Source organism: Okeania hirsuta (assembly GCF_003838195.1).
Classification (GTDB): Bacteria; Cyanobacteriota; Cyanobacteriia; order Cyanobacteriales; family Microcoleaceae; genus Okeania; species Okeania hirsuta.
In genome coordinates this window covers 1-114,658 of record NZ_RCBY01000716.1, presented here as the reverse complement: position 1 = coordinate 114,658, position 114,658 = coordinate 1, and the positions used below count along the sequence as shown (strand labels likewise).

General features: G+C 38.3%; 57 protein-coding genes and 2 pseudogenes. 18 read left to right on the top strand and 41 right to left on the bottom strand.

Going from position 1 to position 114,658, the window contains the following annotated elements; translation table 11 throughout:
- Positions 1-333: 333 nt before the first annotated feature.
- The 5 genes from D5R40_RS34105 to D5R40_RS34085 all read right to left on the bottom strand — a co-directional run bounded on the left by D5R40_RS34105 (position 334) and on the right by D5R40_RS34085 (position 6,945).
- Entirely contained in the window at positions 334-1,581 is a 1,248-nt protein-coding gene (locus D5R40_RS34105; RefSeq protein ID WP_124144775.1) for an FtsX-like permease family protein, read from the bottom strand.
- Positions 1,582-1,885: 304 nt separating this feature from the next.
- Positions 1,886-2,920, bottom strand: a complete 1,035-nt coding sequence (locus D5R40_RS34100) for a polysaccharide deacetylase family protein (protein WP_124144776.1) — start codon at positions 2,918-2,920, stop codon at positions 1,886-1,888.
- Between the two features lie 226 nt (positions 2,921-3,146).
- Positions 3,147-4,712 (bottom strand): bifunctional pantoate--beta-alanine ligase/(d)CMP kinase, encoded by a 1,566-nt coding sequence (locus tag D5R40_RS34095; RefSeq protein WP_124155969.1) that lies wholly within the window; start codon positions 4,710-4,712, stop codon positions 3,147-3,149.
- A gap of 703 nt (positions 4,713-5,415) precedes the next feature.
- A complete protein-coding gene (locus D5R40_RS41775) occupies positions 5,416-6,450 on the bottom strand; it encodes a septal ring lytic transglycosylase RlpA family protein (RefSeq protein WP_124155968.1) in 1,035 nt (344 codons plus the stop codon).
- A gap of 114 nt (positions 6,451-6,564) precedes the next feature.
- Entirely contained in the window at positions 6,565-6,945 is a 381-nt protein-coding gene (locus D5R40_RS34085) for a hypothetical protein (protein ID WP_124155967.1), read from the bottom strand.
- A 588-nt stretch (positions 6,946-7,533) separates the two neighbouring features.
- Here D5R40_RS34085 and purM point away from each other — a divergent pair.
- The 3 genes from purM to D5R40_RS34070 all read left to right on the top strand — a co-directional run bounded on the left by purM (position 7,534) and on the right by D5R40_RS34070 (position 12,715).
- Positions 7,534-8,529, top strand: a complete 996-nt coding sequence (gene purM / locus D5R40_RS34080) for a phosphoribosylformylglycinamidine cyclo-ligase (protein WP_124155971.1) — start codon at positions 7,534-7,536, stop codon at positions 8,527-8,529.
- A gap of 973 nt (positions 8,530-9,502) precedes the next feature.
- On the top strand, positions 9,503-11,290 hold the full coding sequence (locus tag D5R40_RS34075) for an ABC1 kinase family protein (RefSeq protein WP_124155966.1): 1,788 nt from the start codon (positions 9,503-9,505) through the stop codon (positions 11,288-11,290).
- Positions 11,291-11,431: 141 nt separating this feature from the next.
- Positions 11,432-12,715 (top strand): linear amide C-N hydrolase, encoded by a 1,284-nt coding sequence (locus D5R40_RS34070; RefSeq protein WP_161565211.1) that lies wholly within the window; start codon positions 11,432-11,434, stop codon positions 12,713-12,715.
- A 604-nt stretch (positions 12,716-13,319) separates the two neighbouring features.
- Here D5R40_RS34070 and D5R40_RS40570 read toward each other — a convergent pair.
- Positions 13,320-13,694 (bottom strand): transposase, encoded by a 375-nt coding sequence (locus tag D5R40_RS40570; protein ID WP_240041720.1) that lies wholly within the window; start codon positions 13,692-13,694, stop codon positions 13,320-13,322.
- Positions 13,695-13,728: 34 nt separating this feature from the next.
- Positions 13,729-14,142: a hypothetical protein gene (locus D5R40_RS40565; RefSeq protein ID WP_205127573.1), complete on the bottom strand. Its 414-nt coding sequence runs from the start codon at positions 14,140-14,142 to the stop codon at positions 13,729-13,731.
- A 380-nt stretch (positions 14,143-14,522) separates the two neighbouring features.
- Here D5R40_RS40565 and D5R40_RS34060 point away from each other — a divergent pair, with 380 nt between their 5' ends.
- On the top strand, positions 14,523-15,437 hold the full coding sequence (locus D5R40_RS34060; protein ID WP_205127897.1) for an SGNH/GDSL hydrolase family protein: 915 nt from the start codon (positions 14,523-14,525) through the stop codon (positions 15,435-15,437).
- A gap of 143 nt (positions 15,438-15,580) precedes the next feature.
- Here the strand turns inward: D5R40_RS34060 and D5R40_RS34055 are convergent, their stop codons facing one another.
- From D5R40_RS34055 to D5R40_RS33970, 18 genes are all read right to left on the bottom strand, one after another.
- Positions 15,581-16,894 carry a phthiocerol/phthiodiolone dimycocerosyl transferase family protein gene (locus D5R40_RS34055; RefSeq protein ID WP_205127896.1) on the bottom strand — a complete coding sequence of 438 codons (1,314 nt, stop codon included), beginning with the start codon at positions 16,892-16,894 and terminating at the stop codon, positions 15,581-15,583.
- Positions 16,895-17,331: 437 nt separating this feature from the next.
- Positions 17,332-18,732 carry a cytochrome P450 gene (locus D5R40_RS34050; RefSeq protein WP_124155963.1) on the bottom strand — a complete coding sequence of 467 codons (1,401 nt, stop codon included), beginning with the start codon at positions 18,730-18,732 and terminating at the stop codon, positions 17,332-17,334.
- A gap of 191 nt (positions 18,733-18,923) precedes the next feature.
- Positions 18,924-20,279, bottom strand: a complete 1,356-nt coding sequence (locus tag D5R40_RS34045) for a cytochrome P450 (RefSeq protein ID WP_124155962.1) — start codon at positions 20,277-20,279, stop codon at positions 18,924-18,926.
- Positions 20,280-20,384: 105 nt separating this feature from the next.
- Positions 20,385-20,894 (bottom strand): lipocalin-like domain-containing protein, encoded by a 510-nt coding sequence (locus D5R40_RS34040; RefSeq protein ID WP_124155961.1) that lies wholly within the window; start codon positions 20,892-20,894, stop codon positions 20,385-20,387.
- A gap of 160 nt (positions 20,895-21,054) precedes the next feature.
- Entirely contained in the window at positions 21,055-28,788 is a 7,734-nt protein-coding gene (locus D5R40_RS34035; protein ID WP_161565209.1) for a type I polyketide synthase, read from the bottom strand.
- A 47-nt stretch (positions 28,789-28,835) separates the two neighbouring features.
- On the bottom strand, positions 28,836-37,208 hold the full coding sequence (locus tag D5R40_RS34030; protein ID WP_124155960.1) for a type I polyketide synthase: 8,373 nt from the start codon (positions 37,206-37,208) through the stop codon (positions 28,836-28,838).
- Positions 37,196-37,963 carry an enoyl-CoA hydratase/isomerase gene (locus tag D5R40_RS34025; RefSeq protein WP_124155959.1) on the bottom strand — a complete coding sequence of 256 codons (768 nt, stop codon included), beginning with the start codon at positions 37,961-37,963 and terminating at the stop codon, positions 37,196-37,198. The genes D5R40_RS34030 and D5R40_RS34025 overlap by 13 nt, the downstream gene beginning before the upstream one ends.
- Positions 37,964-38,023: 60 nt before the next feature.
- The gene (locus D5R40_RS34020) at positions 38,024-39,466 is read right to left on the bottom strand and encodes a phosphopantetheine-binding protein (protein WP_124155958.1); all 1,443 of its coding nucleotides are present in this window, start codon (positions 39,464-39,466) and stop codon (positions 38,024-38,026) included.
- Positions 39,467-39,630: 164 nt separating this feature from the next.
- Positions 39,631-40,890: a hydroxymethylglutaryl-CoA synthase family protein gene (locus D5R40_RS34015; protein ID WP_124155957.1), complete on the bottom strand. Its 1,260-nt coding sequence runs from the start codon at positions 40,888-40,890 to the stop codon at positions 39,631-39,633.
- Positions 40,891-40,894: 4 nt separating this feature from the next.
- Complete coding sequence (locus tag D5R40_RS34010; RefSeq protein WP_124155956.1) at positions 40,895-42,118, bottom strand: beta-ketoacyl synthase N-terminal-like domain-containing protein; 1,224 nt, start codon at positions 42,116-42,118, stop codon at positions 40,895-40,897.
- Positions 42,119-42,159: 41 nt separating this feature from the next.
- Positions 42,160-42,399 carry an acyl carrier protein gene (locus tag D5R40_RS34005; protein WP_124155955.1) on the bottom strand — a complete coding sequence of 80 codons (240 nt, stop codon included), beginning with the start codon at positions 42,397-42,399 and terminating at the stop codon, positions 42,160-42,162.
- Between the two features lie 110 nt (positions 42,400-42,509).
- A complete protein-coding gene (locus tag D5R40_RS34000; RefSeq protein ID WP_124155954.1) occupies positions 42,510-46,235 on the bottom strand; it encodes a type I polyketide synthase in 3,726 nt (1,241 codons plus the stop codon).
- An 84-nt stretch (positions 46,236-46,319) separates the two neighbouring features.
- Positions 46,320-51,065 carry a non-ribosomal peptide synthetase gene (locus D5R40_RS33995; protein WP_124155953.1) on the bottom strand — a complete coding sequence of 1,582 codons (4,746 nt, stop codon included), beginning with the start codon at positions 51,063-51,065 and terminating at the stop codon, positions 46,320-46,322.
- On the bottom strand, positions 51,062-57,616 hold the full coding sequence (locus tag D5R40_RS33990) for a type I polyketide synthase (protein ID WP_124155952.1): 6,555 nt from the start codon (positions 57,614-57,616) through the stop codon (positions 51,062-51,064). The genes D5R40_RS33995 and D5R40_RS33990 overlap by 4 nt, the downstream gene beginning before the upstream one ends.
- A 71-nt stretch (positions 57,617-57,687) precedes the next feature.
- On the bottom strand, positions 57,688-62,733 hold the full coding sequence (locus tag D5R40_RS33985; RefSeq protein WP_124155951.1) for a type I polyketide synthase: 5,046 nt from the start codon (positions 62,731-62,733) through the stop codon (positions 57,688-57,690).
- Positions 62,734-62,983: 250 nt separating this feature from the next.
- Complete coding sequence (locus tag D5R40_RS33980) at positions 62,984-68,695, bottom strand: type I polyketide synthase (protein WP_124155950.1); 5,712 nt, start codon at positions 68,693-68,695, stop codon at positions 62,984-62,986.
- 1,212 nt (positions 68,696-69,907) lie between these two features.
- On the bottom strand, positions 69,908-70,171 hold the full coding sequence (locus D5R40_RS34130) for a transposase (protein WP_134239692.1): 264 nt from the start codon (positions 70,169-70,171) through the stop codon (positions 69,908-69,910).
- Positions 70,172-70,624: 453 nt separating this feature from the next.
- Complete coding sequence (locus tag D5R40_RS33970; RefSeq protein WP_124144789.1) at positions 70,625-71,362, bottom strand: 4'-phosphopantetheinyl transferase family protein; 738 nt, start codon at positions 71,360-71,362, stop codon at positions 70,625-70,627.
- A gap of 192 nt (positions 71,363-71,554) precedes the next feature.
- Here D5R40_RS33970 and D5R40_RS33965 point away from each other — a divergent pair, with 192 nt between their 5' ends.
- From D5R40_RS33965 to D5R40_RS33955, 3 genes are all read left to right on the top strand, one after another.
- Complete coding sequence (locus tag D5R40_RS33965) at positions 71,555-72,076, top strand: hypothetical protein (protein ID WP_124155949.1); 522 nt, start codon at positions 71,555-71,557, stop codon at positions 72,074-72,076.
- Positions 72,077-72,970, top strand: a complete 894-nt coding sequence (locus tag D5R40_RS33960) for a transposase (protein ID WP_124155948.1) — start codon at positions 72,077-72,079, stop codon at positions 72,968-72,970.
- Positions 72,971-73,378: 408 nt separating this feature from the next.
- Entirely contained in the window at positions 73,379-74,125 is a 747-nt protein-coding gene (locus tag D5R40_RS33955) for a lipoate--protein ligase family protein (RefSeq protein ID WP_124144813.1), read from the top strand.
- A 278-nt stretch (positions 74,126-74,403) separates the two neighbouring features.
- Here the strand turns inward: D5R40_RS33955 and D5R40_RS33950 are convergent, their stop codons facing one another.
- Entirely contained in the window at positions 74,404-75,321 is a 918-nt protein-coding gene (locus D5R40_RS33950; RefSeq protein WP_124144792.1) for a tetratricopeptide repeat protein, read from the bottom strand.
- A gap of 289 nt (positions 75,322-75,610) precedes the next feature.
- A complete protein-coding gene (locus D5R40_RS33945) occupies positions 75,611-77,983 on the bottom strand; it encodes a CHAT domain-containing protein (protein ID WP_124155947.1) in 2,373 nt (790 codons plus the stop codon).
- 60 nt (positions 77,984-78,043) lie between these two features.
- Here D5R40_RS33945 and D5R40_RS36895 point away from each other — a divergent pair, with 60 nt between their 5' ends.
- A complete protein-coding gene (locus D5R40_RS36895; protein WP_161564502.1) occupies positions 78,044-78,214 on the top strand; it encodes a hypothetical protein in 171 nt (56 codons plus the stop codon).
- Positions 78,215-79,639: 1,425 nt separating this feature from the next.
- Positions 79,640-88,771: a hypothetical protein gene (locus tag D5R40_RS33940; RefSeq protein WP_124155946.1), complete on the top strand. Its 9,132-nt coding sequence runs from the start codon at positions 79,640-79,642 to the stop codon at positions 88,769-88,771.
- A gap of 42 nt (positions 88,772-88,813) precedes the next feature.
- On the opposite strand, the gene D5R40_RS36890 is transcribed toward D5R40_RS33940, so the two are convergent.
- Together D5R40_RS36890 and D5R40_RS33935 are read right to left on the bottom strand one after the other, a co-directional pair.
- Positions 88,814-88,966: a hypothetical protein gene (locus D5R40_RS36890; RefSeq protein WP_161564503.1), complete on the bottom strand. Its 153-nt coding sequence runs from the start codon at positions 88,964-88,966 to the stop codon at positions 88,814-88,816.
- A gap of 228 nt (positions 88,967-89,194) precedes the next feature.
- A complete protein-coding gene (locus D5R40_RS33935; protein ID WP_124144794.1) occupies positions 89,195-89,584 on the bottom strand; it encodes a winged helix-turn-helix transcriptional regulator in 390 nt (129 codons plus the stop codon).
- Positions 89,585-89,942: 358 nt separating this feature from the next.
- Here D5R40_RS33935 and D5R40_RS43635 point away from each other — a divergent pair, with 358 nt between their 5' ends.
- Positions 89,943-90,482, top strand: a complete 540-nt coding sequence (locus D5R40_RS43635) for a PEP/pyruvate-binding domain-containing protein (protein ID WP_445974466.1) — start codon at positions 89,943-89,945, stop codon at positions 90,480-90,482.
- A pseudogene (gene ppsA / locus D5R40_RS33930) lies at positions 90,467-92,554 on the top strand (phosphoenolpyruvate synthase); the annotation flags it as partial. The gene D5R40_RS43635 and the pseudogene ppsA, both read left to right, overlap by 16 nt.
- 147 nt (positions 92,555-92,701) lie before the next feature.
- Here the strand turns inward: ppsA and D5R40_RS33925 are convergent.
- Positions 92,702-93,268, bottom strand: coding sequence for a Uma2 family endonuclease (locus D5R40_RS33925; RefSeq protein ID WP_124144796.1), 567 nt, complete (start codon positions 93,266-93,268; stop codon positions 92,702-92,704).
- A 360-nt stretch (positions 93,269-93,628) separates the two neighbouring features.
- Positions 93,629-93,820: pseudogene (locus D5R40_RS42285) on the bottom strand (hypothetical protein); the annotation flags it as partial.
- A 510-nt stretch (positions 93,821-94,330) separates the two neighbouring features.
- Here D5R40_RS42285 and D5R40_RS33920 point away from each other — a divergent pair.
- Both D5R40_RS33920 and D5R40_RS33915 read left to right on the top strand, forming a co-directional pair.
- Positions 94,331-96,235, top strand: a complete 1,905-nt coding sequence (locus tag D5R40_RS33920) for a 3'-5' exonuclease (protein WP_124144797.1) — start codon at positions 94,331-94,333, stop codon at positions 96,233-96,235.
- A gap of 5 nt (positions 96,236-96,240) precedes the next feature.
- On the top strand, positions 96,241-97,503 hold the full coding sequence (locus tag D5R40_RS33915; RefSeq protein WP_124144798.1) for a DUF7017 domain-containing protein: 1,263 nt from the start codon (positions 96,241-96,243) through the stop codon (positions 97,501-97,503).
- Positions 97,504-97,632: 129 nt separating this feature from the next.
- On the opposite strand, the gene D5R40_RS33910 is transcribed toward D5R40_RS33915, so the two are convergent.
- Entirely contained in the window at positions 97,633-99,105 is a 1,473-nt protein-coding gene (locus D5R40_RS33910) for an aldehyde dehydrogenase family protein (RefSeq protein WP_124144799.1), read from the bottom strand.
- A 658-nt stretch (positions 99,106-99,763) separates the two neighbouring features.
- Here D5R40_RS33910 and D5R40_RS33905 point away from each other — a divergent pair.
- Together D5R40_RS33905 and D5R40_RS33900 are read left to right on the top strand one after the other, a co-directional pair.
- The gene (locus D5R40_RS33905) at positions 99,764-100,123 is read left to right on the top strand and encodes a VOC family protein (RefSeq protein WP_124144800.1); all 360 of its coding nucleotides are present in this window, start codon (positions 99,764-99,766) and stop codon (positions 100,121-100,123) included.
- Between the two features lie 8 nt (positions 100,124-100,131).
- Positions 100,132-101,442, top strand: a complete 1,311-nt coding sequence (locus tag D5R40_RS33900; RefSeq protein ID WP_124144801.1) for a recombinase family protein — start codon at positions 100,132-100,134, stop codon at positions 101,440-101,442.
- Positions 101,443-101,605: 163 nt separating this feature from the next.
- On the opposite strand, the gene D5R40_RS36885 is transcribed toward D5R40_RS33900, so the two are convergent.
- Together D5R40_RS36885 and D5R40_RS33895 are read right to left on the bottom strand one after the other, a co-directional pair.
- Positions 101,606-101,764 carry a hypothetical protein gene (locus tag D5R40_RS36885; RefSeq protein ID WP_161565208.1) on the bottom strand — a complete coding sequence of 53 codons (159 nt, stop codon included), beginning with the start codon at positions 101,762-101,764 and terminating at the stop codon, positions 101,606-101,608.
- Positions 101,765-101,952: 188 nt separating this feature from the next.
- A complete protein-coding gene (locus D5R40_RS33895) occupies positions 101,953-103,416 on the bottom strand; it encodes a hypothetical protein (RefSeq protein ID WP_124155945.1) in 1,464 nt (487 codons plus the stop codon).
- An 861-nt stretch (positions 103,417-104,277) separates the two neighbouring features.
- On the opposite strand from D5R40_RS33895, the gene D5R40_RS33890 reads away from it, so the two are divergent.
- Positions 104,278-105,966 carry an ArnT family glycosyltransferase gene (locus D5R40_RS33890; RefSeq protein ID WP_124155944.1) on the top strand — a complete coding sequence of 563 codons (1,689 nt, stop codon included), beginning with the start codon at positions 104,278-104,280 and terminating at the stop codon, positions 105,964-105,966.
- A 406-nt stretch (positions 105,967-106,372) separates the two neighbouring features.
- Here the strand turns inward: D5R40_RS33890 and D5R40_RS33885 are convergent, their stop codons facing one another.
- From D5R40_RS33885 to surE, 4 genes are all read right to left on the bottom strand, one after another.
- Positions 106,373-106,696, bottom strand: a complete 324-nt coding sequence (locus tag D5R40_RS33885) for a GNAT family N-acetyltransferase (RefSeq protein WP_124144804.1) — start codon at positions 106,694-106,696, stop codon at positions 106,373-106,375.
- Positions 106,697-107,035, bottom strand: coding sequence for a hypothetical protein (locus tag D5R40_RS33880; RefSeq protein ID WP_124144805.1), 339 nt, complete (start codon positions 107,033-107,035; stop codon positions 106,697-106,699).
- 261 nt (positions 107,036-107,296) lie between these two features.
- Positions 107,297-107,695: a hypothetical protein gene (locus D5R40_RS33875; RefSeq protein WP_124144806.1), complete on the bottom strand. Its 399-nt coding sequence runs from the start codon at positions 107,693-107,695 to the stop codon at positions 107,297-107,299.
- Positions 107,696-107,821: 126 nt separating this feature from the next.
- Positions 107,822-108,625, bottom strand: coding sequence for a 5'/3'-nucleotidase SurE (gene surE / locus D5R40_RS33870; RefSeq protein WP_124144807.1), 804 nt, complete (start codon positions 108,623-108,625; stop codon positions 107,822-107,824).
- 696 nt (positions 108,626-109,321) lie between these two features.
- Here surE and pheS point away from each other — a divergent pair.
- Positions 109,322-110,323 carry a phenylalanine--tRNA ligase subunit alpha gene (gene pheS / locus D5R40_RS33865; protein ID WP_124144808.1) on the top strand — a complete coding sequence of 334 codons (1,002 nt, stop codon included), beginning with the start codon at positions 109,322-109,324 and terminating at the stop codon, positions 110,321-110,323.
- Positions 110,324-110,957: 634 nt separating this feature from the next.
- Positions 110,958-111,638, top strand: coding sequence for an SH3 domain-containing protein (locus D5R40_RS33860; protein WP_124144809.1), 681 nt, complete (start codon positions 110,958-110,960; stop codon positions 111,636-111,638).
- 580 nt (positions 111,639-112,218) lie between these two features.
- On the opposite strand, the gene D5R40_RS40560 is transcribed toward D5R40_RS33860, so the two are convergent.
- The 3 genes from D5R40_RS40560 to D5R40_RS33845 all read right to left on the bottom strand — a co-directional run.
- Positions 112,219-112,875 carry a XisI protein gene (locus D5R40_RS40560; protein WP_124144810.1) on the bottom strand — a complete coding sequence of 219 codons (657 nt, stop codon included), beginning with the start codon at positions 112,873-112,875 and terminating at the stop codon, positions 112,219-112,221.
- A 5-nt stretch (positions 112,876-112,880) separates the two neighbouring features.
- A complete protein-coding gene (locus D5R40_RS33850; protein ID WP_240038938.1) occupies positions 112,881-114,227 on the bottom strand; it encodes an AAA family ATPase in 1,347 nt (448 codons plus the stop codon).
- Between the two features lie 101 nt (positions 114,228-114,328).
- Positions 114,329-114,658: MFS transporter (locus tag D5R40_RS33845; RefSeq protein WP_192901347.1), on the bottom strand; the 330-nt coding region annotated here is incomplete at its 5' end.

The window sequence follows — 114,658 nt, the reverse complement described above, 5'->3', positions numbered from 1 at the left end:
CGTATTTATGATCCAGATAGTGACAACAAAACTAAAATAGATCATGTTGAAGAAAGGTACCGTAGGGCATAGTTCAACCTATATTGGTAATAGGGAACGCTTTGGGAGATAACGGCCTCTGCTAATGATGGGCAACTTGCCGATCGTAAGTTGTGTCGATGAGCAAAGAATCACTTGTTTGTGAGAATCCCCGCACCTTTAGGTCGGGGAGTATGTCAATAGGCGTTGTTCACTCCCATATACCATTACGCGACCAGGACTACTAAACCTAAACCCTAACACCTATAACCTTCTTCAAACCAACTTGCGATCAACAACTGAAATTGTTTATTTCTAAGCTTTAAATACAATTGCAGGATCGATACGAGTTACTTTTTGAATGGCAAAGAAAGCTGACCCGACACACATAAAAACAGTTATACCTAGCACTCCAAGTGCAGACAAAGGTGTAATCAAAATAATAATTCCTTTGCTTGCCACCCAAGTACTCAATCCTAAACATACCAACATTCCAGGGAGATAACCTAAAACTGCCATCCAAATTGCCTGCTCCACAATTACTGCATACAATTCTTGATCAGATGCACCCATGGCCTTGAGAGTACCAAATTCCTTCAGGTGGTCAGACACAGATGAATACAAAATTTGGGCGACCACTACTATGCCCACAATTACACCTACTACTGCACCCATTCCCAAAACTAAACCAATATTTGTTCGTGCCAACCAAAAAAATCTGGTTTTCTCAGATAGTTCATTTTTAGTGTAAGCATTGGTAGCTGGCATCGCCTCTTCTATTTTTTGTTTTAATACTTGTAAATCTTCACCTGGTTTAGCTTTGACTAATATATAAGCGATCGGATCTGCTACTTCTAAATTTTTTGGTGCTGGTGTTTCTTCCAACTTTTGAGTGGGGTCTTTTTTTTCTACTACTTTTGTACATTGAAGATTTCCTGCTCCTACAACTTTGCAGTTAACTTCGGCGTTAATACCTGCACTAATATATGTGTTAGCGTTTTCTAGGGATGTAAATAATAAGGTACTTGATACAATTGACTGAGTACCTTTGGTAACTGCGACTAATTTTGCTGGTAGGGAACCTGCGATCGCCATTGTTCCTACTCCTTCTGCAAGCATGCTAGATAGCCTACTTTGGTCGGCCATCACAGAGAATGGCTGTTTCAGGTCCCTGACGTTACCCTCAATGACTTTTCCTGGGTTAAACAGTTGTCCATCTGGGTTAAATCCCACCACCATTAATGGACTCATTTCTCCATTCTGAGGCCGCCATCTGACTGATCCTAAAATCAAAGCTTCTGCTCGTTGGACACCTTCTATAGTTTTGGCTTGATTCAATTGACCGTAAAGTAAGGGGTCTGTCAGCTCGAAGTTGACCATTTCATTAGAGGCGATCCAAATATCTGCGTTGGATTTATCTATTAGTAGGGTTGTGGAACGAGCAAACCCATTTAATATGCCTGTTTGAATTGTCACTAAGCTGACTGCAAATAATATCCCTGCTTGGGCTACTATAAACCGAGGAATATCTTCTAATAAATTTTTGCGAGCTATAGAAGCCATCTTGTTTTAGTCAAAAGTACTAATAGATAGGTTTACCAACAATATATAGCAGGCAACAGGCAACAGGCAACAGGCAACAGTGAGAAAAGTATTTCTCTGTCTTACAGTTCATCATCAATCTATGTCCTAACTAACTCGTCCTTTGCTATAACAATATCAATCTGCTCTGCTCTGAAGTTTTATACAAAACTCACAACTAAATACGGTAAAAGTATTTCGATCCACCTTCGGTTGAGAGAAGTAGTAAGTAGAAAATCAAAGATCAAATCTTTCTCTTTGGTCGTTGGATTTAATATCTCATTGTTTATTCCTTGTTTCCTTCTGCCTTTGTTTCTTGCTTTTTAATTTCTCTTTGTTTTGCTAATTCTTCTTGATGTAGCTCTCTATCTTTAATGGTTAGTAATTCTGGTATGGTCACAAATTCATAACCTTGTTTTTTCAAGCCAGCAATAATATTGGGTAGAGCTTCAACAACGTGACCTCTTGGGCCACCACCATCATGTAGTAAGACAATTCCACCATTGCTAGCTTTATTCAAAACTTTTTTAGTAATTTCTTTAGCTGACCTGTAATACCAGTCTACGGAATCAGCAGACCATAAGACTACGGTGTGTTTCCGTTCTTTGGCGTAGTCGGCTAAACCATTCACTAGGACACCACCAGGTGGACGAAATAGATTGGTTGTCCTGCCTGTGATTTTGTATATCAGGTCTGCTGTACGTCCAATTTCACTTTTGATCAGGTCTGGACTCATTTTACTCTTTTTAGAAGGGTGGTTCCATGTGTGGTTAGCAATAACGTGACCTTCTTCTACAATTTTTTTGCCTATTTCTTGACGTACGTTTAAATGTTGGCCGACTACGAAAAAAGTTGCCCGAATATTATGCTTTTTGAGAATATCTAATATTTGTTCTGTAGTTTTGTTCCACGGACCGTCGTCAAAGGTTAAGGAAATAACTTTCTGTTTGCTATTGAGAGTAATATTTTTAACTGTTTGACTTTGGAATCTTTTAGGGACACTAAAGTTAAAGGTTTTTAATTCTAATTCCCTCAGTTTTTGTTTAGTATTATTAATTTTTTTGGCAACAACAGAACTAATTTTAATTATTTCTAATGGAGTTTCTTTGCTATTTACCGATTGATTGATTGTCTTTGTACTTGTTGCTGTTTTTACTGTATTTGTATTTGTTGCTGTTTTTACTGTAGTTGCTTTTGTATTTGTTTGTTGATTTGTCCATATTTCCATGGGCAATAACATTCCGATTAAGAAACTTCCACTAGCAGCTATCACTGTTGCTAAAGATTTCCCTTGTCTGGATAGTGAACCTAAGTTTGTCATATTTCTCCTACACACCTTTGTGATTTTCTGAAATTATTCAGTAATTTTGTCAAGAATTTTGTCAAGTTAAAAAACATGAATTTTTAGGCGGTTTAACTATTATTGTTATTCTGGAATAATAGCTATTATTAAAAATACTTTTATTGAGAAAATAAAATACTTGATTCTCCTCCTAAGTTTCATCTAAATAATCTTAATCTACTAAGTATTTTCCGGATTAAATGAACTATAGTTGTGGATTTTTTTGTCTGTAAATATCTACAATTTTTTGAGTAACTTCCGCTATGCTTAAACCATCGGTGCTAATTTCTATAGCATCTGGAGCTTTTCGTAAGGGAGAAATTTTCCGGTTAGCATCTTTTTGGTCTCGTTGAATAATATCTTTTTTTACCTGTTCTAAACTGATATTAGTTTGACCTTTTTGTTGTAACTCTAGCAGTCGTCGTCGCGATCGCTCTTCCACAGAAGCTGTTAAAAAAATCTTTAGTTCAGCATTGGGAAATACATGAGTACCAATATCTCGTCCTTCTGCTACTATTCCTCCTTTTGTTCCAAATTTTTGTTGTTGTTCTACCATAAAATACCTGACAGTTGCCTGAGCTGCAATAGCTGAAACATGATTTGTAACTTCTCTGCTCCGAATTGCTTCTGTAACATCCTGGCCATTAATAATGACATGGTTGTTTTCAGGGCCATTAAAACTAATCTGACATTGACTGACTAACTCTGCTATTTGGGGTTCATCTTCTACTGGGATGCCAGCTTGTAATACCATCCATGTTACGGCTCGATACATTGCCCCTGTGTCCAAGTACAAAAGTCCTAATTTTTGTGCGACTAATTTGGTTACTGTTGATTTGCCAGCTCCAGCAGGACCGTCAATGGCAATTATTGGTTTGCGGTTTCTCAAGAGAATATTATCTATTAAACGGCAAGAACCAATATGAGCAGCGATCGCTAATAAACCTATATCCTGAATATTTTCTAAAGGTTGTAAACTTTCTGGATTGACTATTTCTACATACTCTAGTTTTATAAATGGTAAAGTTGCCAATTGTTCCTGCACAGCATTTTTAATTTTTTCTACAATATTTGCTGCATTTAGATTTTCTAAAAATACTTTTCTACCATGACAAAGAGAACTATATAATATGGAAGCTTGCTGTTTTTGTTCGATAGTTAAATATTGATTGCGAGAGCTAATAGCTAATCCTGAAGATTCACGAACTATTGGACAAGAAATAATATTAACGGACAAACTGAGGTCTTTTACCAACCTTTGAATAATTGCTAATTGTTGAGCATCTTTTTGCCCAAAATAAGCATTATTGGGCTGAACTAAACTCAATAATTTAGTTACAATAGTCGCAATTCCTTGAAAAAAAGCAGGTCTAGAAAGACTACACATAATTGATGTCATGCTAGATGGAGGAACAACTGTAGTTGTAGAATTTTGAGCATTAGTAGACAGCTCATTTTCCATACCCATCGTTTTAGGAGTGGGAGCAAAAATAATATCTACTCCTTCTTCTTCACATATTTTTTTATCTGCTTCTAACTGCCGAGGATATTTTTGGAAATCTTCAGTAGGAGAAAACTGTAAAGGATTAATAAAAATACTTACAACAGTAATTTGATTCTCTTCTTTAGCACGTTTAATTAAGCTTAAATGTCCTTTGTGTAAAGCTCCCATTGTTGGTACTAAACCAACAGTATATGGAGATTTGTTTAGATCGTTTTTCAATAAATTCAAGTAACATTGCAAAGCAGCAATAGTAGTAAATAGACGCATTTTTTATAAAATAGATGATAATTGGTAATGGGAACAGAAAGATTATTGTTTAGAAGATAACAGAAGAAGACTATTATGATTTAGCAGTAAAAACATTACAGCACTTTTGCCGATCTCTGAACCACATCGTCACAACAAAAATTGTGTGGGAATGAATGGCAATTTCCCCCTAAAGTAGTCTATAGAAATTAAAATCGCTGTAAAATCATATCTAATATTGATGAAGCTGAATATAACTAGAGGTTCTAAAAGCATTGCCCTACTTAAGTTTATTTTGTACAAATTCACATGAACTTGCCTCCCATTATCTATTACTAATTACCCAAGTAGTCAAGGAAAATTAATTGTATATTTGATTGTCACCTTAGAGGCTGTCTGTCAACAAATGTTCAAACACATAAGTGTATTTTATTCCCTGTTCGCTATTCCCTATTCCCTACTGACAAATGTTATAGCAGTTGAAGCAAAAGGCACGGACAATTCAAAAGTTTAAAACTCAGACAATGTAAGATTCTTCCTTTTTCCTTCTTCCTTCTTCCTTCTGCTATAAATTAATTTTGTACAAATACTTACAGTAATATAAAAAAAGGAGGAAAAGTCTATCTTTTCCCCCAAACTATTTATATAGACACTCTCACGAAACTATTAGAGTAACCACTCCTGTAATGAAAAATTCGTTAATCAGACTAAATAAATGCCAAAATTAAGACCCACGAGAATCAATAACTTCAACTTTTACAGGAGCAACTCCACTCTGAATCATACCTAAAATACGAGCAGCCGCAGCAGATAAATCAATAACTCTGCCTCGAATAAATGGGCCACGATCGTTAATCCTGACAACGACTGAACTACCATTATTGAGATTAGTCACTCGTACCTTTGTTCCAAAAGGCAGAGTTTTATGGGCTGCTGTCATAGCATATTGATTGTAACGCTCGCCACTGGCACTTAAGTTACCATGAAATCCAGGGCCGTACCAAGAAGCCCAACCTTGATCTTGGAAAGTAATAGGCCTAACAGCTATTTTTTGTGGTTCTGGCTGTGGTTTTGGTTTTGGTTGACCCGCTATTTCTTTTAAAGGAGGGGCATTATTAACTTGTCGTCTGAGACGGTTAGTTGCTTGTAGGGTATCTGTGGCTAAATCGTTAGTAGTATCTGGCAGAATAGTTTGCTTATCTATTTCTACTAATTTTTGGTCATTAACCAGAATCATGTAGCTTTCAGTATCTGTGTCCCACTTAGCTGTAATATCCAGATTAGGGTTTTCCTGCATAAGCTGATTTAGTTGGGAGGCAACTATTGATGCTCGCCACACAGGATCTTTTTGTTGGTTTGAATTAGAAGATTGAATAGTAGCTACTTTCACCGAAGAGTCTGAGTTAGACTCTGGACTATTATTTGCCTTCTTATCCTGAGAGTCAAGAAAAGTAAGAACTGGAATATTACGAACATAGAGAGTTGCAGCTTGACGACCAGTTAATTCATGGGCCATAATTTCAGTGACAGTCTCCTTCCCTTGTCTTGTGTTTAACTGGTATTCTCCAACTTTGAACACATTTGCCTGTCTATTGGCAACAGTTTTCTGTAAGTTATCATTTATTTCTAAGCTTCTATCTGTTGGTTCGTTCTTTTGATAAATTTTGTCTTCTTGAAGAGTATCAGCATAAGAGTAATCTACACCTACACTAGAAAATATCAAGAAAGTAGTCAGAAAAGTCCAAATTTTGTACTTCATAAACCTATTTTTTTTAAGCTATTTTTTTTAAGAAGCACCCATTGAGTTGAACTTATCTGGGCATAGTCCAGCTAAGACTATTCCGGATAACCCAAACTCTTAGAAAAAATCTACTCAAAACGAGTAATTGTATCCATCTCGTCTGTGAATGGGTTGGATATGATTTCGAGATACAGACAAGATTTTATCCCCATGTCGGATGTCAAAATTACCTTTACTTCTGACAGTTTTAATCCTGACTCCCTTTAATCCAATGTTTTTGCCTTTGACGACATTGATCATATCTCCAGTTTTCCAACCTGGTACAGGTTTTTTAGCCTGATAACCCTTGCGGGGAAAACCATATTTGTCCATCTGTACCATCTGCCTGCAACCATGTCCCATTGCTGTTACCATTAGGGGTTGATTCGTCAGCATTGCCATGCCAGGTTTGCATGGTGTTAATGGTTTTTTACTCGCGTCAAGCACGAATACATAATTAGTTGAGTTGGACATTTTTGCGTCCCTCCTACAAAAAGTGTAAAGTTGGCCTCGCCTGGTTATTTTGGCTTGTTAAGTTCGACACACTGGTTTTTCAAATCTCTTTACCTGTTTAATGCCAAACAATAGAGGTCAGAACTGGCCACGCATTCTGACGTATTGTGACCAAAATAACGTTTACTTATTGCTAAGTAGGCTGGACTAACCATTTAAGCGATTTGAGCGCTTTGATTAGATTTGTGGTTAGTCTTCGATGTTTAAGTATTATTAAGAGACTGCAATAGAGTATCACAAACTTTTAAGATTGGGAATCAAATTAGAAAAAAAATTTGGTTAATTTTATAGATACAAGACTGATGGTAAACTTCTAAAGGCTAGACATCCTGACAAAGCTAGTGTCGCTACGCGGAAGTTAAAAATCAAAATTCAAAATTCAAAAGCATTGATTGGTAAGGCTTTTAAGATTTTGTAACTGGTCAGTTATTTCCGCCGTCCTGCACTAGGGATTGATGAAATTGCCTTTGCAAGATTGAGAATCTGCAAAAATGGGTTTCTTAATTTCTTGTTGTCTAGCGCACAATCAAAGTTTTGGCCTAAGACATGATGGATTATAAACAAGCTGGTGTTGATGTTGAAGCGGGTCGTGAATTTGTAGATAATATCCGCAATATGGTTATTAGTACCCACCGACCAGAAGTTTTAGGAGCATTAGGTGGGTTTAGTGGATTATTTGCTTTGCCAAGTGGTTACAAAGAACCTGTTTTGGTTTCTGGTACTGATGGTGTGGGCACAAAATTAAAACTGGCAAATACTCTTAATTGTCATCATACTGTTGGTATTGATTTGGTTGCTATGTGTGTTAATGATGTGTTGACATCGGGGGCGGAACCTCTATTTTTTTTGGATTATTTAGCAACAGGAAAATTGAATCATCAACAGTTAACTGAAGTGGTTTCTGGTATTGCTGAAGGATGTCGTTTAGCAGGGTGTGCTTTAATTGGAGGAGAGACTGCTGAAATGCCTGGTTTTTATCCACCTGGTGAGTATGACTTAGCTGGTTTTTGTGTGGGAATTGTGGAAAAAAGTTTAATTTTGGACGGGTCTCAGGTAAAAGTAGGGGATGTGGCGATCGGGTTGGAAAGTAGTGGTGTTCATAGTAATGGTTTTAGTTTAGTTAGAAAGATTATTGACGAGTACAATATTTCTCTACAAGATTGTCCAGATTTTTTGAATCAGAAAAGTTTAGGAGAGGCGCTATTAACCCCAACAAAAATTTATGTTAAGCCAATTTTAGCAGGGCAAAAAGCGGGTTTAGATATTCATGGTATGGCTCATATTACTGGTGGTGGTTTACCAGAAAATTTACCTCGTTGTTTGCCAGAAGGAATGTCTATTGATGTTGATAGAAATAGTTGGCAAATTCCTCCTATCTTTAGGTGGATTTCTGAAGTTGGAAATGTTGAAGAGGAGGCGATGTTTAATACTTTTAATATGGGGATTGGTTTTGTGGTTTTGGTGTCACAAAATCAGGTAGAAATAACGATTAATTGGTTTGCTTCTCAGGGGATAAAGGCTTATTATTTGGGTGAAGTTAATTAGTTTTTGATAATGGATTGAGCAAAAATTAGGGATAATTTTTTTGATGAGGGAGTAGGCTATCGCTAAAGTAATTTATTCAATTATCAATCTTTGTTATTGTCGTCACATTTATAATTTTAAATCACCTAAATCAACGAAAGATATCTAAGTTGTTTATGCAAAAAAGATAAAATTAAGTAAGGAATTACAATTATGTTGACATAATATAAATTGACACAAAGAGTTGATTTTGTGATTGAATGATGAAGATAAGCATAATTAAAATCAGACTTGAATATTGCGACCGCAATATTTAATCTTAGTAGGCTAAAATTACGATGGTTTATGATGATTTATTTGAATAAAACACACATTCCGCACGTCAACTTGTAACATTAACAGTAGTATATCAATCTGTAGCTTGGTTAAGTATTTATACTATGCAAATCATCTCAATTACTTTTTTAGTCGATCAAATTCCGAGTAAATAATTAAGTATAAATACTTGCTTGATCGTGTACTTGATCGTGACACCTATGATTTTCTTCAGAATTGCTGTCTCCTACCTCCTGACTCCTTCTTCAGTTGCTACATTTTGTGGTGCGGAATGTGGGATAAAAATTTCCTTGATTTAATATCTAAGTAAATAAGTATGAAATGGCAAATTGGTGAGCGATCGCTGTTGCATACAATATCTGATATCTAGCAACTTTTCCAAAATTATTAAATAGTTTTCACGATCTAGTTAATTAAATGAATATTAATCATTCTAATAGTAATTATTAAAAATCTTATTTTAAAGGTGTAATTTTTCTATAGTCCTATCGCTGGAAAAATGTGTGTTCAATGATTTTTATAGATTTAAAACTATGAGTATTTTAAATATAAATTCTGAGTAATTTTCTAGACTTAAATCAAAAGTAAACAAAAAAAAATTAACAGTGAAATAGTAAAGTACACAATTAATAAATAATTTATTGGTCTAGTTGAAAATATGATAAAGAAGAAGTATATTCCTACCCCTATAGTTGAGAAAAAAAAGCGTAAAAAAGTAAAGGTGGTAGAGAATCTGGAGACCCGTCGCTTATCAACTCTCTATGTTATTTGGAGATTCCTAGTTTATTTTGCAAGAATACAATATCGCAAGTTTACTGGTAAGGCAGATGTGCAAAAAACAGCCACTCAATTACGAGAAATTTTTGAAGAGTTTGGTGGTTTTTGGGTAAAAGCAGGTCAGATACTCGCGCTACGAACAGACCTTTTTCCCCAGGAAGTATGTGACGAATTACGAAGTCTACAATATGAAGCTCTTGGGTTTCCTTTTGAAATAGCACGCTCAACTATTGAATCAGAATTAGGTGCTCCTATAGAAAAAATATTTGAGAGTTTTGATGAAGAACCTTTCGCAGCAGCCTCTATTGCTCAAATTCATAGAGCAGTTTTGCTGAAAAAGAAAAACAAAAAGAAAATTTCTGTAGTTGTTAAAGTTCAACGTCCTGGTTTAGCAGATGCTTTCAAGCGAGATTTAGATGTAATTAAGATTTTTGTTAATTTGTTGGTATCTTTAAATTTTGCTACTTATTTCCGTTGGAATGATTTTGTAGCAGAACTCGACAAGACTTTTAAGGAAGAGTTGGATTTTCGCTATGAAGCTGCTAACGGTCGTCGCATGAAAAAGAACCTCAAATTCCATAAAATATATGTCCCAACAGTATATCAGAAATATTGTAAACGCAGAGTTTTGGTGATGGAATTTATAGACGGTGTTTTGATGTCCGACTATATTAAGACATTACTGAGCGATCGCGCCAGAGTGAAGCAGTGGGATGACGAAAACGATGTAGACTCCAAAGAAGTTGGTGAAAAGCTGTTCCTATCTTTATTACGACAAATCTTTGAAGATAATCTTTATCATGGAGACTTACACCCAGGTAATATAATTTTATTACGCAAAAGCAAGTTTGTATTAATTGATATGGGAAGTACGGGAACTCTGGACGCAGAATTCAGAAGAATTTATTTTAATTATATAAATGCTCTCTCAGAGGGAGATTTTCCTAAAGCTTCTGATTATTATATCCAGTTGGGTGTAGATGTTCCAAAAGCTAACATTCCTAGAGTCAGGGTGGATATGGCTCGTGGATTTGATTCTTGGTCAGCTAAATCTGAACTCAAGGGGTTATCATATCGGGAAAAGTCCTTGGGGGGAGCTACTCAAGAAGTTAATCAAGTAATCTTTGAAAACGAAATACCAACTAATTGGACACTTCTAAAAATTAGTAGGTCTTTCTTCGCATTAGATGGCTCACTGCAATATCTCTTGCCAGAATTAAATACTTTTAAGATTATCAAAAAGTACAATAAGGAAGCCGATCGCCGTGCTTTGATTAATAGTCTGCGTCCTGAGAATATTAGGGCATCGTTGAAGCAGTTATCGGATACTGTTAGTCAGTATAACGATCTGATTCTGCCTCAACTCCGACAGCAAACTATACCTTTTGAGTTAACAGTTAACAGGTCTGCTACGACGTTGGCAGTGATTTTGCGTAGTTTGTCATCTGTACTGCTAATAGGTGGGTTTGGCACATTGTATGTCTTCCTCTATCAGCAATATTTTGAGATCATTCAACCTATTAATGTTGAAGTTGTTGATGAAGTTGTGAGACAGTTGCCATACATACCATATTTGGAGTGGGTAGGGATATTGATTGTTGGGGGATTAACTTTCAGGGTTTTATTAGCTTGTGTAAATATCCTGGAGCGTAAGGAGTTTGGTAATTAGAAAAGTTTATTAATTTTATTAATTAGATAACAATAAAATATTGATTTAAGTGGGAATGAGTATGTTATGGTTTTACTGTCATGGGTAAATAATCCAAGACATTAAGCAGCATTTAACTTAATGACGAAGAAGTATAATTTTATGAAGAAGCTAGCAACTGTATTTGTTGTGCTCATTACAATCCTGTCGATGGTAGTGATGCCAGCGGCTCAGGCTTGTAGTCGTTTAGTCTACCAAGGTAGTTCAGGACCAATTACTGCCCGCAGTATGGACTGGTTTCATGACCCCGAGGCTGAGCTCTGGTTCTTTCCGGCGGGCGAGTCGCGTACTGGTGGGGCTGGTCCAAACTCAATTACATGGACTTCACAATATGGCAGTATTATTACCTCGAGCTATGACATCGCCACTGTTGACGGCATAAATGATCAGGGTCTCGTTGCCAATCTCCTCTTTTTGGCGGAGACGGACTACGGTGATATTGGACCATGCGATCCAACCTTGTCCGTTGGAGGCTGGGGTCAATATGTCCTTGATAATTATGCAAACGTTGCAGAGGCAGTCGAAGGACTGGAACAAAAATCCTTCAAAATCGTCACAACCACCCTTAATGAGCTCGCCTCAAGCTCCTCAACCCTAAGACCTGGCTCCATACCGGGGTGGGTTCTATCATTCTCGGATGGACACGGCGGGACGATGGGAGACGCGAACTTTGCACTTCACATGGCGCTCTCGGATAGAACTGGGGATTCAGCGATCATTGAATACCTTGGTGGTGAGATGATTGTCCATCATAAAAAAACAGATGATGAGAATACTTCTGCAAAATACAATGTGCTGACCAATGACCCAACCTTCGAGGAACAGCTTGCCATCAATAGCTATTGGAATAGCCTCTACGCAAATTTGGAAGGTACAATTGGGTTATTTCTGCCAGGTACCAGCAGTCCATCAGACCGGTTTATCCGGGCTAGTTATTACTTGGATAAAATGGGTCCTCGGTTGGCAGCAGAGAAAAAGTTGGAATTGAAAGCATCGGGCATCATCCTCAATAAAGATCAGGAGCGGCGGAGTGAATTAGCAGCAGCGCTTGGCATCATCCGCAACGTCTCTGACCCTATTGGTCTAGATGGTTTCGGCATAGGTACCACGCAATGGCGGACTCTTGCAAACCAAAGTCTTCCGACGGATGAAAAAGTAAGTGATGATCCAAGTGCCACCTACTTTTTTGAATTCACCGAGAATCCGAGTGTTGTCTGGGCTGATATCAACAAGCTGGCTGAACAAGGAGTTGTGAGTAATTTTGACTCTATTAATAATCCTTTCTTGTCAGGTAATGTGTCAGAATTGTTCGTCGAGCAAGAAGATCCCTTCTCCTGGGATATCTCTTGCACTCTTAATAACTCCTGCTTGATAAGTCCTAAATAACTAAACAAGGGAACCAATAGTTTATTGGTATTCTCAATCTTTTGACTACTCCCCGGACTTAAGTCACGGGGATTCTAAGCAGATACTACGCAACAGGATAAATCCGTGTTGCTCCGTTTCTTCTTAGCTGACCAAAGATATATTCTTTGGGGACAAGTCAAAATGCCCCTACACAGTCGGCTTAAGTTTAACCCTAGCTTTCTGCTTACTTTTGTGATTATATTTGCAGCCCCATTACAGTCTGCATTAATACACCAATTATTGCCTGTTCTATACCAAACCACGCTGTCTTGATGCAGTCGCTCATGGGGGAAACCCCCAAGACCGCGCTGCATCGCTTTATTCTCTTTCCTGACGGTTTCCAATTATTGGGTTTCTCACCATAATTAGGTAGATTGTCACCATCTAAAAATGAAGCAATACTTGTATAACTTTCCTCAGTTTCTATAAATCTAATCCCATACTCTTCACATAATTGAGCTATTCTTTCCTTGAGTCTAGCTGTCGGAATTGGTACAAATTCTGAATTACTTTTCTTTCCTAATTCTATTTGATTTTTCTGACCTTTATTCCAGCCAAATACAATTGTACCAATATGATTTTTTCAACAATGATTAATCACTATCCTGGCTGCTTTATTAATTCCATCACGGATTTGGCGGTTACGCTTTTCTGTAATGGCAGCTAGTTTATTTGACCAAAATCCAGTCGGTTGATTTTCTTTAATAGTTGATACTTGTTTGTTGTACCAACGATTCATTGATTTAATCTGTTTCCCATCTACAATTAAGCTAGTATTTACATTGGATACACAGGTCAACCAATTATTTAAACCATGGTCAATTCCTAATACATTTTCTTGATTTAATTGAGGTTTAACTATTACTTCTCTTTCATAAACAAATTCCCAATAAAAACATCTGTTTCTCGGTAATATTCTCAGTTCTTTGAGAGTAGAGAATGCTAGATTACTAGGCATTGGAATTAAAAAGCTATCTACTCCAAACCAGCGTTTACAGGTATTCTAAGCGTGGTATTCTAATTTGATTATCTTTAAGTTTTAATGCTTGCTTAGGGTAACTTACTGTAGCCATTCCCCCTTTTTTTCTATAGTTAGGAATCCTTGGTCTGTGTTCGATTTTACCTTCATTATAGGCAATAATAAGACCATAATAAGACCTAAATGATTCAGCTACAGTTCTCAATGTTTGTTGTGCTGCTTGAGAATATAAAACTTTGTAATGATAGTTGTTTTTATAGACCTTTTCCAAGTCAAACTTGCCAATACCAATCCTGGCTTTAAAATATAATTGCCGACCATAGTATATGCCCATGTTAGTTAGTTTGTGAGACTGTTCGCACAAGAATGTTAAAATGGGAATTAATTCAGGATTTTTACCTACTAAAACTTGCTGACAACAGTACATTTGAAACGGGCAGACCGAACAGTTATTGTAGGTAATAATAACACAGGACAACTAAAGTTGTCTAGTCTAAGCGACTCGCTTGTTTTCATCCCCCGGTTAAAACACGGGGGCCTTCAACGTCGCTTTTCGGTAATTTGGCTGAGGGTGCGATTTTAGCACCCTCGCTTTTAGCTAACTTGTCACCACTTGAGCCAATGAACATTCTCTGGAAAAATCCTAGGAAACACGTTGCCAAGTAATGCAAAAGGTATTCCCTACAGATGATACAGTTAGTACAAGTATATCTTCTGAAATGTCAAAAGTTTGTAGAGGACAAAAAAATTCTTATGTTTAAACGACTTAGCTTCAATGTACTGACAATCACGATTGTTAGTATGATTATGTTAATGGGCATTGTAGTCAAAACTCCTGATGCTTATGCTGCTAAATTTGGCTCAGTTTCCCACATTTACGCCTTCGGAGATAGCTATTCAGATAACGGGGCATCATTTGAAATTTCGACTCAGGCTGTTGATGCAGGTGTGCCTGGTTCATTTATCTTGCCAGCTGACCCAGCTTTAGGAATTTATGATTCTGAAGGACGCGCGACCAATGGTCTCACAACTGTCGAAGTGTTGTCTCAGAATCTCCAAGTTGGTTTAACCGATTACGCAGTTGTGGGTGCCAAGAGCGGCAATGGAAACTACAATGCTTGGTTAGATGATTTCCAAGATACGGGAGCCTTTGGCCAAATTGAGCAATTCACCGCAGAGCTATCGGGTCAAGTTGCTGATAGAAATGCTTTGTACTTTATCTTTATCTCCGCCAATGATCTTTTGGAATATGTTGACTTTGACTTGCCTGGAACTGTTGAAGAACTATCAGTCCAAACTGTGAATAATATTGGACAGAGCCTATCCAATTTAGCAGCATTGGGTGCCAATAAGTTTATGGTTGTTAATTCTTCTGATATTGGTATTGTACCTCATATCATAGAATTTGATAATACTGATGAAGCAGTTCTATTTACAAAGTTGGTTAACGAGCTTCTGCCCCAGAAACTAGAGATGCTTACTGAAGAATTAGGTGCTGAAATTGTACTGTACGATCATATTGCAATTAGCGATCAAATCCGTTCCAAGCCAGACCAATATACTTTGACTAACTTAAACTATCCTTGTCAACCTACATCTCCAATTGAGCCTGCCTGTTCATTACCTGATGAGTACTATTTTTGGGATGAAATTCATCCTACTGCTCGTGTGCATCAAATTATTGGGGAAGATATGGCAATCTTCGTTAAGAACCAGCAATGAGTACCCGAGCCATCCACTGTTATTGGTTCATGAAATATCCATTTTTGTACCGTTTCGGCAAGTCCTAAGTATTTATAATCAGGATTGTGATTTAATTAATAAATTAGAGGCATATGTATAAGTCAATTTTAACTTCTCTAGCGTTATATTTTTCCCTTGCTAGCATCATCTAGATAGGACAGAGCGTTATCTACAAGAGCCTCCATTGTTTCCTGGCTAAGTAAAGGCACAGAAAAGGGGAAATGCAAAAACATTTTCCCCTCAAAGGTTGCAACAGAAGCAAAAAAACACCCCCTAAGTGTAGGCTGTGAGGCAACGACACTTATTTCTGAGAGTTCAAATTGACCGTAAGCTTTGGGAATGTTTACTCTACCAATATTAGAGACTGCCACTGTTAGATTGGGTTGACTAGGGCTAGACAGAAGAACCTCAGTAAACTTCCTCATAAGCAACATCTCAATGAATATACCATTGTCCTTTAAACCAACTTTTAGCTGCTGGATCACATCCCGAGCTAATTCCCAAAAGGATGTACTTGTGCTTAAAGTGTGAAATGAATCTACACCACAAGCCAATATCCCCATGTGTTCATTGCCGATTACTGGTTTCAAGTATTTGCGTATATTAACAATACTCCGACAAGACATTGGCGTTTTCTGGTCTGGCCTGATTTTTCTCGCTGCGGCAAACATCATTGCTGCGCATAAAGCACCTTGTACTGTTGTCTTTTCTTGGCGACAACGATTAACCAACTTTTGAGTAAAGTTGGCATCTAAGTTTCTATAAACATTACCAGAACGTAGTGAATCAAGAGGTACAGACTTTTTAATCCCCAATTTTTTGGGTCGGTGCCAAAGCAGTTTGAACTGAAGTCGCAGCAAATACAAAAGGATATTGATATTACGCCTAAACCCTTTGGTTGATGGGGGAAGTAATTCATTTATAGATGGAAGCGCTGGTAAGCTAGACACTGGAACGAGTCGCTCGCCAGAGGCAATTTTCGAGCAGTAGCTCAAGATATCTGAATATAACTGAATGCTTGATAAACCATCCGAGATGGCGTGATCTATTGTGATAATCAGATGGCTAGTACTGTTTTCACTAAAATCCTGTTCTTGAATAAGTACACCTCGCAACAACACTTCACTACTCTCAATTTTGGTGTTTGATTCTTCTAGAACTATTTCTTGCCATTGTTCCTCATGGTATTTATCCACAACTCGCAAAGGAATTTTTTTTGCACCAGTTTCAAAACGAAGGTTATCCAAATCACCAACGATCCGAGAATTAAGCCGAGGGTGACGCTCTTGAATAATATCCAGCGCCTGTCTGACAATTTCTTCACTCAGGGTTCCCAATATGCACCCGCTCACCACCACATTATTTGATGCATTAGTAATGCGATTGAGCATTTCCAAGGCTTGCTCTGGTTCACAGAGTTTTCTATTATCAATCATCAATAAACACCTACACAAAATTAATTACATATTCTGTTTGGGATGATTTGGAGTGTGCCAAAAGTTATTTGTAGCATTAATCAATGATGCCGACTAATATACAATTAATATGATCTCCGTTAGTATGGTTTGTGTAAAAGTTTAGGGAAATATCTGCGGTCATATAAGGTTTTTCCTTATCTTAAAGCTTCTTTCTTCTTCCTTGCATTCTCTATATAATACCAATGCTAACAGATATGATATAATTGATTAACTTTGTCTCACTATCCCAAAACTCACGAGATAGAAAATTTCAAGCTGTTATGACTTCTATATAATCCATTTGGCACCTTTACTCAGGATTAGATTTTTTGAGTCATTGAGTTCTAGTGGGAAGAAAAAATTAAAAATACTCCCCACCCTTACAATGTATAAAAAAATAAATACGCTTAGGGGTTCTATAAAGTAGCAGCCAGAGGTTTTGCTTGACACGATCGCTGACCTTTCATGATCATTTTCACACCTCCAGTCGGCAAGAGAGTGATACCTCGAACCTTAGGTTTAACAGGTCTGCGATCGGCCAGTTCTAGTTTATATTTTGATAGAATAGTTGCCAAGACCAACTTCATTTCATATATGGCAAAGGCGTCGCCAATACACATACGAGTCCCACCGCCAAAAGGCAGAAACTCATAGCTAGAGTATTTACGTTCTAAAAAGCGCTCTGGCTTAAACTGTTTCGGTTCGGGATATAAATCCTCCCGCTGGTGAGTGATATAAACACAGGGAATCAAGACTTTTCCAGGGGGCAAACAATAGCCCAATAGTTCTACTGGCTCTTGCACAACCCGTGCAAACAAAGTTATTAGTGAGGGACACATGCGCAGGGTTTCATTACAGACCGCAGTCAAATAAGGTAATTTAACAATGCTCGTCGGTTCGGGGTTTTCCTCTAAAGTCTCCAGTTCTGCCAATAGCTTTTCGGTAACTTCCGGCATATGATGAATCCAGTACAGCGCCCAAGTCATTGCTGTTGCGGTAGTGTCTAGACCTGCGCTCATTAAAGTTCTTAACTGATCCCTTAATTCGACATCAGTCAGGGGTTGACCTTCTTCATCCCGAGCTTCTATCAATAGGGAGAGGATATCTGTGCGATTAGGATCTGGTGAGGAGCGTCGTTCTCTGATTTCCGAGTAGATAATTTCATCAACTTGCTGCATTTGGCGACAAAAGTATCCCCAGGGACTCAGCGGACCAAGATCCTTTTGCATTATGGGTAAAATTATTGAGAGGGCATTTAAAGGAGAATTAAACATCTCCGATATGTTCTTCAAAGCTTGCTTGAGGGTTTCTAATCGTTCTTCTTGCTTAATGCCAAAGACCGCCTCTAAAATTACTTCTCGGGATATATCTTGCATAGTGCTACCAGCAGTAAATCCTTGACCAACTGTTAATTCATCCATCGCCAAAGATGCATGGTTGCAGATTAGTTTACCGTAGAAGCGCATGCGAGCACCATGAAAGGGAGGCATTACCATCTGCCGCATACGCTGGTGGCGACGTCCTGACACAGTTGTCAGTCCAGTGTCTCCAAAAAAAGGACGTGTAATCGTGTTCAGGTCTCCGGGAGCTGTAAATCGCTTACGATCCGTAAAAATCTTCTGCAATGCTTGGGGGTTACTGACGAACAGGGGAGACTCCTCCAAACCATGAGCAAGAGTTAAACCAACACAATCTGCTGGAAAAATATCCCGATATGGCTGTCGGGCAGCTGTTTCCATATAACCTATGGGATCGGCTAATGAATGGAGTTGCTGCAAAAACTTGGGACTTTTAGGACCCTGTGGCAGTTTTGTCATAGTTTTACTTCCTTTATTAAGAAATATATTATTAATTGTTACTACTGAAACACAATTTTGGCAATGTCTTGCTTTGAGCCTATCGCTTATCACATCTTATTTTAGGGTATTTAGGATACTATAGTAAGTATGGCAGGATCGATCTATCGTTTTGTGGGAGTCTCTATACTAGAGACAGACTGAAGTGTTCCTTAGGCCAATCGCTCACCTTTCATTATCATTTTCACTCCCCCAGCAGGGGTGATATTAGTACCTCGGCGCTCGGGTTTAACGGGTTTCTGTTCGGCCAGTTCTAGTTTATATTTTGATAGAATAGTTGCCAAAACCAACTTCATTTCATACATGCCAAAGGCATCGCCAATACAGCGACGGCTTCCACCACCAAAAGGCAGAAACTCATAGCTAGAGTATTTACGTTCTAAAAAGCGCTCGGGCTTAAACTGCTTCGGTTCGGGATATAAATCCTCACGGTGGTGAGTGAGATAAACACAGACAATCAACACTTTTCCAGGGGGTAAAGAATAGCCCAATAGTTCAACTGGCTCTTGCACTTGCCGTGGTAACAAAGTCATTGCTATGGGATAAATGCGCAGTGCTTCATTGCAAACAGCAGTCAAATAAGGCAATTTAACAATGCTCATTGGATCGGAGTTTTCCTCCAAAGTATCCATTTCCGCCAATAGCTTTTCCCTAACTTCCGGCAGATGATGAATCCAGTACAGTCCCCAAGTCATTGCCGTTGTTACAGTTTCAGTCCCGGCAGTTAGTAGATGCATTAATTGATCCCTTAACTCGACATCACTCATGGGCTGACCTGTTTCATCTCGGGCTGATATCAATAGGGAGAGGATATCTTTGCGACTGGGGTCTGGTGAAGAGCGTCGTTCTCTAATTTCAGCATAGATAATTTCGTCAACTTGCTGCCTTTGGCGACAAAAGTATCCCCAGGAACTCAAAGGACCAATATCCTTTCGCAGTATCGGGAAAAACATCCAGGTGTAATTTAAGGGAGAATCAAAAATCTCCGATAGATTCTTCACACCTTGCCTGAGAAGTTCAGCTCGTTCTCCTCGATCAAGGCCAAATATAGCATCTAAGATTACTCGTCGGGAAATCTCTCGCATGGAGGTATAAGCCGAAAACCTTTGACCAATTTTCAATTGGCCGAGTGCCAAAGATGCATGGTTACAGATTAGTTGACTGTAGAAGAGCATGCGATCGTTATGAAAGGAAGGCATCACCATCTGACGCCGACGCCGATGCCTACTTCCTGATAGAGTTATCATTGAGTAATCCCCTAGAAAAGGAGTCAAAATCTTGTTGAGTTCTCCAGGAGCTGTAAAACTCTTCGGATCTGTAAAAATCTGCTGCAATGCTTGGGGGTGACTAACGAACAAGGGAGACTCGCCCAAACCAACTGGCTCTGCCTGGAAAATATCCCGATACGGCTGTCGAGCAGCTGCTTCCATATAACCTATGGGATCGCCTAACCAATGAAGTTGCTGCAAAAGTTTGGGAGTTTTGGGACCGTCTGGCAGTTTTTTCATCGTTTTGCTTCCTTTACAAGAAATATGTTAATTGTTACTATCTAATATTTATTAGAGTCTTTCTCCTAAGAAGAAAGACTCAATTTCCTTGTCACCCAGTTCTTCTTAGGAAACACGTTGCCAACTAGCGATAACGCTATTATCCTTATTATCCCCATATAGTCTAGTTATTACAAGTGTATCTTCTGAAATCTCAAAAGCCATTTCTAGGTCTGTACCAATAAAATCTGGAACTAGACTAACTTCAATATGGTAAATAAGTTTATTATCTCTAATTTCATATTTACAAATATAACTAGCATACTTGTTCCCTGCCTGAATATATCTAACAGTTGCTCTGAGATATTTAAATAAATTTGTTATTTTTGCTTTTCCACCATACGCCATATTAAATATTTCTTGTATAGGTAATCCCAAACCCAGGCGATTCCTCATTATAATTGAGGATGACATATATCCTTCCTGAGTATATATGGTGTAGCCTACAGGATTTTCCCCATAGGGATAACTGATTTTTTGTTGGTTATCTACAGATTTCACTTCAACAAGCTTCCATGTTCCAACAAGAGCATCTTTTGAAACTATACTATCTGTCATTTCTGTTCCTTGTGTCATTTTTATTCCCTAATTAAATTATTTGTTTTTTTGAGATAAAGAATGCCTATAATGCATTAAATACTTACTCATAATTATATCATAAAGCAATCCTAAATGGGTTGTCAAAATTCAAGAAAAAGCTACTTTTCTCCAAAGTAGCTTTTTTTCTAAATTAGCTCTAAGAAGGTAAATTTAGAAAGCCACTTTTGTTCAAATATGAAAGCATTTTTTCTAGGTATTGCTTGTCTATAGAGCTAAAGGCAATTTCACTGCCGAGCAACCCATTTTTAGTATTGCGATCGTCAATAGTAACGCCTGAAAGTACGTTGGACTCTTCTTCTGTCAATTTGCCTGTTCCAGCCTGCACCCCAAAAAAGTAAGGATAAACCGAGTTTTCGGGATGATTCGATAAAGCTATCTGCCAATCATTTGATGAAACTTTTTTCACAGAGGGAACTAAAGAGCAAATAAAATCAAATACATTGTTCCAAGATGTGGATTTAGGATTGACTAAATTAAATGTTTTGCCCAAAGATGCCTCTTGCTGAGACAAGTGAACAACCGCTTTAGTTGTTTCATTTATAGGAACCCAGTTCTCTAATTTACCTTCTAAAGTTGGTACCATTCCTAATTCAATACAACCCATAACATAGCGACAAACTATATCATCAATCCTACTAGCACCAGTATTAGCATCTGCTGTTATCGTCGTTAAGCGATATATACAGGTAGGAATTCCTAGTTCCCTCCCCGCCGCTACTAACTTTTCCGCTACCCATTTACTTTGGAAGTAACCATTTGTCAAATTATTAGCTTCATCACTCAAAGGTTCAGATTCAAGAATGGCTGTACCTTGCTCGTTAGTGGATGATAGTAAAACTATATAAGTAGACATAAAATGCACAGGTTTGACATAAGTTTGACCAGCCAATCTTAAAACTTCTTGAGTTCCTATAACATTAGTAGGCTTGAGTATACTGTAGGGGTAAAGATGATTAGTCCAAGCTCCACTATGATAAATAACATCAATCTGGTTGGCAAGTAAGTTAAACTCTTCTGTTGGTAGTCCGAACAATTTACTAGATAAATCTCCCACTACAGGGATAACTCTAGAGCCAAATTTCTCCTCATCCCAGAGCCAATAAGATTCTAGTTTATCTTTGAGTTTCTGTTTAGCTGAATCAATATCATTAGCCCGAATTAGACAGTATATATTTGCTGAAGTTGTTTGCAATAACTCATCAAGCAAATAAGTTCCAATAAAACCTGTCGCTCCTGTTAAGAAAATATTCTGAGGTTCCACAATATTCTGCTTAACTGTAGTACTAATAACAATTGTCGGGTCTACAATTACTTCAGCTTTAAAATCAATTTCCTCACCAGACAAGTTATTATCTTCTTTATCTGAGCTATCTGTTACAGAAAATTCCAGAGGAATTACATCAGGTAAATACTCTACCAACGCCTTCAGAGTAGGATAGTCAAATAATAATGTAGAAATCAAATTTGTCTCTAAACTTGACTCCAACCTATTTTTCAATTCTACTGTCATCAAAGAATCTAATCCTAAGTCAATAAAAGGTTCGTGCATTGCTATCTTTTGTGGATCTGACCAACCTAAGGTTTTAGCTATCAAAGAGCGAACGTGATTGGTTAATAACTCCTGACGTTCTGCAATTGCTGCTGATTCTAATTGTTCTCTAAATGCCGATTTTTTACTTGATGATGACTCAGTGGAAATCAAATTCTCAATAAATATTGTCTTTTGATCCCGTGGTAGTGCCTTAAGGAATTTTGACCAATTAACGGGCAATACTGCTACTTGACTCTCTGAGTCAGATAACAATGACTCCAATGCCTGCATTCCCCTGTCTGTTTCTATGAGAGTCACCCCACTACTCTCCAGTCGTTTTTGATTCACAGTATCTAAACGAGCTGTCATCCCTACAGATCCCCAACCTCCCCAGTTGATACTCAATCCTGGTAATCCCAGACCTCGACGATAGTGAACTAAGGCATCCATGAAAGAATTAGCTGCAGAATAATTGGCTTGGCCGGGAGCGCCTAGAATAGCAGCCATGGAGGAAAAACAAACAAAGAAATCTAAGGGTAAATCTTTAGTCAGTTGATGCAAATTCCAAGTTCCCTGCACCTTGGGAGCCATCACTTTAGTAAACCGCTGCCAAGTCAGATTTTGAACTAATCCGTCATCCAACACCCCTGCTGCATGAATCACCCCTTTCAGTGGAGGTAATGACGTTGATATTGTCTCTAAAGTTTGGGCGACATCCTCTTGACGGGAAATATCTCCTAATAACACACTCACAGAAGCTCCGGCTGTTTCTAAGTCCTCAATGACTTTTTGGGCGTTTTCATTAGGAGTGCGACGTCCGCTCAAAACTAGATGTTTTGCCCCCTGTGTTACCATCCATTTGGCTAATTCTAATCCTAATGCTCCTAATCCACCTGTAACCAAATAACTTCCTTCAGCTTGGATAGACTTAGAATCAATAGAAAGTTGTGGCATTTCTATGACTACCTTCCCTATATTTTTGGCTTGCTGCATATACTGGAAGGCTTCTGTAATTTGTGTACTAGAAAATACTTTGTGAGGTAAGGCAACAAGTTCTCCTTGGTTCCATTTGTGGGTTAATCCCTCTGACACCTGAACCATTGCCTCTGGTTGTTCGTGGGATACTTGTCCTAAATCAAAAGCGAAATAGCTGACATCTGGTCGTTTTTCTTGAACTTGCTGTGGCTCCCAAATCCCGATTTTGCCAATTTCCACAAATCTTCCTTGAGGAGATAATACTTCCAAATTTTTGGGAATGTAATCTCCATTGAGACTATTGAGGACTACATCAACTCCCTTTCCTTCAGTAATCTCCATGATTTGGTCAGCAAAATCTAGGGTGCGGGAGTTCATAATATGTTTGATTCCCAGGGATTTGAGAAATTCCCACTTAGGAGGACTAGCAGTAGCGAATACTTCTGCTCCCGCCTGTTGAGCTATTTGTACTGCGGCCTGCCCTACTCCTCCTGCTGCTGCATGAATTAATACTCGATCGCCAGGTTTAATTTTGGCTAACTGCTGCAATCCATAGTAAGCTGTGGAAAATGTCAGAGGTAAGGTTGCTGCTTCACTGAAACTCATTTGTTTCGGTTTAGCCATGAGATACTCAGCCTCAGCAGGAACAGTAATGAAACTACTGAAACCATCATGGAGCATATTTACTATTACTTCGTCCCCTACTTGCCACCGTGAGACTTCTGCTCCCACAGCAGAGATTGTGCCCGTACATTCCAAACCAAAGGTGAGTTGTTGGGCACTGGTAATGCCCAGGTGTTCGGCATAGTAGTCTTTGAGCAATCCTAAAGCATTGAGTACGTCTCGGAAGTTTAGTCCTACTGCTGCTACCTCAATTTCTACTTCGTTAACTTCAGGAACAGGACGCTGCATTGGCTGCCAGCCGAGGTTGTCTATCAGTCCGTATTCTGGCAGTTTTAATTGCACTGGTTGCCCAGGGGCACTCATTGTTTGTTGCTGTGGTTTTCGTCCTAATCTGGCCACATAACGATTTCCCTGACGTATCGCTATTTGGTCTTCGATATTTTCTGATAATAGTTCAGCTACTAAGGAGTCTAGGTTTTGCTCAATATTGGCTTCTGGATCGCAGTCGAAACGTTTACACTTTAGGTCTATGTGTTCTATGGCAACTATTCCGCCGAATCCCCATAAACTTCCATACTCAGGATTAATTACTTCCGAGTCTTTGTTAACACTCTGAGTTCCTTGCGTTACCAACCACAACTGTGGTGTTGTCTCGCTATTACTTTCGAGAATTGCGTGTACCAAATGCAGTGCAGACGCACAAATATTTTCTTGAATTTTATCTAATTCTAAGTTTTCTTTGTTTTCTGATTTCTGCACTCCCCAGAAATGTACAACTCCTGTAATTCCTGAATTTTCAGCCAGCAGTTGTTGAAATTCTTCCTCGTTATTGGGATTGATTTGATAGTGCTGTGGACTTAATTGCTTATATGTCTCTCCTGGCGATACTTGAATGCACTCTTGCTCTTTGTTTTGTAGTGCTTCTATTAGTTGAGTATCTTCTGCCAAGATTAACCATTTGCTGCTTGCTGTTGATGGGTTCGTTGGTGGTAACTCTTGAGCTTGCCAGTCAACTTTATAATACCAATGACTGATATCTGGCTGCATACTTTTCAAGAGTACATCGGCAGTGGTTGCCATTACCTTGAATCCTTCTAGCTTGGCTAATACCGTTCCCTGGTTATCTACTAAGAAAATGTTTGCTGTTAAGCTGTTTTCTTGTACTTGTCCTATCGCCCATACTTTACTTATTGTCCGACGATATACTCTCAATTTGTCTATCCCTAATGGCAGATAGGTTTGATCGTCTGTGTCTGATTGAGCTAGAGCATAACCTGTAATTTGTAGGGCTACATCTAATAGGGCTGGATGTAGCTGATAATCTGTTACGTTTTCGATTAATTCGTCCGGTAAAACTATTTCGCCTAGAACTTTGCCTTTACCTTTCCACAACTGTTTTAGTCCTTGGAAACAATTGCCGTAGTCTAAACCTAAAGACTTACATTTTTCATAATGTTCTTCTACCTCTATTACTTGAGTACAATCTTTTTGATATTGTTCTAAGTCTATGGTTTCTTTATCCTTGGCAATTGGCTCTGAGTAGATTTTTCCTTCGCTGTGCAACTTCCATTCTAGCGTGCGTTGATTATCAATTTCCGATCCGCTAAATACCTCGAACTTATAACTATTGTCTTCTGAAGGGCTGACTACCGTTTGTACTTTCTTGATTTCTGTTTCTGGTAGAATTAACCCTCGCGCTATCACCACATCAGATACTACTACTTGTTCTTGAGAGCTGAAGATATTTTTTCCTGCTGCCATTGCTAATTCTAGGTATCCCGTACCTGGAAATAGGACTTGCTCGAATACTTGGTGATCTTTGAGGTAGTCTGGAGATTTAGGGCTTAGGTATGATTGAAAACGATATTGCTCATCTATTCCTGCTAAGTCAACTTTTTCTCCTAGTAACGGGTGCAAATATTTTGACAAAGACAGTTTTTGTTGATAGCCATTGTTAATTTCTATCCAATATTTTTCTCTTTGGAATGGATAGGTAGGCAATAGCACTTTCTCTCGGTTATAGTCACGATCAAATCCTAACCAATCTACTTTGACTCCCTGTACGTATAACTGTCCTAAACTGGAAAGGAGCTGTTGCCATTCATCAACTCCTGGACGCAACGATGGCAACCATACACCTACTTCTGGTAAACATTGCCTTCCCATTCCCAACAAAATTGGTTTTGGTCCGATTTCTAAGAAAGTTTCGTAGCCTTGCTCGCTTAACTCTTTCATACCCTGGGCAAACTTTACTGGTTGCCGTACATGACTCACCCAATATTGAGCTGTAGTTATACTATTGTCTGCTTTGGTTCCCGTGAGATTTGATATAATTGATATCCTTGGTTGATTGTAGGTAATTTGATTCGCTACAGTTTCAAACTCTGCTAACATCGGTTCCATCAATGGTGAATGGAAAGCATGGGATACCTGTAGTTGTTTGGTTTTGATTCCGGCTGATTCGAGCTTAGTTGCGATCGCTCTTACTGATTCAGACTCCCCAGAAATTACTATGCTTTGGGGTCCATTCATAGCTGCTATGGCTACTTTTTCTTCCAGAGACATTGCCTTCAAAGTTTCCAGGACTTTCGACTCTGAAGTCATTACTGAAACCATCTCACCACCAGCAGGTAATTTCTGCATTAACCTTCCCCTAGTGGAAATTAGTTTCAAGCCATCTTCTAAACTAAATACTCCGGCTACAGTTGCTGCCACATATTCACCCACACTATGACCCATGACTACATCTGGTTTAATTCCCCAAGATTCCCACAGTTTAAATAGGGCATATTCTATAGCAAACAGCACTGGTTGGGTATACGCTGTTTGGTCTATCAAAGATGAACCAGAATTATCTGTAGCTTCAGAATAAAGAATATCTCGTAAAGACTTTTCCTGGAAAGTTTCCACACTACTCAGAATTTCTTCACATTGGTTAATCGCTTCACGGAAAGTGGGTGCTTGTTCATACAACTCCCTTCCCATGTTTGCATATTGGGAACCTTGCCCTGTAAAGAGGAAAGCGATTTTATTTCCGGTAGTATTGTTTGTCAGTTCTCCTGAGTAAATTCCGGTTACTTCTTCTCCTTCCTGGTTTTCTCGGAGTTTTTCTATTAATTCTTGTTGGTTGCGTGCAATAACTGCTAGTCTGTGGTGGAACTGGCCACGTCCTATATTAGCTGTATAGCAGATATCAGCTACCCCTAATTCGGGATGAATTGTTAGATAATTTTGATAACTATTGACTAACTCACTAAGAGCTGTTTCACTTTTAGCTGAAAGAGTCAAGATATGAACTGCACGTTCTAAGTCATCTTCACTGTTGCCTGTTGCCTGTTTACTGTTGCCTTCTCTTGGTGCTTCTTCTAAGATTATATGAGCATTAGTTCCACTAAAACCAAAGGAACTTACGCCAGCGATGCGACTTTTGCCATTAGTTTCCCAAGGGGTAAGATTCGTCGATACTTGTACAGGTAATTGAGACCAATTAATATAAGGATTAGGCTCATTAAAATGCAGTGACGGTGCTATTTGTTGATGTTGCAATTGCAGGACTAATTTCATCAAACCTGCAACTCCTGCTGCTCCCTCGGTGTGACCAATATTAGTCTTGGCTGAACCAATGATTAAAGGTTGCTCTTGAGAATGGGTTTTGCCAAAAACTGTTCCTAAAGCTTCGGCTTCTATCGGATCTCCCAAGGAAGTTCCAGTTCCATGAGCTTCAATATAACTAATATCTGCTGCATCTATTCCTCCATTAGCCATAGCTTGACGGATAACAGCTACTTGAGAAGGACCATTAGGTACTGTCAAACCACTACTGGGGCCGTCTTGATTAATAGCACTGCCACGAATTACTGCCAGAATATTATCCTTATTCGCAACTGCATCACTGAGGCGCTTCAATACAATAATCCCACATCCGTCTCCACGGACATAACCGTTTGCTGAAGCATCAAAGGTTTTGCACCTACCATCTACCGATAACATACGACCTTGAGACAGAGCAAGACTAAGCTCTGGAGATAGCAATAAATTCACCCCTCCTGCTAGAGCTAGATTACACTCTTTATTTCTTAAACTTGAACAGGCTAAATGAATACTTACCAATGAAGAAGAGCAGGATGTATCTACTACTAAATTAGGTCCGACTAGCCCCAGAGTATAGGAAATTCGCCCTGATGCTGTACTGTGGGAGTTACCTGAACTCATATAAGCATCAATTTTTTCTAGACCTTGACTGAATATACGAGAAGTATAGTCATTGGTACAAATACCAACAAATACACCCGTTTGACTTCCTTTAAGTTGTTGCGGATTATTTCCTGAATTCTCTAGAGCTTCCCAAGTGACTTCTAAGAGTAATCTATGTTGGGGGTCTAAATGAGTGGTTTCTTTAGGGGAAATACCAAAAAAATTGGCATCAAACTCTTGTACTCCATTGATAAATCCTCCATAACGACTGTACATTTTGCCTGGAGTTTCTGGATCGGGATCGTAATAATCATCAAGATGCCATCGCTCTTTTGGGACCTCAGCGATCGTATCTACTCCATTTTGTAAAACATCCCAGAAAGCTTGTGGAGTAGATGCACCTCCGGGAAAACGACAACTCATACCAACAATAGCTATTGGTTCTGTAGTTGCTGCTTGAAGTGCTTGAATTTTTGCAGTTGCTTGTTTGAGTTTTAGTAGTAAACGTTGCTCATTTGAGAGTTTTTCGGGTGAGTTAAGTTCCATCTTTATTCCTCCTATACTTTATGATTACAAATTTGATATTAACTAACTCATTCTAAAAGTCGATCTAATTCATCTATAGCGTCATCAACCGCCAGATCAATTTCATCTTCAGAAAGCTGATTAACTTCAGAAAATAGACTTTCTGAATACTCTAGCTCCAAGGAATCCTTCTCCAATCTTGCCTCTGGTGTTTCTGACTCAGAACCAGGAGCCTCTGATGGCAGAAGTATTGTTTCTTCCAAGTAATCAGTTAGTGACTGAATATTAGGATAATCAAAAGCTAGAGAAGATGGCAGAGAACAATCTAAACTTATCTGCAACTTATTCCTCAACTCAACAGAAGTCAAAGAATCCATTCCTAGGTCAAAAAATCCTGTTTCTAATGAAATAGATTCAGGATTTTTAATTCCTGACACTAGAGCAAATTGACGTCGAACATGAGCCACTAATAACGAGCGACGCTCATTGGGTGCTGTTGCCTCCAATTTTGCCAGAAATTCTGACTTATATATTTCAGAAGTAGTTTGAGTTGTTTCCTGCCAATCTGCCAAGAAAGGCCATTGGGCTACTCTTTCCTGCCAAGCAGACCACTCAATTGGTAGCACCCCTACTTCTATATCTGAACCACTCATCAGTAGCTCTAGAGACTCTAGCGCCTGAGTTGGAGATATTGCTGCTATTCCCTGCTGCTGTAAACTAACACTTTCTCCACCTTGAGCAACAGTTCCCCAATGAATGCTCAATCCTGGCAATCCCATACCCCGACGATAATGAGCTAAACCATCTAGAAACCCATTAGCTACAGCATAATTTCCTTGATTTGGTGAACCCAACAGAGATGCAACTGAAGAAAACATTACAAAAAAGTCTAGCTGCTGATTTTGAGTCAATTGATGCAAATGCCAAGCACCTTTAACTTTTGATGCGATCGCTTCTTCAAAGTCAGACAAAACCCGATCTTGTAGCATTCCATCGGGCAATATTCCTGCGGAATGGATTACTCCTGCTAGCGGTATATTTGAGTCCTTAATGTTGTGTAGCACTCTAGCGATCGATTCCATATCGGACACATCAACTTTTTCAGCTACAACCGAAGCTCCAGCTTTTTCTAACTCAGTTATTGTTTGACTGTTAGTACCATCTGGCGAACAGTTTCCTAGCAACACCAGATGCTTGGCTCCTTTATCTACCATCCAACGAGCCACCAATAACCCTAAACTGCTAATACCTTCTGTAATTAAGTAGGTAGCATCCTCCCGGAAACGCAAAGACTTTTGAGTAGTAGTAGCATCAGCTTCTTGTGCTGTCACTGCTTGCTGATGATGACTAGCCACCAATCGAGCCACATAACGCTCATCCCCACGCCATGCTACCCGATCTTCCTTATCCTCCGCCCAAATTTCCTCGAATAGTTCCTCAGCTTGAGTCTCTATCGTCTCCTGTGAGTCTAAATCTATACACGCGCACTTGAGTTCGGGATGTTCTAGGCTAATTACTTTCCCCATACCCCACAATGAAGATTGGGCTACTCCTGGTATGACTGAATTATTTGACGGTACTGCTTGAGAACCATTCGTTACTAACCATAACCGGGGCGACTCAGATAACTTGGCTTTGACTAAAGCTTGTACCAAAGATAAGGTAGTACCACAGCCTAGCTTCGATAAATGTCCTAATTCCTCAGCGCTTATGTTTCTACCCACCCCTGCTTCGGTTGTCCAACATTGTACTACCCCCAGTAAGGATGGGGATTTGGTAGCTACAGTTTCTATCAGTTTCTCAAATTCTTCTGGATGATGAGGAGCGATCGTAAATTCTTCCGGGGCAAGCTGTTGATAGTTCTCTCCAGCAAATACTAATGTACAAGCATCTCCTGATGATCGCAGGTGACTAGCTAGCTGTTGAGCAACTCCCTGTTTATCTGCCAGTATCAACCAGCTCTTCTGTGTCGATGATGTTGAGTCTAAAGTTGTTGGAGGAGCTTTAGCAACGATAACTCCTTGTTGAGCAAACACTTCTGGCATCTCCTCAACTTCTGGGAGAGTAACGACTTGAGTAAAACCTGTTTCACTCAAAACCTGTTGCCACTGCTGACGACTCAAGAGAGGATAGTCCGCCCGCAATTCATCATCGCTGAATTTCCACCATCCTTCTAATAATCCAAAAATTAAATCCAAAAATCGAGAGCGAGTTGTTCTTTCATACAATACCAATGTTCCCCCTGGTGCTAACAGTTGTCGGACATGGGATAATGTCTGCTTTATACTGGTTGTAGCATAAAGAACATTGGCTGCAATAATTACATCATATTGATGAGATGCAAATCCTTGACTACTTGGCTCTACCTCTATATCTAAGGTTTGATAGTCTAGGAATTTATAATCCTGGAATTTCTGTTGAGCTTGTCTGGTAAGTATGCCATCAATATCAGTGAATATATATTCTGTTTGATTAGGATTTAGATGGGGCAGAATATAACTTGTAGTTTCTCCTGTTCCCGCTCCAATTTCCAACACCCGAATCCCTCTGCTAGGGGGTAAATCCTCAATAGTTTGAGCGATGGTTTTTTGTACTATCGTGTTCATCACCTTGGCTACAATTGAGTCTTGATAGACTTGGGTAGCTGCCGTCAAATCCCCTTTCGGAAACACCAGTTCTAGGGGATTTATTGCTCCTTTGAGGACTCCACGGAGTTGAGATGCACAACGGTTTAAGAGTGTTAATGCTGCTTCTGCTTCTGGATATTGATTCAGTAAACTCTGGCTTTGTTCGCTAGGGTTGACTTTTTCTAGGGTTTGTTGTACCTGCCATTGCTGTTGGTCGTACTTAAGTATTCCTACTTCTTCTAAGATTTGTAGCAGACGCCCAAATAATCGTCGCTGACTCGGAACTATACCTAAACGTTGAACTACGGCCTCCAAGTCAAAGCTCTCTGTTGGCTTATAAGACCAATCCATTGATAGCAAAGCTTGCACTATATAATCTACGCTTAATTCTTCCAGGTTCCTTTCTATTTCTGAGGTCTGAGTATTATCTACCTGGCTTACTAATTCTTTAAAGCTAGGAGTTAATTTTTGGGAAACTTCTACGGGATCGAGCAAGAAAGCAGGTGGTAGCAATCTGCCCAAAAGACCTTTGGATCTCCATTCTACTTCATACAACCAATTACTGATTTCTACTTCTGTTCCTAGTATAGTCTGTTGATTCGCCAGTTTGACTTGTAAACCTTCGACTGTGGCAATAATTTCTCCTTCTGGAGTCACTAGCGTCACTTGAGCGGTTAAACTTTTTTCACTTTCCACTACAGCGATCGCCGATGCGCAAGCATACAAGGAAAGCCCAGGACTACCATATATTTTGAACTGTTCTATCCCGACTGTCAGATAGGTTAGATCGCTGTCTACTTCTGGCAGTGCATGAACAATTATCTGCAAAGCTGCATCTAATAATGCGGGATGGAACTGATAATCAATTGTTTGTGCTATCAATTCTTGGGGTAATTTAATCTGAGCTAATGCTTGGTTTTCTCCATACCATAACTCGTAGATACCTTGGAAATTGCTGCCATAATCAATCCCTAATTTCTGACATTGTTGATAATGTTGTTCAACTTCTATTGATTGACTACACTCAGCTTTATATTTTTCTAAATCTACTTTAGTAGGAGTTGTATCTGTTTGAGCAGTTCGGATTTTTCCTGTAGCATGGAGTTTCCATTTCTGTTCCTCTTGATTTTGTTGTTGAGAAAATATTTGGAATTGGTAGCTTTGATTGTCTAGTGGAGTCAGAATGGTTTGGGCATTTGTTAATTCTCCTGGTGGTAGTGTCCATCCCTTACTGATGCTTAAATCTTCTATTACTATTTGGGGTGTTTTTAATTGGCGATTTCCTGCTGCCATTGCTATTTCTAGGTAGCCTGTTGCCGGAAATAATGCTCGATCAAATATTCGATAGTAACTCAAATAGTTGGGTGAATTTTCCCCTATTTGTGATGCAAATATTTGTTGTTCGCTGGCACAATTTAGCTTTTGACCTAGTAGTGGATGGAAGTTTTGGCCTTTGGAAAACTGTTGTTGAGGCGAGAAGTTGAACTTGTTGTTGGTTTCTATCCAACATCTTTCTCGTTGGAATGGATAAGTCGGCAATGCCACTTTCTGACGACTATAGTCTGAGTCAAATCCTAACCAATCTATTTTTACTCCTTTGACATACAATTGTCCCAGACTTGATAGTATTTGTTCCCATTCATCTACTCCCGGACGCAATGATGGCAACCATTCTCCTACATCTTCTGTTACACATCGTCTGCCCATGCCCAACAATATTGGTTTTGGTCCGATTTCCAGGAAGGTTTGATATCCTTGCTCTTCTAGAGTTTTCATACTCTGGGCAAATTTTACTGGTTGCAGAACATGATCTACCCAATATTGAGCAGTAGTTATTTCTGTACCTACTTCAGTACCAGTGACATTTGATATTATTGGTATTTGCGGTTTATTATAGGTAATTTCTTTGGCTACTGCTGCAAATTCTGTTAACATTGGTTCCATCAATGGGGAATGGAAAGCATGGGATACTTGTAGTTTTTTAGTCTTCACTTTCGCTGCTTCCAATTCACTACAAATCTTAGCGATCGCTCCACCCTCTCCGGAAATTACTATACTTTTCGGTCCGTTAACTGCTGCTATTGTTACTTGGGAACTATATTCTTTGATAGCTTCCATTACCTGAGATTCTGATGCCATTACCGATACCATCTCACCACCAGAGGGTAACTGTTGCATCAACTTACCCCGCATAGCTATTAATTTTAGACCATCTTCCAGACTTAATACTCCTGCTACTGTTGCTGCTACATATTCTCCTACACTATGCCCCATTACTACATCTGGTTTCACTCCCCATGATTGCCATAATTTAAAGAGAGCATATTCTATGGCAAATAGTGCTGGTTGTGTATAAGCTGTTTGATCTAATAAATCGGCAGTTGACTGTTGTGTATCTTGAGGATAAATAACTTCTAATAGAGGTACTTCCAGATAGGGTTGTAAAATTTGGTCGCATTCGTCTAAACCTTGACGGAAAGTCGGTGCTTGTTCATACAGTTGCCTTCCCATATTTGTATACTGGGAGCCTTGACCTGTAAATAGGAATGCTATTTTCTGACTTTGCTTATTTGTCTCGCCTGAAAATACTCCTACTAATTCTGACTGAGTTTTCCACTCTAGCAGTTTCTCTATTAATTCTTGAGGTTCGGATGCGATCGCTCCTAGTCGATGATTAAAATGGGTTCTACCTGTAGCAGCTGTATAACATATATCATGTAGGGAGGTTTCGCGAAACGTCTCTACATTAGTTTCTAAATAACTTTGATAACTACTGACTAAATCTTTTAGAGAATTTTCTGTTTTCGCCGATAAAGTTAACAAATGCAGAGAACGTTCTAAATATTCTTCACTTCTGACTTTTGACTTCTGACTTCTGACTTCACTAGGAGCTTCTTCTATAACAATATGAGCATTAGTACCGCTAAAACCAAAAGAACTAACTGCGGCTTTCCTTGGTTCTCCTGCTGAAACTTCCCAATCTTTTAATTCTGTATTAACATAAAAAGGGCTATTTTCAAAGTCAATATGTGGGTTTGGTTGCTCAAAATGTAACGACGGTACTAATTTTTGGTTTTTGAGACACAAAATCGTCTTGATCAAACCAGAAACTCCAGCAGCAGTTGAGGCATGGCCAATATTACTTTTGACCGAGCCGATCGCACAAAAATGCTTCTTCTTCGTCCACTTAGAAAAGGCTTCTGTTAAAGCTTCTACTTCTATTGGATCTCCCAGAGGTGTTGCCGTACCATGAGCTTCTACATAACTAATAGTTTCTGGATTAATGCCAAACTTCTGATAAACTGCTGCTTCTAAACTAGCTTGAGATTGACTGCTAGGGGCACTAATTCCGTTAGTATTACCATCATAATTTACCCCCGTTCCTTTGATAACTCCATAAATAAGATCGTTGTCTTGAACTGCTTGACTATAGCTTTTTAACAAGATAACGCCACAACCTTCGCTCCAAGTTGTACCTGACGCTGAAGCATCAAAAGTTTTACAACGTCCATCAGGGGATATCATTTGAAACTGACTTGAGGCTATTTGGAAGTCTGCTGTTGCACAAATAGAAATACCTCCAGCGATCGCCATTTCGCTTTCCCCTCTCTGTATACTTTCACAAGCTTGATGAATAGCGACTAATGAGGACGAACAAGAGGTATCAATAGTTGCTACTGGCCCTTTCAAGTCAAGGAAGTAGGCAATTCTTGCTGGTACAAGAGACAGAATATTTCCTGTTAGTACAAACCGATGAGTCTCTAATCCAGCAATTGACAATAACTTGAGATAATCACCTGTTGATGCTCCCACAAATACTCCACACTTTTCACCTTTGAGAGAATCAGTAGCATATCCAGCATCCTCTATAGCATGGTAAGCTTCTTCTAAAAATATTCTTTGTTGAGGCTCGACAAACTGAGCTTCTTCGGGAGAAATTTTAAAAAATAAGGGGTCAAATTTATCAATTTCCTCTAAAAAACCAGCGCACTTTGAATAGGCAGTACCTGGATTCTCTGGATCTGGATTATACCAATTCTTTTCTTCCCATCTTCCAGGAGGTGGATCTGTTACACTATCAACTCCATTCTTTAAATTTTCCCAAAATTCTTGCCAGTTATTTGCTCCTGGATATCGACATGAGATTCCAATAATTGCTATATCTGTGTTCGCTATATCATTGTTACCAGAGTTAAGCCCTTCACTAACATCTGTTTTAATTTCTGGTGCTACTTCTAATAATAAATTTTCTGCTGCGTCTAATGAGATTTTTCCTGAGCTTAACAATGATAACAATTCTTCTGAATTATCAGGATTTACCGATTTATTTTCATAGTTATCTATTTTTTTTTGAGTTGTCGTTTTAGCTGGCGATTTTCCCTCATCCAAACCTAACAGAATTGATTCTACATTCTCCAAGGAAATATCACCTGATTGTAACTGATTTAATAATTTTTCTGTATGATCTTCTGGTTTGACTACTTCTAATTCTAATAATAAATTTTCTGCTGCTTCTAAAGATATTTCTCCTGAGCTTACCAAAGACAATAATTCTTCAGATAATAAGTCATCATAATTATCCGTATTTACCGATTTATTTTCATAGTTATCTATTTTTTTTTGAGTTGTCGTTTTAGCTGGCGATTTTCCCTCATCTAAACCTAACAGAATTGACTCTACATTCTCCAAAGAAATCTCACCTGATTGTAACTGATTTAATAATTTTTCTGTGTTCTCTTCTGGTTCTACTACTTCTAATAATAAATTTTCTGCTGCTTCTAAAGATATTTCTCCAGCACTTACCAAAGATAACAATTCCTCAGATAATAACTCATCATAATTTTCAGGAGCGATCGCTTTTACATCCTGAACTGTTTCTGGTATTTTTTCTTCAGTCATTTCTAGAAGTAGCGTTTCTGCATTTTCTAAGGAAATATTACCAGACTGTAATTGATATAAGATATTTTCTTCTTCTGTTAACTGACTCTGCTTCTTATCAAATGATTCCTGTTTATTACCTTCACCTCCTGCAAAACTTGATAGAATCAAATTTTTCACCTCAGGTTGATTAAAGGTTATTTCTTGCATTTCTACTTCTTTGGGAAGCACCTCTTGTAATTTTTTTCTAATATCTGAAATTAAGTATTTCTTTAAAGTAACTAGAGACAACCTTGGTTTTTCTGCTATTTCATTAGCAATTTTTCTGGCAAACTTTAGCACTTCCTTTCTAGGTAAAACTGGAAAAGGAATTCCCCGCTTTTCTAATTCTTTCCCACGATAATTGCGGGCGGTGTACACCATTTCTTGTCCTAGTTCTAACCCTAGCTTTTTAAGTAATATAAATACTGCTCCAGCTCCAGGAATAAAACCATATTTCAGAAAGTTACTGGCATAAAAACTTTCTTGACTCAGCACAAGTAAATCTGCATATAAACCTATAGCAAAACCACCGCCTAATGCGTGACCTTCTATAGCAGCAATAACAGGTATCGGACAATTTAGTGCCAAAGTTAATAGCTCAGTAATTTTCTCAACAGAAAAGTTATCTTCTGTTTGAAAAGTTGACATTAACTGTTCGCCACTAACACCAGTGCCAAAGTAATTATTAGTTCCTGCCAATATAACTACTTTATAGTTCTTATTCTCTCTAACTGCTTGAAAACATTGAAATAATCCTGTCACCATTTCCTGGGAAAAATTATTTCTGTTCTCCTCATCATTCATAGTGATTTGAACAACACCATTTCCCAACTCCACCAGTTGTGCCTTAGAATTACCCTTAACTGAGTCCTGATTAAAATTCAACTTTGCCATGGAAACACCCCCTCTTGTATAAATAGTCTAATTTTTTCGCGAAAAGCAGGTTTTACCATCATACTACAAGACGTATTTACAACTAAATCTTGAGTTTCTTCTTGAATAATCCATAATTTATTCATCAAGTCTTTTAACTCTTTGACTCCGGATGATTCTAAATATCTTAGACGTCGAATATATTGATTAATTGACTTATTAGTATCCTCATTATATTCATCAACTAACCCCCAGTTATAAGCCTCTGATGCTGAAATTGGTTGAGTTGTTAGTGATAAACGTTGAGCTTTTTGGAACCCTACTCGACGAATCAAAAATGGCAATACACAAGCAGGTAACAAGCCAAATAAAAGTTCAGATAAAACGAAGGTAGCAGTTTGATCCGCAACAACTATATCGCTAGCTGCTACCAAACCCACACCTCCTGCTTGCACCCTCCCACGGACTCTTGATAAAATCACTTTGCTACTTTGATACATCTGTTTCAAGATGTTGTAGTAACTGTGCATATTCTGTTTTGGATCAAGTTCCCTTCCATCTGCTACTTCTTGAAAATCCATCCCCGTACAAAACACATCAGGTAGTCCTTCTAGAATCACTACTTTAACTGTTTCTTCTGCTTCAGCAGCTTGTAAAGCTAACAATAATTCTTGGGCTAGTTCGGGATTAATGCTATTGTTAGCGTCAGGTCGATATATCTGAATTCTTTGTACAGCAGGCTGATAATTAACTTTTAGGGTTTGATAGTAGTCCATAGCTATAAATTTATATTATCGATGAAATTCATTGATTTTTGTGGGGACTAAAGGATTAGGTTATTTTCCTTGTTTGATTTTGGCAATTATTTGATTTGCCTCTTGAGCAGTTAAATTTTTACTTGCTACTTGACTCAGGATTGAGCGTATTTTTTGTCTTACGTCTTCCTGCGATTGTGCAGGTAAGTCTTGATTTATTGGAGCTTCTTTTGAAGTAATTTGATTGCCCTGAGACAATTTATTGCCATTTTGAGAAGGCTTTATTTCACTACTAATATATTGGACTAAATCTAATAAAGTCGGATAATCATATAATTTGGTAGCTTTCATGTTTAAATTATAAGTTGCATTTATGCTTGCTATCCATTCAACTCCGACTATAGAATCTAACCCTAAATCAACAAATTTTTGGTCTTCTTCTATTTCACTAATATCTGCATACAAAGCTTCTGCTAAACTTTCTTTTAGACTAGCTTTAAGTTCAGCCAAATTAACATCAAAGTTATCTGCTCTTAAAGTATTTTCACCTTCCAAAATATTTTCAGATTCATCTGCAATTCTTTCTGATAATGTTTTTTGAACGTAAGGTATATCTCGTAAATAGGGAGATTTTAACCCCTGCTTAATTGAACGGGAAACCATAACCAAAACACTATCTTTATTGTAACGAGGTAGTGTTTTATAGAATCTAGAATGCAATTGAGTATATGTTGAAAACAAGCCCAAACGTTCCTCATCTACCCGAGTATCATAATCTACAAGTCGAATCACAAAAGCACGTCGGATTTTATGTAAGCCAGGGTTTAAAGGGACTGAACGATGTAATACATATTTGTTAAAGAAAAGTACATCGCCAACTTTATACTGGTCTTCTTCATAATCATCTTCAATCGTATAATCTATTACATCTTCTGTGATTTTATTCATAATAGTATTGGCACCAGCTACATATTCATTCAAATCCCCTTTTGATTCATCCCACTTGATATTATTTCTTAAATGTAAATCATGAATAGTGTAAAGAAATTTCCCCGGAAAAGCATCTAGAGGAACATATTGCATTCCGCCTCGATATTCTTTAGTTATTTCATCTAAAGGAATCCATATTGATGCACCAAAGTCATCCATTTTTGTAAATGAAAATGAACCAACTCCGACGTGCCATCCTAATCCTTTCTGATTAGGTTCAACAGAAAAAAAGGCATTGTGCATGATCATTATTTTTTTGCCCGTGAGTTCATTCAAAAAAGGCAACTTACTTTTTATTAATGAAGACACAAAGTCATATTTGATTAAATCATAAGCATGGTCTTTTGTATCAATATTCTCATATTTACCTATCTTTAATGTTACTTTTTCTTTAGAAACTTCACTTTTTTCCTTGGCAGTTTCTAATGTTTCTTCAAGTTTTTTAATTTCGGAAGCATTAAAGAATTCTCTGATTTGACAGTATCCTTTTTTTTGATACTCTTCTTTTAATTGTCCTAAATTTTCTTGTCTCATGAGTTTTATCTCCTTTGTATTTGAATTTAACTTTTTTTTTTGATTTGTTGAGTTATTTTAAAGGTATAAACCCTCTCCATTCATGGAAAACAAATCAAAAATTCACTTTTACCCAATCCTCTTCTTTATAAAAAGAGGTAATTATTAATTGTTAATTATTGAAACTATACCCATTCATATTCTCGGTGAAATTCCTTGATTCTTTTCAGCACTAAGCGACCTTTACCTTCAATTTGTTTCCACACACCAGGGAATAGTTCGTAATCTAAAGTTACATTTCTAGTGCCAAAGGCAACTCTCGAACTATAATTCAGTAACTGCTCATATTCTTCCATATTTAAGGAATAGCGACTGGCTAAGTGATATCCAATATTTTGTTGATCTTGAATTTCTTTTCCTTGTGGAAAGGCAACTCCACTATAAAATTCCGAACAACAACCGGAACCATAAGAGAATATACCTATTCGTCGGGGTTTGCTAAAATCTGCATTGTCAATCATGCTAGCTAAGGATAAAAACACCGTCGCTCCCATGATATTCCCTACCTGTTGGCAGTAGACTAATCCTGGCATTACCCGTTTCTGAAAGTCCTCTTCTATATCGGCAGGTTTTGCTCTTTTGAACTTACGCATCATACTTCTGTGAGCGCCTTTAACCATACCTCCAAAGGGAGTATGAAAGCTCAAGTAATCAAAAGTTTCTTGATAATCTACCCCTTCTACCTGTTCTTGATAATGCTGGTAGGCATTTTCACAACAATCTAGGTAAGATAGCAATGATAAATCTGCATCTCCCGCTTCTGAATCTGGGTTGGGTCTACAAGTGTCCATGACTTCATAGCCATAGTAACCATTACATCCTACATCAGCTTGGAAAATTTTAGGAACATCACTGACTAACATAGCTACTGCTCCCGCACCACTACTTGATTCTGCAAAATACCAATCTTGGTTGATAGCCTCTCCTTCCTCTGTAACAATAAAACGGGATATATCAGTTCCTATAACTAAAGCTTTAGCCCCTGGAGATGTTTGGGACAAAATTAAGTTTAATGCCATCTGTAAACCTGCTGTAGATGCATAGCAAGCTTGCTTAATTTCAAACATTCGGCAGTTACGACTTAGCCCCAAATAATCCTGAATATAAGTGCTGATAGACTTGCCAAAATCAATGCCAGATTCAGTACAAGTTATCACCATTTTAATTTGTTGCTTTTCCAGATTGCTGAGGCCATCAATAATAGGTTTGGCTGCATTAATAGCATAAGAAACTGGGTCTTCAAAAGGCATCGCAACTGCTTTCTCTTTCATCATCAGATTATCGAAGCGAGTCATGTCTAACTGACGTGCTTGCCCCAACATTCGCACATCTATTTTAGCTGAACCCCCATATACATTTAGTGCTTCAATTCCAACTTTTGGCATAAATCTACTCCTGTGCTATTAATAAAGCTGTATTAATTCCCCCAAAACCAAAGCTGTTGCTGATCGCATATTTAATCTCAGCTTGAACAGAAGTTTCTTTCACCCAATTTAAACTGGTATCAATGGGATTGACTAAATTTTTGGTAGGATGACAAAAACCAAATTTCATTTGTAATATAGTGGCGATCGCTTCCACTACACCAGCAGCAGTTAGACAGTGTCCAGTTAAAGATTTTGTTGAGTTGAGTAGGCAATGCTGAAGTCCCGCAGATTTTAAAGCTCCCACTTCTGTTTTGTCACCAAGGGGAGAACCAGTACCGTGGGTATTCACATAATCAATACTCTCTGGTTGAAGGTCTGCCATGGCTAAAGCAGTATTTATAGCCCGCTCTTCACCTTTTTGGGAAGGTTCAGGACTACGGTTCCCATCTAAAGCAAATCCCCAACCCTTAAGTTGACCATGGGATTTAGCGCCCCGTTGTCGAGCGTGGTCAGTGCTTTCTAAAATAACTACTCCACAACCTTCTCCATAAATAAAGCCATCATGGTCTTGGTCAAATGGCCTACAAGCAAGGTCTGGGCGATCGGCGAAACGTTCGCTTCCCATTGCTCCTAAATTCATCAGTGCTTGTAATTCATACCCTGATAGATCGGATAAAGTTCCCAAGGCAATGCAAATATCACTATTCCCCATTAAAATTTGACGGGCAGCATGAATTATAGCAACTCCTCCACTAGCGGAAGCTCCTCCTACACTATATCCCTCGCCTTGAATCTGAAAACACTGGGAAATCAGACCCAATATATCTGTATCCCAAAACGTCAGTCCATAAGTTGGTCGTATAAACTCCTGACGTGAATTATAACGTTGCCAGATTTCTTGCTGATAACGTTGTTGTAAGTTTGAACCACCTACAACTAATCCTACTCGTTCTGGGTTAACTTGGCTGGAGGTGAGTTGAGCATCTTGCCAGGCTTCAGCGACGGCTACTGTTGCTACTTGGGCGCTCTTAGTAGCAGCGCGCAAAAGTCCACTATACTCAGGAAATAGGGTTCTGGTTTCAATATCGGGAATTTCGCCACCAATAAATGGTTTGACGCTTTCACGTCCAGGCTGTTTTAAATAAGCAAATTGAGTTTTCCCTGATAACAGAGCTTCTTTAAAAGTAGCAATTCCTTGACCAATGGAAGTAACAATGCCCATACCTGTTATCTCTATGTTGCTCATTGATAAGCCCTCTAGTTTTGTTAATTCCCATGATTCACTGCTTATAATTTGCTGGCAAATATATCGGCCAGTTCTCCTAGATTGTTGGCTCCTGCTAATTCTATGCGTGGAATATTTAAGGATAAGTCTTCCATGACCATCATTATAATTTCTGCCCTACTTACTGAATCAATGCCTAAATTTTTTAGACTATCAGTTGGTGATAGAGGTACTCTTTCTAATTCTGGTGCTATTTCACAAGTATGTTTTTTGATTATATTAAATATTTGTTCTTTGTTCATAATATTCATTCTCCTGAAAAATCATAATTTTTACTCGATCAGGACTTAGTCATAGTCACCATATCTAGTAGGAGTTAACGGCATTAAATCCCTACAAGTGGCGTATATTTTCATATTTTGCGTAAGTCCTGTTGATTCTTGACTTGTTGAATCATTTTATTTCCTTCCTGGACTGTTAATTCTCCATTAGCTACTCTACTCAATATTGAGCGTAATTTTTCTTTGATTTGTGCTTGTGAATTTCCAGGTAAATAATCTTTTTGAATAGATTCTTTATGCTCTGTGGGGAATTTACTTCCTCCTGTAGAATAAATTTCCTGGGTAATATGTTTGGCGAAATCCAATAAGGTAGGGTAGTCGTATAGTTTAGTAGCTTTTATATTTAAGTTGTAAGTTTTATTGATTTCAGTTATCCATTCTACTCCAACAATAGAATCTAAACCTAAATCCACAAACTTTTTGTCTTCTTCTATTTCACTGATATCCGCATACAAGGCTTCCGCTAATTGTTGCTTCAAAGTTTCTTTGATTTGTAAGAAATTGTTCTGGGAGTCAGTTAATTTTAGAGATTGGTTACTGATAGTTGTTCCAGTTTGGGCAGATGGCGATCGCGACCCATCAAGATTTTTACCTTGAGTTAATAGGGTATCAGCGATATACTTTGCGAAATCTAATAAGGTAGGATAGTCGTATAGTTTAGTGGCCTTTATATTTAAGTTGTAAGTTTTATTGATTTCAGTTATCCATTCTACTCCAACAATAGAATCTAAACCTAAATCTACAAACTTTTTGTCTTCTTCTATTTCACTGATATCTGTATACAATGCCTCTGCTAGACTTTTTTTGAGGGTTTCTTTAATTTGAGTCAAATCTATATTAAAGCTACTCAATTTGGTTATATTTTCTTCAACACCAGCAGCAGGTTGTCCTTGAACTGGCAACTGAGCCAATTTCATTTTCGTGTTGGCTTCTATAACTGGCGCAGTATTTTCTACATCTAGTGATTCTGGAGCTGATAACCTTAGTTTTGGCTGCTGTAATATTATCTGGTCTGTGTCCCTTTGTACTTCCTGTGACTGGATATTTGCTCCATCAAGTTTGACTTTTTCTACAGATGTTATGCTCTTTTTGTCTTGAGTTGTCTGTTGACGAGTATCTTTTATCCAATAGCTTTTTCGTTGCCAAGGATATGTAGGTAACTCTACCTTATTACGGGAATAATCCTGATCGAATCCTAACCAATCAATTTTTATTGCCCGGACATACAATTCCCCTAAACTTTGCAGCATTTGTAACCAGTCTGGTTTCCCCGAACGTAAACTGGACAACCATACTTTTTTTTCTCCCATGAGACACTCACGACCCATACCTAACAGTATCGGTTTTGGTCCTATTTCTAGGAAGATTTCAGCACCTTGTTTGTGCAAAGTTTCCATCCCTTGGACAAACTTTACTGGTTGACGTACATGATTTACCCAATATTCTGCTGAAGCAATACCATCATCTACTTCTTCTCCCGTAACGTTTGATATTAGTTGTATTTTGGGTCGGGTATAGGTGATTTCTTTGGCTACTCTTCCAAATTCTGTTAACATTGGTTCCATCAATGGGGAATGGAAAGCATGAGATACTTGTAGTTTTTTGGTCTTGACTCCTACAGATTCAAATTCACTACAAATCTTGGCTATGGCTGCACTCTCACCTGAAATTACTATACTTTCTGGTCCGTTAACTGCTGCTATTGTTACTTGGGAACTATATTCTTTTATGGCTTCTGTTACTTGAGATTCTGATGCCATTACTGATACCATCTCACCTCCGGAGGGTAACTTTTGCATCAACTTTCCTCGCATGGCTATTAGTTTCAGACCATCTTCTAAACTAAATACTCCTGCTACTGTTGCTGCTACATATTCTCCTACACTGTGTCCCATCACTACATCTGGTCTGACTCCCCATGAAGACCATAATTTGAATAGAGCATATTCCAGGGCAAATAGGGCAGGTTGGGTATAAGCTGTTTGATCTAATAAATCGGAAGTTGACTTTTGTGCATCTTTAGGATATATGATTTCTAATAGAGGTACTTCCAGATAGGGTTGTAAAATTTGGTCACATTCGTCTAAAGCTTGACGGAAAGTGGGTGCTTGTTCATACAGTTGCCTTCCCATATCTACATACTGGGAACCTTGACCTGTAAATAGGAATGCTGTTTTTACGATCTTATTTGGCGACTCTCCAGAATATAGTTGTGTTACTGGTTCTTGTAGTTGGTAGGATTTGAGTTTTTCTAGTAGCTGTTGCTGGTTTTCTACAATAGTAGCTAGACGATGCTTGAAATGTTTACGTCCTGTGTTTGCAGTGTAGCAAATGTCTGCAATTTCTAATTCCTGATTAGTTTCTATATAATTTTGATAATTTGCTACCAGTTGTGTCAGTGCTTCTGAAGTTTTTGCTGAGAGAGTTAATAGATTAGTTGGACGCTCTGGAGAATTTTCTTGTTTAATTTGTTCTGGAGCTTCTTCCAAGATTATATGAGCGTTTGTGCCTCCAATACCAAAGGAACTAACCCCCGCTCTACGAGGAGTTCCATTAGTCTTCCATTCGGAAAGAGTGGCATTAACATATAAAGGACTATTAACAAAATCTATTTGAGGGTTAGGTTCTTCAAAATGTAGGGTTGGTGGTATTAATTTATGTTTGAGAGCTAAAACAGTTTTTATCAGTCCTGCTACTCCTGCCGCTGCATCTAAATGACCCATATTACTTTTTAGGGAACCAATGGCACAGAAACCTTTCTTTTCTGTGCTATACTTAAAAGCTTGAGTCAGAGCTGCAATTTCCACCGGGTCTCCCAACTCTGTCCCTGTGCCATGAGCCTCTATATATGAAATTGTCTCTGGATCTATTCCTGCAACAGCATGAGCTTCGGCAATAACTGCTGCTTGACCTTCTATGCTAGGTGCAGTGTAGCCGACTTTCAAGGAACCATCATTATTAATTGCCGATCCCTTGATTATGGCCTGGATAGAATCACCATCCGCGATCGCGTTATTGAGGCGCTTGAGAAGTACGACCCCCACACCATCACCTGTTATTGTCCCCTTGGCTTGAGCATCAAAAGTTCGACAGTGGCCATCAGGAGAGAAAATCATCCCCTCTCGATATAAGTGCCCAGATTTTTGGGGAAGTTGGATAGAGACTCCACCTGCCAGAGCTAGATCGCATTCACCATTGAGTAAACTTTGACAAGCTGTATGGACAGCAACCAATGAGGTTGAACAAGCAGTTTGAACGTTGACTGCTGGTCCTCTTAAATTTAACTTGTAAGCGACACGAGTTGCCAAGAAGTCTTTATCACTATTAATCATTAATTGATAAGAGTTCAATTGATTATCGTAATCAAGACTTGGATAAAGATTCTTCAATAAGTAGTGGTTCATGCCACTTCCAGCATAAACTCCTATTAAACCTTCATAGGTATCTGGATCGTAACCACCTTTTTCTATAGCTTCCCAAGCACATTCAAGAAACAAACGTTGTTGTGGATCTATACATTCAGCTTCCTTGCGACTATAACTAAAGAAACTTGCATCGAACATATCAATGTCCGACATCATAGCACGGGCTTTTACATAGTTAGGATTATTTAGTAATTCTGCTTTTACACCAGATTCTAGTAATTCTTCCTCTGAAAAAAAAGAGATACATTCAACGCCATCCTGAAGATTTTGCCAAAATTTATCGGTGTCTTCAGATTGTGGAAAACGACCAGACATACCAATAACTGCTATCCCTAAATCGTCTATTAAATTTTCTTCATCTTGTGGATTCATTTTTTTATATTTTTTAATACATTAATTAACTAGCTATTTTGTTCGAGAATTAATTAAATAAAATGAAATAATAAATCAGCATAATTAATCTTTGAATTGATAGCGAGAACGATGTTTTTGTCTCCGTGCAAGTCTTTGTTTCATCATGCTTTTACCTTCTTTTAAGTTAGTATCACGAATATTTCGTGCTTCCTCGCTATCAGTTTTACTAATACTTTCACCTTTTATATGCTGACTCAAATAATAAATAGTTGGATATTTTAAAAGTTCTACTACTTGCAGCTCTATTTTAAATATTTCTTTAAGTTTACCACTTACCTGTATCAAGAGTAAAGAGTTTCCGCCTACTTCAAAAAAATTATCGTGAATGCCTACTTTTTCTAGTTTCAGCACTTCTTGCCAAACCTTAGCAATCTGTTGTTCTGTTTCAGATTTAGGTACGACATATTCAGTATGAGAACGATTAATGTCGGGGTTGGGCAACTTTTTCCGGTCTACTTTACCGTTGGGTGTTAATGGTAGGGAGTCTAACAACACAAAAGTTGATGGAACCATATACTGAGGTAGTACCTGTTCCATAAAAGTGCGTAGTTTAGGAACTAGCTGCTGAGATAATTTACTCTGTAAAGGATTATTGCTGTAAACAGTCCAAGGTTTTTGCTCCCTATTTTCTGTTGGTAGTAGGGGTAATCCATTATTTATTGGTGCAGATGATTTTTGCCAAAAGACAACATCGTAGCAATCGGAATTGAGAGCTGACCAAGTAATGTAGCTTTTATAAGCCAACTCATCATCCAAATTCCAAAAATCTTCAGGTTCTATCCCTTTTTCTGGGGTGTTTTTTGGTAAAGCTTTGCGTAATTCCTCAACCTTAACAAATTCATTTTTTCTTGTCAAGAGTTGATTGAGTTTTACTTGGGTTTGGAGGCGTGCATTGGGAACATCTTTAATTATGAGCATCTCTGGCTGTTTTTGTGCCAAAATTTGCTGGACAGATGATAATGTCAATTCCTCCTGTTGCCAGTTCAAAAATTGAGGGCTGCAACTAGGGGACAAAACTTCTTTTTCTATATGAAGAATCACGTCATACCGGAACTTGGTAATCTCATTATCAGCACGACTACGTTTGAGCTGAATCTCTACTTGACTAATTTGGGGTAAATACTGCTGTAGCGCTTGGAAAAACTCTGGATCAATTACCAGTTCCTCTTCTTGTTTTAATTTTTTTTGTACCCGCTGCCATAAATCTTCTACTTTTTCCTCGTCCGTAGCTTGGCTCAATAATAGATCGGTATGGAATGTTTCTAGTAGTCGTAGACTCCGCACATCTCCGATAAAGATCGTGCCACCCTGTGCCACTAATTTGACTGCATTTTCCAATACCCCTACTAAATATTCAATACTAGGAAAATACTGGATAACTGAGTTCAGAATTACAGCATCGAAAGATTCTTTCTCTAAGGCTTTAAGATCATTGGCAGGTTGGTTGTAGACTTGTACATGAGACCAATCTCCCTCTAGGGTTTTTAATTGTTCCTCAATATAGGAAATAGCTTTGTCGGAAATATCTATACCATAATATTTAGAAGTGTGGGGAGCAATCTTGAATAGCAACATCCCAGTACCACAACCAATTTCCAACACACGCTCGGGTTTACCACTGATAATTCGTTCAATTGTGTAATCTAACCATTGAGACATATCTTCTTCCGGAAATGGCTCGCCCGTATAGCTATCTCTCCAAATAAGAGGATTGAAATTTGCACCTCCATCAACTATAGTTTGTTCATATATCTTATTCCTGAGTTGCTGCCACAATAATAGTCGCTCGCTCTGTGCTTTATTTATAGATTCACGAGAATGTGGGTCTTCACCTCGGAAGTTAGGAACGATGTATGCTATGAGTGGTTTGTCAATCAAGCGATCTGGATGAGTAATGACTACTGCTTCTTGTACTTCTGGGTGCTTAGTCAGTGTTGATTCAATTTCTCCCAGTTCAATACGGAAACCCCGAATCTTGACTTGGTTATCAATTCTACCCAGGTACTCAATATTGCCGTCAGGTAAATATCTAGCTAAATCCCCTGTTTTATATATTCTTGACTTTTGATTCTGGGCTTGTAAATTCCCAAAAGGGTTGGGGATAAATCTCTCTTGGGTTAATTCTGGTCTGTTGAGATACCCACGGGCTAAACCAGTTCCACCAATGTGTAGTTCTCCAGGTATCCCAATGGGGACTTGTTGCAGGTAGCTATCTAATATATAAATGTCGGTATTGGCAATGGGACGACCAATTGGTGTAATTACATGACTATTTTTTGTTGATTTTAGCCGATCGCCTACCTTGTAAATTGTTGACCAAATTGTAGCTTCTGTCGGGCCATAAACATTCCATAGTTCCTTGCCTATCTCCAGTAGTTGATGAGCTAATTCAGCAGGTAAAGCTTCACCTCCAGACAATAATTTCACGTCTAATTTATGATTTGATAAGCCTGCAGTTAACAACATTTTCCAAGTAGCAGGGGTTGCCTGCATGACTGTGGCTCCAGATTCTAATAACTGGGGTAACAGTCTGTTGCCATCTATGGCTATTTCACGAGGAACTAATGCTACTGATGCTCCTACTATTAGTGGTAGATAAAGTTCTAATGCTGCAATATCAAAGGAGATGGTAGTAATGGCATTAAAAGTATCCAAGTTAGTCAATTCTAGATAACTATTCATGGATACTAGGAAATTGACTAGAGAATAATGGTTGATTTCAACTCCTTTGGGTTTACCTGTAGACCCAGAAGTATAAATTACATAAGCTCGATTCTCTGGAGCAATTACCCTCTCAAGATTTTCCTGAGAATGTGAAGCGATCGCTTGCCAATCCCTATCCAAGCATACGGTTTTAGCCTGATGTTCTGGTATTATTTCTAATAATGATTCTGTTGTTAGTAATACCGGCACAGCAGAATCTTCTAACATATAAGCCAACCGTTGTTGGGGATAACTAGGATCGATGGGGACATAACCTCCTCCAGCTTTCAGTATCCCCAAAAGTCCAACTAACATTTCGATTGAACGATCAATACATAAACCTACTAGCACTTCTGCTTTGACTTCCAAAGTTTGTAGATAGTGTGCTAATTGATTTGCTCGTTCGTTCAACTCTTTATAAGTCAATCGTTGATCGCCAAAAATCAATGCTACGGCATCTGGACTTTGTTTGACTTTTTCTTCAAACAATTGATGCATACATTTATCTTCTGGATATTCCGTAGCAGTGTTATTCCATTCCCCTAGTAACTGCTGCTGTTCTACATCCCCTAATAAAGGCAGTTGACCCACATTTTCCTGGGGATTATTCACAATTCCTGTTAACAAAGTCTGATAATGACTAGCCATCCTGGCAATAGTCTGCTCTTCAAATATATCTGTATTGTATTTGAGGAATCCCAGTATAGATGAGTCTTCTTCCATTATTTCTAATGTCAAATCGAACAGACTTTCATACTGAGCTAATGCAAAAGGTTCTACTTCCCATTTTCCCCAATTTACTACAGTTTTTTTCGGGCTTGATAACAGCTTTTGCACATTTTGAGCACCTTGGAAATTTTGGAAGATAAAGTAAGCCTGAAATAGAGGGGAACGACTGGAATCTTGCTCTAGCTGTAATCGCTGTACTAACAAAGAAAAGGGATAATCTTGATGAGCTAATGCCTCAATAACAGTTTGACGAACCTGAGACAAAAAGTCTTTAAAACCAGGATTTCCGGAAAGATTTCCCCTCATCACAACTTGATCGACAAAGTAACCAACAATGGGGACAAACTCTGGTTTAGACCTACCAAAAGTAGGAGAACCGACTAAAATATCTTCTTGACTGGTGTAACGAGATAGAAGTATTTGAAAAGCTGCCAAGAGAACCATGTAAAGAGTCGCCCCTGCTTCCTGAGCTAATGCTTTGAGTTGCTCAGTTAGTTCTTTAGGTAATTTTAAAGGGTAAGCAGCACCGTTATAAGTTTGTATTGGTGGGCGTGGTTTATCTGTAAGTAAATTCAAGACTGGCAAATCTCCTGCCAACTTTTGTTGCCAATAACTCCAGAGACGCTCTCCTTCAGTTCCTATTAATATATTCCTTTGCCAACTAACATAATCTTGGTAATAACCTATTTGAGGCAGAGATATGTCAACACCAGCTTTTTGAGCTTCGTAAATTTCTGGTATTTCCTTAACAATAGAACTCATAGACCAACCATCCCAAGCGATATGATGTATTGTTAACAATAGGATATGGTCTTTTTCTGGATTGGCAAACCATCTAATTCGCATGACTGGCTTGCTTTCCAGGGCGAAAGGTAGACGATGAGTTTCCAGCACATTTTTGTACAACTCATCCTCATTCCAACTCGAAGCATCAATCTCCAGGAAGTCCAATGGTTGATTTTGATGTATTTGTCTAACCATTTCTTGACCCAATTTTGGGAAAGTGCTGCGCAGCATTGGATGGCGATTCTGTAACACTTCAAAAGTTTGCTGTAAAATAGGCAGTTCTACCTGAGAGTAAATCCGAACGGCAAATGACAAATTGTAAGTATAGCTTTGTGGAGCTAGTTCCCATAAAAATCTGAGACCTTTTTGGCCATAGGATAGAGGGTATACTTGCAGGATATCTGGCTGTTCCTGCAATAATTGTAAAATTTGAGTTTTGTATTGCTTCAGTTGAGAAATAACATCAGGAGTTAATACCTCTTTGGCACCTCCAGTACGCAATTTTTCTCCATCACACCATAACTTTACCCCTTTGAGAGAGATATCTTGTAAAAATTCAACTAAATTCATAGTTCCACCTCTATCCAATTATTATCTTTATCTCCATCAAGTTGCTCTCGATCTTCTGATTCAAGGGTTTGATTTTCATCTGTTTGAATCATCAGTTGTTGCTTAACTTCAGTTGCTAGAAGCTGAATAGTTATTCCTTCCATAAATCTGGTAGCTGGAATATCCGCCCCTAACTCAGTTTGAATCTGATTTCGTAATTCCACAGCCATCAATGAGTCAAGTCCCATCATAGTTAGAGATTTTTCTAACTCTATTTGAGAAACTGTCATACCCATAATGTGAGCAATTTTGCTTTGGAGATAAGAAGTCAATAGCTGTTCTTGTTCCCCATCTGAAGCTGCATTTAGCTGCTCTAAAATCCGATTGTCCTGATTCTGCTCTACCGATTTTGTGGTAAAAGCTTCTAAATATCGGAGTTTTGCTAATCCAGGCATCTGCCTAAAAAATTCAGACCAATTAACAGGGAACACCCCTACTTGGCTTTGATACCCTGATAACAATGAACCTAATGCTTGCATTCCTGGTTCGGCTTCGATGGCCATTACTCCACTACTCTGCATTCGGTTTTGATGTTCCTTGGCCAAACGAGCAGCCATTCCTGCTGTCGCCCATGCTCCCCAGTTAATACTTAATCCTGGTAATCCTTGGCCTCGACGATAGTGAGCGATCGCATCCATAAAGCCATTGGCCGCAGCATAGTTTCCTTGGCCAAAATTCCCCAACATTGAAGCCATGGAGGAGAAGCAGACAAAGAAATCTAAGGGTAAATCCTGAGTCAGTTTATGTAAATACCAAGTTCCGGAAACCTTGGGAGCCATTACTTTTGTAAATTTCTCCCAGGTCATTTTTTGCAATACTCCGTCATCCAAAACCCCGGCAGCATGAATTATTCCTTTCAGTGGAGGTAAGGATGTAGATATTTCTTCTAAGATTTTCATCAGAGACTCTTTAGTTGAAATATCCCCTAACAAAACACTGACTGATGCACCTGCTGCTTCTAATTCTTCTATAACTTTTTGCGCCTTTTCATTCGGGTTCCGACGCCCAGTTAATACTATATTTTTCGCTCCTTCTTTCACCATCCATTGGGCTACTTCTAACCCTAAAGCTCCCAAACCTCCTGTAATCAAATAACTGGCTTCAGATTTTATAGATTTTTGCTCATCTCCTGTTTCTGGCAGAGAAACTACCACTTTTCCTATATGCTTACCTTGCTGCATATATCGGAAAGCTGCTTTCACTTCTGTATTCGGGAATACTTTATAAGATAATGCTTTGAGTTTTCCTGACTGACACTGCTGATTTAATTCCTCTGAAAATTCTGCCATTAAACCTGATTGTTGTTGGATCATCAGTCCAATATCAAAAGGCAAGTATTCAGCATCTGGGCGTTTCTCCATCACCTTTTGTTTATCCCAAATTCCGATTTTGCCAATTTCTACAAATCGCCCTTTTTTCCCTAAAACCACAAAACTCTTATCAATGAAATCTCCATTCAAACTATTTAAGACTATATCTACACCTTGTCCTTGAGTAATAGTCATAATTTCATCCGCAAAATCTAAAGTACGGGAATTCATTATGTGCTTTATCCCCATAGACTTGAGAAATTCCCACTTTGGAGGACTTGCTGTCGCGAATACTTCTGCTCCTACACCCAGTGCAATTTGAACTGCTGCTTGCCCTACACCACCAGCAGCAGCATGAATTAATACCTTATCTCCTGGCTGAATTTTCGCTAAATTTTGCAGTCCATAGTAAGCTGTAGCAAAAGTCAATGGTAAAGTTGCTGCTTCCGTAAAACTCATATTTTTCGGTTTAGCCATAATTAGAGCGGCACTGGTAGTAACAAAACTACTAAATCCATTATGAACTATAGCCATAACTTCATCTCCCACCTGCCACTGAGAAACATTTTCTCCCACAGATGCAATAACGCCTACACATTCCAACCCAAAATTGAGTTGAGATACATCAGTAATACCTAATACCTCAGCATAATACTCTTTCAGTAATCCCAAAGAGTTGAGTACATCTCGGAAGTTTAAACCTGCTGCTTTGACTTGAATTTCTACTTCATTCTCTTGTGGAGAACGGCGTTCCATTACTTGCCAGTTGAGTTTGTCTATCAGTCCGTATTCAGACAACTTCAATTCTACTGGTTGATTTTCTAATCCTAATTCTTCCTCTGAGCTAATTTTCTGCTTTTGTTGCCGTACTAATCTTGCTACATAACGAACTCCCTGACGAATTGCTATTTGGTCTTCATTATCTTGATAAAATAGTTCATCTACTAAAATTGGGATCGTTTCCGCAAAATTCGATGTGGAGTCTAAGTCTATTCGTCCACACTTTAATTCTGGATGTTCTAGACTAATAACACGCCCTAATCCCCATAAACTTCCTTGTTGGGGTTGCACCACTTCTGCTGCATCGAATATATTCTGAGTCCCTTGAGTCACTAACCACATTGGTATTGCATTACTTAATCCAGCCTGAACTAAGGCTTGCAGTAAATGTAACGTTGTGGCACAACCAAGTTCTTGAGCTGTTTGTAAATCTTCAGTTTGATTTAGACTCCATAAGTGCAAAATCCCCTGAATATCTGAATTATCTTGGATAAGTTTGGAGAATTCTTCGGCAACAGTGGGATTAATTTGATAATGTTGAGCATTTAATTGCTGATACTCGGAACCAGGGGATACCCTAATATAGTTTTGTCCTCTTTGTTGTAAATCTTGCCCGATAGACTCTACCAATTCATCAGTAAGGGCAAATATTAACCATTTACCAGAATTTTCACTTGATTTTGCAGTTTCTGTTAAAGGCTGAGGTTCCCAATTTATTTCATAATACCAATCACTTAAATCTGCATCTAGAGTCATTAGTAATGCTTTGGGATTCGCTTTCCTACCCTCAAAACCATTTACTTCAGCTACTAACTTTCCAGTTTGGTCAAATAGTTGTATTTCCGCTTTCAGCAGTTTTTCCTCTGATCCCCCTTCTTTCAATCCACGGGTATAACACCAAAGCAAACCATTCTCAGGGCGTTGATAAAAAGTAAACTTCTCAATACTGAAGGGCACAAAAGTTTCACTTTGGTCTCCAGAAAGACTGAGATTCAGTGCAGCTACTGACTGGAAACATGAGTCAATTAAGGCTGGATGTATTTGGTACTTCAGAGCATCTAAGATTGTCTCAGGTACTTTCATTTGACAGAGAATTTCTCCTTCTCCTAACCATACTTGGTGTATCCATCTAAAACTCTGCCGTAATTGAACTTGTCTATCCCATAGACTCTGGTAAATTTCTGTGCTTTCTATTTTTTGACTACAACGAGATTGAATTTCTGCGATGGTTTCTAGAGAATGGGTTTGCGAAGCATTAGTCGGATAAATCTTTCCTGTAGCATGGACTGCCCAATAATTATTATCGGAACTGTCAAAACTAATTACTTGAAATGAATATAAGCTATCCTGTGGAGTGAGAGCTACCTGAACATTACGCATTCCTTGTTCGGGAATGGCTAAAGCTTGGGGAAACAGTATATCTTCCAGTTGACATCCAGTGGCAGAATATGTTAAGGATGCACTTGCTAACAATAGAGAAATGTGACTGGCACCAGGGACTACAACTTTTTCATAGATTCGGTGATCGGCTAAAAATGGTAGAGCGTTGGTGCTAAATTCTGATTCAAAGAAGATATCTTTTGATAATGGAGATTGAAACTTTCTATTAATCAGAGGATGAAGTTTAGTTGCAGAGCTGGTTTGATAGTTGGCAGTTTCAACCCAATATTTTTCCCGCTGAAATGGATAAGTTGGCAAGATTACTTTTTGACGAACATAATCTCGGTCAAAACCTGACCAATCTACTTTAACACCCTGTAGATATAACTGTCCTAAACTTGAGAGTATCTGTTGCCAATCATTTCCCCCGGGACGTAGGGATGGTAACCACATACCACTACTCTCTTCTGGTACACATCGACTTCCCATTCCCAGTAATATTGGCTTCGGTCCAATTTCCAGGAATAATTGATATCCTTGCTCATTTAGGGTTTTCATACTCTGAGCAAATCTTACTGGTTCTCGGACATGACCCACCCAATATTCAGGAGTAGCAATTTCTGCACCTATTTTTTCTCCCGTTACATTAGAAATGAGTGATATTCGAGGTTGACTATAAGTTACTTCCTGAGCTACTGCTGCAAACTCCGCCAACATTGGCTCCATTAATGGGGAATGAAAAGCATGGGATACCTGTAATTTTTTGGATTTTACTCTTTGAGATTTTAATTTACTACAAATGGCTGTTATCGCTTCCCTTTCACCAGAAATTACTATACTTTTCGGTCCATTAATTGCTGCTATTGCCACTTTAGAACTATACTCGCCTATAGCTTCTATTACTTGAGATTCTGATGCTAACAAAGATACCATTTCACCACCGGAGGGTAACTGCTGCATCAACTTGCCCCGCATGGCGATTAATTTCAGACCATCTTCTAAACTGAATACTCCTGCTACTGTTGCGGCTACATATTCTCCCACACTGTGGCCTAGCGCCACATTAGGTTTAATCCCCCAAGATTCCCATAACTTAGCTAGGGCGTATTCTATTGAAAATAAAGCAGGTTGGGTATAAGCTGTTTGGTCTAATACACTTGACTTTTGTGCATCTTTAGTGTAGATAACTTCTAATAAAGGTACTTCCAGATAAGCTTGTAAAATTTGGTCGCATAGGTCTAAAGCTTGACGGAAAGTTGGCTGAGTTTCATATAGTTGCCTTCCCATATTTACATACTGGGAACCTTGACCCGTGAATAGGAAAGCTATTTTTGGGCTTTGACTACTACCATCTGGTTGTCCAGAATATACTCCTACTACTTCTTTCTTCGTTTTCCAGTCAAGCAGTTTTTCTATTAATTCCTTTTGCTCAGAGGTAATAATTGCTATTCGATAATTAAAATGCGCTCTGCCTGTATTAGCTGTATAACATACATCTGCTATTGCCAAATCAGGATAAAATTCTAAATAATTTTGATAACTACTTACTAAATCTTCTAGAGATTTTTCTGTTTTAGCTGAGAGAGTCAATAGATGAACTGAACGTTCTAAGTAATCTTCACTGTTGCCTGTTGCCTGTTGCCTGTTGCCTTCTCTTGGTGCTTCTTCTAAGACAATATGAGCATTAGTACCACTAATAGCAAAAGAGCTGACTCCGGCAATTCTTTTATCTCCCGACGATTGCCAGGGTGTAAGTTCAGTAGGTACTTTGACAGGTGTATTTTCCCAATCAATATATGGACTAGGATTCACAAAATGTAAATGAGGAGCAATTTTTTGATTTTGCAGTTGCAAAACCACCTTAATAACACCTGCAATTCCTGCTGCTGCTTCTAAATGACCAATATTAGTTTTAACTGAAGCGATGTGCAATGGATTTTCCCCATCCCGTCCTTGCTCAAATACGCTAGTTAAAGCTCTCACTTCCATCGGATCTCCGAGGGAAGTTCCAGTACCATGAGCTTCCACATAACTCACTTGACCTGGTTCTACTTTTGCTGCTTTGAGAGCTTGTTGAATTAGTTTTTCCTGAGCTAGTTTATTCGGTACTGTCAGTCCGCTACTCGGTCCATCATGGTTAACTGCTGAACCACGAATTACTGCCTGGATATTGTCCCCATCTTTGACTGCATCCGACAAACGCTTAAGTACGACAATGCCACATCCTTCTCCCCTACCATAACCATCTGCAGCCGCATCAAAAGTTTTACACTTGCCATCGGGTGATAAAGCCTTTAATTTTGATAGTGCAGTTGTTACTTGAGGAGAGAGAATTAGTTGGACTCCTCCTGCTAAAGCCAAATTGGACTCACCCTGACGTAGACTCTGACAAGCTTCATGTATAGCTACTAAAGATGATGAACAAGCTGTATCTATTGCTATTGATGGGCCTTGCAATCCTAAAAAGTAAGATAACCTACCTGCTGCAAAACAAAACCCATTTCCTGTAGCATCATAAGGGCTAATATTTTCGACTTGACTGAAACCCAAATTAGCATAATCATTTTGACCGATACCTAGAAATACTCCTGTCTGAGTGTTTTCTAATTGCTGGGGATCAATACCAGATCTTTCTAAAGCTTCCCAAGTTACTTCTAAAATAAAACGTTGCTGTGGGTCAAGGCTATGTGCTTCTTTGCCGGAGATACCAAAAAATTGCGGATCGAACCGATCTACCTGCTCTACTAATGCTGCGTGACGGATATACATTTTCCCTGGAGTATCAGGGTTTGGGTCGTAGTAAGAATCTATATCCCAACGTTCTAGTGGAATCTCTCTAACAGAGTCTTTACCATTAGATAACAATTCCCAGAAACTTTCTGGTGTGTTGGCATTTCCAGGAAATCGACACCCTATGCCAATAATGGCGATCGCTTCACTTCTGGAGCGCTCCATCATCTCCAACTTAGTTTCTGCTTGTTTTAAAGCTAAAAACATTTGTTTGGATAATGATAGTTGCTCTTTTTTGGTACTCGGTTCCATAAACTTTTAGCCTTAACCTAATTTTTTTGACTTATAGAGCAAAATATATATCTTTTTAGCTTTCGCCTATTTTAGAGCATATTCTGAATTTTTTCTAGTTGTTGAGCTGCTAGTGCTTCAAAATCTTCTTCTGAAATATCTTCAAGAACTGGCAATACATTAGCATCTATTTCTGATACATCAGCTTGATTATGGCCATTAGAGGTATCCTCATTTTCTGTTGTCTTCCATGCCATTAATTCCTCTATATGTAAGGACAATTTCGCGATCGTTGGGTATTCCATCGCTATTGTCTCAGGTAAGTTAGTTCCTAGTTGATTTTGCAGTCGATTTTTTAATTCTACCGCCATTAAAGAATCCATGCCCATTTCCATAAACCCTAAATTCATTTCCGGTAATTGAGATGAGCTTAAACCTAGTACCTGAACTACTTCCCCTCGAATGTGTTCGGTTAAAATTTCTTGACGTTCCTCTTCTAAGGCCGTTTCTAATTTGGCTAAAATTTCTACTTTTACTTTCTGCTGTAGTGTATCATTATCTGCCAACTTTTCCTTTTGTAATAATTCTTGTAATAAAGAACTTTTTGTGATACCGCTCCAATGTTCTGCTAATACCGACCACTCTACTGGTATTACACCTACCTGTGACCTAGCAGATTGATTTCCCAAAAGTAAGTCCAAGGAATACATTCCTTCTTTGGGAGCTATTTCACCTATTCCACTGTTCTGAATACGATTTTGATGCTCCACTGCTAAACGAGCAGCCATTCCCCCAGACGCCCATGCTCCCCAGTTAATAGCTAATCCTGATAATCCTCTGCTGCGACGATAACCAGCTAAACCATCCATAAAAGCATTAGCTGCAGCATAATTTCCTTGACCAGGGGAACCAATTAGGGAAACCATTGAGGAGAAACAGATAAAGAAATCTAATGGCAAATTTTGAGTTAATTTATGTAAGTGCCAAGTTCCTATTACTTTTGGCGACATTACTTTGGCAAAACGCTCCCAGTTCATCTGTTGTATGGTTCCATCATCAAGCACTCCTGCTGCATGAATTATTCCTTTGAGTTTTGGCATTGATGTCTGAATCTTCTCCAGAATTTTGGCTATATCTTCTTCTATAGCAATATCCCCTAACCAAACCTTGACCTGGCATCCTGTTTGTTCTAATTTTTGTATTGATTCTTGGATTTTTTCTGAAGGAGCGTTACGCCCAGTTAAGACAATATTTTTAGCTCCCTTAGATACTAACCATTCTGCGGTATGTAGTCCTAACGCTCCTAATCCTCCTGTTATTAAGTAACTACCATCTGATGATAAGGATAGGGGTTGAGGAAATTCTGGAGGAGATTGATTTACCAGACGAGCTACATAAGTATTTTCTCCCCGTAAAGCTAGATGATCTTCTTCTTGTTCATTAACTAATAATTGCCATAGCATTTCTATTTCGTCTGCTGCTGGAGCTTGTGGGTCTAGGTCCACTAATCCTCCCCATAATTGGGGATGTTCTAGGGACACTGCTCTACCTAATCCCCACAGAGGCGATGCTGCTAGTCCTGTTATATTATTTTCTGTTTTGGATAATACTGACTGAGACCCACGGGTTACTAACCATACTTGAGGGGTGTTTGCCTTTTTGAGTAAGGTTTGTAACAGATACACTACGCTGCCACATCCCCATATTTGTGTTTCTTCTAGGGTTTCAAGGGTTAAGTCTTTTGATTCAGGAGCGTCTAAACTCCACAGGTGAATTAACTTTGATGAGGGAGTTGGAGTATTTTGCTGAATTTCTTGGTACAGTTGTTCAAATTCTTCGGGAATATTAGGATTTAGTTGATATTTTCCTACTGCTAGTTTTTGATAGCTCTCCCCTCTATAAACTAAGCTATATTCATGACCCTGTTGTTGTAATTTTTGGGCTAATTTTTCAGCTACTCCTGTAGTATCGGCAAAAATCAGCCAATGACTTAATTGAATGTTTGTTGTTGAGTTACTTTGAGCTAAAGGTTTCCATTGAATTTCATAGAACCAATTTTTTACAGTTACTGCTGTTAATTGTTCTTGATGTTGTTTAGCTAATACATCTAATATTTCTGGTAAAAGTTTAAGCTGTTCTGGTGAAAAATTTACCGCTCTTTCTAGTTGTTGAGTGAGGGTTTCTGTGTTTCCTTGAGTGAGTAGTTGAAAAATTGGAGTCTCACCAATATTTTCTAACTTTTGATGTTGTTGTTTCTGTTTGTTTTCTGTTTTTTCTACCCAGTAACGTTGTCGTTGGAATGGATATGTTGGCAATGCTACTTTCTGACGAGCATAACCTTGGTCAAACCCTGACCAATTTATTTTGATACCTCTAACATACAACTTTCCTAAAGTCAATAACATTTGCTGCCATTCATCGTTCAAAAGCGCAGCATCCTCTGTCTTCCCCCTTTCTAAGGGTAACTGGAGGGGGATTTTCTTCGGACGCAATGATGGCAACCATTCTCCCACATCTCCTGCTAGACATCTACGCCCCATCCCTAACAATATTGGTTTCGGTCCTATTTCCAAGAAAAGTTCATTCCCTTGCTCGTGCAATGTTTTTATGCTTTGATAAAACCTTACTGGTTGTCGGATATGATTTACCCAATATTCTGCCTTAGTTACTTCATTTCCTACTTTGTGACCAGTTACATTGGATACCAGTGGTATTTTCGGCCGATTATAGATGACTGACTCAGCTACTGTTGCAAATTCGGCCAACATTGGCTCCATTAGTGGTGAATGAAAAGCATGGGACACCTGTAATTTTTTTGTCTTAACTCCCATTCCTGCCAATTTACTACCAATGATAGCGATCGCTCCACTCTCTCCAGAAATCACCATACTTTCTGGTCCATTAACCGCTGCTATTGTCACTTGTGAACTATAATCTGCTATTACTTCTGTAACCACAGATTCTGAGGCCATCACTGCTACCATCTCTCCACCGGAGGGTAACTGTTGCATCAACTGTCCCCGCATAGCAATTAATTTCAGACCATCTTCTAAACTGAAAACTCCTGCTACTGTTGCTGCCACATATTCTCCTACACTGTGACCCATGACTACAGTTGGTTTGATTCCCCAAGATTCCCATAATTTGAACAAAGCATATTCAATGGCAAATAGAGCAGGTTGGGTATAAGCTGTCTGGTCTAACAAATTCGAGGTTGACTTTTGTACATCTTTAGGGTAAATAACTTCTAATAGAGGTACTTCTAGATAGGGTTGTAAAATTTGGTCGCATTGATCTAAAGCCTGACGGAAGGTTGGTTGAGTTTCATACAGTTGCTTACCCATATCCACATATTGGGAACCTTGACCTGTGAATAGGAAAGCTAGCTTAGAACTTGCGCTACCACTATCAAATTCTCCACAACATAGTCCAACTACTTCCTTTCCTGTTTTTTGGTCAAGTAGCTTTTGTGCTAATTCGTTTTGGTCAGAAGCAATAACTGCTAGTCGATGCTTAAAATGTTTCCTTCCTGCATTAGCTGTGTAACAGACATCTGCGACTGCTAAATCTGGATATGTTTCTAAATGCTTTTGATAACTACTGACTAAATCTGCTAAAGCTTTTTCTGTTTTTGCCGATAAAGTTAATAAATGCAGCGGACGCTCTAAATATTCTTCACTTCTGACTTTTGAATTTTGACTTTTGAATTGATTATTTTCTTCACTTTTGACTTTTGAATTTTGACTTTTGAATTGAACTGGAGCTTCTTCTAAAATTATATGAGCATTAGTACCACCCATACCAAAGGAACTAACTGCTCCTATTCTTGGTTTTCCCTCGGTAGACCAAGGCATTAAAGAAGTAGGAATTTTTATTGGTAACTTATCCCAATCTACAAGAGGATTGGGTTGTTTTAAATGTAAATGAGGAGGGATTTCCTGATGCTTAAGGGCTAAAATCACCTTCATCAAAGATGATACCCCTGCTGCTGCTTCCAAATGTCCAAGATTTGTCTTGACCGAGCCCACAATTAAAGGGGAATCTACTGGACGTTTTTTCTTGTATACTTCTGCTAGAGCTTCTATCTCAATTGGGTCTCCCAAAGAAGTTCCTGTACCGTGAGCATCCAAATAGCTAACTTGATTGGGTTCTAACTTAGCATTTGTCAGAGCTTGTTGAATTACCTGCTTTTGAGCCATTTTATTAGGAACTGTCATCCCACTACTTGGCCCATCGTGATTAACAGCAGAACCTCGAATAACGGCGGAAATTAGATCGCCATCACTAATTGCATCAGACAAACGCTTCAAAACTAGGACACCACATCCTTCTGCCTGACCATAACCATTGGCAGCAGCATCAAAAGTCTTGCAACGACCGTCAGGGGATAGTGCTTTTGCTTGGCAACGACCAATAGTGCTGAAGGGGGATAATATTAAATTTACCCCACCCACTAATGCTATGTTGGATTCTCCTGAACGCAAACTCTGACAGGCTAAATGGGCAGCAACTAAAGAACTTGAACAAGCTGTATCTACCTGTAGATTAGACCCTTGCAAACCCAAGAGATGAGAAATACGACCTACACCAATACTTCTATTAATGCCAAGAGTAGGGTAACTATTTGCTTCACGGAGAATGACGCTAGTATAGTCATCTGTCGATGCGCCCATGAATACACTTGTCTGACTATTCTTCAGATTTTCCCATGTTTGTCCAGAGTTTTCTAATGCTTCCCATGTTACCTCTAACAGTAGTCTGTATTGAGGGTCTAAAGTAACTGCTTCTCTAGGAGAAATACCAAAAAATAAGGGGTCAAACTGGTCAACTTGATCGATAAACCCACCCTGTCTAGTGTAGGATTTCCCAGGAACTTCTGGATCGGGATCGTAATAAGCGCTTACATCCCAACGTTCGGGAGGAACTGGCGTAATTGCATCTATACCATCATGTAATAAATTCCAGTATTTTGATGGGTCATTAGCTCCTCCAGGAAATCTACAGGCCATGCCAACAATGGCGATCGGTTCGGTTTTGGCTTTGTTTACTGCTGCGAGTTTACCCCGCATTTCCTTCAATGTTTGAAGTACTTCTTTGGATAAGACGTTTTGTTGGTTTGTTTGAGAAGTATTGTTCATTTTAGTCCTCTGTCAATATATATAGACATCTCCAGAAAAGAGGCAACAGGGAACAGGGAACACCGGAGCTGGGAACAGGGAACCCTCCCCTCGCCCCTCCCCCTCCCTGGAGGGGAATAATTGATAATTTCTGGATAAGAATTGATTTTATTTTTGATTTTTGGAGATATCTAATGATGGATCAATCCTCTCTCCGCGTCCCCGCGTCCCCGTATCTACCTCAACCCGTCAATTCAAAATTGACAGACCACTAGTCCTCCTTCAGCAAAGCTTGGATTTCTTCTAATTCTGAGGCAATGGCACTATCAACTTCTCCTTCAAATTCTGTTTCTATCTGTTTGGGAGGAGTTACTTCTTGACTATCTTGAACATCAATTTCTTCTTCCTCCCCTTCTGGGAAAATTTCTTCGATCAAGTATTCAGCTAAGTCTTTGATATTAGACTTTTCAAACAAGGTAGCTGTGCTGATGGAAGAATTAAAAGTAGAACTCAACAGATTTCTTAGCTCAACTGCCATCAAGGAATCCATTCCCATTTTAAAGAATCCTAACTCCGGATCTGGAAGTTTAGATTTCGATAATCCGATAATTTTAGCTACATCATTTTGCAACTGCTCAATGAGTATTTCGTTCCGTTCACTTTCTGGAGCTTGATGAAGTTGTTCTAACAATTCCGATTTACGTCCGGAAGTCTGTTCTCCATCTGTTGCTTCTGAGTCTCGTGAAATTTCTTGCAGAAACGATCGTTTACCTCCTAGTTCATAGAGGTCTTTAAATAAATCCCAATTTATATCTGCTACTACTGTTTGAGGGTTATTGCTGGTTAATACTTTCTCCAAGGCAGCTATTGCTTTTTCTGGATCTAGTGGTTTTACGCCCATTTGGTTTAACCAATTCATGGCCTCTCCTTCTGCCATTCCGCCTCCTGACCAAGGCCCCCAATTTATGCTATAGGTTGGTAATCCCAGAGATTGTCGATAATAAGTTAATCCATCTAGAAAATTGTTGGCTGCTGCATAGTGAGCTTGAGCTTTTGAACCCCATACTGATGCAATGGAGGAGAAATTCACAAAAAAGTCTAGCTCAAGGTTCTGGGTTAATTGATGTAGCAACCATCCTCCTATTACTTTTGGACGGAGTATGGCTTCAAGTTGAGAAAGTTCCATCTCCTGAAGCAGGTTCAATCCTACCAGTCCTGCTGCATGAATTACTCCTTTGAGAGGTGGTATTCCTTCTTCTACTTGCTTGAACACTCTCTCCATATCTTCTTGAACAGATACATCTGCTTGAGTTACAACTACTTCTGCTCCTTGTTTCTCTAAACTATTAATCTTCAATTGTGCTTGCTCTGATGGTTGAGAGCGACCAGTTAATACTAGATGTTTACATCCCTTCTCTACTAACCATTGAGCTATGCTCAATCCTAATGATCCTGTTCCCCCAGTAATTAAATAACTTCCTGACTCACTGAAAGATATTTGCTGAGACTCTGCTAAGAGTTTTCTTTCTAAACGAGCTACATAGATTTCTCCATTACGGATGGCCAGTTGATCTTCTTCTTGCTCTTCTTCTAGTAGCTGTAGTAGTGTTTCTGCTTCATTTTCATTTGTGGACGATGCCTGGTCTAAGTCTAGTAGTCCTCCCCATAGTTCAGGATGTTCTAGAGATATGACTTTTCCTATTCCCCATAGTGGGGTTTGAGCTATTGCTACTTCTTCTACAGGCAACACGGACTGGGAACCTTTGGTAATTAACCACAGTTGAGATGAGGGTGAGTTCAAATCCCAGTGTTTTTCTATAGCTTGCATTAGATGCAATACACTACCACAACTATACTTTTGTGCTGACTCTAAAGCTGACTGAGTTAGTTGTTGAGAAGCTGTAGTTTCTAGACTCCACAAGTGAATTATTTTCAGATTTTCCCCAACATTTACCTTTGCATCTTGGCAAAAACTGGCAAAATCTGCTGGACTAGATGGGTTTAACTCCCAACTTCCTGTTTCTTTTTGCTGATAGGTTTCCCCTCTAAATACCATCAAACAGCGATCGCCTCTTTCCTCTAGGATATTTTTCAGTCTTTCACCTACACCATCTTTATCGCTGAATATTATCCAATTTTTCGACAGTTGTTTTCTCTGTTCTTGTCGAGGACTTATTTTTTTCCATTCCACTCCATAGAAAAGTTGTTGTAATGAAACATCGGAGTAATGTAGTGGATTTTGGAGAATTTCTTGGTTCCACTTATAAATTTCATCTACTGACAATGACTCTTGTTTTTGAGCTGTCATTACTACATAACTGACTAGCCCCTTACGCAACATTTTGTATAAATTGTCATAAGATTGCAACCCTACTCTCGCATTTTCGTTTAAATTACTTTTCTTACATACATAGTCGAGATTCTCTGGAAAATTAGGATCGTCTAAACCATTAGCAATCTCCTTGCTAATATCTACATAACGTAGAATTTTGATCTGACTTTCTGATAGTAAATATAGCCATTCTTTTTGAGTTATCAGATAAGACGAGTGAGCATCATAATCAATATCAAATGAAGCGTTAGAGATAAAGTCTGACATGACGAAATTACCCCTATCTTTTAAGTGATTTTTGATGTTTAAAAATAGTTCCTTTTTCTTTTTGATATGACAAATCACTTCAAATCCATATATCAAATCGTAATTATCTGGAAACTCATCCTGAGAACTATCTCCATTAACAATTTTTGCCCTATCTTGTAGGTTTAATTCACTAATTTTTTTGTTTCCTAATTCTACTTGCCTATCTGATATTGTATAGCCACAAAGGTTTAAATGATTATACTTTTCACCTAAAGTCATTAAGTCGGTTCCATGACCACAACCAATATCCAGAACTTTCTGACAAGAATCAAAATCTACTTTCTGCCAACCTATATTTCTAATTTCTTTCTGGGCAGTTGATGCTAATTTATGATATTTCTGTTCGCTTTTCAACTTAGCAAATAAAACCCAGGAAAATCCTTTGATAATTCCTGGCAAAGGAATATAGTTCAAAATTGCTTCTTCATCCATAAAAGAAGCTAACTCATCATAATAATCACCAACTATATCCCGTTGATTTTGGAGATTTTTTTGATGCCTAGTCGTTAAAATATTTAACAACTTAGGTAATAATTTTTGTTCCTCTTCTGTTAATTCTTCAGATAAATTTAGTTCTTGAATTAACTCTTCTGCATCACCTCGATTAATTAGTTCAAAAATTAAATTTGAACTTTGATTAGTAGTATTTTGCTGTTGATTTTTCGGAGCATCTACCCAATATCTTTCTCGCTGAAATGGATAAGTTGGCAATTCTACTTTCTGATGAGAATAATCTCCCTCAAAACCTAACCAATCTACCTTAATACCCTGTACATATAACTGTCCTAAACTTGATAGTATCTGTTGCCATTCATCTATCCCCGGACGTAGTGACGGCAACCAAATACCACTCTCTTCTGCTACACATTGACGTCCCATCCCCAGCAATATTGGCTTCGGTCCAATTTCCAGGAATAATTGATATCCTTGCTCATTTAGGGTTTTCATACTCTGAGCAAATCTTACTGGTTCTCGGACATGACCCACCCAATATTCAGGAGTAGCAATTTCTGCACCTATTTTTTCTCCCGTTACATTAGAAATGAGTGATATTCGAGGTTGACTATAAGTTACTTCCTGAGCTACTGCTGCAAACTCCGCCAACATTGGCTCCATTAATGGGGAATGAAAAGCATGGGATACCTGTAATTTTTTGGATTTTACTCTTTGAGATTTTAATTTACTACAAATGGCTGTTATCGCTTCCCTTTCACCAGAAATTACTATACTTTTCGGTCCATTAATTGCTGCTATTGCCACTTTAGAACTATACTCGCCTATAGCTTCTATTACTTGAGATTCTGATGCTAACAAAGATACCATTTCACCACCGGAGGGTAACTGCTGCATCAACTTGCCCCGCATGGCGATTAATTTCAGACCATCTTCTAAACTGAATACTCCTGCTACTGTTGCGGCTACATATTCTCCCACACTGTGGCCTAGCGCCACATTAGGTTTAATCCCCCAAGATTCCCATAACTTAGCTAGGGCGTATTCTATTGAAAATAAAGCAGGTTGGGTATAAGCTGTTTGGTCTAATAAAGAAGAACTTGACTTAGAATAAAGAACTTCTAATAGAGGTACTTCTAGATATTCTTTTAGAATTTCATCGCATTGGTCTAGAATTTTCCGAAATGTTGCTTGAGTCTCATATAGTTGTCGTCCCATATCTACATATTGAGAACCCTGCCCAGTAAACAGAAAAGCAATCTCCTTCTCCTGACTTGCTACCTTTCCTCTGAACACTCCATTTGTGTCATTACCTTGAAGAAAATCTGCTAATTTTTCCTGTAAATCGCTCTTTGACTCGGCTACTATCGCCACCCTTTCTTCAAAATGTGTTCTCCCTGTATTAGCAGTGAAGCATATATTTTGTAGCGATAATTCAGTTTTTGATTCTAAATAACCTTGATATTTTTTTGCTAATTCCTGCAGTGCTATTTCTGTCTGTGCTGAGAGAGTTAAAATCTTTTGGGGAGGCTCCAGATTATCATTTTTTTCAACTTTAACCTCTTCTGGTTCTTCAAAAACGATATGAGCATTGACGCCACCAATACCAAAAGAACTTAAACCTGCACGTCTAGGAATCTCTTCACCCGATTCATTCTTTAATCGTTTCCATTCTTGATTTTCCTCTATGAGATAGAAAGGAGTATCTTTAATATTTATCCGTGGATTTAATCCTTTGAAATTGACAATTTTTGGCAGTTTTTTGTACTTCATTGCTAATAATACTTTGATTAATCCAGCAATTCCTGCCGCTCCTTCCAAATGCCCTATATTACTTTTTACTGCTCCTATACCACAGTAGGGTTTCTCTGTTTTTTCTACTCCATACTGACTATAAAGTTGTTTGTAGGCTCTCTTCAAGGCATTAATTTCTATGGGGTCTCCCAATGGTGTGCCTGTACCATGGGATTCTATATAAGATACTGTATTCGGGGAAACATTGGCGTTAGTATAGGCCGATCGAATTACTTGAGCTTGAGAGTAGACATTGGGAGATGTGATCGTCCTCGCCTTACCTCCGTGGTTAATAGCACTCCCTTGAATCACACCATAAATCCGATCGCCATCTTTTCTGGCTTTGGCTAGAGGTTTTAATAAAACTACTCCTGCTCCTTCTCCCCTCACATAACCATCAGCATCACTACTAAATGTTCTACATTGTCCAGTAGGCGATAACATCCCCAATTGACTCATCTGGATGTATGTTGTTGAGGTGAATAATACACTAATCCCACCTACTAATGCCATCTCACATTCTGATTCTTTCAGGGATTTGAGTGCGTAATGAACAGCCACTAGGGAACTCGAGCAAGCTGTATCTATAGGAATACTTGGACCGTGGAAGTTAAAAAATGAAGATATACGGTTGGGAATCATACAAGTCCAAGTTCCTGTCCCACTATGACCCTCTACATTATCTTGATTTTGGTTCATCAACAGAATAGAGTCATAGTTACACGCCCCTATAAAAACACCTATGTCTTTTCCTGAAAGTTCAGATGGTGAGTAACCTGCATCTTCTATACAAGACCAGCTCAATTCCAACATAATTCTATGTTGTGGGTCTATTTTTTCTGCTTCTCTGGGAGATATTTCGAAGAACTGGGCATCAAACTGGTCTATACCTTCTGTTAATCCTGCCCATTTACTAATTGTTTTATGGGGTCTTTCAGGATGAGGAGAGTAATATTTTTCTACATCCCATCTTTCGGCAGGAATTTCACTGATACTATTTATGCCTTGTTCCAGATTTTGCCAATACTCGTTGTAGTCCTTGGAACCGGGAAGTCTACAAGCGATACCTATAATAGCGATTTGAGAACTGTGCATGTTTTACTTACTTTGATTAATTTTGATTATTTCGTTCGGATAACAATTTTATTTCTACAGATGTATTATTCTGTAAGAATTTCTCGGGGATAATTTTATTTTATTTTGTTTTTGTTTCAGAAATACTTGGTTAGCGATAGTTCCACAATGAAGTGACAGGTGAGGATGTACTTGCATCCATTATCTTTTAAAGATTGAACCTCCATACAGCCATTCTATATATTGCTAAGATTTATCTGATTGTTTCACTGGTATTGAATAGTAGTTGTCCACTCCGATGCTCATGTCCAACATACTTAATCCACACATTCCTATTAGTATTCCTATTTCTACACTAGTTATCGGATGCCACGATAATAGTAAAGATATTGCTATTAGTTTGCCTATGGCTATTATGCCTATGGCTATTAGGACATTAAATGTATAGTGTTTGTTCTGTAGACTTTTTATATAGTCTTTTGATCTGGTTTTTGACTTTTGATCTTTAGCTACCTGAACAGATTTTTTTGTTACGTATATTTGGGTTGACATCAAACTCTTTCCTTTGTCATTTTTTGATCCAAAATCACCTGTTTGGTACTTACACCTCTAGGCCACTATTTTATGTTTATGAGTCTAGGAATTTTATGTACGGTTGTTAACAACAATCAGATTCTATCATTAATGTTTTAAAATTCAAACCTTTGATCGTAAATTTATGGTTTGTTGGACAAAAGACAAAAATACTATCATAAGTAACCGAGCATGGCACAAAAAATCTCTACCATTAGAGATCGGTAAAGCCTAATCCTAGTCTAAGTCTAAGGAAGTTGATCAAGATGTTAACAGAATACCCGCAGCATATCGTATCTTGGTGTCCTATGGCAATGCTAATCAATATTGATCATTTTCTTTGTGGGTTTAATACCCCACCGTCAACGGGGGTGTTCACGCATTACTTGGGGGAGCGAATCCCCATGTAATTTTCCTCCTGTCTCCTGTCTCCTGTCTCCTGTCTCCTCGTCTCCTTCTTCAAGTAATGTATCTTTCCTGATATCAGCTACCTTTGTATGTAGCCTCGCTATTTTTAGCTGTGCTTTTTTCCAGTTATTGGAAAACTTGGTTTTATGTCTGTTAAGGTATTGAAGTCGTGAGAGTTTAGCTTCTAACCTCCTTTTGATTTAGCCCCTTCAAAAACTTCACCAGTGGATAAAGTAGCTAGAGATTTTATACCTAAACTAAATCAACACCAACTACATCTACTGATTTCTCAGTAATTTGAGTTTCTTTCTCTCTAGAATTGAAACTGATGAACCAACGGTCGGCTTTTCGGCTAATAGTTACAGACTTAGGAGTAATATTATCTGGCAATATTTCGTAAGTTTTCACCCATCCAATTCTTGGTAATTTAATCTGATTAAAACCGACTGTAATTGAACCATCTAAAGTAAAGCTATCATCTTTACCTTTTTTCTTGAATTTAGGTTGACCAGACACTTTTTTAAAGCAACGCTTCCAAGATAACGATAAATACCTTAAAGCATATAAAATTAATATTAAGCAGTTTATAGTTAGAGAAAGCTATGTTTAATTTTCTCGGTGGAAAATATATCATCAGGAAAATTTTTTAGGAGAAGTTAGTTGCAACTTAGCTGAAAGTTTTGGCTACTCACTGAATTCCTAATATCATGTCCGCTTAATTGACCATAATCAAAATTTTGGTAGGGATGCACTACCAAAATTTTGCTATATCTTTTATCTTTTCGCCCTGCCTTGTGTTAATCTACAAGTATAGTTTTGAGCACGGGATTTTTTGATAATTTTACCTTGATAACATGAAGTCGTATAAGCGATAGCTATCAGTAAAATTAAAGCGCGTCAAACATTGTACATTGGCTTGACTTCCTTCTAGATTATATCCACCTGCGAGTGCAGTCTTTAAACATAGCTTCAATACCCAATTCTATGTGTCTGCCAAAAACTCAAGTTTTGATTTGTCCCTGCCACTACTACAGCAGCAATGTAATTAGATTCAGGAATAAACTGATGTAAATACCAACGGGAAGCTTCTTGAAAATCTCCATTAATACTAATAAACTGTATTGGTTGTTCTGGTTTTAAACAAACTTCGACTTTTTCCAATCCTCCTGCTAACCCATCTCCAGTAGCTTTTAAATAGGCTTCTTTACAAGTCCATATTTTGAAGAAAATTTCTTGTTGCTGTTGAGGAGGAAGCTGACTAATAAGGTTGTATTCTTGGGAAGTAAAGAAACGTTTTGCCAAGGCTTCAGCATCATTCATTGGGCGAATATATTCTAAGTCAATACCAATTAAATTAACTGTGGTAATAGCATATAAAGCTAAATCTTGAGAGTGAGATAAATTAAATAATATAGAGGTATCTGGTAAGTAGGGTTTGCCTCGTTCACTATAAGTAAATTGTAATTTTTTAGGTTCAATATTTAAGTAACAGCTAAGGATTTTTCTGAGTGTTCCTCTGGCAATAATAAAACGATTTTTATCTCGTTCAAAATAAAATTTTTTGGCTCTATCTATTTCGTCTGAGGATAAGATTTTTGATAATTCTTCAATTTCAGATGGAGGTGATTTTAGATTTTTACTCCAAATATGAACATGATTTGGTGATAATTCTAATTTTTGACCTAGAGGTAGATGTGAAAAAAACATTGATTACAGATTGATCAGATATTTTACTGGAAATATGGAAGGTTTCTAAAGGATTTTTATGGGTTGCAAAAATAATTTGATATGATAACTGGACAGTACAAAGTTCTCAGTAGAAAAAACATTCCCCACTAAAAGTCGGGGAATGGTGCATACTGGTTAATGATTCTTAAATTTGACCAGCTAATCTCTATTATGCATATAATACGTCGGATAGAGCAAATATTGATCGACTTACGTCCAGTGTTTAGTCGCGATGCCACTTATGAATGGTTTGTGATCCTGATTTGGGGAATTCTTTTATGTAGCCAACATCGGGCAGTTACCAGCGATCTCAACGCTGTAGGACTAACACAAAATTACTACACTCAAGCTTTACACTGGTTTCATTCAAAGGGGATTAGTGTCCAAAAATTATCCACCATGTGGCACAAATGGTTAATCACTCACCCAAAAGTCCATCTTCTCAGAGGTCAACCAGTTTATGTAGGTGATGGTATTAAAGTCGGTAAGGAAGGAAAAAAAATGCCTGGTGTGAAAAAACTGCATAATGAATCAGAAAATGTAACGAAGCCAGAATGGATACGAGGCCATTACTTTGGGGTCATTACCATACTCTTAAAAGCAGGCTCTTGTTTGAAAGCAGTTCCTGTGACTTTGGGATTGCCAGATGGTATCAAGACGACTGAGGATGATCAAACTACAATAGTAGATTGAATGTCTACTTTGTGCGTAGAACTTATCCATGCTGGTAGCTATATCATCCTTGATGCTTACTTTGCTTCTAAAAATTTGATTGAAGAGTTTAGGAAGCACAAGCTACAGTTAATTACCAGAGTCCGAATCAATGCAGTCGGCAAACATGCTTTACCAACACCACCGCTCAAACGCAGTCGTGGTAGACCTCGCGTCTGGGGTGAATCAGTCAAGTTACGGAAATTGTTTGATGAGAAAGATTCCTTCACTACAGAAACTCTACTACTTTACGGTCAGATGGTGTCTCTCAGATGGCGTTGTATAGATTTACATTGGGATTGTCCCCTTCAAAGAGTGCGCTTTGTATTGGCTGTGTGGCCGGAGGGCAAACAAATAATTCTGCTTTCAACTGATGTCACTCTATCTGCAACCGAAATTTTAACCGCTTACAGTTGGCGTTTTCAGATTGAAGTCACTTTCCGTAACTTGATTCAACTCTTGTCTGGTTTTAGCTATCAGTTTTGGATGAAAGATATCACCCCGACTCAGGGGTGGCCGAAAGACTTAATTCTCAGTCGATATCCGAAGAAACATCAGCAACAGGTTAAAAGAAAAGTTGAAGCAATGGAGCGGTTTGTACTGATCAACACTATTGCACTAGCTGTTTTACAACTGCTGAGTTTAGAGATGCCCATGATCATATGGAAAGACTTCCCCGGTTGGTTTCGTACTCTACCATCCAATGGTTATCCGAGTGAACAGATAGTTCTACTGACACTCGCCGAACATAGGAAGAAGATTTTAGCCAAAAGTAGGTCGGGTCTACTGAGTGACAAAATTCTTAAATGCTCGATCGCCATTCACCAGACAGTCGAATCTGGAGCATTTTGTCACATGAAACCAACTGTTTTATGAAGAAAAAAACTTTTTACTGTCCAGATGATAAGTATAGTAAAAAAAATGTACTTATATCATGTGCGGTTGAATACTGATAAATAACGACGGAGGAGGACCGAGTCAGAAGTCGGGAGGAAAAAAGAGGGAAGAGGAGAAGAAAGTTTTTTATCATGCTATTAAACGAACATGATATTATATGTATTCAAAGAAATGAGGCCACAAAAATTACTTCAGAGAATTATTAATAACTGTCTTGTAATACCTAAAGTTAAAGCTAGAAAACTCGGAAATGGAAATAAAACAGGTCAGCAGACTGATCCGCTGAAATATAGCAGTCGCCTTTATTGTATTTGACATATCAAAAGCTTAAAACTCAGACAACGCCAGATTTTTCCTTATTCCTTATTCCTTCTTCCTTCTTCCATGATGTTTTGGCGACTTATTCCCTTACTAACGACAACCGGCAAGTTACAAATGGCAATAGATGAATGGTTGCTACACCAACATCTGCAAGGAAATATTCCACCAACTCTCCGCTTTTACACCTGGCAACCTGTGGCCATTTCTCTGGGTTATCATCAACGACGTTATCCTGAATATTGGCAAAATCTGACTTGGCAAGGCAAACCGATAGATATTGTCCATCGTCCTACTGGTGGCAGGGCGGTTTTGCATCAGGGAGATTTAACTTATAGTGTTATAACTTCTGGTTTTCCTGGCAGTCGTATTGAGTCTTATCAGGCTATTTGTGAATTTTTAATAGTGGGGTGGCGATCGCTCGGTGTGGACTTAGTTTATGGCAGTGCGGGAAGAGGTTATATCCACAACCCTAACTGTTTTGGCACTTCTACTGGTGCAGATTTAATATTACCTAATGGTGGAAAATTAATCGGTAGTGCCCAATTGAGAAAGGGTAGGGCAATATTACAACATGGTTCTATGATTTTAACGCCTGATGTTGAATTTTTTAGTTATGTTTTTAACTCTCAACCTTCTCCTGGAGTTTTTGATATTTTTACATCTGTTTTATCTGCCGTCGATAGGAGAGAAGTTATGATTAATCGGATTATTGAAGCATTAGTTAGAGCAGCTATGAAATGTTTTAAAATTCAGCTAATTACAGAACCTTTATCTGAGAGAGAATGGATAGAAATTAAGAGTTTTTCTGTTTAGGTGAAGCTAGTTATTAATATGTAGAGGGAAGGCAGAAGGCAGAAGGGAATTTGATTTTTGGAGAGGTCTAATGATTGTGATATCAAATCCGCTTAATCTCGGTATAAAAAAATGTCCTATCTTCAGCCATTGCCAAATCTTTCTTTATCTCCTGACCTCCCCATCTCACCCTCTATTTTTAAATAGATACCAAATGGGTTCTATAATTCCCATTCGTCCCGACTCCTGAGGACTGACTCCTGACTCCTACCCTTTCCAAAAGACTTTTTCAGCAAAACCTAATTAGTTCGTTTCTGCAATATATTCCAATCTGTTCTCATGAGAAAATCCCAATCTCGTAGTGCTTCTCGTGACCATAACCAGTTTTGTCTAAGTTGGGGAATATGATATTCTATTGCAGCTTCTTTCATTACTTTTGTCCGATATTGTAAAGCTCTCAACCAGCGTTCTCTTTGCTCATTTCCTTGATAAGTTTGAGCAGATTTCATCATTACTAATCCAATACCTGCATAGGCATTAATAGCATCTTTTTGTTCAACTTCTGGAGTTGGTAAAGCCTCAATTGAAATGTTACGCAGTATTTGTGTTTCTGGTGCAATTTCTCCTGATAATTTTAATACTTTTAACCAAGAATCATAAGCTTTTTTCAGGTCTCCTTTGGTATAGTAAGCAAAACCTATAGCATTCTGATATGGAATAGAATCAGGGAGTTGAGCGACGGCTTTTTCCCAGTAATATATAGCTTCATCTACAGTATAATTTCTATTTCCATATTGGGCTAATTCCCAAATTAATCGACCTTGTAAAAAAAGTATGTCTGAGTCAACATTTTGCTCATTATTACCTGCTTTTAACACAATCTTAAGTGCTGCTTTTGCCTCTCTAAAAGCACCTCTATTTAATAAAGACTCTACAGCTTTTTTTCCAGCTTGAATATCATTTTTATTAAATTGTTCAATAGCTAGTTGTTTGTCTGCTTCTACAGTATTGGCACTATAATTAATTGGTTGCTCTTTATCATATCTTTCCAGGTTAATTGGATCGGGAGTTATAGATATAGTTTTTGAAGAAAGTATTGGTCGATTTTGAAATAACCAAACACCACTTAGAGTGAATAAAACAGCAATTAGATGTGAAACTATTCTACCGGGAACTGAGTTAAAAAAAATGATAGTTTTTTCAGAATTTTGTGTCATTTTGATGTCTTTGATAATTATCAACCTTCGGTGGTAGAAGTTAGAAGGGAGTAAAAAATAAAAATTATCTGACTCTTTTGCCTGCTTAATACTCTACTTTTTTTGAGAATGCCTAAAGAAGTTTTCAAGTAGAGAAGCAAGGAGTGGATAGAAATTTGAATTCTCCCTTTCTCCTACCTCCTCCTTTATTATTTTTCCAGCTGCTCACTCTTGTATTCCGACTCTTTTTTAAATTAGTCATTAGCCAATTTAAAAATAAACCGTTAGTATATCTAATTTTAATCTACTACTAAGCAATATCTTCAAACTGCTTATTCTGTTGAACTGGCTGTTTGTGATATCGAAGTCTCAATAATAAACCCCAATCTTGACGAGCCATGGGAGACCACAACCAACTTTTTTGCAATTGTTGGATATGAAACTCTTTGCCAGCTTCTCTCATAACTTTACTAACATATTTTAAAGCTCGATCAGGAGTTTTTTGTAAATTTTGAGCTGATTTTAGCATGATTAATCCCAGACCAGCATAAGCATTCATAGCTTCTCTTTTCTTGACAGATAAATATCTTCGGTCATTATTATAAACAGGACGAACTTTTTCCATTTCTGGAGTAATTTCTCCTGACAAATGCAATACTTTTAACCAAGCTCCATAAGCTTTTTCCATATCTCCTTTAGTGTAATAAGCAAAGCCTAAAGCATTTTGATATTTAATTTTTTCTGGACTTTTGTCAGCAGCCTTTTCCCAATAACTTATAGCTTCATCTATCAGGTTATTTTGATTTCCATCTTGGAAGATTTCCCAAACTAATCGACCTTTAAGAAAATTAATTTCTGGATGGTCGTTGAGTTGAGTAGGCACAGCAGCGATCGCTTCTCCTGCTTTTGCTAATTCTCCTCTTTCTAGTAATATTTCTACAACCATTTTGCCAGCCAGAATATCATTTTGCTTAAACTGTCTAATTGCCAGTATCTGTGCTTCTTGGATGCTACTATTTTTTTCATTAACATTAACAAGTCGAACCCTATTATAGTCATAATTAATCCCTGGGTCTGGGGCTTTAGGAAGCAATTGAGAATTCACTTGTGACAGTCTATTGAAAGTAATTGTATTAGTACCAAAAGTTAACATTACTAATGATGCTGCAGATACTAATATTTTTTTCCAGGAAAAATTATGAGACTTTTTATGAATATTTTGTGTAGTTAATACTGACTGAACTTGTGTTACTATTTCTTCTTGTTTTTCATAGCTTTGATTACTGAGTTGTTCTCTTATTTCTCTTTCTTGCAATAACTCTTGGAGAGTCTTTACTTGAGCTTGATTATTGGTATTCTGCCAATTAAGATTATCTGTTTGAGGTTCACTAGGAAATTCCTCCATATTCTCTAAATCGATATTTGGTTTTACACCAGTTGAATCTTCTGGCGACTCTGGTGATGCAATTTTTTCTTCAACAAATTCCTCAAAAGGTTCAACAATTTTATTGGTCAAGTTGCTGGTTTTTTGAATCAGACAACCATCAAACTCTGAATGTAGGTAGACAACAGGTAATGCCCAATAAAGTTCATGTGAACCGTAAGCAGAAATCAATCCTTGTCGTGCCCGACTCAAACTTAAGTCTATTGGATAACCTTGATTGAGATTTCGATAAAAAAGTCGTGTCAAACTTAGGGAAACCTCATCTGGAATGCGTTCTGCCATTGCTAGCACTCCCGGAATACCACGTTTAACTAGCGCTTCTGCTAAGTTGAGAGTTACTTCATCATCAGTGGGGTTAACTAAGTGGTTGTAAGCGCCTCGACATGAATTGAAAACCGCCATCTGAATACCATTATTAACTAACAACCCTGCTAAGTCTCGACCACTGAGACTTTCTGTTAACCCTGTTATATTGCTGACTAGAGATATTTCACCACCAGAAATACCCCAGTTGCTATGACCTGCATAGTGGAAAACCTGATATTTACCTTGCTCTAAACGTTGAGTAAGTTGTTCTCGTCCAGGTTGCCTGAGAATATCCAGGTGGATTTGAATTTCTCCACTATTTCTTTGTAGTTCTTGTTGCAACGCCTCATATTCTTTTTCTAGTTGCAGACTATCTTTATCGCTAGGAGCAGCGATCGCCATTAAGATTTTTAATGGTTCTTCTGGAGTTCGTGTCCGGGTTTGTTTAGGTAAGCAAGTATTAGGTTGATAGCGAGAGAACATTACATCAGTACCAGTAGCAAGGGGGCGATCGCCTGCATGGAGTACCTCCCAAGGCAAACTGGATATACGTCTGTCTTTAGTCCCCAGACGTAACTGTAATACCTCTCCTCGATTATGAGCTATTCCTTGAGCGCAACTCCAGCTATCTCTCAGGGTGTCTTTGAATAGCTCTTGATACATTTCTTGGCCTAATGCTACTAAATTTGGACTTACCACTTCCCCAGACCTGGCCACAACCTGACTAGGGATAACTACCTGAGTGTTGGACTTTCCTTCTAGGAGATCGAGTAATGGATCGCGAAATAGGTGACGTGCTTGGGCTAACCATTGTTCTATAGGCCATTCGACAATTTCTTCAGCCACTAACCCACCAATAGGTACTTTTTCTGTCCGAACAAAGTATTCGTCTTCTCCCAGGGGAGTAATTGAAATATGAAATTCCTGTGTCACTTATTTTTTATCCTTCTGCTGAATTTACTCCGCCAAAACTCCCGATCTTTGCTTTTGATTATGAATAAATGGGAAAGAAATGACGACTGTGGATTTGGTGTTCTACCATTTTGGATTTTAGATTTGGGAAACTTTCTCTGTGCAGGAGTGTTGGGTTTCCCTGATGTAGCAACCTTAAGGTGTTGGTATAAAAAAGCTCAAAGTAGTGCTGGTTATGATTATCAGAACTAGCAATTTGCACGTCTAGTTGAAGTGTTATCTATTAGTAACTAAGCAGTCTAAGTTACTAATAGATAACACTCATTTTTTTTGCCTCTTCATCTATGTTAGTCTCAGATTTCTGAGGCCTGCTCTTTAAATCTCCTCTTCAACCACCTATTAACTAATTCAGGAGTACTTTCCGGATAATTTGATCATCAGCACTAAAATATAGATTTAAGTATTGATTCGGTTGAATGGCCAATTTAGAAAATCTGCAATGGCAGTAATTGGGCAACAATGTACCAACGATGAATATGGGTAAGCTGACCGGATTACACATTCATCTACTGTGTATCTAGACAATATTATCAGTAAAAAGTTTCTTTTTGACCTGCTTTATCTCAAGTGAATTTATTTCGATTTACCGAAACATTATTTGTTTGAGGCTATTCAAGAACCTTTTTTCGATTTATACAATACTAACATTCTCAATTATTGTTGTAACTCCGGAAGGTTAAACCATCATTTTTTTATATCCTTAAAAACTAGAAAGCTTTTTTGTCAGAACAATTTAAATATCGATAAGTTTTGCTGTAGAGTTGGTATCGGATAATTTGAGAGACTATTTGTCAAATTAATTATTAAGAGATTATGGATCTACATTCAGATAAAAATGGGAAGGAGTCCAGGGATAGAAATAAGTATGAGAGAGTAGTTTATAGGTATTCAGACTGATCGGTTATGTTGAAAAATAGACAGTATAGTTGTGTCTTATTCTTACTACCCTATTTCCTGATACATTCAATCTCTGAGTTGTATATCTTTAAATATTTGTATTGTAGAGTTTGATTTTTTTTTGTCCCTTCTTTCTTTTTCTGAATACTAGAAGTTTGACTTTTGTTCGTTAATTGATCACTGTTTTGCTACGCTACATAAAAAACGCAGTTCCTCCAGAGGAGGCTAACTGAAATGACACAAACTATCTAATATCAAATCCGGTAGCATCGGTGTAATTAGATAGTTAATCTAGGAGGACCGAGTCAGGAGGACCGAGTCAGGAGGGAAGAGAATGCGCGAAACATTTGCTCTTGGATGAAGATGAAATTTTTTTTTATACCGAACCCGAGCGGATTTGATATAAAATATCTGTATAAATAATTATTGACTAATAATTAGTAACAGTTAGTAACTAATTATTACAAAAAATCAGAATTTTCTATATAAAACTATATAAAAATTAAAATAATAATAGCAACAATACGGATAAATAATGCTAATCTAAAAATAACATTTATCAGTAAAAATCAGGGAGCTACCTAAAAAAGTACCGAATTTTAGGTGAGATGATTTAGCATAGGCTAGTAGTTGAGTAATAAATTGTATTTGGTACTAAACAAATAATTAGGGTGACTCCTGAGAACTAGCGGCTCTGGATGCAGGGCTAAGGAGAATAACATGAATAATATAATAATAGGGACTCAGCTTTTAGATGAGTCTGAAATGTCTGCTTTGAATTTAGGATTATTAAGTTTAGAAGAAAGCTTGAAAGTAATTGCTACAGATGGCAGTTTATTACCAATATTTGAAGTAGCTTTTGGTAATCAATTTGAGCGAGAAAAAGTAGAAGATTTGCGAAGGAAATGGGAAGGAGAAAATTTAGAATGGTTGCCCAAGATTGATATTCGCTCCGCAGCAGAGATTAATGGAGCGAATGGTGCTTTTGCCGGAGCGAATAACACTATTTATTTAGCAGCAGAATATATTAGTCAGAATGTGGGAAATGGGGAGGCGATCGCCAATCTTTTATTAGAAGAAGTTGGGCATTTTGTGGATTATGAAATTAATCAGGTTGATACTTCTGGAGATGAAGGAGATATTTTTGCTCAGTTAGTGCAAGGTGTAGAATTAAACGAACAAGAATTACAAGCATTAAAAACAGAGGATGATACTGCACTTGTTAATATAGATGGACAGCAAATCCAAATTGAACAGAATGTAAAGGAACTTCTCGACACAGTTAGTGGGGCAATAAATGACATTCTAGATGGTCTTAAAGATGCTAAAACGGTAGTAGAAGGAGTAACCAGTGGTTTAAAAGAATATTTAACAGTTATTCAAGCAGCAATTGACAATCAAATATTTACAAAATTGCCTCTACTGGGCGACGAATTGCAAAAATCTACAGACCAAGCAGCCAAATTTCTCAATGACCTCAACAACGATATTTTAGCTCAATTAGAACAGTTAGAAGACTTAGTAAATTTATCTTCAGACCAAGTAAAACAAGTTCTGTTTGATGCACTAAAGCAGCTTGATGTGCTGAAATCAGGGATAGATATTACAGCCATTCCTGAAAAATTTGAAGACGAAATAATTCCTAAATTGAAGTCTGAAATTAACAGCGATAAAGCTGTTTCTGATGTACTAGCTACAGCTATTTCAGAATTTTTAACATCTTTAAATCCGGAAATATTTAAAGGAGAAATTCCCACAGTTGATGCAGTATTAGAAATAGCAATAACTGAATTTAGCCAAGAATTACGAAGTCAGTTTAGTGGGTTATTGGCTGAAGTTTTGGATGAACCTCTGAATATAATTCGTGAAGCTTTCCTTGATGCAATTCCTAGTATAAATAAGATTGAAGACATCCCGGAATCTATTCCCAAAAATATTCTGAATGCACTACTAGATCCACCCAGTGGAGCAGAAATTACAGAGGTACTTCAAGACGCAATAGAAGATGGAATTAATCAACTAGGTGTAGCTGGAGAAAATTTGCTAGAAGATATTCTCTCAGAACTAGAAACCAAATTAGTTGACCCATTAGCAGGGTTATTAAGCAACGTATTAGAACAACCAAAACAATTAATTGAAGAAGGGCTAGAAGACTTATTAGGACAAGACATTAATATTGGTAATATTGCCAATGGTTTCACTTTTAATATTGATTTTAATCAAGAGAAATCTTTAGAAACTTCCTTAGCTTCTGACATTGGTTTGCCAGGGTTAGGATTAATAACTGATGGGAAAGCAAAAGTAGATTTAGGCATTGACTTTAATTTAGGTTTTGGTTATACATCAGATGATGGGTTATTCCTGGATACTTCTCCAGATAAAGAATTAGATATTGGTCTGAATGCTTCATTACCAGGCTTAAAAGCAGAAGGTGAAATGGGATTTTTGTTAGTTGATATTACAGATAAAGGAAGTCAGCTAAATGCAGATTATTCTGTAGATGTAACAGACCCAAATTCAGACGGTAAATTAACATTATCTGAAATAGGCGGAACTTTATTTAATATTAATGCTGAACCAAATGCTTCTGCTGATATAAAATTAAATATCGTCTCAAAACTTGGCGACTCAGCAGCACTACCAAAAGTTGGTACAGATTTGAATATTAGTTGGAATTTTGCTGAAAATAATGCCATTCCTCAAGTTAGTTTTGATGACACAAATATATTTTTAGGTTCCTTTCTCAGCGATTTTGTCAAACCAATTGTTGAACCAATTCAAGTAATTACTGAACCCATTCAAGCAGCCACAAATTTTCTCAAAGAACCAATAGACATTTTAAAACCATTAAACTTAGGAGGTGATGAGCATAACTTACTCGGTTTAGCTAATCAATTTTCTAATGACCCAACTATTAAAAATGTTACTTTGGCATTGGATGCTATTAATTTTATTAACGTATTGTCTAATATAGCTGATAAAGATGCAGGCGAAGTAGGAATTAATATTGGTGATGTTAGTCTAGGTGACTTTGATATAACTTCCGGTACTTCTATTGCAGAGGCAACCCTTTCAGCACCGAAGAAATCTCTCGCAGAGCTAGAACAAGAATTTAACGCAACCCTAGCTCAACTAGAAGAAAAAAATCCAGGAAGCTCTGGTCAATTTCAAGCTCAAACAGAATTCTTCAGTAACAAAGACTCTATTGATAAATTTCTGTCATTCCCAATTTTAGATAATCCCACTTCAGCAATTGGATTATTGACTGGGCAAAATGTAGACTTTTTTGAATTTAAAGTTCCCGAATTTGATTTCTCCTTTGGTATAGACGGTTCGTTTCCTATTGTAGGTCCGATTGCCGTATCTTTTGGAGGTGAAATAGGAGCAAAACTAAATCTAGGATTTGGATATGATTCTGAAGGAATAAAACAGTGGGCTGACACTGGATATGAATCTGATGAAATAGAGAAAATTTTTGATGGCTTTTTCTTTAGTGATAATCGAAATGGCACAGAAGATTTACCAGAATTAGAAGTCAGCGGTCTGCTCAAAGCAGGAGTAGGTCTGGATGTCGTTATTGCCAAAGCCGAAGTTAACGGTGGTATTGAAGCAACTATCAGTGTTGACTTAGAAGACTTAGGAGAATCTGGTGACGATTTAGGAATAAGTGACGGTAAAATTCGTGGCTCTGAATTCAAAGCTATTTTTGACTCCCACCCAGGTTGCTTATTTGATATAGGTGGTCAATTAGATGCGTTTCTCGGATATTACGCTCGAGTTGGCTGGCCTCCCTTTGGTAAGAAATGGGAAGGAGATTTTGCCAGAACTACCCTAGCCGAATTTGGCATTGAAACTTGTCCTGACCACGAGCCCATATTAGCCAATGAAGGTCCTGAAACCTTTAGTGGTGGCACTCTAGAATTAAATATGGGGCCACGGGCGGAATTACGGTTATTTATCAATACCACTGACGATGGTGAGATATTTATTCTCAAGGGTTCAGGGAATCCAAACAATGACACAATAACTGTTAATGCTATTGGCTATTCTCAAGATTACACTGAAGTGAATAATATTCAGGCTAATGGTGGCAAACTTGATGACAAAATTGATGTTGAAAATATTGCCATATCCGTAGAATTTTCTGGTGGTGAAGGAGATGATGTTTTATCTGGTGGTGAAGCAGATGATGTCATCAACGGAGATAGTGGAGATGACAGAATATTAGGTCGAGCTGGAAACGATAATCTCTCTGGTGGTAGTGGTCAAGATGTTGTTAATGCTGGAGAGGGTAACGATAATGTTTCTGGCGGTGAAGGGGATGATGAACTGTCTGGTCAAGCAGGAATAGATAATATTGATGGCGGCGCTGGAGACGACTTTATAGATGGTGGTGCTGACAATGACGAACTTTATGGAGACAGCAATGACTCCCAAGCTGGCAACGATATTATTCTCGGTGATGAGGGTGACGATCAAGTTTATGGTGGTGCTGGTAACGACAATATTAGTGGGGGTACAGGAGAGGATGAACTAGACGGCGGTACGGGTGATGATGAAATATTAGGAGATGCTGGCAACGACCTGCTCAAGGGAGAAGCGGGTAACGATAGAATTAGTGGCGGTGAAGATGTTGATGTTGTAAGTTATGAAAGCTCTCCCGATGCAGTTGTTGTTAATATTGATGAGACACAAGGTTATCAAAACTCAGGCCCAATAGATGACTTAGAAGGCAACTTTAATATCGACGCAGCCACAGCTCAAGATGGGTTTGGTACTGAAGATAGCTTTAATTTTACTGCTACTAGAGCAACCTATGATGAAACAATAAATACAGTCATTGAGGAAACTATTGATGTTTCTGGAAATCTAGAAAATATTATTGGTTCAGGTTTTGATGACATTCTCATTGGTAACGAAAAAGATAACGACATTGACGGCAACTCAGGCAATGACGTTGTTATTGGTAACGCAGGCAATGATAACCTCGATGGTGGAGAAGGCAACGATGCAGTCAGCTATCGACGCGACCCCAATGCAGTAGAAGTCAACCTCGCAACCAATACAGCTACCGATGGCTTCGGCAACACAGACCAAATATTTAACATCGAAAACGTTGTCGGTTCAGAATTCGACGATAACATTACAGGGGATGAAGAAGCAAATATTGTCACCGCAGGCACTGGTGCAGACAACGTTAAAGGTGGTGCAGGAGATGACAACCTGAACGGCCAAACTGGTAACGACCTCCTCACAGGAGAACAAGGTAACGACATTATTGATGGTGGCAATGATATTGATACAGTCAACTACGACAACTCCCCCAACGCCGTAGTCGTAAATATCGATGAAACAAACACCTACAGCAACGACACCTCCGATGCCAACCCCATAGACTTAGAACCCAACTTCACCATTGAAGCAGGCACAGCATCTGACGGCTTTGGCACAACAGACATCCTTACCAACCTAGAAAATATCATCGGTTCAGAATCAGACGATGTTCTCATTGGCAACGAAAAAGATAACGAAATTAACGCCTTAACAGGCAACGACCTAGTTATCGGCAACGCAGGCAACGACAACTTCGACGGTGGAGCAGGCACAGATGTAGTCAGCTACCTACGCGACCCCAACGCAGTAGAAGTCAACCTCGCCACTAACACAGCTACCGATGGCTTCGATGCCACCGACCAAATATTTAATATCGAAAACGTTGTCGGTTCAGAATTCAACGATAACATCACAGGCGATGATGACGCCAACATAGTCACCGCCGAAGCAGGAGATGATGACGTCAAAGGTGGTGCAGGAGACGACGAACTTTACGGACAAACAGACAACGACCTCCTCAAAGGAGAACAAGGTAACGACTTCATCGACGGTGGAGACGAAAACGATACAGTCACTTATGATAACTCACCCAATGGAGTAGTAGTCAATATCGACGAACAACAAGACTACGAAAACCCAGGCGGCTATCAACACACAACCATTGTCACCGAAAAACCCATCCCCACCGATACCGAACCTGACTTTACCATTGAAAAGGGCACTGCTCAAGACGGTTTTGGAACAACAGATATTCTCACCAACCTAGAAAATATCATCGGTTCAGAATTCAACGATGTTCTCATCGGCAACGAAAAAGATAACCGCATTGAAGGTCTTGCAGGCAACGACATAATGGTAGGCAACGCTGGAGACGACCAACTAGACGGAGGCAACGACAACGACACCGCCTCCTATCGCCGAGACCCAGACAAAGTAAACGTCAACCTCGAACAAAACCAAGCCAACGATGGCTTCGGAGGTACAGACGAAATCTTAAACACAGAAAACGTCATCGGTTCCGACTTCGATGACACCATTACAGGGGACGAAGTAGACAACATCATCCACAGCGGAAAAGGAAACGACATCGTAGAAGCCCGCGACGGAGAAGACATCATCTTCGGCGAAGAAGGAACAGATGACATCAAAGGCGAAGACGGTAACGACTTTCTTGTCGGAGGCAAAGACCCAGATAAACTAGACGGAGGCAACGACAACGACACCGCCTCTTACTTCACCTCCGAAAGTCGAGTTCACGTCAGTCTCTTTGACGGTAAAGGTTGGGCAGGAGACGCCAAAAAAGACACCCTCACCAACATCGAAAACCTCGAAGGTTCAGAATACGAAGACCTACTCATTGGCGACGCACAAAACAATATCCTCAGTGGTTTAGGAGGAGACGACCTACTCAAAGCCAAAAGGGGAAACGACCTCATAGATGGAGGAGAAGGAGAAGACCGCCTCTACGGTCAATTTGGTAACGACACCCTAGAAGGTCAAGCAGGTAACGACCTCCTCAAAGGCGGCAGAGACAACGACCTCATAGACGGAGGAGAAGGCAACGACAACCTCAAAGGTGGAACAGGTAAAGACACCCTTTCTGGAGGAGCAGGCAACGACAACCTCAAAGGTGGAACAGGAGACGACCAACTAGACGGAGGAGCAGGCAACGACAACCTAGAAGGAGAAACAGGTAACGATAACCTCAAAGGTGGAACCGGAAACGACCAACTAGACGGAGGAGACGGAGACGACAACCTCCAAGGAGAAGCAGGAGATGACCAACTCTATGGTATGGGAGGTCAAGACAACCTTGATGGAGGAAGCGATGACGACCTCCTAGAAGGACGATCGGGCAACGACCAACTAGAAGGAGGAGAAGGCAACGACCGCATCTATGGCAACCAAGGTAACGATAACCTCTCTGGAGGAGAAGGCAACGACCTCCTCAAAGGTGGTTTTGACAAAGATACCCTTGATGGTGGAGCTGGAAACGACGAACTATTCGGTCAAATAGACAAAGACCTACTCAAAGGAGGAGAAGGCAACGACAACCTCTGGGGAGGAGGCAACGACGATCGCCTTTATGGAGGAGAAGGAGACGACTACCTCAATGGAGAAGCAGGAAACGACACACTCGAAGGTAACGAAGGCAAAGACCGCCTCTACGGAGAAGAAGGAGACGACGAAATCAAAGGAAACACAGGTCGCGACTATCTAGACGGAGGAGCAGGCAACGACAAACTATTAGGCAACGAAGACAACGACCGCATTTACGGTCGGGAAGGAGACGACATCCTGGAAGGAGGAACAGGTCAAGACATACTCGACGGTGGAGCAGACGACGACTTCATGTATGGAGAAGAAGGAGGCGATCGCCTAGATGGAGGAGAAGGAGAAGACTACCTAGATGGAGGAGAAGGAGACGACCGACTCAAAGGTGAAGCAGGAGACGACCATCTGTTAGGTCAGTCTGGTCGAGATTATTTAGATGGAGGAGAAGGGGAAGACATACTCGAAGGAGGAGAAGAAGCAGACTTATTATTAGGTAAAGAAGGAGATGACCTACTCGAAGGTGGTGAGGGCGATGACGAATTAGACGGTGGAGCAGACGAAGACCAACTTTACGGTCAAGAAGGTAACGATACCCTGAAAGGAGGTACAGGTAACGACTATCTTGAAGGAGGTGAGGGCGATGACGAATTAGACGGTGGTGAAGGAAACGACCAACTATATGGTCAAGAAGGCAAAGACATCCTTTCTGGAGAAGAGGGTAACGACAACCTTTATGGAGGGGATGATGATGACCAACTAGAGGGAGGTACAGGAAACGACTTACTTTCTGGAGAGGAAGGTAATGATACTTTAGATGCTGGAGATGGTGATGACAACCTAGAAGGTGGTGAAGGAGATGACGAACTTACAGCAGGAAAAGGCGAAGACCAACTTTATGGTGATGAAGGTGATGATACTTTAGATGCTGGAGTTGGTCACGACTATATTGAAGGTGGTGAAGGAGATGATGAAATCACAGCAGGTGAAGGTGATGACCAAGCTTACGGAGGTGCTGGTAGCGACAGTATTAATGGTAATGGAGGCAACGACTTACTTGATGGTGGAGAGGGTGATGATGTTATTGAAGGTGAGGAAGGAGATGATTACATTATTGGTGGTGAAGGTGATGATGAGTTAAGTGCTGGTACAGGCAATGACTTGTTAGAAGGTGGTGAGGGTAACGACTCCTTACATGGCAATGAGGGTGATAATATTCTCGATGGTGGGGAAGGTGATGATGAGTTACATGGAGGCAGTGGTAGTGATACGTTTGTTTTGCAGCAGAATGCTGGGTCTGATTCGATTTATAATTTCCAAGTGGATGATGATTTCTTTGAGTTAATAGATTTGACTTTTGAGGAGTTAGAAATAGCTAAGGAAACGGAGTCGAGTGACAATACGGTGATTAGGGTTTTGGATAGTGGAGAACAACTTGCTTTTGTGGAGGGTGTGAAAGCTGATGAGTTGACTGGTTTTCATTTCTTCCCTTTTAGTGGCAGCGATGAGGCAGAATTGGAAACTAATGAGGAGGAAGTAGAAGCGATCGCAGAAACTGATGATGTTGTGGCAGAAGGGGAAGATATTACTTCTGATGCTGAATCTCCAGAAACTGAGAATGAAACTGTGGTAGCAGAGTCGGAAGAGATTACTTCTGATTCTGAATCTCCAGAAACTGATGAGTCGGATAATTCTGTGGTAGAAGGGGAAGAGATTACTTCTGATTCTGAATCTCTAGAAACTGATGAGTCGGATAATTCTGTGGCAGAAGAGGAAGATATTACTTCTGATTCTGAATCCCAGGAAACTGAGAATGAAACTGTAGTAGAAGAGGATGATATTGCTTCTGATTCTGAATCCCAGGAAACTGAGAATGAAACTGTAGTAGAAGAGGATGATATTGCTTCTGAATCTGAATCTCCAGAAACTGATGAGTCGGATAATTCTGTGGCAGAGTCGGAAGATGTTACTTCTGATTCTGAATCTCCAGAAACTGATGAGTCGGATAATTCTGTGGCAGAGTCGGAAGATGTTACTTCTGATTCTGAATCCCAGGAAACTGAGAATGAAACTGTAGTAGAAGAGGATGATATTGCTTCTGAATCTGAATCTCCAGAAACTGATGAGTCGGATAATTCTGTGACAGAAGAAGCGATCGCTTCCAACGAACCCAAGGAAGAGAAAACTGATACTCTAACTGGTGAAGAAGTATCTACAGAAACAGATGACGAACTACTTAATGGTGGGTCTGACTCACCCTCAGACAATACAGATGAGTTTCTACTTGCTGGAGATGAGTTAGCTTCTATCCCTGAAATTGAAGTTCAAGAGTTAACTACATCATCTGATAATAATATGATTGAGGATGATATCACAACAGGTTCAAGGACTATTGAAACTGCCGAGCGTGATAGTCAAGATCCAGTTTTAGCAGCCATAGATACGAATAATATGGCACCGATTTAATTGACATTCTCGGAGAATTCTGGACTCAGGACTTAGGTCATATCAAATCCGTTTTATTGGACATAAAAAAATTATCCAATAGTCATAACTACGCTCATCTTTGTAATTCTCTCTCCTCCTGACTCCTGACTCCTGACTTCCCCTCCTGGGAGGGGGAGGGGCGAGGGGTGGGTTGACTCCTCCTAACTTAACCATTCTATGGCTGTTTAACTGGATTTGATATCATGCTGCGCTTGACCTGTTGCGTAGCGTTAACGCAGTTGTGCGCCAGCTAAACAAAAACTTTTTGCTTGTAGTATTGCTCTAGCCCATGAAATATCTACCTGGCGGGCTAAAATTATACTACAAACTGACAAATTTTTGATAACTTTACTCACCACTAAATTATACACTCAACTCACACCCACAAAATCTCAGTCTTGCTCACATCTCCATCGAACAACTACTATTTTTTTCTCCTAACCATTGCTCCCCTAACCGCTGGAGAGCTATCATAACTGGTTGCACTTCTAACCCTTTATCCGTCAAAGAATATTCAACATGGGGAGGCACTTCCGGAAATACCTGCCTTGCTAACAAACCATACTTTTCTAACTCTCTGAGTCTTAACGTCAGTGTTTTTGAGCTAATTCCTGGCAGTGCTTCTAATAATTCGTGAGTCCGACGATCGCCACTCAACAACTGTTGCAAAATCAATACCGACCACTTACTACCCAATATTCTTAATACAAACTGAATCGGACAATTGTTGTTTAAACACAATATATCCCTCATTTTAACATCCGATTTAACATTGTTATTTTTAACTTTCATTTTCTTCTAACTCTTAAAACTTTATTTTTCTTTAATAATAACCTTTACCACTGAAAAAACAAAATTTTTTACTTTTTGTAACTAAAGATTTTTTCCGACCCTATATTGCAATTACAGTAGAAAGTATTAGGATGTAGATGGAGGTCAAAAATCCTCCTCTAGCTAAAAAACTAGAATCTATGTAGAAATAATCCACCTTAATTATGGAGTTTAAAAGTTAGGGATCGATAAGTTTGTTTTTCTTAACATCCCACAAATCAATCATTATATTTAACATTGTGAAAAAAAAAGAAACAAAACTAAATAAATAAATCCTGCCTCGCAACACGGCATAAATAAAACATTGGAGGAGAAAATTATGGTGAACCTATTAGGTCAAAAAAGCCCAAAAAAAGTAGATGTAACAGCTTTTGTCCTATGGTTTGAAGAAGTAGGAATTGCAGATATTCCATTAGTGGGAGGAAAAAACGCATCCCTGGGAGAAATGATTCAGCAATTAACTCCCAAAGGTGTAAACGTTCCCAATGGATTCGCCACCACTGCTTACGCATATCGGTATTTCATCCAAAAAGCTGGATTAGAGAAAAAACTGCGAGAACTATTTGCTGACCTAGATGTAGAAGATGTCAGGAATTTACGGCAACGAGGCAAACAAGCTCGCACCCTCATCCTCGACACCCCATTTCCAGAAGAATTAGAAACAGCCATCGTCACAGCATATCACCAAATGTGCGACCGCTACGGCACTTCTGCTGAATATTGTGACAAACTAGAAGGCAACTCCAAACAAGAGTGCGAACGCTACACCAAAGAAGTTGACGTAGCAGTACGCTCCAGCGCAACTGCTACGGCAACTCCAAACAAGAGTGCGAACGCTACACCAAAGAAGTTGACGTAGCAGTACGCTCCAGCGCAACTGCTGAAGATCTACCAGATGCGAGTTTTGCCGGACAACAGGAAACCTACCTCAACATTTACGGTGATGAAGCAGTATTAGAAGCTTGCCATAAATGTTTCGCCTCCATATTCACAGACCGCGCCATTTCCTACCGCACCATCAAAGGTTTCGACCACTTCGACATTGCTTTATCAGTGGGCGTGCAAAAAATGGTACGTTCAGACCTCGCCTCCTCCGGTGTCATGTTTTCCATCGATACCGAAACCGGATTCAAAAATGCTGCCCTGGTAACAGCAGCTTACGGTTTAGGTGAAAACGTAGTGCAAGGTGCAGTCAACCCAGACGAATACTTTGTTTTCAAACCCACCCTTAAAGAAGACTTCCGCCCCATACTAGAAAAACGCCTGGGTACAAAAGAACTGAAGATGATTTATGACATCGGCGGTTCCAAACTTACCAAAAACGTGCCAGTGCCAGTTTCCGAACGGGAAAAATATTGCATCAATGACGACGAAATCTTGCAACTGGCAAAATGGGCCTGTATTATTGAAGAACATTATTCTCAAGTGCGTGACCATTACACCCCAATGGATATTGAATGGGCAAAAGACGGTCTCACTGGTGAACTATTTATTGTGCAAGCGCGTCCAGAAACAGTACAATCTCAAAAATCTGGAAGTATTCTCCGTAACTTCAAACTCAAAGGTAGCAGTGATGTATTAGTTCGCGGTCGCGCCGTGGGAGAAATGATTGGGCAAGGTGAAGCTCGTGTTATTCTTGACGTGCACAAAATTGACGAGTTTATGCCAGGGGAAGTTTTAGTAACTAACAAAACTGACCCTGACTGGGAACCAATTATGAAAAAGGCTAGCGCGATAGTTACTAACCAAGGCGGACGCACTTGTCATGCTGCTATTATTGCGCGGGAGATGGGTATTCCAGCAATAGTTGGTTGCGGTGATGCTACTAAAGTGTTGATGACTGGTCAGGAAGTAACTGTTTCTTGTGCTGAGGGTGAAGAGGGCAAGGTTTATGAGGGTATGGTGCCTTTTGAGGTACAGGAAACTTTGTTGGGTGACTTGCCTAAGACTCGCACCAAGATTTTAATGAACGTTGGCAACCCAGAGGAAGCTTTTGGTCTGTCTTCTATTCCTTGCGATGGTGTGGGGTTAGCACGGTTGGAATTTATTATTGCCAATCATATTAAAGCTCACCCATTAGCTTTAATTCACTATGATGAGTTGGAAGATCCGTTAGTGAAACGGGAAATTGGTAATTTGACTGCATTGTACGAATATAAACCTGATTTCTTTGTGGATAAATTGGCGCAAGGTGTAGGTACGATCGCTGCTGCTTTTTATCCTCATCCTGTAGTGGTGCGAATGAGCGATTTCAAGAGTAATGAATATGCGAACCTATTAGGTGGTCGTCAATTTGAACCTGGGGAAGAAAACCCCATGATTGGTTGGCGAGGTGCGTCTCGTTACTACGATCCCAAATATCGCGATGCTTATGCTTTAGAGTGTAAAGCATTGAAGCGGGTACGGGATGAAATGGGATTGACTAATGTGATTCCAATGATTCCTTTCTGTCGGACTCCTGATGAAGGTCGTAAGGTGTTAGCGGAGATGGAGAAAAACGGTTTGAAACGGGGCGAGAATGGGTTGCAAGTGTATGTGATGTGCGAGTTGCCCAGTAATGTGATTTTTGCTGATGAGTTTGCTCAAGTGTTTGATGGTTTTTCTATCGGTTCAAATGACTTGACTCAGTTAACATTAGGTTTAGACCGAGATTCGGCATTAGTGGCGCATATTTTTGACGAACGGAATGAAGCAGTACGTCGGATGGTGAAAATTGCCATTAAAGCAGCTAAGAAATACGACCGCAAGATTGGTATTTGCGGTCAAGCACCAAGTGATTATCCAGAGTTTGCCAGGTTCTTAGTTGAAGAAGGTATTGACTCATTGAGTTTAAATCCCGATTCATTGTTGAAGACTCTGTTGGATATTGGCAAGATGGAGGAGTCTGGTTCCGTGATGGATGATATTATGGATGTGGCGAGGGCGAAATAGTTTGAGGTTGTTGATGATTTCTATTTTTGTGTAGAAACTAGCGATCGCTCCTTTTTACTACATAGATTCTATGATTCTATGTAGTAAAAAGGAGCGATATTGTCTCTTTTTACTGATAACTGATAACTGATAACTGATAACTGAAATCTATTCTTCCTCATCAAAGACGGGCGGCCAAAGCTCGGAAATTGATATTTTCCAACCAGGGAATAGTTCGGGAATGCTCAATATATCATCCCCTGTAAATTCAATGGGTTCTCCTGTGGGGCGATAAATTATTACTGTTTCTTCATCAGGATCGATTAATATTGCGACTTGCACCCCCAGTTCGATATATTTTAGGAGTTTCTTTTTCAGAGGGGGAACTCTATCGCTTTGAGACTTGATTTCCACTGCTAGATCGGGTACCATTTCTGCAAAATAGCGGATGCTTCGTGGCAAGCGATCGGCTTTGACAAAAGATACATCTGGTGCTTTGAGGTTGCTATCGGGTAAGATAAAACCACCTGCGGAGTCGAATACTCGCCCCAGACGACGGGGGTTTATCCAAGCATAAAGAGAGGCACTTAAACGAATGCCTACTTCGCTCGAAACGATATCTGATGGACCCATAACTGATATTTTTCCACCTTCTAATTCTAATTGATAATCTAAACCAGCTTCATTGAATAGGGTTTGCACTATTTCTAAATCTTTGATAGTGACATCCGACATACTTCCTCTGAGTTATATGATGATAGGTTAATTTGTATTTTAGCAGAAAATACTACATATTGAATTTGTTTGTAGTTGGGCTTTAGCCCTAATATTAAGTAATGTAAGGGCTAAAGCCCAACTACGAGCATAATTATAACTGTTCTACCGAACATAATATGAGCTAAGTTGTTTGAGTAAAAAATTCGGAATTTAGACAAATTTTTTCCCCTTGATAATAGACCCAGGTGTTGATATTTGAAAGTATTGAAAGTAATAGTTGACTTTTTTGAGCGTGATAATTTCCCTGAATAGCGGGGCTGAAAAAAAGTCGGAAATGGTTTGATAAAGACCGGATTCTAATGTCATAGATTCTTATGTTCAATATTCCACCGCTCCCAATGCTTTTAGACTGGCTTTTTGGGCGCTGCTTAATCCTGTGACTCCAGTAATATTGGCGTTTTCATAAGGTCTGGGTACTCTCAGGGTTTTGATGTACTCTCTTGTTTTGATGTTCCAGAGTTTAATTGTTTCGTCGGCGCTACTGCTGGCAAGTATTTGACCGTTGGGATTGAAACACCCTTATTACTCTAAGAGAAAGTTAATCGGGGTGATCTGGAAAATATACGATAACTGTGGATATATTTCCGCAGATTAAACCTTAGTATTATTACTGAATAATTACACCAAATTACTGGACTTGATATTATATCAATTTAGGATAAGTACAGTCTGATTTTTTTATACATCAGTAAAAACTAAGTATATTGATATCAATTTAATAAAAAAAATCAGTATTTTTGTGTAAAACACGTTTTTTTTTATTGTCTATTTTTACTTTAGATATTTAAGTATCAGATGTCATAAACCCCGTAGATTATACCCCTTTATTGACTAAAAATAGCTACTGTGATTACATAAATATCACTTGAATTTTAAAATTCAAGCTCCTAGAAGCTTCTGCCTGATTAGGTTAGCAAAAAATCTAGATTTACCAATCAAAAATAATTGACATTGTAGTGTTATAGTGAATATCAATTAGTTTAAATAAGTTTCAAGTTAATTGGTCGATTCAAATTAATTATGGCACAAATTATTCCTGACAGGATTCCAGCAAAAGCTAGTGCTGGTGAAAAACGATTGTATAATATTTTATCTAGGCTACCTGATGATTTCTCGGTTTGGTATGAACCTGATATTGATGGGCGTTATCCTGATTTTATAATTTTATCTCCTGATTTTGGAGTGTTAATAATTGAGGTAAAAGGATGGAATTTCAACTCTATTTTGAAAGCTAACTCAGACTATTTTGAGATTAAATGGAGGCAAAATAATAGAGAAACAAATCAAAAACAAAAATCGCCTCTAAGTCAAGGACGAGATTATCTTTTTAAGATACTCGATCGACTAAAAAAACACCCGGTTTTGACTCGTCAATCGGGTAATTATCAAGGAAAATTATGCTTTCCTGTGGGTGTTGGGGCGGTGATGTCTAATATAAGTAATAGACAAGCATCTGAATCTAAACTTGACCAACAGATATTACCAATAAAAAAAGTAATTTATAAAGATGAATTATTAAACTGGGAAGAAGGAAAAGTACCAAATGAGAGAATTATTCAACGTTTTCAAGAAATGTTTGAAATCCAATTTAATTTTCCGAAATTAACACCCGATCAAATTACGACTATCAAAGGTTCGATATATCCGGAAATTGTGATTAGAGAGGAAAAAGCAACTCCTGATAGCGTGCCTGATAATATTCAATTTTTACCTAGTGATACTATCTTAAAAATACTCGATTTTAGACAAGAAGGATTAGCTAAAAGCATTGGAGATGGTCACAGACGTTTCTTTGGTGTTGCCGGGTCAGGAAAAACATTACTATTAATTTCCAGGGCAAAATATTTAGTTAACCGTAACCAGAATTATAAAATTTTGGTTGTTTGCTATAACGTGAGTCTTGCAGCTTATTTACGCTCCGTTTTACATGAAGATTCACAAAATCCCCAATATCAAAATATAGAGGTTACTAATTTTCATAACTGGGCTAATTCAATTATTGGTTATTCAGAAAGTAAACAAGGTGAAAACTATGATGAATTTATCGCCGAGGCAACTTTAAAACAACTATCGAACTATTCAAGTGAGCAAAAATATGATGCTATTTTAATTGATGAAGCTCATACTTTTGTACCTAGTTGGTTTAAGTGTTGTGTTAGTGCTTTAAAAGATAGTGAAAATGGCGATTTAATGATTGTTGCTGATGGCAATCAAGGTCTTTATCAACGTAGTGCTTTTACATGGAAAGATGTAGGAATTAAAGCAGTAGGTTATCGAACAATTAGCAAAAAATTTGATTTAGATAAAAACTATCGCAATACACAACAAATATTATTGGCAGCTTCAGGAATTTTAAAACCAATAAACGATCGAGTTAGTTCATCATCTTCTGATGATAAAATAAATTTTCCCCTAATACAACCTACCTCAGCAGTAAGGCAAGGTGAAACTCCTCAATTACATTTAGCTATCAATTCAGAAGAGCAAGACAAAAGTATAATTCCAACTATTCAAAAACTTCATAAATCAGGATTAGATTTTAATGAAATAGCAATTATTTACCGCTATAACACTAGGCTAAAATCAATCATTTCCATGATGAATCAATCTGATATACCCACTTATTGGGTTAGTAAAGATAGGAAAAGTAAAGCAAAGTATAATCTCAATTTAAAAGGAGTAAGAATAATCACTTGCGAATCATCTCTAGGATTAGAATTTAAAGCAGTTTTATTAATTTGGTTAGAACAATTTGATGATTCTATAGGAAAAAATAAAACTGATGCAGAAATATTAGCAAGGAGAAAAATATATGTTGGGATAACTCGCGCTCAAGAATATTTGCATTTATTCTCTAATAAAAATTCTAAAATTGTTCCAGAGTTAATTAACGATAATCATTTTAATATTATTAATGAGGGTTAAAAACAATGTCTAATAATCTAATTGAACAAGCTCAACAATTTTTTAAACAGGAAAACTTTCCCGCAGCAGGCAAAATTTTTCGTAAATTTTGGGAAGAAGAAAATAATAGCTATGCTGCAAGTCGTTATTTATCTTGTTTGCGGAAAGCAGGACATCCTGGTGCTGCCATCAGACAAGGAAAAAAAGCTAAGGAACAATTTCCCGATAACAATTATATTAAAAATGAATTGATTTGGGCTTATTATGACAGGGATATTAAGAATTTTTCAGAAGCAGCACACATAAATAAGTTGATAGAACCAGCTATCAATATTTTAAGTCATCAACCAGATAAATTGCCTAAAGAATTAACAGTTATGGCTGTGGTTAAATTAGCAAAACAAAAAAATCAATGGGAAATTGTATCAGAATGGTGTGATAAATTAGAGCCAAAAAATATAGATAAAACTACAATTAATGGCAAAGGAAAATCTAAACAAGAACAATGGTTTTTTGCTAAAGTCAAAAGTTTAATAGAATTAGAATTATGGAAAGAAGCTCGTCTATGGGCATTAGAAGCTATCAAATTATATCCAAAAGAAATTCATTTTTATCGTTGGGCTGCTTTAGCTTTAGGATATCAAGGAAAAGTAAAACAAGCTATTAATGAATTAGAAAAGATAATTTTAACCCAAAGAGTAGAATGGTATATATTGCAAAATTTAGCAAATTTTTATTCCAGTTTAAATCAACTAGAGCAAGCAATTAGTTTTAGTTGTCGTGCAGCTTTAGCATCAGGAGAATATAAAGCAAAAGTTACTCTATACATGAATATTGCTCAACTAAGTTTAGATACAGGAAATATAGAAATAGCTGTCAGAAATATTGAACTATCTAAAGCTATTCGTGAACAGGAAGGATGGAAAATTAAGGAAGATTTACAAAAGCTAGACTTGAAAATATACCAAGAGTTAGAAAAATCCCAAAAGACTGTTGAACTTGAAAGTAAAAATATTAATTACCTAGTTAAATTATGTCAAAAAGACTGGAAAAAACAGGCTTATTCCAATCTGCCTCAAGAAAGTGGAATGATTAATTACTTACCCCAAGATAAATCTCATGGTTTTGTAATTACCGATGATGGTAAACGAATTTTCTTTTTACAAAAAGATTTACCACCTTATTTGAGAAAAGAAAAGCTAAAAGTAGATTTTAATTTAGAAAAAAATTGGGATAGAAAACAGCAAAAAATATCATTTAAAGCTGTTAATTTTTCTGCCTGTTTTTAATAACCTATAATAACCAGTTGATAACAGTTATTTTAATACTGTTGATAGCCCCAAATATTTTTGTAGGGACGTTCCATGGAACGTCCCTACTATTTTCGGAGATGTCTAGTAGTAATAATTAATCATCAACTACATCTTCACAGTCACAGTCTTAGTCTCTGTATACTGCTGTAAACCATACTCTCCCAACTCCCGACCAATACCAGACTGCTTAAAACCACCAAACGGTGCAGCAGCATCAAACACATGATAACAATTTATCCAAACTGTACCAGCACGAACAGCATGAGCCACAGCATGAGCCTTACCTATATCCCGCGTCCACACTCCTGCAGCCAGACCATATATCGTATCATTCGCCCGTTGCACCAGTTCATCAATATCCTTAAACTTAATGATGCTCATCACCGGACCAAAAATCTCTTCTCTGGCAATTTTCATCCCATCCTGCACATCAGCAAATACAGTGGGTGCAATAAAATAACCGCGATCGCCAACTCTTGCCCCACCACATAACATCTGGGCACCATCCTGTTGACCAGACTCAATATAGCTCATCACCTTATTAAACTGTTCTTCATCTACCTGGGGTCCCTGTTCAGTTCTAGTGGCAAATGGGTCGCCCACCATCCGACGTTTTGCCCGTTCCACACTCTTAGCAACAAACTCGTCATAACATTTCTCTTCCACAAATAAACGAGAACCCGCATTGCAACACTGACCTTGGTTAAAGAACAAACCAAAATGCGCTCCTTCAATAGCAGCATCCATATCCGCATCTGCAAACACTATATTCGGACTCTTGCCACCGAGTTCTAAAGTCACCCGCTTTAAGTTACTCTTTGCAGCAGCTTCCATAATTAAATGACCTACTTCTGTGGAACCAGTGAAGGCAACTTTATCAATATCGTGATGGTGGGAAATGGCAGCACCAGCAGTTGGGCCATAACCAGACAAAATATTGACTACACCAGGAGGAAAACCAGCTTCCACCGCTAACTCGCCGACTCGGAAGGCTGACAATGGTGTTTGTTCGGCTGTTTTCATTACTAATGTGTTACCTGTTGCTAATGCTGGGGCAAGTTTCCAGGCTTGCATCAATAGAGGGAAGTTCCAAGGAATGATTTGACCGACTACTCCCACTGGTTCGTGGCGGGTGTAGCAAAAGTAGGAACCATTGATAGGGATAGTTTTGCCTTGAACTTTATCCGCCCAACCAGCATAATAGCGATAACAGGCGATCGCTAAACGTAAGTCTGTATTGAGGGAGTCACTGAGTGGTTTACCATTATCTAGGGTTTCCAGTCTTGCCAGCTCTTCTATATTTTCTTCCATCAAATCTGCTAACTTGTATAGAAGTTCCCCTCGTTTGGTAGCGGACATTTTTGGCCAGTCACCACTGGTAAACGCTTTGCGAGCTGCTATTACGGCTTTGTCTACATCAGGTGCATCTGCTTCCGCAACGTCACAAATAACTTCTCCTGTTGTAGGGTTAATGGTTTCAAACCGTTTGCCAGAGGCACTTTCTACCCACTCGTTATTAATTAGGAGTTTAGTGGGGCCAATTTTCGCTTTTTGTTCTGGTCTTGTAGCTGTTACCATAAATTTCTCCCTCGCTTTGTTGTAAATATAACCTTTTTACCTCTTAGTAGTCTTTTGTCTAAAAAACTTTAGATATTTTTAAGAATACTAGGAGGCTTTTTTGCACTAAATGATGATTAGAGTCCGTACAGACAGCATTTTTGTGCGTCGGCAAGTCCTACCAACAACCTCAAAAAATAGTAGTAATATCTCATTTCTACTTACAGCAGTTATCTAGTTGATGAGGTACAAAGTTTATTGCTCTAGGGAACAGGGAACAGGGAACAGGGAACAGGGAATACAGAAATAAATAGTTTTATAACTGTACCTCACTATCCTCAAAAGTGCTGTAATTGGGATCGGCAAGTTATCAACATTGTTAGAACTTATGCAAAGGAAGAAGGAAGAAGGAAAAAATAGGCGTTGTTTGAGTTTTAAGCTTTTGATATATCCGCGTCCTTTGCTTAGACTAACATATCTATTCCACTATCAGTAAATAGATTTGCTCTCTCAATTAAATAAGTGTATTATATAGATGTAACAATTAATACACATCTCCAATAATCAAAAATAAAATCAATTATCGCACAGAAACTATCAATTATTTTCCCCTACTCCCTACTCTCTCTTTTCTGGAGATGTCTAATAAATAACCAACCATTTATTAATAATATAAACTATGCAAATCACTCAATCTCTCCATGCTGCTCTATTAGTTTCAAACCTCGAAAAAGCCGAACATTTCTATGGTCAAATTCTCAAACTCCCAAAAGTAGACCGCTCCCTTAATTTTCCCGGTACTTGGTATCAAGTTGGCAACTTCCAAATTCATCTGATAGTATCGGAAATAATACCCGATCTAGTTAACTCAGAAAAATTAGGTAGAAACCGACATTTAGCATTTTCTGTGGTTGATATAGATGCTGCAAAATCACAACTATTAGCCAATAATTGCCCAATTAAAATGAGTGCTTCTGGTCGCCCTGCCCTATTTACCCAAGACCCCGACGGTAATATTATAGAATTAAGTCAACAATAAGATAACCTGTGAAAATTATTGCCTATTCATATACAAACCCCCTGTTTGAAACTGCCCCAGACCCCATAACTTGGGGGTGGGAAGTTGACCGCATTTATCACGACTTAGGCGATCGCCAACAACTCCAACAACTCCTACTCGACTGCCAAACTCAAGCAGTTAATTATCTCTTAATTCGTAAACTTGAAGAATTAGGAGACTCTGTAGAAGAAGTATGCGATCGCCTTACAAAACTCCAATCTCTCAATATCCAAATTATTCCCCTCGACTCAGATATCAATATCAACCCCAACTCACCAAGCAATAACTCACCAAGGAAAATAGACCTACTCAGACTCCTCAACCAAATTCGCCAAAATCAACATAGTCGCAAAATTCGCACTGCCCACGCTCGCAACCGCATCAAAGCAATACCCCCACCAGGTAAAGCACCTTACGGATATCGCCGAGGCAAAGACCGTTACACCCTGGACAGAAGTGCTGCCCCCGTTGTCAAAGACTTCTTTGAAAACTTCCTTCTGTTTGCTTCCTTGCGTGGTGCTGTGCGCCATATTCAGAAAAAATACGGCAAGAAAATCTCTGTTACCACTGGGCGACGTTGGTTAACTAACCCCGTTTATCGCGGTGACTTACAATATCAAAATAATGAAGTCATCTCTAATACTCATCTTCCCATAATTTCTAGAGAAGAATCTGCTCAAGTCGAACGTTTGCTCCGACGCAACCGCCGAATGCCACCGCGTACTGCCAGCGCTCCCCACTCTCTGGCAGGTTTAGTTGTCTGCACAGAATGTCAGTCTCCAATGATTACGGCAAAAGTTACTACTTTTCGCAAAGAGAAAGAATATCTATATTTGCGTCCCAAAAGTTGCTCCCGCAAACCCAAATGTAAAGCTTTAGCTTATCAAGAAGTATTAGGACAAACTATAGAAATAATTTGTCGAGATTTAGCATCGGCGATCGCTGCTTTAGAAATGCCAAATATGGATGGAATTAAAAGTAAAATTAAACAGGATATTTCTGATAAGCAAGATATTCTTTTTCAACTACCAAATCTCACGGAGAATGGCATTCTTGACCAAGAAACTGCTGAACTACGTACTTACAAAATTAGAACAGAAATTTCTCAATTACAAAGTCAATTTAACCAGTTACCGCCAGTCAATTTATTAGAAACTGCCAAAGCGGTTTGCATAACCCAATTTTGGTGGGATTTGTCAGAGTCAGAAAGGAGATTTTACTTACGCGAATTTATTAGTAGAATTGAAATTATTCGTCAAGATTTAGATTGGCACTTACAAGTTATTTTTATTTTTTAGTTGTGTTATGGCAGAAGGAAGGAGTAAGAAGGAAGAAAGAAGAAGGAAGAAGGAAGAAAAAAAATTTGGCGTTGCCTGAGTCGTAATACCATAAAGGGGGTTTTAATGAATATAGGACCCATTTGAGATCTATATAATTATGGTAGTCAAGTCTTTTATCGCATCAATTTTGAGGAAAAATATGAAAAAGAAGTGTTGAATTTTTTGTATTATTTCTCCCCACATCTTCCCTCTTCCCTCTTACCTCCTGTCTCCTGTCTTCCCCTCCTGGGAGGGGTTGGGGGTGGGTTTTCTCCTGACTCCTAGCTAAAAAAACGCGCATATTTATGAAGATACCAAATGGGTTCTATAGACTGTTTTAGCCAGTTTTGTATAGTAAGTATAAATTCTGACTCAATTAATAAAGTTTTCATCTAAAATTAAAAGCAATAGCTGATGGCTGAATGCTTACCTTTCTTCTTCTTTCTTCCCTCCTGACTCCTGTCTCCTGTCTCCTGTCTCCTCAATAATTCATTTTTTAACACTATAAATCTTTTTTAATAAATTAAACCAGAAATTCCCCCCCATAGAAATAGCTATGCCACTAATTAGCCAACCCAATATTTTTTTTAATCCTTCTAAATAAGTAATTGATTGACTCACTGAGGTGTTATTTGTTTGTTTTTGACCCCAACCAATAGGTAATTCTAAATTATCTAATGCTGCATTTACCTGATTTTGAATATCCCCTATTTCTAACTCACTTGGATTAGAATTATTATTGATTAATTCCTGGGAATAACTATTAATTGTCGCCCGCATCAAAGAATCTTTTGATAAATTATCAATCATATTTAATGTATCAATATTAGCAACTATAGCAATAGTAATACCAATCAAAAAAGCAACTCCTCTAGCATTACGCTGATAAACACCAGTCGCTCTTTCCATTCCACTATCAAACCATCTCTCAATTTCTTTCTGAAACTGATATAAAGCATTACCTGTTGCTGAAATTTTTGTTGTCGCTTGTTTGGCTAAAATATATAAACTTTTTTGTAAAGATTCAGGCAATAATTCAATCATTTCAATAGCTTTTTGATTGATTTTCCCCTTATTACTTTGCAAATCTGCTTGCACAGCTTTTCCCATTTCCATTACCTCTCTCAAAAACTTCAATAAATTAGAGGCGCTTGGTTCCATTTCAGTTACTAAAACTTTTCTTTCATGGGTATTTGTTAATACTTGTTTGACTAAATTTATTTGGCTAATAAATTCTTGATGAGCTACATCTGGTAAATATTCTAGAGATTTTTCTGTGTATAAATCTAGCTTATTTAAAGTTCTATTTAATGTTAAATCAAGATTAGCAAAATTATTTTGATAATCCTGAATGTTTTGATTCAAATCTTGATGCAAATCCTCAAATTCAGCCTGAATCTTTTTCTGCTTACTGCTATCTTCTATCTTCAAATTTTCTAATATTTTCTTGATATTTACCAAAATATTATCGGTAAAATCTCTTAATTTATCCTCACTAATCATTTGCATTAATTCTTGAAGTTTCAAAGTATCAATTAAGCTAGCAGCAAATGTATCTGACGGAATATAAGAAGGAGCAGTTTTTTCTGCATCAAAAACATTATTAATTCCAGTCACAGCTCGACTTAAATTACCAAGCATCTGAATTATTCTCCGAAATCCTCTTTCTAATGGACCTTTGCTACCACTATAGTTAAGATTTTTAATTAATTGATTTTGATATAGAGAATTAGCTAGTTTTTGCACTTTTTCAATTTCTGTACTAGATTTAGAATTATTTTTACTGATATAGGGTTCACCAGCAATTAACTCTTCAATTGATTTTTTTAAATGAGTGGCTCGCCATTGCAAAATTATTGTCAAAATTGACTGGATTTCACTAGCTAGTAAACTAAAAATAAGATAAATAAAAATTAAACCAATGGCAATATCTAAAATTACAGGTAAGTTCATATTAATTTGATTGATTTTAAGAAGGAAGAATTCAATAATTAACAATTAATAATTAATAATTACCTCTTCTTATAAAGAAGAGGATTGGCTAAAAGGATTTTTTTTCTTCTCTTGGTCGATTGGATATGGCGCAGGTTTCCTCGCCATCCCACCCTTCGAGAAGCTGCGCTAACGACCACTTTTTTCTCTATGAATGGAGAGGCTTTATACCTGAATTTTTCGGTAAGAAGGAAGGATGAGAAAGGAAGGAAGAAGGAAGAAAAAATGGATGGGGATTTATATAAAATCCGATTATACAGTAATTGAAAATTATTTCATCCTAATACAGATTTTCTATTATACCAATTTGAAAAAATAATGTTACGGATAATAGGGGCAATTAAAATACTTTATAGGAGATGTCTCTTGGACTAAAAAGATGGCGTTGCTTAAATGTAATGATAATTAGACATCTACTCCACGCATAGGGAGTAGGCAGTAGGGGTAAAGAATTGATAATTTCTCCCTACTCTGTAGAGACGTTACATACAAGGTCCCTACTCCCTATTCCCTAAAATAGATATCTCCAGAAAATAAACTTGCCCTTTATTTAGCATAAGTTAGAGTTGTATAACTTCCTCACAAAATCATTTTTAATACTTTTTTCCTAGACATTTATTCCCTTTTCCCTATTTCCTATCCCCTAAAATCTACAATATCTCACAACTCAAATTAGATTGCTATATCATTATCAGCGTTAAGCTTTGAAAATAATAGTCATACTTACAAATTGACTTTTGAATTGAATAAATGTTTAACAAAATCAGCGTTAAGCTTTGAAAATAATAATCATACTTACAAATTGACTTTTGAATTGAATAAATGTTTAACAAAATCTTCACCAACAAAAATACCCATATAGATTTACTTATAATTGCCAGCTTATTATTAGCAGCATTGTTACTATTTTCTACTAATTTAGACACATTACCTTTGCGAGACTGGGATGAAGGAATAGTCGCTCAAGTAGCTAGAGAAATAACCAGAAAAAATTGGAATTGGCTTTATCCAACTATCAATAATACTCCCTATTTGAATAAACCACCATTAGTACATTGGTCGATCGCTTTTGTCTACAATATCGCCGGAGTAAATGAATTAACTGCACGTTTATTCCCTGCTTTATTCACAGCATTTTCTGTACCATTAATTTATAGTCTTGCTAGAGAATTATTTCGCCCCCGCACTAACGCCATTTTCTCTGCTTTAGTCTACTTAACTTTATTGCCAGTCGTGCGACATGGACGTTTAGCAATGTTAGATGGGGCAGTGCTTTGTTTTTTTCTACTAATGATTTGGTGCGTTTTACGATCGCGTCGTAACCTCCGTTATTCTTTAGCTATTGGTCTGAGTTTTGCCCTACTTTCCCTCACAAAAGGAATTATTTTAGGATTACTTTTAGGAGCGATCGCTCTATTCTTCCTCTTATGGGATACTCCCCGACTATTGCGTTGTAAATATTTTTGGGGCGGTATCTTACTAGGGATGCTCCCAGTATTTCTGTGGTACACAGCTCAATTTTTCCATTACGGAATAGAATTTTTCCATGCCAACTTTTTCCATCAATCTCTCAAACGTATTTGGCAACCTGTAGGCAGTCACGATGGACCTATTTGGTATTACTTATTGGAAATTTTAGAGTATACTTTCCCCTGGCAACTTTTCTGGTTTCCCGGATTATATCTGAGTTGGAAAAATCGGAATCTCAGTTGGGGAAAATTAGTCTTGGTCTGGAGCGGAATATATTTATTAGCTATTTCGTTAATGAATACCAAACTTCCCTGGTATGTACTACCTATTTATCCCGCTTTTGCTCTAGCAGTCGGTACTTATCTGACAGAAATTTGGCATCAATTTCCAGTAGATTTGGGATACATTCGGTTTCCAGCTTATCAATATCTTCATACTCAAGGTGAGAGTAAAAAACATCCTAAAGGTATCCCTACTATTTATCACCGTCTAGTAGTAGCCATTTTTGCACTGCTCGCCTTACTAGCTTGGGTTGCTTGGCTTGACTTCAGCGGTATTTTTCATCTGGGAGAGGAAAATCAGACAAAACTAGATTTGTACTTACGGTTAATCTCAGCAACTATTGCACTGACAATGACAATAGCAACCATATTATTAAACCAACAAGACCGTCAGTTTTTGTCAATCTTGATTTGGGGAACATATCTTTCACTCCTACTGTTTGTTAATTCCCCTCATTGGATCTGGGAACTACAAGAAAACTATCCAGTCAAACCAGTCGGAGAAATGATTCAGAAATATACACCCCCCGGTCAGATAGTTTATTCCTTCGATACAAAAGACCGTCCCTCTTTAAATTTTTATAGCGATCGCCTCATCAAACGTGTCGGGCCACAAAAAATTCAACAACAATGGCAAAGTCAGTCTCAACCATATCTATTAGTTCAAGCATCAAATTTGAATAACCTTACCCTAGAAAATCTGAAAGTTTTGAATACTGTCAAAGGGTGGGCATTAGTCACCAGAGAAAGCAAAAATTGAAAGTTCAAAAAATTAGAAGAAGGAAGAGGGAATAGGGAATAAGGAAGAGGGAAGAAGGAAGAAGGAAGAATAAATGGATGGGGACTCAAATTTAAACCAATTGTAAACACCCCCGTTGACAGTGAGGAATTAAACCCAAAATAAAAAGATAAAATTATTATTTATTCCCCCCCCCCGTATCTATTAGAAAACTTGACGTTGGTAAAAAGAGGGATGATACCAACCGTGAAAAAAGAATGTTACGAATAGTAAGAGGAATAAAAAGACACGTGCAGGATATTCCCTTTGACAAAAAAGATGATTTCCGACATGAAAAATGGTATTGAAGCCATTCCCATACGACTCCTGACTTCCCCTCCTGGCAGGGGTTAGGGGTGGGTTGACTCCTAAATAATTAAGATTAATTTCATACACGCGCTTCACCAACGCCGAAAACTTTTTCCATTAAAATACAACTTTCATGCTCTTTTATTCCCTCAAATACTTTAACTCCTTTATATTCAAAAGTCTGATAATCTAGAGAAGCTCTATCCTCAAATCCATATTTCCGACAAATGTGCTGCGATATCTTTCCACTAGCTTCTACTATTGCGGTGGAAAATCCTGCTTGAGTTGTAATATTGAGATTATTTTCAACTAATTTATTGCCAATCTTTTTGCCTCTATACTTTTCTCTATACCCCAATAAACCGATACGAAATATCTTGCCATTAACGACTTTTTTTTCCATCTAATACTTCCGATGTAGTTCTTTTAAAACTTGAGAAAAAATCTCAAATTTTTGAGGAATATTTTTGCTTATTTCTTCATAGAACTCACTTGATAAATTATCTGAAATAATAAACCCTGCTACTTCTGAAGTAACAGAATTTTTAGCAATATGAGATAATCCTTCTGCCACAGCTTTTTCGCAAATTGTCTCAGCAAAGGGATAAAAGTCACTAGAAGTTACTTTAAGCGACCTGAACATAGGTTCTGAACTAGGAAATACATCAACTAAACAATTAATAGTTTGTTCTAAATCTTTTTCCTGTAAAATTTCATATACAATTTCATTTTCTTCTAACATGAGTATATTAATTTCTAAAATTAACTTTATTTAGTCCTTAATTATGGGGTTAGTCCCCACTGCCTATCAGAAAATGATTTTAGGAGTTCCTAATCAGGGATAGCTTAAAAGGGGAAACTATTCACCTTATTTATTGGTCAACTGGGCTGCTGAAAAGTCTTTGGGTTATAAGACACGAAGTTTCAGGTCGTTGACTATCCATAAGCAATTAAACCTTCTTCCTTCTTCCTTCTTTCTTCTTTCTTCTTCCTTCTTCAATAACTACTGACTGTTTTGATTATTCAACAGTTCTTTTTCTTGCACCCACTCTAATACTCCATCAAATATACCCAATTTAAAATCAAACTTACTTAGAGAAGCGATCGCCCCTCCAAACAATATGACACTCCCGATCGCCACAACTATAGGTAAATACTGCCTGCTCAAATCGCGACGTAATCTTGCCAAAGGTCTACTTTGCCTTCTCAGCATTTGTCCAATATCTAGCTGTTGGAGAGCGAGGGGGTCTCTGACATAATGGCCACTCCAACTAATTACCAGATGAGAATGACAATATGGACAAGTAAATAGCCCATTAAATACTTCTAGTGGTCGTGTGGCACTGGAGCGATTACAAATTGGGCAGGTAACAGAATGACTCTTAGATGTGGGAGCGCTCATACTTATTTTTATTCAATAAACGAAATTTTTCACTACTCACCTAGATGAGTTTTTTTGATCTGCAATTTTGATTATCTTGCCTATTCTTTTATAGTTTAGCCTTAATTTCTACTGCATAAAAGTTAACTATTCACGAAAATTATCAATCTTCCATTTTTGGAGATAGCCTAGTTGTTTACCATAGGTAAAATTGTATTGCAAGGGGGTAATCGTAATATATTTTTCACGCATTGCTTGGACATCTGTTGATAACTTTTCTACTGAGGAGCGGTCGTTGGTTTCTTCCACATCTTCCTGTACCTCTCCAGCTAACCAATAATAAGTTTTGCCTCGTGGATCGACCCGTTTTTCAAATATATCTATATAGCGACGAATTCCTTGACGGGTAATTTGTACTCCTGCTATTTCTGTTTCTTTAACTGCTGGAATATTTACATTTAGCAACATTACATTAGCTAAAGGTTCATTTTCAATTTTCTTCACCAAATCTTGAGCAAAATTTACAGCAACTTCAAAATTTCTAGAAGTATAACTACCAAGACTAAACGCAATACTAGGAATGTTTTGAACAACTCCTTCCATGGCAGCAGAAACTGTTCCGGAATATAAAATATCTGTTCCTAAGTTGGGACCATGATTAATTCCTGCTAATACTAAATCTGGCTGGGTTTCTAGTAAGGCAAATAAGGCTAGTTTTACACAGTCGGCAGGAGTACCAGAGCAAGTCCAAGCTGTGACGGTGTCATCAAAAATTGACTTGACTATTTCTGCCCGAATAGGTTGATGTAATGTTAAACCATGACCTGTGGCTGAACGTTCTTTGTCAGGACAAACTACAAAAACTTCATGGCCTACCGCTGCTAAAGCATTAGCCAAACTCCGGATACCTTCTGCAAAAATGCCATCGTCGTTACTAATTAAAAGTTTCATTTGGATTGATTTTTGAAAAATAAAAAAGATTGAAGCAAGAACTATTCAATCGCCAAACACAATTCTATAGCAGTCGAGGCAAAGGGCGTGGACAGATAAAAAGCTTAAAACTTAGACAACGCAAGATTTTTCCTTCTCTATCTTTTGCCTTATTGACGAATTAATCAAAATAGGCTTGTATATTGGGGGTCTGAAACCATTGCTGTGTGGGGCTTCTATATCGGAACTCTTTCCCAAACCAAATCCCTAGGGATTGAAATACACCACCTACTCCAGCACAACTACGGTTAACGCCTTGACAAACTTCATCCTGAGCAGCACTCCAATAAAAACCCGGCGGAGTGAAAAATCGGGTTGAACTTTGACAAAAAATCAGATAGAATAATAGTATTGGGAGTAGTTCGCCTATACACATGACAATTTATTCAACCAAAAAAGACTCTACAGTTAAAAGCACAAAAAAAATAACAAACCATACTATCGCTAACAACTCGATCAACTACATCCCGAGGAGCACCCAAAAAAAGCCCGGCCGACTCAAAAATTGAGTTGAACTGTAACAAAAAATTAGATAGAATAGTTACATTAGGAGTGACTCGCCCCTACGCATGACTTTTTATTCAACTAAAAAAGATTTTATATAGAAAAGCACAAAAAAAATAACAAAATAGTAAAGCACAAAAAAAATAACAAACTATGACAACCCAACTAACAGAAATAGAAACCCAACTAACAGAACTACGCCAAACAGCAACAGAAGCGATCGCCACAACAGAAAACCTAGAAAAACTAGAAGAACTAAGAATTAACTATCTAGGCAAAAAAGGCCAAGTATCCAAAATCCTCGGAGCCATGGGTAAACTCAGCCCAGAAGAACGACCAAAAGTAGGAGCGATCGCCAACCAAGTCAAACAAGCCATCCAGAGCAACCTAGACCAAAAGCGGACAAACCTCAAAACAGCAGAAATAGCAGCCAAACTCCAAGCCGAAACCCTAGATGTATCCATGCCAGGAGTATATCGTCCCCAAGGAAAAATCCATCCCCTCAACAACCTCATAGACCGTGCCCTAGACATATTCATTGGCTTAGGCTACACAGTGGCCACAGGTCCAGAAATGGAAACCGACTACTACAACTTTGAAGCCTTAAACACACCACCAGACCACCCTGCCAGAGATATGCAAGACACCTTCTACCTACCAGACGGTAACTTAATGCGGACCCATACCTCCTCAGTCCAGATCCGTTACATGAAAAACCACGAACCCCCCATCCGAGTCATAGCACCCGGTCGTGTTTATCGACGTGACACAGTAGACGCTACCCACGCAGCAGTATTCCATCAACTCGAACTATTAGCAGTAGACGAAGGACTAAGATTTTCAGACCTCAAAGGAACCATCAAAGAATTCCTCAGACAAATGTTCGGAGACCTACCCATTCGTTTCCGTGCCAGCTATTTCCCATTCACCGAACCCTCAGCAGAAGTAGATTTGCAGTGGAATGGTAAATGGTTAGAAGTATTAGGTTGTGGGATGGTAGACCCCAACGTATTGGAAGCAGTAGGTTATGATTCGGAGAAATATACAGGTTTTGCCGCTGGTTTCGGTGTAGAAAGATTTGCCATGGTGTTGCATCAGATAGATGATATTCGGCGAGTTTATGCCAGCGACTTACGTTTTTTGCAGCAGTTTTAAATAGCTATCAGCATTTTCCGTACCGGAATGCTCTGCAAACAGCACTCAGCTTTCAGCTATTGGTTAGTAGACTGACACATCTAAAATAGTGCAATAGGTGTAGGTTGGGTTGAGTAACGTTAGCGCCAGCTTATCCTAATGGATAAACCCAACAGTAGTAAAGTTTTGTTGGGTTGAACGGCAGTGAAACCCAACCTATATTTTTAGGCGTGTCAGTCCAGTAGGGTGTGTTAGCGACAGTGTAACGCACCATTGAATATGTGTCAGTTCACTACTGAAATAATGGTCGATTCTACACCTAATGCACCAGGTGCTGTAGGATGAGGCGTTAGTAACGTACCTGCGTAAGTTCTATAGAACCCCTAACCGTATCTTTTATTGAAATACAAAGGCTTCAGGAAAGCCGTTTTAAGGAGCCTAACAACTATAAGGGTTCAGGAAACCGAAAAATTATGAAAAATGACTGCCAGAATCATAAAACCCAGATGGGTATTGAACTTGTAACTTCTTAAATAGATACCAAATGGCTTCTATATCCTATATATGTTGGGTTTATCCTAACGGATAAGCTAGCGCTAACGTTCCTCCACCCAACCTACTAAGTTTGAAATTACTTTTGACTTAAAAAATAAATATGCATCAACCAGTGGCATTGCTAACATTAATACTAACGATCGCCCTCGGTGTTCCCAAAAGAGCGATCGCTACAACCATGAAAATAGCTCAAACATCTCAAGAAACTGCTAGTTTATGTCGTCAAGTTAATGACGAACAAGGTTTAATCGTTCAAAAAAGACCGACCCCAAATTCTCCCACAGTAGGCACCGTAGATGCAAATCAACAAGTGAAATTAATAGAAGGTTATCGCAATATTAGAGGTCCAGCAGGTCGTACTTGGGTAGAAATTACTGCTCCTATTTCAGGGTTTGTTTCTAGAGGTTTTCCAGGCAATGAAAATAATTTAATAGAATGTTCTGAAGTAGCTACAGAAACTCCAACGGAACCTTCCGATCAAAATACTTCTGTTGATAATTTGCCCACAGAAACACCATCTCCTAATGAGTCCACATCACAAGTAGATCGAAATTTATGTCGTCAAATTGATAGTAAAAAAGCACCACGCGGTTTAGCAGTACGGACAAATGCTACTAGACGATCCGAATATAAAGGAAAAGTTCCTGTTAATAGTCAGCTTACCCTTGTGGAAAATTATCGTTTAATTCCCGACCGAAATGGAGAAAAACGTAAGTGGGTAGAAATTACTTCTCCTTTGTCTGGGTTTGTTTCTGCTGGTAATTTAGTTGAGTGTGACTAGGTGGAGGGAGTGGGGGAGCAGGGGAGTAGGGGAGTAGGGGAGTGGGGGAGTAGGGAAAGAAAGCTTCAAAGGGAAAAGGTTTTTTGATCGCTGATTATCGGGACATTACATTGCACAACTTTTGAGCTTCAATATATAGTAGTTTAACTTAAAGATGAGACGTTTTTTCGTCTGAAACTCCCTCATAGCAAGAAAGCTTTGTCTCAATCTAAAGTTAAATGACTATAACCCAAATTATCTTTATTCAGAGGCAAAGACATCAGTATTGTTATATCAACTAATCAAAAAAAAATGGAGAGAAATAGCTGTACAAAAAGCATCCATTGCTTCAGTAAAAATATTCAAAGGTTTATTTCTTCATTGCCTGTTGTACCAAGGGTGAAAAAAGAATGCTGAAAAATAGCGGTTCCAGTTAATTTTATATCATGTCCGCTAGTATCGTTTGTGTAAACCCAAGAGTGAATATCTACAAAAAATTTAAGTTTTTTTGGACTTTTAAGTCTTCTGTTCTAGATAACTAAAGCCTTCTTCCCTCTTCACTTCTTCCTTCTTCCTCCTTCCTTCTTTCTTACTTATACCATTAATTCACTGCAAATTCTGTCAAATGTCGAACTTCTGGCGGATGAAAACCTAATACAATTTTATTTTTAGGAATACCTGCCATAACTAAATCTAACGCAATTCCATCTTCTAATCCATCTTCGTGAATCCAAATTTTCTCATTAATAATTTCCAAGTGAACTACACAACCATGAACTCTTTTTCCTTTTAAATATCCTACTGTTAATAATAAATAATTTTTGTGGTCTTCACCAACAATAAACTTTCGTTCTAAGTTACCGTGAGCATAGGGTAATCTAGAATATTCTCCCAAAATTTTAGTAATAATTTTCGGAAATTCATCAGCTAAATCCTTCAAATTTTCTGCATCCCATAACTTTGACTGTTCTATAAATGCTGCCCAAGGAGTTTGATTATCTGCAGTTAGTTTCATCAAATTTCCTAACTCTTTAGCTATTTCATAACGCTTACTATTTGCTTGAGCAATATGATTACCTGTTTCAATAATTGTGGCTAAAGGTAAAACAAAAATAGTCTTTGCTTTCTCCTCTTTTTCCAAAATTTCATAGACTTTAACCTTATCCCATTTATTACCTTCAGAACCACAAGTTTCTTTCCCAGGCACACCTAAATAAACACAGAGAATTGAAGTATCAATAATTAGCACTTTTTTCATACTCTCTAATCTGCTTTGAGACTCTTCTCAATTAAACCCTTACTGGCAATTTTCCCTAAAGTTCCTGATGCCATTAACTTCGGTAAATCTTCAATATTCTCTAAAGGAATTAACTGACTTTCTCCAGTTTGTTTATCTCGATAAGCCACCATTACAAAAGGAATAAATTTTGGAGTTAGTTCATCTAATAAAGCAGAATTATGGGTTGTAACTAAAACATCAATTTGGCGCTCCTCACCAATTTCTCTTAACATTTGTAAAAGTAATCCAGCACGAGAAGGATGTAAACCATTATCTACTTCTTCTATAACAATTAAACTTTTTTCTGGCTGAGTTAACATAGCTGTTAAAATTGCCAAAAATCGTAAAGTTCCATCTGACATTCCACAAGCATCAACTATCATTGGTTGTTGATTAGGATGCCAGATTTCTTCACAGTAAAGCATGGCATCGCGACCTAGTCTTCCTACAGTTTCAGCCCAAATTTTTCGCATATCTCCTTCTGGTAATTGTGCCAGATATTTTAATAAATATTCTTCTACTTCAGCTTTCTGTTTTTTGGGTAATGCTGCTAAAACTCCGGCAATATTAGAACCATCTCTTTCTAATTTTTTTGATAGGGGTGAATAATCCCGCATTTGGGAAGGTATGGGATTTAAAATAAAAATCTTTTTGAGAAGATTTGGTACTATACTTTCGGCAAGCATAATTTGATGAACATTATCAAATTCATAGAAAGGAATCTGTGTTGTAAAACGATCCAACCAAGGATTAGGAGTGGGATAAATTTTTTCAATATATTCTTTATCTGCTTCAAAAAGCTTATACTTTACCCCGTCTGGTACCACAGTTGAGGGGATAAAAGAAAGTTGCTGAAATGAATTACTATCTGAGAGTTTTTGACTATCAATCAAAGTTAAAGATTCATATATTACCTGTATAGTAGGTTGAGTTTCTATAGTAATTTTATAAAGATAATCACCCGCTTCATTTTCGCCATCTACTAATACTTGAAAACTAAATTTTGTTTCAGGTTTTCTAACTGCCCATTCAACCCCACCTCTAATACCTGAAGTAAAGCGATCGCCTGTTAATACCGCTTCTACTGAAGTACCTTGCATAATACTATTCAAAAAATCCAAAGCATCAACAACATTAGATTTTCCACTAGCATTAGTACCAATTAAAACTGTTAAAGGGTCAATATATAACTCAGCATGGCGGAAACTTTTCCAATTTTCCAAAGTTACTTGTTTTAACATAAAACCTAACACCTTCTTATTATACCAATTACTAAAAGTGATGCTATACTTAGGTAGCACTTCAATTATTAAGTAATTAGCATCAGCCAAATCATTTTTTTGATAATTGGCATCCTATTTAGCATTAATTATTCTTATTTTTACCACTCCCCTACTCCCCCACTCCCTTACTCCCCTACTCCCCTACTCCCCTACTCCCCTCTTTCCCTCAACTTCAACAATATTTCATCATGTACTTCCCGCGTAATAGGATATAAATAAGCCAATAATAATCCAACAATTAAAAACACAGTAGGCAACGGACCAATTGCCACCCGAATTGCCAAAAGAGCAGACTCCGGTTGAATAGGTCGAGTCTCCCCAGGAACACTTTCAATAAACCCAGCAATATCCAAAGCTACCCCTACCAAAAACAATCCAATAGCTAACCCTACCTTCTGCAAAAAAACCATAAAAGAATAAAAAATTCCCTCCCTTCTTTGCCCAGTATTTAACTCATCCAAATCAATAACATCAGGAAT

Coding starts and splice junctions, on each gene's coding strand:
- D5R40_RS34015 (WP_124155957.1), bottom strand. CDS start 40,890: ATGCCAAAAGTTGGAATTGAAGCACTAAATGTATATGGGGGTTCAGCT.
- D5R40_RS33915 (WP_124144798.1), top strand. CDS start 96,241: ATGTCTAATAATCTAATTGAACAAGCTCAACAATTTTTTAAACAGGAA.
- D5R40_RS33920 (WP_124144797.1), top strand. CDS start 94,331: ATGGCACAAATTATTCCTGACAGGATTCCAGCAAAAGCTAGTGCTGGT.
- D5R40_RS33925 (WP_124144796.1), bottom strand. CDS start 93,268: ATGTCGGATGTCACTATCAAAGATTTAGAAATAGTGCAAACCCTATTC.
- D5R40_RS40570 (WP_240041720.1), bottom strand. CDS start 13,694: ATGCCTAGTAATCTAGCATTCTCTACTCTCAAAGAACTGAGAATATTA.
- pheS (WP_124144808.1), top strand. CDS start 109,322: ATGACAACCCAACTAACAGAAATAGAAACCCAACTAACAGAACTACGC.
- D5R40_RS34050 (WP_124155963.1), bottom strand. CDS start 18,732: ATGACAAAACTGCCACAGGGTCCTAAAAGTCCCAAGTTTTTGCAGCAA.
- D5R40_RS36890 (WP_161564503.1), bottom strand. CDS start 88,966: ATGGTTAAGTTAGGAGGAGTCAACCCACCCCTCGCCCCTCCCCCTCCC.
- D5R40_RS33910 (WP_124144799.1), bottom strand. CDS start 99,105: ATGGTAACAGCTACAAGACCAGAACAAAAAGCGAAAATTGGCCCCACT.
- D5R40_RS34060 (WP_205127897.1), top strand. CDS start 14,523: ATGTTAATGGGCATTGTAGTCAAAACTCCTGATGCTTATGCTGCTAAA.
- D5R40_RS33890 (WP_124155944.1), top strand. CDS start 104,278: ATGTTTAACAAAATCTTCACCAACAAAAATACCCATATAGATTTACTT.
- D5R40_RS40565 (WP_205127573.1), bottom strand. CDS start 14,142: ATGTACTGTTGTCAGCAAGTTTTAGTAGGTAAAAATCCTGAATTAATT.
- D5R40_RS34055 (WP_205127896.1), bottom strand. CDS start 16,894: ATGATTGATAATAGAAAACTCTGTGAACCAGAGCAAGCCTTGGAAATG.
- D5R40_RS34075 (WP_124155966.1), top strand. CDS start 9,503: ATGATAAAGAAGAAGTATATTCCTACCCCTATAGTTGAGAAAAAAAAG.
- D5R40_RS33985 (WP_124155951.1), bottom strand. CDS start 62,733: ATGAACAATACTTCTCAAACAAACCAACAAAACGTCTTATCCAAAGAA.
- D5R40_RS36895 (WP_161564502.1), top strand. CDS start 78,044: ATGAATAAATGGGAAAGAAATGACGACTGTGGATTTGGTGTTCTACCA.
- D5R40_RS34030 (WP_124155960.1), bottom strand. CDS start 37,208: ATGGCAAAGTTGAATTTTAATCAGGACTCAGTTAAGGGTAATTCTAAG.
- D5R40_RS33970 (WP_124144789.1), bottom strand. CDS start 71,362: ATGTTTTTTTCACATCTACCTCTAGGTCAAAAATTAGAATTATCACCA.
- D5R40_RS34040 (WP_124155961.1), bottom strand. CDS start 20,894: ATGACACAAGGAACAGAAATGACAGATAGTATAGTTTCAAAAGATGCT.
- D5R40_RS33880 (WP_124144805.1), bottom strand. CDS start 107,035: ATGTTAGAAGAAAATGAAATTGTATATGAAATTTTACAGGAAAAAGAT.
- D5R40_RS34000 (WP_124155954.1), bottom strand. CDS start 46,235: ATGAATCCACAAGATGAAGAAAATTTAATAGACGATTTAGGGATAGCA.
- D5R40_RS33995 (WP_124155953.1), bottom strand. CDS start 51,065: ATGAATTTAGTTGAATTTTTACAAGATATCTCTCTCAAAGGGGTAAAG.
- D5R40_RS33885 (WP_124144804.1), bottom strand. CDS start 106,696: ATGGAAAAAAAAGTCGTTAATGGCAAGATATTTCGTATCGGTTTATTG.
- D5R40_RS34035 (WP_161565209.1), bottom strand. CDS start 28,788: ATGGAACTTAACTCACCCGAAAAACTCTCAAATGAGCAACGTTTACTA.
- D5R40_RS33965 (WP_124155949.1), top strand. CDS start 71,555: ATGCATATAATACGTCGGATAGAGCAAATATTGATCGACTTACGTCCA.
- D5R40_RS33895 (WP_124155945.1), bottom strand. CDS start 103,416: ATGAACTTACCTGTAATTTTAGATATTGCCATTGGTTTAATTTTTATT.
- surE (WP_124144807.1), bottom strand. CDS start 108,625: ATGAAACTTTTAATTAGTAACGACGATGGCATTTTTGCAGAAGGTATC.
- D5R40_RS33875 (WP_124144806.1), bottom strand. CDS start 107,695: ATGAGCGCTCCCACATCTAAGAGTCATTCTGTTACCTGCCCAATTTGT.
- D5R40_RS33950 (WP_124144792.1), bottom strand. CDS start 75,321: ATGACACAAAATTCTGAAAAAACTATCATTTTTTTTAACTCAGTTCCC.
- D5R40_RS34070 (WP_161565211.1), top strand. CDS start 11,432: ATGAAGAAGCTAGCAACTGTATTTGTTGTGCTCATTACAATCCTGTCG.
- D5R40_RS34005 (WP_124155955.1), bottom strand. CDS start 42,399: ATGAACAAAGAACAAATATTTAATATAATCAAAAAACATACTTGTGAA.
- D5R40_RS33940 (WP_124155946.1), top strand. CDS start 79,640: ATGAATAATATAATAATAGGGACTCAGCTTTTAGATGAGTCTGAAATG.
- purM (WP_124155971.1), top strand. CDS start 7,534: ATGGATTATAAACAAGCTGGTGTTGATGTTGAAGCGGGTCGTGAATTT.
- D5R40_RS33905 (WP_124144800.1), top strand. CDS start 99,764: ATGCAAATCACTCAATCTCTCCATGCTGCTCTATTAGTTTCAAACCTC.
- D5R40_RS34025 (WP_124155959.1), bottom strand. CDS start 37,963: ATGGACTACTATCAAACCCTAAAAGTTAATTATCAGCCTGCTGTACAA.
- D5R40_RS36885 (WP_161565208.1), bottom strand. CDS start 101,764: ATGCGCGTTTTTTTAGCTAGGAGTCAGGAGAAAACCCACCCCCAACCC.
- D5R40_RS34100 (WP_124144776.1), bottom strand. CDS start 2,920: ATGACAAACTTAGGTTCACTATCCAGACAAGGGAAATCTTTAGCAACA.
- D5R40_RS34010 (WP_124155956.1), bottom strand. CDS start 42,118: ATGAGCAACATAGAGATAACAGGTATGGGCATTGTTACTTCCATTGGT.
- D5R40_RS33960 (WP_124155948.1), top strand. CDS start 72,077: ATGTCTACTTTGTGCGTAGAACTTATCCATGCTGGTAGCTATATCATC.
- D5R40_RS41775 (WP_124155968.1), bottom strand. CDS start 6,450: ATGAAGTACAAAATTTGGACTTTTCTGACTACTTTCTTGATATTTTCT.
- D5R40_RS34105 (WP_124144775.1), bottom strand. CDS start 1,581: ATGGCTTCTATAGCTCGCAAAAATTTATTAGAAGATATTCCTCGGTTT.
- D5R40_RS34095 (WP_124155969.1), bottom strand. CDS start 4,712: ATGCGTCTATTTACTACTATTGCTGCTTTGCAATGTTACTTGAATTTA.
- D5R40_RS33860 (WP_124144809.1), top strand. CDS start 110,958: ATGCATCAACCAGTGGCATTGCTAACATTAATACTAACGATCGCCCTC.
- D5R40_RS33980 (WP_124155950.1), bottom strand. CDS start 68,695: ATGCACAGTTCTCAAATCGCTATTATAGGTATCGCTTGTAGACTTCCC.
- D5R40_RS40560 (WP_124144810.1), bottom strand. CDS start 112,875: ATGAAAAAAGTGCTAATTATTGATACTTCAATTCTCTGTGTTTATTTA.
- D5R40_RS43635 (WP_445974466.1), top strand. CDS start 89,943: ATGGTGAACCTATTAGGTCAAAAAAGCCCAAAAAAAGTAGATGTAACA.
- D5R40_RS33990 (WP_124155952.1), bottom strand. CDS start 57,616: ATGGAACCGAGTACCAAAAAAGAGCAACTATCATTATCCAAACAAATG.
- D5R40_RS34020 (WP_124155958.1), bottom strand. CDS start 39,466: ATGAGACAAGAAAATTTAGGACAATTAAAAGAAGAGTATCAAAAAAAA.
- D5R40_RS34045 (WP_124155962.1), bottom strand. CDS start 20,279: ATGAAAAAACTGCCAGACGGTCCCAAAACTCCCAAACTTTTGCAGCAA.
- D5R40_RS34085 (WP_124155967.1), bottom strand. CDS start 6,945: ATGTCCAACTCAACTAATTATGTATTCGTGCTTGACGCGAGTAAAAAA.
- D5R40_RS33955 (WP_124144813.1), top strand. CDS start 73,379: ATGTTTTGGCGACTTATTCCCTTACTAACGACAACCGGCAAGTTACAA.
- D5R40_RS33935 (WP_124144794.1), bottom strand. CDS start 89,584: ATGAAAGTTAAAAATAACAATGTTAAATCGGATGTTAAAATGAGGGAT.